This window comes from Dyadobacter subterraneus (genome assembly GCF_015221875.1).
GTDB classification, from domain to species: Bacteria; Bacteroidota; Bacteroidia; order Cytophagales; family Spirosomataceae; genus Dyadobacter; species Dyadobacter subterraneus.
This window is the reverse complement of the sequence record NZ_JACYGY010000001.1, coordinates 3,851,269-3,966,611: the sequence shown is the minus strand read 5'-3', so window position 1 is coordinate 3,966,611 and position 115,343 is coordinate 3,851,269. Positions and strand designations below refer to the sequence as shown.

Here is a 115,343-nt window from a genome sequence, read left to right as displayed (position 1 = left end):
AAAGAGTAATGGAATTCAATCAAACAATGGATTTATTATTTGGTCAAAAAGGATATCAGGAAATACTTCTGGCTAAAAGTGGAAAGCAGATATTTCAGAGGTAGAAATCAAGTTTCTTCATCGTCAGGTTTTTACTGCGATTGAGGAAAAAACATAAAGCTGAAATGCAGTTTATGGCAGAGTTTTTATGAAACTAATAGAAGTTACTATCGTGCTGGGCCGAAGTTGCACGTTGGCGGGGGAGGGGAAAAATGGAGATTTGATTTCCGGAATTAAATTGCCTGGGTTGCTATACTGTACTATCTATTCCAAAATAAAAAAACCAGAGTTGCATCTGCCAACTCTGGTTTTAGGTTATCTTAATCTTTCCGTTTAATTGTAAGTGATTTAAAGCTTCTGGTCAGGTCTGTAAGTGATTTTTCTATACCCATACGTTCCAGAGAAGAAGCTCCGACAAAACCGTGTGCACTGGTTTTGTCCAATATAACCCTTACGTCTTCTGGTGTATTGATAGGACCGCCGTGTGTCAAAAAGAAAATATCGGGATTAATGGCCTTTGCAGCATCTATGATTTTCTGTGTACGCTCAATCGCGTCATCCATGGTGCACGATGCGTCGACCACACCGATGGAACCACCTACTGTTGTACCTACATGTGCGATAATTGCATCCGCGCCGGCTTCTGCCATTTGCGCCGCTTCTTCCGGTTTGGCAACATACACAATCGAAAATAATTCCATTTTACTGGCAATTCTCACCATTTCTACCTCCTTATCAAAGCCCATCCCCGTTTCTTCAAGTACCTGCCGGAATTGTCCGTCGACAATAGAATGCGTAGGGAAATTATTGATTCCTGAAAAACCCATTTCTTTTACTTTTAACAAATGGTGCCACATCCGGCGCCTTGGATCCGATCCGTGAACGCCACAAATCACTGGAATTTCCTGCACGACAGGCAGTACTTCAAATTCTCCAATTTCCATCGCTTCGGCGTTTGCATCTCCATACGCCATAAGTCCGGCGGTTGATCCGTGCCCCGCCATTCTGAACCTTCCCGAGTTGTAGATAATAATCATGTCCGCACCCCCTTTTTCAATAAATTTGGCGCTGATACCGGTACCTGCACCTGCAACGATGATGGCTTTATTTTGATCTAGGGTAGCTTTCAAACGGTCTCTTACTTCCTGTCTTGTGTAAGGATTTCCCTTCCCGGTCCATGGATTTGGCATAGTAAATTTTATTAAATATTTGTATTTCTTATATTTTTACAAAGCCTGCTTTTTTGCTTTGTTAATTGTTTCTATTAACGTTTTTACAAGAATTTCGGCAAAGGAATTATCATTAATGTGTGCGTCAGATTCAATAATATTAATATGTCCGGCTGCATGATTTTTTATCGAATCAAACAATGCCTGGTCATTTTCCGGCTTATAAAAAATTCCACCTGCACTGTCAATTTGGGAAATTCCCTTTAAAGGTAAGACAACACTTACAGGAGACGCAGATTTATTAAGTTTTTCGATAAGCTGTTTTCCCAGTATCCGGTTTTCTTCAATACTGGTGCGCATAAGCGTTACATCCGGTGCCCAGCTGTAAAAAAAGCGATCTTTGTATTTTTCCGGAACTGAATCCGCATGACCAAAATTTACCATATCCAGACAGCCGGGAGCGACTACCTGCGGGAGATTCATTTCCCCGGCTGCCAATAATCTTTCAGGTCCGGCGCTGCAAATTCCGCCGCAAAGATCATCCGCAAGTTCCGTGGTTGTAACATCCAATACTGCGTCAAAATAACCTTCGCGTATCAAAGCTTCCATCGTCCGTCCACCGATTCCGGTGGCATGAAATGCAAGCACTTCATATCCTTCTTTCGTCAATAATTCGGTACATTTATCAACGCAGGCTGTTGTATTTCCAAACATGCTGATCGCAATTCTTTTAACAGCCGCATTTTCGGGATCCGCGCTGATATTAGCCATTGCACAGATTGCCGCCGCCGACTGGCTGATCAGAACTTTTATGATAATGTTCAAACCTGCAACGTCAACCACTGATGGTACCAGTGTGATATCCTTATGCCCGATTTGCCTGGATAAATCTTTGGCAGCTATCGTGGTCAGACAAAGCTTGGGAATTCCGAATGGAATCTGCTGCATCGCGGAAAGCGTAATATAGGTTCCGCCTCCGCCACCCATGCCAATGGCAGCTTTAAGTTTTCCTTCTGCAATAAGTATTTTAACAATTTCGGCAGCGCCTTTTCCCATCACATCCATGGCGTGTCCACGATCGCCAAGTTTCCGCAAACTGAAAATTTCAGAACCACCTTGTAAAGCCACAACATCTGATTCAAAATCGACAGGAAATAAATTTGTCGTACCCATGACGCCGGTATTGATAGAAATCACATTTTCACCCAAAGCCAGAATACAGTTTCGCAAATAAGCGAAAACCTCCCCCTTGGTATCAAAACAACCCAGCATTAAAATATTTTTCGGCGGGAGAGGCATTTTAATGAGCAGTGTTTTAGGTTATTGTTGTTTGGTTTTAAAGACGATTGAGCCAGTTTCTTACTGACCACTCAATTAGGTTCAGAACATATGATACGCCAGGCGAATAATTCATCAATATTATTAATGCCTATTTATTAATTTTTCTTTTCGGAGAACTGGTTTGTTGCTCTAAATTTCAAATACGTCCCTGAAACAGGCTTGCCTGCTTCATGAACAATCACAGACACACATTTTTTATCCGGACCGATCTCAAAAGCAATTCCTTCCCTGGCATCAAAAATCTGGTATTGTTTCCCAGAATCAGAGAATTTTTCTGCTACTTCCAATTCGAAAGTTTGTTGAATTGCTGATAGTTCAGAAGAAACACCCAGACCTTCGCTGGTTTTAAAAGCAGGAGAAGTTACTCGAATCTGACGAACGAGGGCGTCCGGACTATTTCCCATATCTGTTACGAAATAAATGGAAGTTGAATGGCCAGTCATGTCGTGATTTGCATACCAGATTGCAACTGATTTTCCCATAGCAGCATCTCCGCCATCTGGCTTTCCAAGATGCTGGAATACCAGGTCGGCTTTCTCATTGATTTTTGTGTTTCCAATGGATTTTCCAGGTATGATAAGCCACTCATTATCCGTTTTTTTAATTCCGGTAGAATCTTTTGTCACGACAGATGTCGTATCCGAATTTTTTTCTGCGATTGCTGTATGTGCCTGTTTTTCAGTTTGGGATGTACAGCATAAGACAACGCCTGCGATTGATAAAAAGCCAATAATCTTTTTCATACACATCATTAAAGTTTAAATTAAACATATTCTATGGATGAAATTGATCATAACCGTTGTCTAAAAAAGATAATTCTGAACAGATTTTCCTTTTTTTAATATTGTACCAGGGGAATCTTTTTCTTTAAAAGTATTCTCAAATAATTGTAATTTAACCTTACTATCTGCAAAATATTTTCGGAAACCTCCTGATAAAATTCACATGTCAACAGTAGCGCTTGCCAGTTCAGACGGAAAATGGATTATGGCCTCAGTCATATTGGCTTCTGCGATGGCGTTTATTGACAGCACCGCGCTGAATGTCATTTTACCATCATTGCAAAATAGTCTCGGTGCAACAGGAAGTGACCTTTTCTGGATATTAAATGCATATTTGTTGATGTTGGCTTCACTTATCCTGATCGGCGGAACTTTGGGTGATAATCTTGGTCGCAAAAAAGTATTTATGATCGGAATCGCCATTTTTATAGCGGGTTCTGCTGCATGTGGATTTTCACCAACGGTTATCTGGCTGGTTATTTTCAGGTTAATTCAGGGAGTAGGAGGAGCGTTGATGATACCTGGAAGTTTATCCTTAATTTCTTCTTCCATCAATGAAAAGGAGCGGGGGAAGGCCATTGGAACATGGTCGGCTTTTACAACTGTGGTTACTTTGGGCGGTCCGATTTTGGGTGGAGCCTTGGCGGATGCCGGTCTGTGGCGATATATTTTCTTTATCAATGTCCCAATCGGTGCGGCTGCGCTTGTTATGCTTTGGCAACGTGTTAAGGTTACTGAGGAAATACCTTCCGGCAAGCCACTGGATTTCGCGGGAGCTGTTGTTATTGCTTTTGCACTTGCAACCTTGACACTGGCATTTCTCCGGATACCTTCTGTTGGTTTTAACAACATTCAAACTTTCATTTCATTGGGAATCGGCATTTTTCTAATCATACTTTTTATTTATCTGCAATACAAAAGTGCTCATCCGATGATGCCTCTGAACCTGTTTTCCAGTGTAACTTTCAGCGGCGCCAATTTGCTTACCTTTTTTCTTTATGCAGGATTAGGTGGAGGAATGTTGTTCCTGTCGCTGAATCTTGTGCAGGTTCAGGGATATAGTCAGCTGGAATCCGGACTTACTTTTTTACCCTTTACGTTTCTCATGATATTGCTGGCCAGGTATGCAGGAAAACTTGCCGATAAATATGGTCCCAGAATGTTTCTAATCGCCGGACCGGCCACAGCAGGCGCAGGTTTGCTGGTATTATCATTTGTGAAACAGACTAATGGGCCCTCTGATTACTGGACAACATTTTTTCCGGGAATTGTCATTTTCGGATTAGGAATGTCATTTACTGTGGCTCCCTTGACAACGGCAGTTATGGGTTCGGTAAGTGATCATTTTTCAGGAACGGCTTCCGGCGTTAACAATGCCATGACCAGAATTGCCAATGTTTTTGCCAATGCAATATTTGGTGCTTTGGCCGTTTTATTTTTTTCGGGTGCATTGTCGGAACAGCTGGACAAATCTTCGTTTAAAGTTTCGGAGAAAACGGAAATTCTTAAAGAAGCGGCCAATTTGGGTAATGCCAAGGTGCCGCCTAAAATCGAAAAATCGCAGATATCATTAGTGAAAAATGCTTACCATAAGTCATTTATAAGTGCCTATGCCATTATTATGCGGATTTCTTCCGGACTTGCGTTTTTAGGTGCGTTGATGGCTGTGTTGTTTATTAGGCCTTTGAAGGATAAAAGCTAAAATATTAATACGTCTCCGGAATACATGAAATCTATTCATGTATAACTTTCATTTCTACACGTCTGTTCAGCTTGCGGTTTTCTTCACTATCGTTCAGAGCGACAGGCATTTTACTGCCATGACCTTTACCAGTAATTCTGCCAGATGTTATGCCTCTTTCTGTGAGATATTTTTTTACTGTTTTTACCCTTTCCTCTGACAACTTATAATTTTTGATCGCATCACCCTGATTGTCTGTGTGACCGGATAATTCAATTTCGAGTGTAGGAAATTGTTTCAGATAATTTAAAATCCGGTCAAGCTCTGGTTGAGAGGAAGGTAAGATAACAGCTTTACTTTGTTCAAATTGCAGGGCTAATGTCATTGTTTCACCAAGCCTGGGTTTGGGGAAATTTATTGAAGAGTCCGGGTTTAAGATTTCATTTTCCCTGGTGATAACCTGATTTAGCTTTAATTGTTTTTGAGTCAATATTTTTCCTGCAACAGTAGACTTCTGTGGAGGCTGTTCATTAGGAGCAATTTGTGTAACATTAAATGTGCCTGGTGCACAATCACTTTCAATATAATTCCCGGATTGATAGGCTTTATGACTTGTCCATTTTCCTTTGATAACTGGTTTCCCTGAACCAGTAAAAAGATAACCTTCCAGAATTTTCAAACACCAGGGAAGTATGTTGGATGATTCACTGATTACCTCGTATTCTGTCATTACAACTTTATAGTTCGTAATCATGCCCCTGAATTTCTGAATTACGAAACCATCCGGATGATTGGTTTTTATCTGACCCTTCAAAAATCCACCGACCTGATTTAAAGTAATTTCAACAGTACCATTTTTGTATTGAGGATTTTCCTGGGTAATTTCTCCTGACCACATGCCGGTCAGACTTTGGCTTTTTGCCAATGTAAAATTTATGATGCACAGAAACACAATAGCCATTAAGCTTTTCATACAGCTCTTCGTAGCGGGTGGAATTCTTTGAAAAGATAAAACAGGTTGTCGACCTGATCTACTACAATTCATTATTACTTTTGATACTTATCCTTGAAACAGAAGTTTAAAGAATTGTGATTATGGAGGCGGAATAAATGCAAAAACTACCTTTGTGAGACTGAATTGAAAAAGATGCGTAAGAAAAATAAATCCATTCCTTTAAATACGATGACTGATGACTTCGGCGGAGATATTTCCGTTGAACGACTCGCGGTTAATGATTTATGGAATTCTGGTGCAGTATCTTACAACGGTTTTGAAGAAGCGGAACAATCCCATAGGCACGATCGTCATTCATTTTTCCTGCTTGAAACAGGTACTGTCCATCTGGAAATCGATTTTCAAAAGTATAAGATGACTGCGCCTTCGGTGATTTACATTCATCCCGATCAGGTGCATCGCACGACAGATTTCGAAAATGTAACGGTCAGCAGCTGGGCAATCAATAATGAAAATCTGAATCCTGAATATCTCCAATTACTGGAAAGCATAACGCCGGCAAAGCCATTGGAGTTGAGTAATGAAACGTTTTCAATTCTCTCTGAGACAGTATCACTTTTCATTAAATTTTCCGGGAGGAAAAGTGATCAGCTTTATCAGTCACTGCTAAAAGACATTTGCAATGCGCTGATTGCACTGGTTGCGTCTCAATATTTGGAACACTCCAAGTCAACAGACAAACTTTCACGATTTGAAATTGTAAACAAAGCATTCAGGGAAATGCTGGAACGTAATTACAGCAGTATCAAAAGTCCGGCAGCTTATGCGCAAAAATTGAATATTTCTACACCATACCTGAACGAATGTGTTAAAGAAGTAACCGGATATCCCGTCACATATCATATTCAGCAGCGTGTAATTTTAGAAGCAAAACGTTTGCTTTATTATTCTGATAAATCAGTAAAAGAGATTTCTGCTGAACTGGGTTATGATGATTATCCGTATTTTTCTCGTCTGTTCACAAAAGTAACGGGCACGCCTGCTTTGATTTTTCGAAAGAAAAACCTCGATTAGTCCAATACTTACTTCCAATTACTATTTTCTGACCCTGACGTACCAGGTTCCTTTGTGCTATAAAAAAATGGTATAAAAATGGAATCGACAAAAATAAAAAAAGTGCTTGTTTCTGGTGCCAGCATGGCTGGTCTTTCGACAGCTTACTGGATGAACAAGCTGGGTTACAAAGTGACAATCGTTGAGATTGCAAGCCAGCCCCGAACTGCCGGTGGAGCTGTTGATATAAAAGGTGCGGCCGCAGATGCGGCTAAACGTATGGGGATTTTTGAACAGCTAAAATTTCACAGGCTAAATGTGGAAATGGTAGAATTTAAAAATACTGAGGATTTTACAGAAGGTTCAATTTCGCTGACCGAAGAGGGAGCAGAACTTCCGGATGATGACGTAGAAATTGAGCGCGATAAATTTGCGGACATTTTACTTGATAAATTAAGAAATGACGTTGAATTTATATTCAATAACAGCATCACCGCCTTGAACGAAACACCGGACGATATAACCGTTCGTTTTAAAACCGGCCCAGAACAATCATTTGATCTGGTCCTTGGCTGCGACGGGATACATTCAGGTGTAAGAAAAATCTGGTTTGGCCCGGAAGCTGAATATTCCCATTTTCTTGAAGCATATTCTTCTATCACAATCCTGAATAAATTGCTGATCAAACAAAAAACAATGCAAATGTATAATGTGCCGGACAAGGCCGTTATGTTGAATGCATACAAGAATAAAACCGATATCATTTTCTGCTTCAATTCAGATAAAGAAATTCCCTATGATTATCGTGATGAGGCGCAGCAACGGCAAATAATTTATGAGCAGTTTGCGGGTCTGGGATGGAGAACCGAAGAATTACTTGAAGAAGTAAAGAAATCGGAAAATTTTTATTTCGATAAATTTTGTCAGATAAAAATGCCGTCATGGACAAAAGGCAGAGTAGCGTTGGTAGGTGATGCCGGTTATTGTGCTTCTCCCGCGGCCGGAATGGGTGCGTCGTTGGCGGTATTGGGTGCCGCAACCTTGGCCGATGCCCTGGAAAAATACAACGGAAATTATGAATTGACTTTTCAGGATTATAATCAGAATTTACGTCCGTTTATTGAAGAGGTTCAAGCCATAGCAGAATCAAATGTTAGGGAAAGTTTTATTCCAAGAACCGAAGAAGCAATCCGGAAAAGAAACACAATGTCAACGCCTTTCTAACATAAAATGCCATCCACAGTGAATAATTTGTGGATGGCATTTTATGTATTTATATCAAATTACTATTTTTCAAGCCACTTTCTTGCGTTTACAAACGCCTCAATCCAAGGAGAAACTTCGTCTTTTCTTCCTTTTGGATAATTCGCCCAGTGCCATTGGAAAAGTGATCTTTCAATGTGCGGCATCATCACCAAATGTCTTCCTGAATTATCGCACAGCATAGCCGTATTATAGTCGGAACCGTTCGGATTGGCAGGATAAGATTCGTAGCCATATTTCGCAACGATGCTATATTTATCCTCTGAGTAAGGAAGCTGGAATTTACCTTCGCCGTGAGAAATCCATACACCCAGCGTGCTGCCCGCCAAAGTGGAAAGCATAACCGAATTATTTTCCTGGATCGTCAGTGAAGTAAACCCGCTTTCGTGCTTTTTACTTTCATTATGAAGCATTTTTGGTTTTTCTTCATGGTCTTCATTGATAAGACCCAATTCTATAAACAACTGGCAGCCATTACAAATACCAACTGAAAGCGTATCCTCGCGTTTGAAGAAGTTTTCCAAAGCGATTTTTGCTTTTTCATTGTAAAGAAATGCACCAGCCCAGCCTTTGGCAGAACCCAAAACATCTGAATTAGAAAATCCTCCCACAGCACCGATAAACTGGATATCTTCCAGCGTTTCACGGCCGGAAATAAGGTCTGTCATGTGCACGTCTTTCACATCAAAACCTGCCAGATACATCGCATTGGCTAATTCTCTTTCCGAATTGCTGCCTTTTTCACGAATAACAGCTGCTTTTGGTCTTGGTTTTGAAGGATCGATTACCGGCTTTTTACCATCAAACTGCAATGGGAAATTGTATTGCAATACGTGGTTTTTATAATTATCAAAACGTTCTTTCGCCTTAACCGGTCCGCTTTGTTTTTTATCCAGCAAATAAGAAGTTTTAAACCAGACATCACGAAGCTCGTCGATTGCAAAATCCTGATTTCCTGACTGATCCTTAACCGTCAAAGTTGCAGTAGAGGTTACTGTTCCAATTTTGTGGAAATCAACACCAGCCGCTTCCAGAACAGATTCAGCTTCTGAATCCGCCTGGAAAACGATACCAATGTTTTCAGAGAAAAGTTTGGTGATAATATCCTGGTCAGACAAAGATGAAAGATCAATATTTGCTCCAAGATCACGGTCAGCAAAACACATTTCAAGAAGCGTGGTAATTAATCCGCCGCTGCCAATATCATGACCCGCCTGAATTTTTCCAGCTTTAATCAGCTGCTGAATAGTATTGAATGTATTTTTAAATGATTCAGCACTTTTCATATCCGGAGTTTCTGTTCCGATTTTACCCAAAATCTGGGCAAAAGAAGAACCGCCCAGTTTGTAAAGATCTTCTGAAAGATTGATGTAGTAAATTGCACCGCCGTCTTTTTGAAGTACTGGTTCAACGACTGCGGCAATATCATCGCAATGTCCTGCCGCTGAAATAATCACAGTTCCCGGAGCGATCACTTCCGCATCCTTATATTTTTGTTTCATCGACAAGGAATCTTTTCCCGTAGGAATATTGATTCCAAGACTGATCGCAAATTCTGAACAAGCTTTTACGGCTGCATATAAACGCGCATCTTCACCTTCATTTTTACAAGCCCACATCCAGTTGGCAGAAAGCGAAACGCTTTCAAGTCCATCCTGCAAAGGCGCCCAGATTATATTTGAAAGTGATTCAGCGATCGCATTGCGGCTTCCCGCAGCAGGATCAATCAGCGCAGAAAGAGGAGCGTGACCGATAGAAGTTGCAATTCCTTCTTTTCCCTTGTAATCCAGCGCCATCACGCCAACATTGTTCAACGGCAATTGAAGCGGACCAGCACATTGCTGTTTCGCCACACGGCCGCCAACGCAACGGTCAACTTTATTAGTAAGCCAATCTTTACTCGCCACAGCTTCCAGTTGAAGAAGTTGCGTCAGGTAATTATGAAGCTCTTTTTGATCGTAGGTTACAGGTTGATATTTTCTTTCAACCGTTTTGTCATGCATGACAACTTTTGGCGAGCTGCCAAACATATCATCCATTTTCAGATCCATCGGTTTTGCACCTGTCGAAGAAGATTCAAAAGTAAAGCGGTGATCCGAAGTAACTTCTCCTACGGTATACATCGGCGCTCTTTCGCGGTCTGCGATTCTTTGCAGTGTATCGATATTTTCCTTACCGATCACAAGTCCCATACGTTCCTGGGATTCGTTACCGATGATTTCTTTTGCCGAAAGGGTAGGATCACCCACCGGCAATTTATCAAGATCAATTTTTCCACCTGTTTCTTCCACAAGTTCAGAAAGACAGTTCAAGTGTCCGCCTGCGCCGTGGTCGTGAATGGAAACAATTGTATTATTATCACTTTCTACCATACCGCGAACGGCATTGGCAACTCTTTTCTGCATTTCAGGATTGGAACGTTGCACTGCATTAAGCTCAATTCCAGAGCTCATGGCACCTGTATCAGCAGAAGAAACGGCCGCGCCGCCCATACCGATCCGGTAATTTTCACCACCCAGAACAACGATTTTATCGTCAACAGAAGGTTTTTCTTTTTTAGCCTGATCCGCTTTTCCGTACCCAATTCCGCCTGCCTGCATGATCACTTTATCGTAACCAAGTTTTCTGGCATCTTCCTCATGTTCAAACGTTAGCAATGACCCAACGATTAAAGGCTGCCCGAATTTATTTCCAAAATCAGAAGCACCATTTGACGCTTTAATCAGAATATCCATCGGCGTCTGGTATAACCATGGTCTTTCTGCCATTGGTTGTTCCCAGGGACGATTTTCTTCCAAACGTGAAAAGGAAGTCATATAAACCGCCGTTCCCGCAAGCGGCAAGGAACCTTGTCCACCAGCAAGTCTGTCTCTGATTTCTCCACCTGACCCGGTTGCTGCGCCGTTGAACGGTTCAACCGTAGTTGGGAAATTGTGTGTTTCTGCTTTAAGAGAAATGACAGAATCAAAATCTTTTGTTTCGTAGTATTCAGGAACATCCGGGCGTTTCGGCGCAAACTGTTCAACGCGTGGCCCCTTTACAAAAGCAACGTTGTCTTTATAGGCTGAAACAATTCCGTTAGGATTTGTTTCGGATGTTTTCCGTATCAGTTTGAACAAAGAAGAAGGCTGTTCAACTCCGTCGATCACAAAGGTTCCGTTGAAAATTTTGTGACGACAATGCTCTGAATTTACTTGTGAAAAACCAAAAACTTCTGAGTCGGTAAGTTTACGGTCCAGTTTTTCAGACAGCTTATTAAGGTAGTCTATTTCCTCAGAACTTAGCGACAAACCTTCCTGCTGATTGTATTCAGCAATGTCATTAATTGCAAGAATAGATTCAGGCTGAATGCTGATGGTATAAATATGCTGGTTAAGTTCGCTGTATTTTTGCGACAGCATCGGATCAAAATCTGTAAAATCCGCCTCAACTTTTAAAAACTCCTCAATCCTGATAATGCCATGGATATCCATGTTCTGGGTAATTTCCACGGCATTTGTACTCCATGGGGTAATCATCGCAGCGCGTGGTCCTACAAAAAATCCTTCCAGTACAGTTTCTTCACTGAGCTGGGCGTTACCAAAAAGCCAGGATAATTTGGAAATATTTGCCTGAGTGAGAGTTTGTTCAATTTGCAGAGCAAAGACGGTATTGCGGTCGTTGGAAAAGAAGTAAATCATGATATATTTTTAATGCGGCAAAGGTATTTAAAAAATTACCGAAGCCCATCTTAAAAGTAAAAATTGATCTGATTTATAAAAAAGGTTAAAACACCAAGGTTAGTTCCTGCATTAACATTTGATTTTGCTTAATATTTAAAAATTGCATTTTAATCAGATCCAGGTTCCTGTTAATTTTTTAAAAGCGTCCCGGTACAACTCTCCAACGGCGATTTCCATACCTCCAATATGGACGGCATTTTTGCTGATAGAATCAAGCTTTGCCAAAGAAACAATAAAAGAACGGTGCAAACGAACAAATTTGGAAGCCGGCAGTTTGTCTTCTATGGATTTTAGGCTGCTAAGGGTAATGATTGGTTTCAGAGGTGCAGTTAAATGTATTTTAACATTATCTTTTATTGATTCGAGATAAAGAATTGAGTCAAAATCAACACGGACAAGCTTGTAATCTGCTTTGACAAACATGCAATGATCATTGGATTGATCCGCAACGACAGTTCCGCCTTTCAGCAGTTCAAAATAATTTTTCACCCGTAACGCCGCATTTAAAAACGCTTCATATCCAAACGGTTTCAATAAATAATCCAGCGCATTTACCTTGAAAGCATCCAGTGCAAATTGATCGAAAGCGGTGGTGAAAATAATTCTTGCAGCAGAAGGACTGCCGTTTTGGTTTAAAACTCGGGCAAGTTCCATACCATTTAAATGTGGCATTTGTATGTCCAGAATAATAAGATCAACCGATTGGTTATGAATGGCTTGCAATGCTTCAATTCCATTGGCATAACTGCCCATTAGATTTAAGAATGGCGTTTGCTTCACGAAGGTATTTATCAGACTGAGCGCAAGTGGCTCGTCGTCGACGGTAATGCAATTTAAAATGATACTCTGTTCTGACATGAAGAATTTTATGCGTTTATTAACCACAAATCAATCTGTAAATCAACCTGATAAGTACCTTTTTCTATGTTCTCTTCAATGTCTAGTTTATAGCGATCGGGATAGAGTAAATCAAGTCTTCGTTTTGTATTGACCAAACCAATTCCACCACTTGATAAATCCTCAGATACATTTTCATTCTGAATATGGTTAAATACTCTGAGCGATAAACTGCCTTTATCCACGCCAAGGTCAATGGAAATCCGGGTTTTTTCAAGTGAACTCGTTCCATGTTTGAACGCATTTTCAATAAAAGGAAGCAGCAGCATCGGCGCAAGTGAATAATCATGATCCGAGACAGGAGGATTAAAGTCCAGCGTTGTTTGTGCATGCAGACGTAATTTCATGAGTTCAATATAGTCATTGATAAAGGAAATTTCCTGGCTCAGCATCGCCTTATCCTGTAAGGTATTATACAACACGTAGCGCATCATCCGGGAAAGTTTTAAAATAGCTTCTCTGGACAATGGAATGTCCGAATACGTCAGCGAATAAATATTATTAAGTGTATTGAAGAAAAAATGAGGATTGATCTGGGCTTTTAATAAGGCAAGTTCTGATGCAATCTGCCGTTTTTCAATCATCTCGTGCTTTTTCTCATTGGCTTGCCACCTCTGGGCACCGGCGATGGCTGTGCTGATGACCAACACTAAAAGCGTAACAATGGAAAGATATAAGTCAGGGAAAAAAGTACTTTTTAACTTTTTATCGTGAGATAAAGCTGCCATTTCTTCCATGACATGAAGATTGATTTCAATGATTCTTGCAATCAGTAACACGAAAATCCAAATGGCAATAAACCAGGTGATGAATACGGTCCGTTTTTCCAGAAAAAGAAATTTTGGAGCCATGTAAAGTGCATTAAAATAAAACACACATGCCAAAATAAGAATATTCAACGTCTGCTTGATCCAGAAAGAATTGGGGACTTTAATGTCCCAGGTGAGCGGTGGAAAAAAAAGTAGAATGAACCCAAGCAGGATCCAAACCATTACGTGCACAAAAATGGTCAAACCATTTTTTGATTTTCCTGAGTACATAGCCGTAGGTTAAGCTGCAAGGTTACGGCAATTAGGATAAAACGTCAATAAGAACCGATATAAAGATAGTATTCGTGGACGCAATACTAAATTTTAGCTGCGAAAATGGATATTTTTTAATGATAATCCGGATTAAAAAAAAGGTTTGACCGGAAATTTCAAGAGTCTGTCTATGATCTTCTGGTTTCTATCTGGTACATAGTTCTGGTTTGAAGTTTTTTTTGTCCTTTTACATATGTAGTTGACGTAAATCCATCTTTTTATCCGGATTTGACATCAACACTTATTTTGAAATTTGAATGATAGTGAAATATGGATTCGGTCTTTCTTACGCTTTGCGGTGATACTTTAAAAAAGCTGATTAATCAGAAAACCAGGAGGGAGGCAATTGCGGAAATACTGGAAATGAAATTTGAGGCCAAGATGTCGGAGCAGATTAAATTCATTATATGTTTTTCAAGACTTTAAGTGAAATGTATAAAGCCGGTCTTGAAGATGGAGAAAATCATGAAGAAGCAGAAATTGTCCCGGATTTCCCTCAGGAAAAAAGCGTTGTATATTTTCGGGCTAAAAGTTCAAAAAGGAGTATTCCAGCCGATAATTTTGCTATGAAACTGGCACCTGTTTTGCAAGAATTGAGGAAGACGGGACCAATCACACTTCTCGAAATTGCAGAGAAACTTACTGAACTTGGCATTGCCACTATTACTGGAGGAAAATGGCATCCTGCCACGGTAAGATCTCTTGAAAACAGGATTTTAAAAATTTCAAATCGAAACGCGGAATGGAATAGCGTAAAAAAAGAAAACCAGAATCACCTGATTTAAACTTATTCCACATGAGCCAAACCAATAAAAATATCAATACCTGGTTTATGGATGTGTTTTCCATCGAAAAGACCTCGCCAACGCCAACCTATCAGCAGCTGGTCAATGTGGTATCCAGTGCAGTAAAAGAAAATATTTTGAAGCAAGGCGACAGACTTCCTTCCATTAACCAGCTGAGTGCTCACTACCAGGTTTCGAGAGCGACGATAGAGAAAGCGCTGGAAAATTTAAAGAAAAGGGGAATTGTTCAATCAGCACCTTATAAAGGTTTTTTTGTAGCCGAAAATCTTAGACTTGAAAAGCATAAGATACTCTTGTTGTTTAATAATCAGGGTTCTGTTAATGATTTGATTTACAAGTCATTTCTCAGACGCGTAGGTTCAAACGTTCAGGTTGATTGTCTGGTTTACAATAACAATGCAGGACTTTTTAACCATATGGCAAAAATGAAATCCTGCGACACTGATTTTGTTGTAATTCCTCAAATTGCAGATGATTTTGAAAATCTGTTCAACAATATTATGAATCTGCCCGGGGAGAAATTATCTATGCTGGAAAAGTATGTTGAAAAATTATCGGGATAGGGTTTTGGGGGTTTGTAGCAAGCGAGTTAAACAACTTAAATTAGTGCAGCTATCTGTTTTACAGTTTATTCCAACCCCGCTGCTTTTAAACTTGCCAGGACTTCTTTTTCTGTCATTGGAGGTTTTTTCAGGAAAGAGACCTGATTTTTGAAAGCTGCGATACCCATTTCAGGCATTGAAGTAATGAGATTTGATATGAAAATGTCAGGATGCTGCGCTTTAACATCGAACATGCTAAGGTAAAGATTTGGGAAATCTTTCAGATTGGCGGTCACAATAATATCTGCTTCACCAAGTATGGCGGCAGATAATATATGATTGTCATTTTTATCAGGTAAATCAAGTTTTTCTGTCAGAAGATCAAAATTTGTCACATTGGCATCGGGAAAAGCTTTGTCCATAGCTATTCTTGTTCTTTGAAGTTGATCAGGATTTATATCCGGGCGATTAAGAAGAAGATTCCTAATCCATTCTTCATGAATTAGTAATGACCACCTGGGAGAAAATAAACCTACACCTGCCAGGTGAAGCAATAAATCACGGATTGGTGCGGGGTAAAGTACGCAAGCATCCAATACTGCAACCTGATGCCCGTGATAATACATTAATAACCTAGATTTAATTCCTGGGCCTGTTCAGCAAGAAAAGCAAAGCTTTTTCTTCTTTCTTCTTTTATCTCGGATTCATAGCGGATCAGGTCATCGAGTAAGATTCTTCTATGGCTGCCAACTTTTTTGAATGGAATTATTCCTCGTTCCAGTAACTTTACAATATGAGGCCTTGACATATTCAGCATTTCTGCTGCCTGTTGCGTACTTAACTCTGCTTCAGCAGGCAACAGACAAATCGCTTTTCCTTCCGCCATCCCGGATATGATTTGAGAGAGAAATTCCAATGCTCTTCTCGGAACAATAAAGGATTCTCCACTTTCAGATATTTGAATATTAATTGTATCAGATTTCCCCCTTGCTATCGCAGTAGTGAAATCTGAAAGCAATTCACTAGCTGTCTTCTGCTCACTTGGCGTTGGTTTTTCCAATATCGTTTCCATTTTATCAGCTGTTTATTCAAAGATACTAAACGAAATAAACGAAACAAAATAATATTTAGTTGTTCAAAGCAGTTCTTTTTAAGCTTATTCTGTTACTCCAAACACAAAAAAACGGCAACCCCATTCAGGATTGCCGTTTTATATTTAGAACAAAAATCAATTATTGCAATAGCCACATCTTAGACCATTGGTCGTTTGTTGCGGGAGCTAATCTGGAAATTGCTTCGTTGGTATTTTTGGCATTATAATTCGTTTCATTTTCTCCGTACATCAAGCGCAGCGGTATTTTTTTGCCCTGAGAACCGTTAAGAATATTCCCTGCAATATTCGGAAACCCGGTTCTGCGGTAATCAAACCAGCTTTCAAGCGTAGTAAAAGATGAAACCCATTTCTGTTGCAAGATAACTTCCAGAGAATTTGATGAAGAGTTAAATTCTGTTTTTACTTTATCAAGAAATTCTGTTTTATTGAAAGCAATGATGGCGTGGGTTGAGGGATTATATACCTTGACATCGCCATTTGCTATACTATACTGGTCCATCGAAGCAGAAACGCCTGCCAGGATATAATCCAGCGCAGAGCCTTTGATCCAGCCACGGGAAGCGGCCTCGGCCAATATGAAATTTACTTCCGCAGCTGAAATAAAGACACTTTTTACCAGTGGATTCGTATTGGTTCTGAATATATCGCCAAGGTAAGAAACGAAAGGATTTGCCGCGCCGCTGTTATACACACTGCTGCTAAGCGCCGCTGCCTGCGTACGTTGAGCGGCATTATTGCTGTTATAACTGTCAGGATCAGTAAGCGCTATTTTCAGTCCCACATACAAAGATGTGTCAATGCCGGCCTGATAGGATTTGATATACCTTTTTACTTTTCCGGCAGCATCCGCTGCAATTACTACATCAGCTCCCTTATCGCGCACAAGCGTCTGGACGTCTACCGGTTTAAACCAAACGGTCAGGCGCGGGTCGTTGCGTACTTTTAGATAGTCCACGATTGTTGAGGCCGCCTTGATTCTGTAAAACTCGGAAATGGTGGTTGTAATTAACGGTCCCAGCGTATAGGAATCTGTGGTATTGGTACCGGGAAATTTTATTGAGGCATCATCCGCGCTGCTTGTGATCAACGGATAAGTGGCAGGATCTAAAACAATTTTATTGAATTCACTGGCGATATCAATACCGGCTGTTTTCATTTCTGCCGCTTTTCCAGACAAACGCATCAGGTATCTCAAATGCAGTGAATTAGCAAATTGTCTCCATTTCAAAAGTTTCCCAGCATATAGCACATCGGAAGCAATCATAACGGATGAGTTAACAGCTGTGGTTTTTGCCAGATAACTATTTGCATCTTCGAGATCTTTCAGAATTCCTGCAAATACGTCGATTTGTTTATCAAACGCAGGTTGCAGGTTATCAGTACCCTGGAAAGCTGCGCTGAATGGGACGTCACCCCAGGCCGAAGACTGAATACCAAACCATAACGCCTGCATGGTTTTGGAAGTGCCTTTGATGAATAAGGAATCGACGTTTCCCGAAGCACGTTTTTCAAGATAACTTGCGTTGGACATGGGTAAATACAAACCGCGATAATCAAAGGAAAGCGGTGTCCAGGCAAACTGATTGGTAATGTTAAATTCAAGAAAATCTCTTTGCACATATTGCATGGCAGCCGGCGCCACGCATTGCGTAACATTTCCTGAAAAAGAAATATCCGCCAGCTCGGAAGCAGTACCTGTAATGACGGAGGTCAATACGTAGGCAGGATTAGTCTTGTCGTCCGTGAGCGCATTAGGATTTTGATTAATCTCGGTCAGATCCTGACAACCTGCCAGGAACAACAATGCAAATATGCTCAGATAGTAAAATTTATGTCGCAGTATCATGGTAAACCTGATTAAAATTGAATATTTAATTTGACACCGGAGGTCATTGAAAAAGGATAAAACGAAGCCCTGTCAAAACCAAAAAGATAACTTGATCCTGGCGTAAACTGATCGTTGTTGTTCATCATAGTCGCTTCCGGGTCAAGGTTATTTTTAGCCTTTGTCCACAACATCAGATTTCTGACAAACATCGATAATGACAAACCGCTCGAACCAATATGTCGCGCCAGACTTTCAGGAAGTTTGTATGCTACCGAAAATTCTCTTAATTTAATAAAGGAGGCATCATAAATCCAGGTTTGTACGCCTCTGCTCCAATATCCTGCACCCGGATCTGCGATCAAATCACTGCGGAAATATTTGGTACCTGTTTCTCCAAAATTCTCAATATATTCTCCGTTGGCACCGGCAATAACGCCTGGGAAAAAGGACCCGTTGGAAACCGCGCCGCCATAATTGAATCCTCCAAGCTCAGCTGTACGGCCACCCACATAGGTAAGTCCGTCCATAGCGTTGTACTTTCCAGGATTTGATTTAATTTCCGCTGCAAGTTTGCTATTGTCTCCGTTGAAAGAATTGTTACTCAAAATACCGGTCATTGTGCTTGATCCGTCTCCTTTGTGCCAGCTGTCCTGCCGCCCGTCACGTGTCAGGCGTTTCATACTTTCTGAATAGTATTTTCCGCCCTGGCGCCAGTCGATACTGGCTGAAAATGTAAATCTTTTAACCGTTAAATTGGTCTGGAAACCCAGTGTGAATTTCGGCATAACATTGCCAAGATTGATATTGGTTGTACTTTGCTGCACAGCACCATTACTATTTAAAAGTGGCCATCCGGCATATTGCCCTTCTGTAACTCGTTTTACATCAGGTCCCCACAAATCACCCACTTTTCCGCCGAGGCTGGTTTGGTTGTAGATGTTATTTCTGTTCCAAAACTGATAATTACTTACACCTTCTGGCAGTGCCGTCAATTTGCTTCTTTCTTTGGTAAAATTGAAAGTCGCATCCCAGATCACATTTTTTGTTTGAATGGGTACCAGGCGCATGGAAATTTCCAGACCTTTATTCTGAACAACACCGGCATTTACGTTAGCCGCAGTATATCCCGTCGACCCTGATACCGACACGCCGGTAATTTGCTTTTTATCTTCTACTTCGTAGTAGGTGAAATTAAATCCTAACCGTTTTTTGAAGAAAGAAGCGTCAAATCCTAACTCCGAAGAAATGATACTTTCCGGAAGCAGGTTGCTGGTTGGCGTTGTAGATGGCAAAGAATAAACGGTGTTGCTTCCCCAGGTAGATTTGTCAAGCGTCATAGACAGTTTGTAAGGGTTAGTATCCTTACCAACTTTGGCCCAGCCTCCTCTAAGTTTCAGAAAGGAAATGGCTATTGGAAGTGAAAATAAATCAGACAGTACAACACTTAGCGAAGCCGATGGATAAAAATAGGATCTGTTATTAACCGGCAGCGTACTCGACCAGTCATTCCGACTGGTTACTTCCAGAAAAATCGCTTCCTTATACCCAAAAGAAGCCATGCCATACAAGCTGTTAATTCGTTTGTTATTTTTTGTGGAAGTATAACTTACAGAAGCTCTGTCGATATTACTTGCTGTGTAAAGTCCAGGCAAAACAAAACTTTGGCCTGTGATAGTGGCCAGACCATTATTCTGGAAAAACAAATTTCCGCCGGCCGAGGCATCCAGTGAAAAATCACCAATGGTTTTCTTGTAATTCAAAAGAAAGTCCGTATTGATTTCCTGATTGTTTCTTGATATATAAGAATATCCACCGTTTGGAACCGCTTTTTCAGATTTTGCAGTACGGTTGTCGGTGATGTAAGATTCGTTAAAACCGCCCACACGTGTCATCAAACTAAGATCGTCTGTGATGTTCCAGTTTAGTTTGATATTGCCGTAAGGACGAACTTTGCTGAATGTATTAATATTTTCATTGACCGTGAACCAGGGATTATTAAATCCGTTTGACCATACATTTTGCTGCACATCTGGCTCTTTCCAATAATTTTTCAGATCGTTAATATCCAGCCAGTTCGGAGTGAAATATAAATCTTCGTAGGGATAATTATCATAAGAAAGTCCGCGGTTATTGTCAGATCCTGAATTCAGATAATTAAAATTTCCGCTTACACTCAGTCGGTTGGCAAAATTATAAGTGGCTGAAAGCGCTATGGCATCCTTGCGCAGGTTACTTTTAGGATATACGCCTTTTCCTCTCGTATCCGAAACTGACAGCGAAAAACTAAGTTTTTCATTAGAATTCGAGATTGTGAAATCGTTTATAAAGCTTGTGCCGGTATTGACAAAGTCCTTCACGTTATCAGGATGTGGTTCAAGGGGAGTGGCAACGCCATTGGTTCCGAACCTGGCAACAGAAGTTCCCATTTGCGGACCCCACCAAAGATTGCTTGTCTGGTCAAAATTTCCATTTGAACCTGTTACAAATTGCTGCTGGATCGGCACATATTTGTAAGGAACGGTAGCAGTAAACGCCGAATTAACGCTTATACCCAGACCTTTTTTCCCATTGTTTCCACTTTTAGTTGTAATCAAAAGCACACCATTACCAGCTCTCGATCCATAAAGTGCGGCGGCACTTGGACCTTTCAGCACACTGACACTTTCAATATTATCAGCACTCAAATCTGAAAGTACACTGACATCATTTCCGGTGGGAAGTCCGTCTACAACGATTAAAGGCGAATTATTTCCGGAAAGTGAAGTATAACCCCGGATTAAAATCATCGGGTCACTATTAAGATCGGGCGTAGTATTGATCACCCTGACTCCGGCAATTTTCCCTGTCAAAGCATTTACTGCATTTTCCTGCGGCACCTTGGTTAAAGCATCACTTTTTATTTCTCCAACTGAATATCCCAGCGATTTGGTTTTTCTTTGAAGTCCAAGGGCAGTAACCACAACTTCATCCAGTGAACGCGTATCCTGTGACAGATTAACTGAAATCTGGCTTTGAGAATTTACCGTAACATCCTGAGATAAATATCCTACAAAAGAAAACGTAAGTACCGTTGGTTCGTCAGGCAAAGAAAGTTGAAAATTACCTTTTTCGTCGGTAGTTGTGCCTCTTGTAAGTCCCTTAATAAGAATACTTACGCCAGGAAGCCCTTCATGATTGACCGCATCTACAACGGTTCCGGATACTACTCTTTCCTTATTAAGCATTATTTCAGGAAGCGCCAGTCCGACGGGTTTTAAATCTTTATCCTCCGATCTTTTTTTGAGAATGATTTGTCCGCCAATAACATCCCAGGCAATATTTGTTTTACGAAAAACAGTTTCAAGCACCAGGTCCAGCTTCTGGTTTTGTGCATTCACCGATACTTTTTGTTTTGAATTGATCACGGCAGCACTGTATACAAACCGCACGTCGGCGGTTTTTTCAAGTTCTGAAAGTACCAGATGGATAGGAGCTTTGCTGACATTCAGGCTTACTCTGCGGCTCAGTAATTCCTGGGCCGACAAAGGGAGCGCGTTGGCAATGCCTGCCAGACAAAACATGATTGCTATTTGCGAAAAGCTAATTTTCATGACAGTCCACAGTAATGTGCGGTTTCGTCGTTTGTATTTCATAAATTTGAATGTTTTGTTCAATTGTTGTAAAAGTTGGGCAAAAGGATCCCGCACCCGTTTTTCGGGCGTGTTCGCAAAAGGACATTTCGTGTGATCTCAGGCCATTGACGGTACCAGCGTCAGTGGCTTTTTTATGTGGTGATTGTCAAGGTTTTTACATAGGTTAGTGTTTAGGGTTTGGAAAAAATTTATTGCTTAATCATTATTACATCCTGATCCATCAATGAAAATTCTGGCTCCTTCCAGATGATAACTAGCCCCGATACTTGCGCAAATCATATCAAGTTTTGTGAACAACGGCTGATCAGTAAGCCGGGCAGTAAGCGGACAATTCCCAAGAATTTGCCTGTCATAAACAATTTCGACGTGATAAGCCTGCTGCAAAATGTCAAAAGCCTCAGAAACAGCTGCATCGTTAAATTCAAACCTGTTTTTTATGATTTCCGGATTTACAATTTCGGGTGTTAAAACCAAGGTCTTAGTTAACTTTCCTTCTTGCAGATTTTCAACGGCCTGCTCGTTTGGACCTAGAAATAATTTTGTTTTAGAAGATAAGGACGCGACCATAACTTTGCCTGATTTAACTGCAACTTCTGTTATGGATCCGGCCTTTTCTGCAACATTAAAACTTGTACCCAAAACCCGGATTTGAAGTGCCGCGGTGCGGATCGTAAAAGGATGAAGTGTGTCACGATGTACTGCAAAAAATGCCTCTCCGGTAAGCTTTACCTGACGAAAATGCCCCTCAAATTTTTCGGGATAGGAGAGTTTACTATGCTGGGATAGCGTGACTACGCTACCATCAATAAGCCGGACTGACATTTTTTCAAGCGTAATATTTTGTTTTTCAATCCAAACTGACTGCTTCTGTTCGCTGTCATTCAGGCTGATATCGTTAATTTTCGAAGGTTTCATTAAAAACCAACCAGCTCCGGCAAACAATACAAGTGCGATGGAAGCTGCCGCCATGTACCAAAAATCCTGGCTTTTTTTGTGCTCTTGCGGAGGTTTGTTTGCGTTAACATCGGTTTGTAAAACTCCATTAAGCTGCTCCCAGATATGCGCTTGTGCAGAATCAGCAGAATTTTGTAGAAACGGATCATTAATTTCGTCCGCATTCTGCCAGTCTTCGGTTAATAAATTTTTTATTTCACCCATATCATTCCGATCGAAATAGTTCTGTAAAACAGCTAGTTCGTCAGGGGTACAACGGCCTTCCCTGAGTTTTTGCAAGAGCTCTCGATTGATCATTATAATTGGTTATATATAGGAATACAAACAACTCGGATACCACCTTTACTCCGGTATGTGAACAAATTGTTAACTAAGAAAAATAATGGTAAAAAACAGAAGACTGGTACGAAGGGATCGAAGTGCTTTAACCATCTGACTTTCCACTGTACTCTTTGAAATAGACAGCTGCTGTGCTATTTGCTCATAGGAAAGTCCTTCAAAACGGCTTTTTTCAAAGATTTCTCTTCTCTTTGGCGGCAAGTTATCTAACGCCGATTCAAGACGTGTGGTAAGTTCGGTAGTCAATAAAGGTTGATCAGAATCGTCAGAGGAAGAAAATTCCGGTTTGTTTTCATACCAGCTTTTATAAACTTTCTGCCTGACCAGTTCCCGCTTGTAGCGGTTGATGACAAGTTGGCGGGCAATGGTAAGAAGCTGGGCGTCGGCGGGGATATTTTCAGAAAAAGATTCTCGGTTCAGCCAAAATTTCAAAAAAACTTCCTGCGCCAGATCCTGGGCCTCATCCATATCTCGGGTATGCTTATACGCAAAAACAAATACCTTTCTAAAGAACCTGTCGTAAAGTTCTTTAAAATCTTTTTGCTGCTGATCACCCTGCTCCCTCATGGATATACCTGTTTAACGAATAGTTATTGAGTACAGAAAATCACCTTGGTAAAAGCTCATTTCGCAATCATCGAATATCAGACAAAGTTATCAACCACATCGATTAATTATGCTTTTTAACAATTTGTTAATAATGGCCTCCGCTTTCTGTATTTTTCGATGATGGCAAATGGTGTATTTACCGTTACATACCCATATATACTGTTATACGCGACTTTTATACCCCTGAGTTAATGTAATTTAATGATAAATTTCCAATATCTGTTCTTCGTTTTGTCTGGATTTTAACAATGCAGCAGTTAATAAAGAAGGGTGTTGAAATTCATGTTACTTGAAATCTTAAATCATAGGAAAGTTATATTTAGCATTACTTGCCAAAATGCATTTATTATGTTAAAAACTAAATTGAAATAATGTTATTTATAAAATTGAAATCACAAGAGAAATTTGTCCTTTCGTAAAACTGCTATTCTCTTTTTTGAGAAAAAAGCCAATCTAAAAGACCTGGAATTTGCTGCACTTGACCATCAATATTGTGGCCGGCATTTGGAAATTCCGTATAACGGGGATGGCCTCCGGCTTTTTTTATTCCGGCAATAATACTTCGTGTGCTGCTTACAGGGGCTAAGGCATCTTTGTCACCATGAAATGCCCAGACAGCAACATTTACCATATTGCCGGAAAGACCAGGATCCAATCCACCACTCATCGGTATGGCGGCGGCGAACATTTCCGGATGGGTGCCAATAAAATACCAGGAGCCATAACCGCCACCTGAAATTCCCATCACATAACGTCTTTTGATATCAACCGAAAATTGTTCTTCAAAATCGTTAATGGCTTCAAACACCAATTGAGAAAACAGGGGATCGCCCCAACTCATATTTTGGGGACATTGCGGGACAAATAAAAATGCAGGATATTTTCTCTTGTTGACATAGTTTGAAAGAAACGGAGCGGCCGAGCCTTCAACCTGAATGATATTATCTGTGCCGTGCACGCCTCCGTGATGCAAAAGCACAACAAGCGGATATTTGTTTTGTGGATTGTAATCCAGCGGTTTCATGAATCTGTAACGCAGCGAATCACCATCCGCGTTTACAAAATGTTTTGCTTCAAAAAGTGATGCTATGCCCCGGGCTTTTTCACTGATCTGATGAGGATAACCTACAAGCTGAGATTCAGAATATAATTTGTAACCCAAAATGAATACTGAAACAAATACAATCGGTGCAGAAACTATCAGACTGTAATTTACGGAATTTCGAGCCGGATTTTTTGTCTCTCTGAGCTCTCTAATCAAGTTTCCCAGAAGCAAACCTGAAACAATACAGGAACACCAGGATGTCCAGAAGTTAATGCTTTCAAAAACCGGACGTAGGTGCAAAGAGGGAAAATAGTTATTCCACAGCAAAGATGTAAGTAAAATCGCAGCCAATATCAATCCGAGAATTCCGGCAAACTTTAACAATGGCCGCTTTCCGGAATTTGAAAATATTAAAGTGATATAAAATGCAAGTGAAGTCACTAAAAGAAAAATGCAAACAGGTATATAAAGTGCATTTAATTTTTTGAATACCAGCATAATATAAAGAATCGTATACAGGCTGACGGAGGCTGCCAGGTAAATTGTACCTGTAAAAAATGAGAACCGGTATTTCTTAACGTGATAATATTTAAGCAAAATAGATGCGCTTATCACATCAATTATTGTCACAAGAACAAGCCAGGAAGGATATGAAGCCAGGAAATAAATCTGTAAACCGTGCTGCAAATAAATAATGCACAGAAAAGTAGTTGTAAGTATGTTTAGGGTAATAAAAAATATGCCGGAATAGTAAAAATTTCGGGATTGAGATTTCATGAGGATAAGGCGTTGTTTAATGGTCGATTTTAATCTAAACCATTGCAGGTATACCTTATACCTTTATTTAAATGTTAAAAGATCTTAATTGATAATCAGGCGATTAAGAATACTCTGCAAAACTATTCAAAAGCAGTTACATTCATTTGGTATTGCTCACCTTCCGAGGCATACCGAAGAAAAGATAAATTAATGTTCCTATTACAGGCACTAACAAAATTAAGAGTAACCAAACCACTTTTTCAAAGGTTTCCAAATCATTATTTCTGAGTAAACTGATTATAGTTACGATGATTTGAAGATATACTAAAATCGCTAAAAAGATGAGTGCAAGTTCGTATGTACCCATGCCAAGAAATGTTATCGCCAGAAGAGACATAACTTCGAAGTTTATTTTTTCAAAAGATAAATATTTTTATTTGAAAATGGTACTAAACCTGTATTCATAATTTTGATGTTATGCAGATGCAGCGGTAGACGATTGAAAAAAGCAATTTTTAATTCACTATTTCCGAAGACCGTTACAAACGGTCCTTTATAAAAAGTACGCAGTGTTCGAAGAACACTACGCACAACGAAAGGTTGGATAAGTGACTTTCGGTTACTTCGTGACGTACCAGTAATTCCCTTCGCATTCTTTGGAATATTCAAAAAGTGAAATGATGGAAATAGCGAAGGCCGTCCAAATAAAGGACTGCAATAGTGCACTTGTCAAATTATTAAATCCTGATTTAGTGATTATCAGTGAGGATAAGACCGCAAATAGTGCTACCAAAAAGGTAATAAGAACTCTCACAATTGTTTGAGATTTAATCATTCCAAAGATATCTAACCATTTAATATATCTTTGGAGAAGAAAAATAGGGAGCATGATAACAGGCAAAATGGCGGATCCGGTTAGTATTCCATTTACAAAATTGTAGCTTTCAGTCACATCTTTTGTATATAATTTGAGATAAAAACATAGTGTTGTGACAAGAAAAGTAACAATCAAACTTCTTAGTAATTTTTGACCAGATAGCTGGCTTTTCCACAGAGTCAACAAAACACGCAGTTGCTTTTTGACAAAGCCTTTTCTGAATTGCCATTCCATTTTTTGGATAGCCCTCATACCGCCAAAATCTTCAATTGTTGAGTACATAGCTTCGTTAAAAGGTATTGACTCTTTTAGTTTTTCTTCAATTGCATCGATGAAATGATCAGTCATTTCATCGATGAATTCAGTTTCTGACAACCTGCATTTTTTACTTAAAAAATCTTCTATCTCAAAATACTGAGCCTGTGTTACTTTCATAGTACATATTATTTGGCGTGTATAGAAATCAAATCTTTCGGTTCAAGTATTAGTTGAAGCTGACTGAGAAAATTTTGTATTGTCGCAAGTCTATCCACCGCATTTCCCTTTTGATCACTAGCAATAGAATAATACTTTCTGGCTCGACCGTCCACAACTTCTGTTTGCGTAATCAATATTCCTTCACCTTCCAGTTTATGCAGCGCCGGATAGAGTGCTCCCTCAGTTATACGCAGTTCACCACGAGTCATTTCTTTTACCTTTTGGCATATTTCGTAGCCGTACATCCGCTCTGTTTGTGAGAGAAGTTTCAATATTACAGCGTTCAGACTTCCTTTGAGAAGCTGTTGAGCATTCTTATTCATACTCCAAATATACTAATTTTAAATATACCTCCAAATCTTAGGTATGTAGAATAAAAAAAATCACAAATCGTGTTATACAATGAACTGTACAGCAGGATTTGTGATAATTATACCTTATGAATTAACCAATTTCCCTTCAATCGAATCGTCAAGGGTTTTACCAAGGATTGCACCTACGACGGTTTTTGCGAAGGCAACGGTATTCCCATGTTTGTTGTCCCAATAATAACCTTCCTTGGCTTCCACTTTGATAGCCGTTATTCTTGGATCATCAATACCTTCGGTGAACCATGTTTTCAAAATCGGTTCCCACAGTTCTTTGATTATTTCTTTGTCTTTGGAAATCGTAGCGGAGCCATATACACTTAAAAAATCTGAATGCGCTGAGCCCTGAAATAATAAGTGTACGTTTTCGTCAGCGGAAATGTCTGCATTTTTGTTACTGTCGTCTGCACTTAAAAACCAGAAATTACCTTCATCATCCACTTTCTGGACCGACATAGGCCTTACTTTTAGTGGTTGCTGAGAAGTTATCCGGGTACAGAAAAAGCAGGTGTTTGCACTTTTTGCCAGTTCTTTAATTTTCTCTCCGGCTTCCTTGCCAAAAAGATCTTCGTGATTTTTTTCAGGTTGTTGTTGGTTGATGCTGTCCATAAAAATTTAAAGGTTAGTTATTTACAGGGCAACAAACAAAGATCATTCCAGCAAATCCTGTATTAAGTTTATGTAAGTGGCAGCAATATTCTGACATCATAAGTAAGATTAAGGAAACGCTGATTCATGTTAATGCACCGAACTTTATCCATCAAAACAAAGAAAAAAGATTTCTAAGACATTAAATTTGAAGGTCCCCGAAATCTGAATTACTCTCCCCAATCGTACTATCAAGCACTTTTCGTGACTAAGATAACAATTGTAATATTTATATTTAATTTGAAATTTTTAACACAAATTACTTAGTAAATCAGCGGTAAATTATACTTATTAAACTGGGAAAAGAAGCTTTTAAAATTCTTCAAAATAATGGAGAGTATGAACTTACGGATAGGGCTGAATTCATATTTAAACGGATAGATAATGAAAGCACTTTTTAGCGTTACGATAATTCTGGCTGGATTTTTACTTTCATCACCAGTGGTTATGGGTCAAAGTAAGTTTGCTTTTTCAATCACTGCGGCTCCATTTTATGGACAAATCAAATCTAAAAATTCCTTTGTTATTCCAAGTGGTACCGGAGGGGAACCAATCACTACTGAAATAAAATCTAAAACAACAACCAAGGGCTACTGGGTTGGTTTGAATGGGAGGTATTCCTTTTCCTCAAAATGGTCTGCGTCAACTGGTTTATGGCTAAGTGAATCCTGGCAAAACGTGCCTCAAATAACTCCTGCGATATCGGTTTATACGGGGCGTAGCAGATCACATAATTTAGCTATACCCGCGATGGTTAATTTTCAGACTTCCGAACGAAGATTGTCACCATACTTTTCTGCGGGAGCTATGTGGAATTTTAGTACAACGAGCCGTTTAAATATATCCAGTTTGGAAACCAATTTTACATTTAAGAGTAACGATTCCAAAGTAACACCTATGGTTGGCGCAGGGGTAATCTACAATTTTGCACAACATATATCCATGATCGCTCAACCAATTTTCCAGTATATAATTCCTCTTTCCGGGATACATTCGCAGACATACCAGCTGAATTTAAATGTACAGTTGATGTACAGATTTTAATTTTGTCATGAATTATACCTAATGTTGCTTCAGAAATGAAAGTAAAACGAATACTAATGCGTCAGGTTTTTATAATCTTGCTTTTTCTTACTGGATTCTTATTTTTCTCACCGGAGGTTTTGGCGCAAGGTAAATTTGCATTTTCTGCCAGTGTATCTCCCTTTAAAACCCATAGCAAAAGTTATGTGACAAACGAGATACCAAATGCCAGTGGAACCGGGACCACAATTGTAGAAAATAATTCTGAGAATACGTTCAAGGGTTACTCGATCGGGTTAAATGCCAGATATTCTTTTTCTCCCCAATGGTCAGCATCAACAGGTTTATGGCTAAGTGAATCGAATTTAAATTTGATTGCCTCAAGTGTTCGTTCACATAATTTGTCAATTCCGGTAATGGTTAATTACCAGGCATTTGACAGGAAATTTTCACCTTATTTTTCCGCGGGTACTTTATTTAATTTCCGGACAACAAGTCATTTTGATATTCCTGGCTTTGGTAATTTTATTATTAAATCAGATAAATATTCCAGAGTATCACCCACAGTGGGAGCCGGTGTGATTTATAATTTTGCACCTCATCTCTCCATTATAGCCCAGCCAACTTTTCATTACGAAATTCCTGTTTCAAATACTTCGGATAATTATTCGCGTACATACCAGCTTAGTTTTAATGTGCAGCTGATGTATAAATTGTAATTATCAAAAATAAAATTTTGATCAGGGCATTGGCGCTTCAATAAATTCATTCACCATTTCAACAAACAATTCTGGTATTTTGCTATTGCCACCCTGTGACATGATCTCGCCCATATAACTCCCGTGGCTGGCGGGGAACAGGGCCAGCCTTCCATGAGGAAAAAGACGAAACATTGCAACCGCATGTTCAGGACGAACCACATCCTGGTCGGCACTTATAACGAGAACAGGTACCTGGATTGAACTGATATCCTCATCTTTCCAATCCTGAAACGTACGCATTCTGTTCGCATCTTTGTCGTGCATATTCTGCAATGCAGCCTGGCTTGGATTGATTTTAAAAAATTCGTCCTGGTAAATTTTTGGCATATCATTCAGACTTGCCTTCTCCATGGCATCCCAAAACCAAGAATACATTCCTTCTCTCTTGTAAAAAGAAGAAGCCAGAATTAACTTGCTTACCAATTTTGGATGTCTGATGGCAATTTGCATCGCCGTATTACCGCCGTTACTGAAACCGAAAATATTTGCGCCGGAAATGTTTAGTTGCATTAACAATCCGGCCACATCATCGGCATCCTGTTCAAAACTTTCAGGCGCATCCCTGTCGGAGGTATGGCCATGCGCCTGAAGTTCAACGCCAATGACCTGATAGTTCTTCGCCAGCAACGGCAATATTTTCCCAAAACTGGTATATAAAGTAGAACCGCCACCGTGAATTAATAGAAGTGGATTTCCGTCACCATGAATTTCAAAATACATTCTTATTCCATTGACATCGGCGAATTGCCCTGGTCCGGAATTTTGGTTTTTATCTTTCAAGACTGTAAAGCTCATGACCTTTTTCTTTGGATAAATAAAAGTTACAAGGTCAAATATATACCCGTCTTTCGGGTAAAAAAGGGTGGAGATGAGAAAATTGTAATGGCCGTTTGGGACATTTGGTTTATTAATTATGCACTAGTTATGCGCAGTTTCAAAACTGCGAATTTTTATAATTTACCGTTTGTAACGGTTTGAAAAGTGATATTCAAATCCTAAAAATTACGAAGACGATAATGCCCAAAAGATTATGATTCAAGAAACTGATCGCTCCAAAAAGAAATTATAAAATGATAAAAAACATAGTAATCGTTAACGTCCAGATGACGATAATAATTATCTCGGATACAGTTAGTCTGTCCGAATTACGAAGTTTTAATTTTTTCATTTTAATATATCAACGAGATTTTAAGTGGAGCAGAGCGATAAGTTCTTGTTGCCCTGCTACACATTCAGTGATTTAAACTGTAACCTGGGTTACATCCAGGATTTCGAATTTTTTCATTCCTGCCGGCATCTTCCATTCTACTTTTTCTCCTTTACACAGACCGATTATAGCGGCACCCATCGGCGTTAAAACGGAGATTTTCTGATCTTTAATGTTAGCAAAAGCTGGCATAACGATGGAGAATTCCAGCTCCTTGTTCGAAACAAGTTCGCGTACTCTTACCCTAGAATTCAGCCGGATACTGTCTTCCGGAAGTTCATTGTTTTCAACTATGATTGCGCGGTTTAATTCGTATGACAGTGTCATTTCACTGCTATCGGAATTAGGCGAAAAATTTTCCGTGAATTGTTTTAACAGACGAAAGTCATCTTCGCCAAGTATTACAAGATTCTTTTTATTGTTTGTCATCAGATGGATTGAATATCATAAACGCTGCATAGGAAGTTGCATAGCGCGTCCATGCAGATTTCATTTGGAAATCTGTGTATCAGAAAATGGTCAGATTGACCAGTATGAAAATTTAGTCTGGAATATTTTCCCCTATACCGGGGAATTGACCCCGATATCTGATATTAAAGCAGATTCGGGGTAATCGTGTTGAAGTCCTTAAAATTAGAAATATAGTAGGTCTTTGCGGCAAAACTATGGAAGGGTATCTGACATACGGTATGGAAATTCTCCGTTCGCATATCAGGATACCTGTCAATATTATTAAAATGTTTTTCTGATTTAATTACCATAATTTTTTACCAGAAAGTTTTCTAAATGAAAACGAAATGCGTTTGAAACCGCGATGTCAAATTGAAATTAAGTCTTAAAGTCTGCGGATCTGAGCCCAAAATTGTTGAATAAAACTTCTGTCTCTCCGCGAAATTCCTTCATGTAACCGCGTAACACGCTGCATAGTACGGACAAATCTTTGTTTTGTCGTTTCGTTCAATTCAACACGCTCAACATTTTTCCGGGAATTCGAAATATAATCTTCATGGTCGGGATTGCTGATAATTTCTCCGATAAAACTGGCGTATAATTCCAGATCTTCATGAGGAAGTGCCGAGAAAAGCTCTTTGACAAAATGCGATTCTTTCAAATTGGAATTACCTTCATTCAAAAATAAAGATTGAATTACTGTTGCCGGACGTAGATTAACTGAATGCATATTAAATGATTTACACCTATTGAATTTTTGTGCTGAAAAATACTCAACAAAAAATAACTTCAAATCCCGTACCTAAGCAAAAGAACGGGCAGCCAAATGATGAAAAACACGTTCATCCAATTTGTACCGATCGTTAAGGGTCAGACTGCTGCGGGCTGTAAATAACGCATAATTGACTGCATTATACATGAGCCAGTAGGAGGGATCCGAACTCAAAATCCGCTCTTCCAGTCGTAACCGTTCCTGGGCCTGTTTCGCCAGTTGTACAGGAATTGGCAACGTTTTAAGCATACCTTCATCCGCTTTTTTTACAGCTGTATTGTGGAAATGCTCATAAATATCTGCCGTTAATGTTGGTTTTGCCTGAATGTGATAGATCAGCATGTCACGTAACCGCTGCTGAAAAATATCGATTGTGAGCTTACCATGATGGATTTTTCGTATTTCAGCACCTGCCTGCGACGGACGACTTTGCGTTTTTGCACTTTGTGAAGTCCGCGCTTTCTCTTTTCCCAACGACCACTGTTTCAGCCATTGCTGATAAGCGGATACTTTTACAAAAGGATCTGCCCAGCCAACAAGTCCGTTTTGGCAAACTGTCCGGAACATGCTGCTTCCTGGCAAGGTATTATCGTCAGATACCGAAGTCAGTGTTTGTCCCTGCACGCTAAACGGCGTTTTTCCATTATAACTGTTGGTCAGAATCAAGCTTTTATGGAGCTTTTCGCCACCAATGGATAATTCCTCAGGTAAAATAATGCTTATACTAAACTCGCCCGTTGTTGTGTGCTTGATTTGGAGCGTGTAATCAGCAACAAGTTCGTTAACCACATCGCGGATAGCTGCGTTGGGAATAATGGAATAGTCAGCACTCTGAATACCGAAAATGGTTTTTCTTCCGCCATCAGGTTGTCCAACAATTAATTGCTGACGGTCAGTAGCCATAATATCATATTCGGGCAAAAGATCCGCCAGCCATACCGGATTAACGGGATAACATATGTCGTCCCATGAACTCGCTAATTGTGGTTGCGCACTGATGTAAGTCATAAATTTACTTTTTCATTTTTACAGTTGTAAATTTACAGTCGGCTTTCTTGGAAACAAAATATTTAGCAATAATTATTTGATGATGATACTTTACTTGGATTTAAAGTATTGATAGTAAGTGTTTTATTTAATTTCTGATTGCAAGACTATTAACAATGTAATTCAACTGAAATATCGAATTGATGTTAAAAAATAAAAATTTAGTTTAGCAGCCGTTCGATATTTTTGCTGATCGTAGCTTTATCAGCGGATGAATGTGCAAGATGAAGTGCGGCTTGAAAATGTTGAAGGGCCTTTTTGTTATCAATTTCGGTGTAAAGATTTCCCAACAAGGAATAATAAAAATGATAATCTGTCAGATGAAGTTTTTCCGCTTCAACGATCGCCTCTTTTTTGCCATTTGTTTTTGCTAATGCAAAAGTTCGGTTCAATGCCGCAATCGGGGAATATTCTAAAATAAGCAGACTATTATAGAGTTGAAGGATATTTTCCCACTTTTCAGCACTGTCCTGTTTTTGCGTATGCCAGTAAGCAATGCCTGCTTCCAGATGATATTTTGAAACTATATTTCCGGTAGAGGCAAGATTTAAAAAGTGTGTCCCCAGTTCAATTAACTCCTGATTCCAGCGTGTTTCGTCCTGTTCTTCGTACAAAATCGTTTCGCCGTCATCATTAGTCCGGGCGTCAAATCTTGACGAATGAAAACTCATTAAGGCAAATAATGCATTAACAGCCGGTTTGTTTGTGCTCGTATTTTCAATAAGTAAATAACAAAGACGCATCGCCTCTTCGCAGAGATCTTTTCTTAAAATGGTATTCTGGGATTCGGGGCGACGGCCAGTGGAATAATAGCCTTCTGAAAACAGCAGATATATCGTTGTTAAAACACTGTCAAGCCGGTTATTTATTTCGGAAATGGTTGGCTGTTCAATTTTGATATTGGCTTCTTTCAGTTTTTCCTTTGCCCGGTTGATTCTCTTATAAATTACCTCTTTGTTGGTTAAAAAAGCGTCAGCAATTTCCTGCACTCCAAATCCGCAAAGCAGATTAAGCGCGAGTGCAACCTGCGCTTCACTGGAAATTGCCGGATTACAAACCGTGAAAATCATAGCCAGCTGGCTGTCGGCAATGTTTTTATTTGACAAATCAATTTCTATTTCTTCCGTTTTCGGAGTAAGATATTTGATATCCGCTGAAAGTTTCTGCTCAAAAAATGAGTTGCGCTTTAAATAATTTTTAGTCTTATTTTTTGCCACGGTATAGAGCCAGGCTGTGGGGTTCTCTGGCAAACCTTTGATACTCCATAGTTCTGTGGCGGCCAAAAAAGTGTCACTTACAATATCTTCTGCGATTTCAATGTGCTCTATACCAGATAAATAACAGAGTACCGCTACAATTTTACGATACTCTGTCCGGAATAATTTCGGTATTAACGCTCTTTCTTCCATAAATCTGTAAACTGCCTTCACCAATTATAAAGGCAGTTTTGTAATATTTCTAAGCAGTAACAATGGCCATGCGGACCTCAACTTTGGCACCCCATTGCAGTATTGGGCAACCTTTTGCGATTTCAACAGCTTCATCATAATCATTTGCTCTGATAATCAACATGCCGCCAATTGATTCTTTAATCTCTGCATAAGGGCCATTCGTCACCGTATTATTTTCTTTAACAACCCGGCCGTCAGAATCCCAGCGTTTTGGCGGGGTTACCAGTTTATTTTGTGCCGCAATACCGCCTATCCAATCCTGAAATGGCTTAATAGCTGCCTGCATTTGTTCGGGTGATGGTTTGGCATCCGCGCTGGTCAGGTCGCGGTGGATCACCAATAAGAATTCATTCATGATTTTTTGAATTTAAGGTTTTAGTTGATTTGGTATTGGCAATCAGCTTTTATAAGGCTGATTGCCAAGATATTATTCTCAGCCAAACTGACCGACTTGATACGTGCCAACTGCGTTAGGAAATGCTATGTTAAGACGATTCCACGTATTAATTGTTGTGATGGCGAAAGTCAGGTCAATCATTTCTTCATCGGTGAAATGTTTTTTTGTTTCGTTGTAAACTTCATCCGGAACGACCACTTTTGTTACCGCTTCTGCCCATCCAAGCGCCGCTCTTTCACGTTCAGAATAATATGGAGTTTCACGCCAGGCACTCAAACCGTACAAACGCTGCTCTGTTTCACCCTTTGCACGTGCATCTTTGGAGTGCATATCAAGACAATAGGCACAAGAATTTATTTGAGATACTCTGAACAAAACCAGTTCGATAAGATTTTTTTCAAGAGGTGATTTTTTTAGATACCCACCAATGGCATAAAGCGTTTTTAAAGCGTTTTGACCTTTCTCGTGTAAGTTTATTCTAGGTTCCATTTTATTGAAAATTTAATTGTTAAAAACTAATGACAACTGAATTTTCATATCTGGACAAAGTGGACGAAATATTTTTTTTAAGACATTTTTTTTTCAAGACTGGGATTTTATGAGAGGAAACTGTTCAATGATAAACCATCTCCCGTCAGCATTTTCTTCAATTAAACTGATAGTATCAAAATTTAATACAGACGGTAATTTGCAATTTTTTATTTGGTCAAAAATCTCATCGCTGCAAGTTGAATTTCGCGGATGCATCAGCGTAATATGCGGGAGATAATTTTGATTGAATTCTTGCGTTTCGTATAATATTTTTTTCCTCAGTTCATGAAAATCGTAATTTTCGGTCTTGGCGGGAATGAATACTCCTTTTCCATCTGCAAACCTTTCGGCGGAGCTAAATTCAATTTGCAAAGATTTGACAAGACCAATGGTTTTGATATTGCTTACAACCTTATCAAGATTTTCAAGCTCATTTTCACGACACAAAGTGACGTGTGCTGCAATAAGCTCAAATTGGACAGGATTAAATTCCGCTCTTATCTTTTCAATTTCTTCGTTTTGGTCAGAAATAAACAAAGTAAGTTGTCGTCTCATTTTATAGGTAAAGAAGCAGGAAAGTAAGCGCTGCAAAGTAATTAAAGAAATTTCTTTACACCCGGAATCTGAATGATAAGATGACCCAGCAAAAAACTAAACAATATACCAAAAGGTGCTACAAACAAGAGCTTTAAGGCGGGGTCTACCGGCCAATCTTTCAATAAAAGCGACAAGCAAATCAGAACAAAGGGGTGAAAAATGTATACTGCAAAAGCACAGCGGGCTAATTTTGCCAAAAAGGGAGATGGTTTGTTCCAGTTATTTTTTCCTATATACAGAAGCCACGTGATGATGGTAAAACCGGTAAGCTGTTCCCATAAAGCATATACCAAAGATTGAAAATGAGCACCTCCGCTATACCAGGCGACAGGCGCATCGAATAAAACCCTGATTGCAAAAATTACGGGAAAGCCGAATACGATCAGAAAAAACTTTATCCTGCCCGACTTTTTAAAACGGGAATCAATTTCATTCAGCCAGTTGCTGTTATAACAAACAATACCCCAAAAAAACAAAGCAATATATTGCGGGAAATGCCCCAGCTGAAACCCGAAAGGATTTAAAACCCAGCCTACCGGAAATACAATTCTTACAAAAAAACTCAACAGACCAAGTCCGCCGGCAAATATTAAAATTGCTGAAACTGAGGGAGATTTTATTTTGACAGGCTTTGAGTTGTCCACTTCCTTCCATAAAATATAGACTGCTGTAAATAGCAAAAGCGCGACCACAAACCACATCACACCAAAACTTACCCAGCTGTCGTATCCACTCAAAAATTGAAAAAATGTGATGTGATGGCCTCCGGCAAAATAATAAACCAAGTAATTCATCACCGGAGAAAGTATAAACGAGTAAAACAGCAATGGAATTCCGAGCCTTTTAAGCCGGTCTTTTATAAAAACGCCGGTGCCTTTTTTAGTAAGGGAAGCAGGAATAAATATTGCCGAAAGAAAAAAGAAAAACCCCATAAAAAAAGCCTGATTGGTGGCTACAAGCATGGTCACCGGGATGATCACACCAGTTTTCAAAGTCTTTTCAGAATAGTACCAGGAGCCAGGTCCGCCATAAGTTACACAGGCATGGTGCAAGACGACAAGTCCTGTAAGCAATACTTTAAGGTGATCGATATAGAGGATTTTGCCGACTGGTGGACTTGGTTCCGACGAAGTATTTGGTAATCTATCTGACATTTGAGCTACGTTTGTACTAATTTATCAAATTATATTCACCTTTAACTCAAATTAAGATTTCTCCTCCAAAACCTCAAACGTAATCCTTTGTGTAGCATCAATTTTTAGCCAAAGCAGCGCGCCAATGATCAGGAGAATCGCCAAAAGAACAACAGGAGCGTGGTAATTATTACCAAATGCAGTAACCAGATAACCAAATCCAATGGTATTCAGAGTACTTCCGAAAAGGCCGGCAGTGTTCATGGCGCCGGTAATGGTTCCTGCATTTTTTCCACCAATATCCATGGCCGTCGACCAGGATGCAGGAATTGTAAAATCCATAAGTCCGAGGCCAGCTGATAGCAGAATCGTTGCGGCGGTATTGTCGTTGACAAAAACGGAGATCATCATGAATATTCCTGACAACCCAAGCCCGGTAAGTGCTACTGCTGCGCGTCCCCATCTCGGACCAATCTTTTTGACCAAAAAATCACAGACAAAACCACCGGAAAGACAACCAACTGCGCCTAAAACAAATGAAAAAGAAGTGATAAAAGACATTTCCTGATCATCAAGTCCGCGGCCTTTTTGCAGATAAGTTGGGAGCCAGGCCTGAAAGAAAAAAGCTCCGGAGGCGTAGCAAAAGTACATCGCCATCAGAAGCAGTAAATTGGTGTTTTTGAAAATCGCCCACGAAAATTTGTGATGTCCCTGTGGAAGATTTCGTTTGGTAAGAATATTTTTTAATTCGTGTTCACTGATACCTTTCATTTCGGAAGGTTCCTCCTTAAACCAGAATTTCCAAAAAATTACCCATAACAATCCGAGTATACCAAGGAAGAAAAAACTTACCCTCCATCCAAAATGATTCTGGATCGGGATTACTAAAAAAGGTGTCAGCGCGCCACCAACACGGCTTGCCGACCATATCCAGGCTTGTCCACGTGCTCTTTCAATAGCGGGAAACCATTTTGAAAGAACGATTGAAGAATTGGGGTAGGCGCCCGCTTCTCCGATTCCAAAGAGAAATCGCGTGATCAGCAGCATACCAAAACCTGTCGCAAAACCAGTCAGCACTGTAAAAGCTGACCACCATAATACTACCCGTATCAATACTTTTTTGGCTCCAAGCCGGTCGCCCATCAAGCCTGTCGGAATCTCAAAACCACCATATGCCAAAGCGAAAATTCCAAGAATCCAGCCCAACTGCTCCTTGCTAAGTCCCAGATCGGTCATGATTTTGGGACTGGCAACACTGATGGCAATACGATCCAGAAAGGTGATTACAGAAAGAAGTGAAAGCGCAAAAAGTACCTGGTAACGTTTTTTCATGAACAGTTATAGAGGAAAAATTATATCAAATTTAAAAGGAAACCAGGTTAATGTAACAGTCTGTAGATCTCTATTGTAATTATCAAAAGACCAACCTGGTAACTTTTACTGATCAATATTACTTTTTATATATTTCCCTGATTTATTCGTTTTAAAGATTTTTAATTGATCAATGGGCGCAAATTGACTGATTTTAAAACTGTGGATCCACAATATAATTTTTCTAATTTTGACAAGTGAAGAGCCAGAAACAAAGTATTAGTCAGTTTGAACTTTCTCCATTGGCGAAGGCGGGGGTTTTTGTGATTAATATGCAAAAGTCAGGACAGAAGGAACATCACGATACGATCACGCCGCATCGTGATGCGCACTACCTTTTTATGTTTGCTACTGATGGCCGCTTTAAGTTAAACCTTGATTTTGAAGAACTTTCGGTTGAAGCTCCGGCCATGCTTTTTGTATTTCCCGGTCAGGTTCATAATGTGGTTGAAGTAAATGAGCCGCAGGGGTGGGCAGTAAGTTTTGATCCGTCCCTGATTGATAATGGTTTTCAACTTGTTTTGGAGCAGGGATTTAAAGGGCCGGTGTTACTTGATAAACAAACCCCATTTTTTCATCAAATGATTATTTTGCTGAATCTGATTGAAAAAATTCAGACGAGTCCAGCTGACAATTATACCGGACAGACGACACATTCCCTATTAGCAGCTTTGCTAAGTTTGATTGCCGGAAGAATTGAAGCAGTTTCAAAAGATCAAAAAACAAAAGAAAGCCGGAGCGATATTATCGCACGGGAATTCAACCGGCTGTTGAAACAAAATTATAAATCATGGAAACAGCCTTCACAATATGCGGCAGAAATTGCTGTTTCTGTTTCTCATCTTAACGACACAGTCAAGGAAATCACGGGCACTTCGGTTTCCATGCATATCCAACAGCATTCTATAATGGAAGCAAAGCGTTTGTTGTACTTTACCGATAAAAGCGTAAAAGAAATTGGTTACGCACTGGGATATGATGAACCGGTTTATTTTAACAAACTTTTCAAAAAAGTGACCAGATTGACACCACAACAATTTCGTCTTAAATTCCGCGATTAGGACTATCTTTTCAGTTATTGGGCCTACTTTTCAAGAGATTTTATCCGCTTTCTTTGCATTGTACATAAACGACAAGATCATGCAAAAAGAAATCGATATTCCTCTCATAATTAACGCTGTGAAAAAGACAGGCGATTTATTCCTTCCTGATTTCAGAAAAACTGCCATACCAAATACAAGGGAAGATTCACTTATTCAGCTCAACCATATTGAAGAACGCTGTCTTACTTTGCTGCAAGAAAATTTATCGGATGCTTTCCCGGACACGCCGTGGCTAGGCGACGAATTTGATTTTGAAGAACAGCAAAAGCCACTTGGTTTGCCGGAATATTGGTTGTGTGATACCATGGATGGAGCCGTTCAGTATATGCAGCACATTGTAGGCTGGACAATAAATCTGGTTTTGGTGCGTGATGGACGACCTTATTTTGCAGTTATTTACGATCCTTATGCGCAGGAAATGTTTTGGGCGGTGGAAGGCGGAGGCGCTTTTCTCAATGGAAATAAAATTAATCCCTCCGCCAAAACTGACGCAACCGTAACGCTTGCAGTTTTTGAATATGCTTACCAATACAAAAAAGTGGAAGGCCTGAATAAAAAAATAGGCAATGCGGTGACTGACCTTCTTGAAAATTTCGGTGTTGTCAGAAATTATGGTCCTTGCGGTTTGCAGCTTGCCTATGTAGGTGTAGGCAGAATCGATTTTTTCTATCAGCCTGATCTTGACACTTATAACTGGCTTGCCGGAATTTTGATTGCAAAAGAAGCAGGAGCAGAAATTTTAACGGCAGATGGCCGCTCATGGACGTGGGGAGAAGATAGCCTTTTGGTTGCGACACCCGGAGTAGGCCAAAAGTTTTGTGTTGCCAAATCTGAAACGCAGCTTACTCAATAAAACTATTTCTATGAAAATCGCAATCATCGGTGCATCCGCCGGAATTGGGCTCGCTGCTGTAAATCAAGCTTTGGAACGAGGGCATCAGGTAAGCGCTCTTTCTAGAAATACCGAATCGATTCCTGATCATAAGTTTCTTACCAAAATAAATGGAAGTGCAACTTCGGTGTCAGATCTGAAAAAAGTTATTCAGGATGTAGATTCCATTCTGGTAACGATTGGGACAAAAGATAAGAAAAACACAACTTTATTTTCGGAAACGGCAAGGGCTCTTATTGAAGCAATTCGGGAAACAAATCCGGATATACCTGTTTTAATCATTACAGGTTTTGGGGCAGGGGAAAGCAAAAATTATCTGAATCTTTTCATGAAACTGGTAATCAGGTTTTTTCTGAAAGATCAGTATGTTGATAAAACGTTAATGGAGCAAATGATAACCCAAAGTAATTTAAAATGGGAAATTATAAGGCCAGGTATGCTGACCGATGGAAAGCGGACTAATCGTTATCAGATTAAAACGAAACTAGAAAGGGATATAAAAATCGGTAAAATAGCAAGGGCTGATGTAGCGGATTTTCTGCTGAACCAGGCTGAGAATCCTGGTTTGCTTTATCAGTTTCCTGCCTTAACGAGTTAGGACATTAACATATTAAAATGAAAAATCAGGCAGATTAATTTGCCTGATTTTTAAAAATATATTTTTGTTTACTTCTGTGTTTTTTAAAAAATCTACGCTTTTGTCAACTCCGTCTCATATAACATTTTTCCAGTATGGCTGATTGCTTTTACATTTAGCCGTTTACTATCCATTGAAAAATACATAAATCCATTTTCCGAAGCCTGAAAGCGGGAATAGGCAACACCCGTTTTTACAGGAGATAATTCAGATCCGGCTCCTGAAATAAATTGATGTGTATAACCTTCCGGTTTTAAATGTTGAAGGGAATGCTCGTGACCGGAAAGATATACATCCACCTTATGCTCTTCAAAAGTTTTGGTCAGTTTTTCCCGGATGGCCAGCGTGTCGTAATTCGTTATACGTGGGCCAACCGTATAGTAGGGGTGGTGCCCAACTACGATTTTCCATTTTACATCCGCAGAGGCATTTTTCAAAGTTTCGTTGATCCATGCAATTTGTTTATCGGCGTCAATTTTGAGCTCATCATCAATCATCGGATTCGTATCAATCATGACAAATAATACTTTCCCTTTTTCTTTTCCGATCTGGATTTCTTTGGAATAATATCTTGAAGGCATTTTCCATCGGCGACTAATACCGCTGTAACGGATCTGCGCGTCGGGATCTGTCAAATAATCATGATTTCCCAAAATGGCATACCAGTCGCATTGAAGTGCATATGCGGTATAAACGTTTTCAAAAGAGTAATGCCATAGCGGATCATGTTCGCTGACAACGCCTCGTGGATAAAAATTATCACCAACTGAAATTACAAAATTATTCCGGTGCTGACCGGCCCATTGTCCCATCTGTTTGCCAACTTCCTGTTGAAGGAACTCTCCGTTGCGCCCCCAGTCGCCCAGTGCCATAAAATGAAGCGCGTAATTGTCATCCACAATGCCGCGACCTGTAAGATCTTCGCTTTCAATATGCGTTACTGCGGGTTGAGCAGCTTTTTCAAATGGATTTATCAGAGATGCTCCAATGGTAGATCTTACAAAGTCTCTTCGTTTCATGATAACTTATATATTTTGGTGAGGTCGGCGGGTTATTTTGTAACCACCTTTATTTGAAGTACACTGTTTAGGTCTGTTACGGGCTACTCTTCTTTTCGATTTTTTTTAAGATTATAGATGTATCTTGTTGAGACAATAATATTTTCGGATATTTTACCAAAACGCCAACCACCAACTCCTGTTAAAAATGATGAACCGACGCAAATTTGTCCAACTGAGTGCCACAACTGCTTTAACAGCAAATATTACCTTAGTACAACCAAACACAGAATTGAAGGAGTTGAAAAAGAAAATTTTTATTACGGGAGGATCGATGGACAGCAAGTTCATCATGTATATCGCCGGCCTGACAGGAAAGGAAAATCCAAAGATCTGCTTTTTACCCACAGCAACGGGTGATTCTCTCGTCACCATTACGAGATGGTATGATTCCTGCTCAGATTTGCCCATCCGGCCATATGTTCAGCGTTTATTTATTTCGTCTTATACCCAGAAAGAATCTTTCGAAAAAGTTCTTTTAGGAATGGATGCGATCATTGTCGGCGGCGGAAATACACTGAATATGATGGTGATCTGGAAAGCGCAGAAAATTGATGAAGTTTTGAAAAAAGCCTGGGAAAAAGGCATTGTTCTTGGTGGCGGAAGCGCCGGTTCTCTTTGCTGGTTTGAACACGGAACAACAGATTCGCGCCCGACGGAGCTGACAAAAGTTGAAGGACTAGGATTTATAACAACCAGTCACTGCCCGCATTATCACGCAGAAGCTCCTCGGAAACCACTTTATTGGGCAAAAATCAAAAGCGGAGAATACAAGGCCGGATATGCGGTCGATGACAAAGCCGGTATTTATTTTGAAGACAATCAGGTGAAAAAAGTGGTAGCGCTTGATGAGCAAAGTAATGCGTATTTTGTGTCTTTGGAAAAAGGAGAAATCAAGGAAGATAAGTTTCCGAAGGAAATTCTCAAATAATTAGAAAAGATCTTTTGGCTAATTTAGAAAACGAAATTTATAAAAAAACCGCAGGGCTTTCGTCCCTGCGGTTTTTCTTTATCTGTGTGAATTCTTAAAACGAATACCTCGCCCCCAGCTGCATCTGGCAGCGTGATCCCAGCGGATCAATTGAGTAAGGTGCGCCTGGTTTTGTCCATGTAAATGTCGGATCGCCTGTGGTTGGGTTTGTCGCGCGCGTCAAGCCAATGGAAGCGGTTGAGTTAAACGTATTGGGTGAGAAATACGAGTAGCCCAGTTTTTTGTCAACCAGATTCAAAAAGTTAAGAATGTCATAAGTAACCTGGATCGATTTGCGTCCTTTGATCTTGAACTCATGCATGAAACGAAGATCCATCGTGTTGTTCCAGGGCGTGCGGCCACCGTTTCTTTCGGTGAAGTTTCCTTTCTGACCTTTCAAATATGATTTTGAATCAACAAAGGCCATGAAATCAGCTGCCTGTGTTCCTGTCGGAAGTAGTTTCTGTGCTTCTGCAAGATCCTTTGGAATGTAAGCCAGGCTGTTTGCCTGTCCTGTTCCGTCAACTGTGGTGTTCACATATCCCCATGAGAATGGCGTACCTGACTGGAAGGAATAGAACAAACTTACCGTCGTTGCATTTTTCGGGTTCCAGATATGGCGGTAGTTTACTGTGCCCACAATGCGGCTTCTGATATCAAAGTTGGAGTAGGCCAGCTTTGGATTGTTCGGATTCAATGACTGGTTCAGCTGCCAGTTGGATTCCATCGAGTTTCTGATACCGTTGGTGATATCATATGATTTTCCGTAAGTGTAAGCTGCCGAGAAACCAAAACCGGTTGAAAAGTTCTTCTGGATCTGACCAGTCAAACTGTAACGGTACCCTTGTTTTGTGTTCGAAAGCATGTAGGCGTTTGCAAAGTTATTGTCAATCCGCTGCGCTCCGGCTGACCCGTTTGCGGCCACATAAATCGGCTGCTGGCGATCGGTATCATAGCTGTAATAACGCACCGCATCCTTGGTGTTAACCTGCTGGAATTTAAGATCCTGGATCACTTTTGTATACAACGCTTCCACGGTAAACTTGTAGCCGTCCAAAGTATAATCTACCGCCAGGTTGCTTCTGAACATCTGCGGCATTTTGAAATTGTTGTCAATTAAATCAACCTGGGTACGTTTTACGCCTCCGTTGGCAGGATTGTTGTTGATCAAAACACCGCCATTTGGGACCAGTGGATCTCCCACCAGTTTGGTTGCCGCTGTGGCATTGTTGTTGAAATCATATGCGCCGTAACCTACACCGTTGTTGTAGAACGCGTAACCCAGCCATGCAAAAGGAATACGGCCTGTAAACAAACCTGTTCCACCGCGAAGAATAATGCTTTTATCTCCTTTGATATCCAGTTTGAAACCAAGACGCGGAGAAACCTGTACGTTGTTCAGATATTTGTTATTGATCTGGTTCAAAGGCGTGTAAGAATACGTTCCGCCGTAGCCAGGATCGGTTGCAGCACCTGATACCAACGGGCTCAATGTCGGTTTGGTAGGAAGTCCCGAGTAATCAAGACGGATACCGGGCGTGATCTTAAAGTTGTCTGTCAGCTGGATATCATCCTGGATGTAAGCGCTCAAAAGATTAACCTTGAACTGCGCATAGGGATTATCAAACTGGCTATCCAGGTTGTTTGTCGGGTCAGCGAAAGGATAAGAACCTCTCACACGGTTTGGCAGCGACTTGTTGTTTGGCGTACCAATGCCCAGAAAGTTATTTAAAGAACTGTAAGAGATACGTCCGTTGGGCGAGTTTACAAATCCGTAATCGATGTTGTAAAACTCGTTGTGCGTTCCAACCGTGAACGTGTTTTTACCTACATAAAAGGTAAAGTTATCGGTCAATTCAAACGTTTTTTGTTTCAGGTTGAAAACCGATGCCTCGCGGTCATTTCCAAGGAAAATCGTTCCGCCGTTGTAGCCGATCTCTACCTGAGGGAAAGTTCTGACGTTCGAAAGCGTGTTTCGGTAATCATGGATGGCTGAATAACCAACGATCAAACTGTTGGAAGAATGTCCTCCAAACTGGCTTTTAAGCTCGGCAACCGTACTTGTCTGGTTGTTGTGCTGTTTGTAGTCAATACTTCCGAAGCGGAAGTTCTGTGAATCGCGTTCCAGGTTGGTCGCTTCCGAGAATACGGTATTGTTACGGATCGAAAGCTGGTGTTTGCTGTTGATGTTCCAGTCGATACGGTTAAAGAACTTGGTACTTTTTGAGTTGATCGAATAATCTCCGAAAGAACCTGCACCAAGACCGTAATTGGTTTTAACATAATCGCTGATCTGCTGAGCCACAGCCACATCTTTGATCAAAGAAGAAGCCGTACCGGCCTGGAACTGAACAGGATCCTGGCGGTTTGTGATCTCTTCATTGGTAAAGAAGAAAAGTTTGTCTTTGATCAAAGGAAGACCCACGCGCACCCCTGTCTGGTATTCGTGGAAAGTACTTGGCAGTTTTTCTTTGGCATCAGAAGCACCGTTCCATTTGGTAACAAGCGCTGAATTACGTCCAAAACCGTAAACCGATCCTGTCACATCGTTTGTTCCGCTGCGTGTGACTGCATTGACAGAACCACCCAGGAAATTACCCAGTCTTACATCAAAAGGGGCAACGGCGATCTGGATATCCTGGATCGCATCAAGACTGATCGGGTTGGTACGGGTACTGGATCCGGGCTGGCCGGTAGAACCTGTCGAACCGCCCAAAGACGGACTAAATCCGATCGCATCATTATTGACAGCGCCATCGACGGTCACGTTATTATAACGGAAGTTGGTACCTGCAAAAGAGTTGTTGTTGTTGACCTGGGGGGAAGTCCGGGTCATATCAGTCAGGCTTCGCGAGATCGTTGGCAAACGGCGGATCTGCTCAGCATTGACGCTTGATCCTGTGCCTTCGCGCTCACCGCCGCGTGAACCTGTCACGGTTACCTCGGTCAGCGTCTGGCCCTGATCTTTCAAAACCACATTTAAGTTTGTCGTTTCACCAAGCTGTAAAACGATGTCGTTCATAGTTTCGGTTTGAAACCCGACATAAGTGATCATGATCTGGTAAGGACCACCTGCGTTCATGCTGTTGATGCGGAAACGCCCGTCCACATCTGTAACGGTTGCATATTTAGTTCCGGTTGGCATATAAGTAGCCTGAACCGTCGCTCCGATTAAACTTTCTTTTTTTGAGTCATTAACAAGGCCGCTGATCCCACTGGTGGTGATCTGGGCCTGGGAGATTGTTGCGAATAAAATTAATAGCAGCAGGGTAGAAACTGAAAGCTTCATAAATTGTAACTGTTTGATTGTTTTGGTTATAACAATGCAAAAGTCACAGAAATAGAAATGAAGTATGTTAAGGCAGTGTTATGTCATTCGTTTTTAATCTTTCTTTAATTTCAGAAATGTTGTGGGGCAATAGTAAAAATTCGACAGGCTAAACGCGTGGAAAAGTTATCATTCCAATAAATTGGATTCCATATTTTTTAGAAAACCGGTAATTTTTTTGATGTCCCGCCCGGGCAGATTTTTTGTCAATGTTTGGAAGAAACCGCTTAATAAAGGTTCCAGCTGCTTTTCATATTCCTTTCCCGAATCGGTCAGTGATATGATTTTATTTCGTCTGTCCGCGGGGTCTTCATTTCGTGTGATCAGTTTTCTTTTAGCCAGATTGTCCAGAAGCGAAGTAAGGCTTGCTTTGTTTTTTTGAACCCGGTCCGCAATTTCCTGCTGGTTCATTTCTCCTTTTCGCCAAAGCACCGCCAACACCTGAACCATTTCATAGGTAAGATCGAGCTTGTCCTCACGTATTCTTCGCTGGACATATTGTTTCATAGCAATTCTGATATTCAAAATTGCATCAATCATCGCGGTGGTGTCGTTTAAAGAATCTTCCATCGTTTGAATTACAAATCTGAGTCAGCCCGAATTGTCCGGGAACTCAGATTTGTAATTATAAATTTTATACTTTTTCAAAAATGATTTGCCTTTCAGTTTTCTTTAAAAATCAATACCGGGATTTTCGCGTTCAGTGTGATCGCTTCTGTAATATTCTGATGAGTAAGGTTATAGAAAAAACTGTATTTGCCCGGAAGTGCAACGATCAGCTGAATATTCTTACGCTCTTTTGCAAAATCCAGAATCCCTTTTGCTATATTTTTATCCTGAGCATAGTAAACCGTGTAACTAAAATCTCCAAGCATTTCCTTAATTTGAGTCCGATAATTCTCATCGTCTCCTGTATGTTTGTGATCAACATTCAGAATCACAAGTTCAGGATTAGGCAGCATCTGCCTTAATCTATTCAATCGTGGAAGCTGAGGAATCGCGCCGGCACCACAGGGAACCAGCACTCTTTCCACTTTTCTGTATTTACTGGCCGATGGTATAATCAAAACGGGTATCGAGGAAATCTGTGCTATTTCAATCACATATTCGCCAAGCGGACTTTCATCGTTACTGGCATCACTTCCTAAAACCAGCAGCGTGGGACTTTGGTCTCTGATCATATCGTGGATGGCGCGCAGGATCGGAAGGTCGCTAACAGCAACTTCAATTTGTACACCGGCCTTGCATCGTTTTAGCAATTGTTGTCCGGTCAAAGTCAATTGTTCTTCGGTCTCTGTTCTTTCCTGAAGAATATACTCGGCATTAGATTGTCCGTAACCGGAGGGGATTATGCTGGAATAAATTGAAACGTAATGCGTTTTAAGTAAGATAATTTTCTCAATATCAATATTTTGATTCAGGTCTGCAATAAACTGCAAGGCGTTGGAAGAAGTATTTGAAAAATCTACGGGAATCAGTATCGTTTTCATTTTACTTAAATTTAAGATGTAATTTTTAGTTTAAATTTCAGGTTTAAACTTTTAGTTATGCCAAAAATCTGCATAAAGCTTACTTAAAGTTAAGTATTAGATAGTTAAAATTCAAACTAAATTTGGGGAAAATTAATCGTTATAAGTAAATAAAATCTTGCAATATTTCTAAATAACGTTCATTAAAAAAAAGGAAATTATAACAAAAAACCTATTCTGATGTAACCTTTATGTCAAAAATCGGTTATGTTAAACATTGTTTGAAATGAATGAGTAGTAATAATTTGTTATACCGTTCACTTACTAGCAACGGCACCGAATCTGTTTGGCTCTCTGTACGGTACTTAGCCGGCCTCATAAATGTGCGTTGTGTTCTTCGAAATTGGCCCGTTGTGCGTAGTGTTCTTCGAACACTGCGTACTTGCAATAAATGACCGTTTGCAACGGTCATCACTAGAAATTTGAATGAGAGATGCTTTACAAAAGCCAACCGTTACAAACGGTAAAGTATCAATGGGGCTGACCAAAAAGAGTTCTTTGATTTATAAATAAAAGATCTTCATTTTGATTTTTAGCTTCGTTATTTAATTGATTTATAAAAAATGGCCGGAAAGTACTCTTAAGAGCAGCTATCTGGCCATTTTTTCTACTTAGGCTGCTGATTTTTGTCTTTTAAGATGCAGTTTTCTCAGGTTGTGGGCCATAGCAACCAAGGTAAACTCAGTAGTTACCTTTTTAAGACCTCTAAGATGGAAGCGGCGAAAACCCATGTTGGCTTTTATGTCGCCAAAGCAGCTTTCTATTTCAATACTTCTTCGTCTGCGGAGCTCAAAACCTTTCTGTGAGTTAAGGTTGTCCCGTGCCTGTTGCTTGTATTGGTCAAGCTGCTCATTAACTTTGAGTGTACGGTTATGCCCTTGGGTAGATTTACAACAGCGTTCGTAGAATGGGCAACCCGTGCAGTCTGTACATTCGTATTCCTTTATATGTGACTGATAACCTGTTTTTTTATGTGTATGCTTATAGCTGCTTCGAAAAGTAAGCTGCTGCTTATTGGGGCAGGTATAGCTATCTGCAGCGGGATCGTAATAGAAATTCTCTTTTAAAAAAGGGTTATTCTTATAGGATTTCTTTTGCTCATTATGGAACTGGGGGAATTTCAAATAATTGTTTATCCCCTTGTTTTCCAGTAGCTCATAATTCTCTTCGGTACCAAAGATGCTGTCAGCAATGATGTTTTCAGGGGTCACAGACTGCTGAACTGACAGCTGATCCAAGTGGTCTTTGAAGCAGGTGCCGTCATTGGTGTTCTGGTGCAGGCTTACGCCGGTAATAAACTGATCTTCACATCCCGCCAGCACATTATATGCGGGCAGTACCTCAACCTTATTTTTCATCATCATCGCACTGGCGTCCTGATCTGTTACATTATAGCCACTGCGGCTGCCCGCGATAAGAATCTGCTGCTCGTATTTCTCAATCCGATCTGCTGTTTCTACCAGTTGTTTGCCCAGGCTTTGGGCTTTGCGTTTTGTTTTTTTGACGCTGGTATTCTTAATCTTTTCATTGAGCTGGTCAATCTGATTGGCCAGGACCTGCCGGCTAACAGGCTGTGATCCATATTCTTCAAGATCTTTATTTCCGTAGGTAAAATCTTCGGATGCATTCAGCGCATCAATCTCTTTGAGCAGCTGCTGGCATTTCTGTTCTGCTGATGCCTTATACCGGAGGGCATTCTTCTTCCAGACCATCTTGTGCTTATTGGCATCGGCCATAAATGGGCTGCCATCACAGAAATAGTGCTCCATTTTGATATACTTGTGTTCCATCAAAAACACCAGCATGGAGCTGAACAGCACTTCAATCACTTCTTTGGCTTTGCTGCTCCGGAAAGTATTGATGGTCCGAAAATCGGGCCGGCTCATACTGCTCAGCCAGAAGAAATGGATGTCCTGACCCAGGGCACGGGCTATCTTTCTGCCAGTATATATCTTGATGCAATACGCATAAAGTAAGACTTTCAGCAGCATCCGCGGATGGTATGCGCTGGTTCCCCCACCTTCATAAAGGTTCATCAGCTCTGTGATATCCATCCGTTCAACTACTTCATTAACAACCCGTACCAAATGCGTAGGAGGTATCAGTTCTTCAAGAGAAGGTGGTAAAAATAATAGCTGCTGCGGGCAGTATTCTTTAAAGACGATAGATTTTTTTATCTTGCTCATGTATTTCTAATGTGGTAATTAAAAATACAAAAAAGCCCTCTATCTACAAAGTAGATAAAGGGCTTTGGCTTTTTGGTCAGCCCCAACAGAAATAAAGTAATAGTATTCGAAACTTAGACTGCGATTAATGGAGAACTAAAACCTATCAACTCTTCAAATGCAACACCATATAATCATCATCAATATACTTCCCCTCAAATTTGATTGCATTCCTCTCTGTTCCAAAATGTTCAAAGCCGAGATTTGTATAGAGTTTTTTTGCGGTCTCATTACGTGTAGCCACATTCAGATTGATTTGTTCAATATCAGGCAGTTGTGCTTTTACACGCGCGATAAGATGTTCAATCAGCAAAGTCCCGATATTTTTCCCTTTGTTTTCGCTGGAAACATACATTCTGAAAAGTTCACCTTTATGAGCCAGCTTTTTTCGGTCTTCCATCAAAAGTTGAAAACTGACCACACCCATAAGATTTTCGTTTTTATCCAGCGCAGCCAGCGTAAAACTGTAAGGTGTAGCTTTTGTAGGAAAAGATCCCTGGCGTTGTTCATGAGGACTTATCTTGAAAAATTCGCTGTGCTTTTTAAGTCCATCCACAAAAAAATCCTGATATCCGTAATTATTTTCCAAAGTAATTTCAACAATACGCATGGGTCGAGGCTTATTAAATTTTGAATTGATTCAGCTACAAAATTACTTTTCCAGTTAAGGGTATTAGGGATACAGTTTTGTGGTTTTTGACAGTATCAGTTATTTCCGGTTTTCCTTTTTACAACCATGAAATGCGGGAAGGACTTAAAATTATCATTTCATAGTTTTTATATTTACCCCTGACCGGCTTCCGTTTTAGCTGGCTTTTATGTAATTTGTTTTTCAATATTTGATACAAAAAACTATGGCAGACTATCAGGTTAAAGTAATTGCAGTTAAAAAAGTGACCCACAATGTTCATGCATTTACCATTGAAAAACCAGAAGGTTTTACTTATACGCCTGGCCAGGCAACAGACCTTTCAATATTGAAGGAAAACTGGGAAAAGGAAAAACGCCCTTTTACTTTTACGTCACTTCCGGCTAGTGATACGCTTGAATTTACAATAAAATCATACACGGATCATGACGGTGTGACAAATCAGCTAACACAAATAAAACCAGGGGATAGCTTTGAAATCAGTGATTCATGGGGAGCAATTGCCTATCAGGGAGAAGGAATCTTTCTGGCTGGTGGTGCGGGAATTACTCCTTTTATTGCCATTTTGCGGGATTTGTATGCGCAAAATAAAGTGGGCGGCAACAAATTGTATTTCTCCAATAAAACGGTTTCTGATATCATTTTGAAAGAGGAATTCGAAAAAATGCTGGGCAGCCAGTTTTTTAATCTAATTTCATCCGAACAAGCAGAAGGATTCTACCATGGCAAAATTAATAAGGAATTTCTTCAAACCCAGATCAGTGATTTTTCTCAACCTTTCTATGTCTGCGGCCCGGATGCTTTTACGTCCTCGATTTTGTCTGCCCTGGAAGAACTCGGTGCCAAAGCGGAAACCCTGGTTTTTGAAAAGTAATATACACCGGAGATCACTGGATTTACAGATAATTTTGAAGCGGAGAAATTCATAACCTACATTAACATAAAGTTCTCAGCCAATTACTTTGAAGTTTTCGGTCCGGGTTTTGGAAAGACCTGATGGGTTTTTGCCCATGTATTCCAGAGGCTATCAAGCTGGTGTACTTTGGATGGATTGTGTTCAGCCAGGTCAACAGTCTCCGTTTTGTCCTTGCTGATATCATACAAATGCCAGCTCGAATCTCTTGGAAGTGCAACCAGTTTCCAGTTTTCGCTGCGCACATAACGGGCGCCAAAATGTTCGTTGAAAAGCTGCGTATGCCCTTTTTCGTTTTTATTTTGAAAAGAAGCTACCAGACTTTCTCCCGATGATGGCGTTATTTTCTTACCATTAAAATTGGAAGGATATTTGGCTCCCGCCAATTCACAAAAAGTGAGCATGAAATCCATCACATGGCCTGTAAAATCACTGAATCCACCTTTTTTAGCTGTAATACCTTTCGGCCAGAATGCGATCAACGGCGTATGGATTCCACCTTCAAAAGACTGTTCTTTCCAATAGCGGTAAGGTGTGTTCGCTACATGTGCCCAACGTGAGCCAATGGATGAATAGGTAGTTTGAGGACCTGGAATAGCTTGTTTTTTTGTGGCGTAGACAATGGTTTTACCATCGCGTGTCTCACTCGGACGATCAAAACCTGGTCCGTAATTTGCGCAGTTTTCCGCACTTGCACCATTGTCAGACAAAAATAATATCAGTGTATTATCCAGCTGGCCGGTTTGTTTTAATGCATTGATAATCCGCCCGATGCCCTGGTCCATGTTGTCAATCATCGCAGCGTGCACGGCCATGGCTGTTGCGTCCCACTCTTTATCCGGGTTATTTTCCCATTTTGTCTCATCAATCGGATCGATTGGAAGTTTCGTTGTGGCAGGATCAATCAGGCCGAGTTTAACCATTTTTTTATACCGTTGCTCACGGATTACGTCCCAGCCGACTTTATAGGTTTCCTTATACTTTGCTATATCTTTTGGTTTGGCCATCAGCGGCCAGTGCGGTGCATTTTGCGCTACATAAATAAAAAATGGTTTATCACTTTTTGCATAATCTTTGATGTACGAAACCGTAGTGTCGCTAATGGCATCCGTATGATAATAATCCTTGGGAACAGATTTCACAGGTTCTGTACCGTTAACCAGACTAAATGGATCAAAAAAATCAATAACACCCCAGATGGTACCAAAGAATTTCTCAAAACCCTTGGCAGTTGGGTACTGCTCAACGGGTGAAAATGGCCCGAAATCTTTTTGATGATTAAGCCAGTCGAGCTGATCTTTCGGGTTTTTTTGACCGAAAGTGTTGGAAACATGCCATTTGCCTGACATAGCAGTATGATATCCGGCAGATTTTAAAACTTCTGCTATCGTAACGGCATTATCCGTAATGTGCCCCTGATAACCAGGCGCACCTTCCGCTTCCGTCATTTTTCCGATTCCTGCCTGCTGGTTGTATAAGCCTGTCAACAATGAAGCGCGGGTAGGGCAGCAGCGGGAAGTATTGTAAAATTGCCGGTAACGGATTCCATTCTGAGCCAGAAAATCGATGTTGGGTGTATGGATTTCACCTCCGTAACATCCTGCATCAGAAAAGCCCATATCATCTGCCATAATCACAATAATATTCGGACGTTTGGCTGCGGCTTTGGTATTAATATTTTCAGTGTTGCTTTTCCATGAAAGCAGGGTGGTGATGGTAAACGTAAGAAAAAGGATTCCGGCAAATATCTTTACTTTATTCATTACCAAGAGTTAGCACATTTTATATAGTTAATCAGTAGGCTAAGTTATGCCAATCCTCATGAGTTTCGAGAAAACTGTCGAATTTTTTATTGATAACTGTTTAACCAAATAAGCAAAAACAAACTTCAATACAATATTCATGTTGATATTCTGATATGTTTTTGTCTGATTTCAACTAAAAAACCTGGCGCATTTATTTAAGGAATTATTCGGTAAAAGTAGCTTCACAAATTTTGAAAAAAAGTCAAATCCTGCCTATATTGAAAATGGATGTTCACTAATATCTTTCTGAATATCAATAAGTATTCTGTTCAAATTCTTTTTAACCTTCTTTAAACAACCACATTTTCAATGGAAATTAATCAAGTGAACCGCAGAGATTTTCTGCAAAAAGCAGGCAGTTTTCTCGCCGCTGCTCCGTTTTTAAATAATATTGATTTTTCCATTGACGACAAGCCATATCTCAGTTTTGATTTTCACGCCCATCCGGGATTATTTTTTGCCAAAGAAACAAAAATGTATCCGGGCGACGGGATGTTAAAAAAGACGCTTGCTGATATGAAAGAAGGAAAATTAACAGGTGCTTTCTTCGCTCTGGTTGCTGATGCAAAGGTTATCGAAATTGGGCCAACGGGAGTTAAACCTTCAAGAGCTTACGAGCCTAATGAGGCCTGGGCAGAATATAATCGTCAGATTAAAATACTTAAAGACGTTATTATGGCCAACGATCTAATTTTGGCTACCAAAACTTCAAGTCTGGATGATGCTTTAAAGAATAAAAAGACAGCTGCTTTTATTTCTGTTGAAGGCGGAGATTTTCTGGAAGGAAATGCATCACATCTGGATCAGATGTATCAGGACGGCGTCCGGTCGGTGCAGCTCGTGCATTACCATACCAATGAACTGGGTGATCTTCAAACCGAGCAACCTATGCATAACGGACTTTCAACAGCCGGTAAGGAAGTTGTCAAAAAAATGAACAAGCTTAAAATGCTGATTGATCTGGCGCATGCAACCGAGGCGACCACAAAAGCGGTTTGCGACATCACAGACGCCCCGGTAATTATTTCTCATTCTATTTTGCAGTCAGGAGATAACCGGCCGATGGCAAAACGTGCCATTAATATTGAGCATGCCAAAATGGTTGCCCGTACCGGTGGCATAATAGGTGCCTGGCCGTCAGGTTTTAACACCAGTTTTGATGAATTTATTAATAATACGCTGCGACTTGTTGATGCTGTTGGAATTGATCACGTTGGTTTGGGAACGGATATGGACGGTAATTTCAAACCCGTATTCTCATCCTATTCCCAGGTACCGGAATGGATCCAGAAATTAAAATCAAAAGGATTGAAAGACGAGGAAGTCCGTAAAATTGTTGGCGGAAATGCAAAAAGAGTACTAGGTAAAGTACTCTGATTAATTTTCAATTTCTACCACCATTTCAATCTCTACAGGAATATTAAAGGGAAGGGAATTCATGCCTACTGCCGAACGGGCATGTTTTCCTTTTTCTCCAAAAATAGCGACCATCAGATCAGAAAATCCATTGATCACTTTTGGATGGTCTGTAAAGTTTTCGGGACAGTTTACCATTCCCAGCACTTTGACAATGCGTTTTACTTTATTAAGATCACCGATTTCCTCTTTCAAAGAAGAAAGAAGGCTCAATCCGGTTAATTTTGCGGCATCATATCCCTGCTCAGTAGTAAGATCTTTTCCAACTTTTCCGGCGATCAATTTGCCATCCAGTGTTGACGGACCCTGGCCGGATAGAAAAACAAGATTTCCGGAGCGTACAGCTTTGACATAATTGGCAAGTGGTTTCTGATTGGGAGGCAGCTGCAAACCCAGTTCTTTAAGCTTTTTTTCAACATCAGGCTGTTGCGCAAAAACCGTGGAAGCGCTGGCAATCAACAAACAAAGTAGAATAAAGATTTTCATATTTTCTTTTTATCCAATATAAAGAAGATTCTGCTCATGTGATTACCAGAGCCGTTTTTTTGAAAGCAATTGTTTATTTAATCCAATTTTTTACGGAAGACAGGAACACTGCTTGCTGGTCGATAAACAGGGTATGGGAACTGTTGTCAATATATTTGACATGATCATTGCCAATCATGTTTCTTAGGTCGCTCATTTGTTTTTCGCTAAAAATTCCATCCTGCCGTCCATAGAGTGCATAAATGGGAATGTTTTTATTCCTGACATTTTTAAGACTCGCACTGACGTCGATATTTTTCAAATTTTCATTTTTCCAGAAAGTCGGCACCGCTTGTTCGTTTTTAATATATGCTTTGATCAATGGATCCGTTTCATAGCTTGCATACATTTCCCTGGCTTCCTGGTTTGGGTTTTTTAGTTTGAAATAACCGTTCAGCGAAGCGTGTTTAAAACATGCTGTCCTGTATTCAAGTGAATTTTTATCCATTTTTTCAATCAGCGCAAGATCTTGCAAATTTGCTTTATCGCCGTTTTTCTCATAAATGGCTTTGGTAGTTCTCAATATGGTATTGTATGATTCCTGCTGTGATACCAGTGCACTGACAAGCACAATTGATTTTACTTTTTCCGGAAATTTCTCAGCAAACTGAGCTGTTATCAAACCTCCAAAACTGAATCCAATCAAAGTGGCTTTTTGTAATCCGTACTTTTTGTAAAGGCCGTTCAAATCTTCGAAGTATTCACTGAAATTCATTTTTGCATCTGCATCTTTGGAACGTCCTTCGCCGCGTCTGTCATAAATGATGACGTAGAATCCTTTGTCTGCAAGTTTTTGTGCCGTAGTAGCCTCAAAATATACTGAGCTATTTCCCGGACCACCATGGAGAAAAATAACGGGTTTGTCTTTGCTGCTGCCAAACGCTTTCGAATAAAGTGTCTGTCCTTGGGTAAGTGAAATGCTTAAAACTAAAAATAGAAGCGTACTGATTTTTCTCATTAAAATGATTAGCGTTTTAAATGGAATGCAAATGTGAGAATAAAAAAGCTTCATTTCCTGTAATAAAATCTATAAAAGATAACACGACAGAAAATGAAGCAAAATGATTTCGGCATTATGAATTAGTCAAACTGCTTATTTGGCCAGCTGTTTGAAATCCTCTTTGGCCACCTGATCCTGTTTGCCCAGATAAGCCCAGTCAATAACTGTCATATACTTATTAAATGCCTTATTCAGATCAGCCAGTTTCACCAGACTGATTTTAGTATTGATCTCATCAAACAACTTCCAGTTTCCGGAAGCTTCACAAAATCCAAGCTGCGAGGCTTGTGCCGCGCTTGATTCATTGGTCATATAATACCGGGTTAGAAAGCTTTTCTTTTTGTCTTTCACTTCTTTTTCCGTAAAACCGTCTTTTTTGATGCTGTTGATGATGTCTGTCATTACCAAAAGTGATTGTTTCGGATCAATAGTTGTAATGTATAGATTAGCCACCGGTTGCTGAATGGTTCTTTTGCTGTAACTGGCGGCTGGCGCGTAGGAAAGACTTCTTTTGGTCCGAAGTTCAACAAAATAACGATCATAAAGAATACGGATCGCGAAGTCAAAAAGCGGCCCGTCAACTGAATTATATTTAGGTGCGTTCATTGTGCCCAGAATATAATTCGTAGCCAGCGTTCTGTCTTTGATAATTGCGTCAGCAGTGGTAACACTTTTGAAAGTCGGCGTTTTTGCAAGCTGTCCGGCAGGAAGTTTTGCCAGACTGTTTTTGACATTCTGCAACAGATCTTTTTCTTCAATATTTCCTACAACCACCAAATAGCATTTTTTCTTACCCAGAAGATTTTGGTAATAGTTTTTAACATCTGCAATAGTAATTGTTTCCAAAGTAGCAGGCGTTCCTTCCGGAATTTTTGCATAATCCGTACCGCCAAATAAAGCTTCGGTTGCCATTTTTCTCAGATAAGTATCCGGGTCAGATTCACGCTGCTTCGCCTGCGCAATCATCTGGTCTTTCAACACCTTGAATTCGCTTTCATCCATCGCAGGTTCAAAGATTGCATTGTTGAACATTTCCCAGCTTGGTCCGAAATTTTCTTTCAGGCAGGTCATCGTCATCGTGCTGTAATCAGCTGAGCCGCTGGCTGCAAAACTGGTACCCAGTTTATCCGCTTTGGCCGCAAAATCATCTTTGTTCATTTTTTTAGTACCGCCATCCAATGCCAGATTTAAAGCCATTACTTCCAGACCCTGCTGTGCATCAGTAATATTAGCCGTACCGCCTTTAACAAAAAGACTAGCCGTGATAACCTGCTTTGGTGTCTTTTTATAAATTATTTTAAGACCTTCAAAATTGATTTCTTTTGTCGTGTTTTGCGCGAAAATCGGGCTGGAAACTAATATCAGACAACAAAGCGTCGCTGAAAAAGAAAGTATATTTTTCATAGGGAGTCGATTCTTTTTAGTTGAACAGCGCATCTACATTTTTCACATTTAACGTTTTTTGCTGCTCCGCATTAAGCAGTAAACCTTTCACACAGGGCTTGCCTTTAATGTATTTTTGTACATAGGCATTCAAATCTGCTCTGGTTATTTTGTTGATTTCGTTGACATAATTAAAATAATAGGGCAGAGAAGCCGAAGCCCACCAGAAAGTAAGCGTGTGAATATATTCCGAGGTAACCTCAGAACTGTATTTTTCTCCGTTGGCAAGTTTTATTTTTGCCGTTTCAATCTGTTCGTCGGTATAATAATCCGGCGAATCAAACTGGTCGATCTGCTGTTTCAAAACCTTAAAAGATTCTTCGAATTTGGCTGGATTCGGGATCATAAACAGCTGGATTGGTCCAACATATTTCTGAGTCAGATAATTGATGCTCAGGTTAAGCGCATAACCCTGATCCACCAGCGATTTCTGAAATTTGGAGTTCTTTTGTGAAAGTATATAAGAAAATACATCGGCTACCAGGGTATTTTTTATGTCATTTCTGGTGTCCGGGCCATGCCATGCAATTTCCAGTGCCGGAACCCTGGCATTTGGACTGGTCACAACAAAACTTAGCGAGTCGGCAGGATTCAAAGGTTTGATTTCAGGAATCGGCCATTTCTGGATGGGATCAAAATCAGCTGCTTTCCAGTCTCCGAAAATTGCCGTTACCTTTTTCAAAATATCATCATTTTTGATATTTCCGGCAACCACCAGGATCGAATTATTTGGATAATAGTATTTGTCTTTAATGACCTTCATCTTTTCTGTTGTACAGGTCAAAATGATGTTGTGATCGCCGATCACGTTTTTCCGGGAATACAAATCTCCCCACATTTTGTGATCAAACTTGTTGAAAAGGGGGAAGAAAGGACTGCTTTCCGCACGCTGGAATTCTCCATCAACTACGGGATTCTCATTTTTCATTTCCTTTTCAAGAAATAAAGGATAGCGGATCGCACTGTTCAGAAACTGCAAACCTTCCGTTACTTCGTCGCTGCCGAGTGTGAAGAAATAATTTACGCGTTCAGTATTTGTAGTCCCGTTGAACGAAATACCAAGTTCCTGGATCCTTTCCAGATATTTTTCCTGTGAGGGGATATCTTTATTTGCCTTGAAAAACATGTGCTCATAAAGATGGGAAAGCCCGTTATATTCGGGCGATTCTGTAAATGATCCGTTTTTAACGGCAATTTCAACCGTCACAAGCGGAACTGAATTATCTTCCAGTACCAGGACTTCCAGTCCATTGGACAATTTGGTGAGATGGATGTTCGAGGGCTGTCTGTCCTGTGCACTTGCGGATAACGCAGCGAGCAGAGCGAAGCAAATCAGGGAAAATTTGTTCATAAACAAAAACAATAATTTGGTGGTAAGAAATGTCAAATTAGTTATTTTTAAAATAAGTGCAGCTCAGAATAAGCCATTTTTATATGAACGGTAATTATGTCGGATATTTAGCTTGCATCTGAATATATCCGCGTCAATTTGCTGGAACAAAAAACAGAAATCACAGTCACCTTAAATTAATAGGCTGTTTTCTTTACTTCATAAACTATTTCAATGTTTATTGCCATCATAACAAATCGTAATCAAATGGCTATCCTTGTTATTATTCTCCTTATCATCTTAAACGGGTATTTTTCTCTCGCAGAAATTGCGCTGGTCTCTGTAACAGACAATGAGTTATCTAATGAAAATTTCAAAAATAATCCCAAAGCCGCGCAGGTACTTAATCTTATAAAAAATCCAGATGAATTTCTAAGCGCCGTCCAGGTTGGCATTACATTGCTTGGGCTGGTTGAGGGAATCTATGGCGGAAATATTGTTGCCAAAGAAATGGAGGAGTGGCTCGTTGGCATTGGTGTGTCAGGTTTTGTAGCACACGCTTCCTCCTTGATTGTTGGTATAGGACTGATCACTTACCTAACCATCGTTTTTGGAGAATTGCTGCCAAAATCAATCGCACTTCAAATTCCGGTGAAAATATCGCTGGCCATTGCACCTTCCCTGAGTTTGTTTTCCAAAATAATATATCCTTTTATCAAGCTGCTGACAGTTAGTTCACGGTATTTGTTATCTCTGTTGCCCATTCAAAGTCAGGGGACTAAAAAATATACGGAAAAGGATTTGAGACAGGTTCTGAGCGCGGCTTACAAACAGGGAGTACTGGAAAAACAGCAATTGTGGCTGCACCAGAATGTGATCACTTTTAAAAATCTGACGGCGAAAAGAATCATGAAACCTGCACGGATTGTAGCGGCTGTGCCTGTAAGCTGGGACAGACAGGTGCTCAAAGAATTTATTGAAAAGAAACCCTATTCCTACTTCCCGGTTTTTACCGAAAATGAAAACAATATTACCGGGATTGTCAATACTAAAATTTTTCTATTGCATGATGATCAGGACTGGCATAAAACAACACTGGATGCCTGCTCCATTCCGGCTGATATGGCGGCGCGGGACATTTTCAATATTTTCAAAGAAAAGCGGGTTGATTTTGGAATTGTCAGGGATCCGGCCGGAAAATATTTGGGCATCATAGCGATGCAGGATATTATGGAGGGGATTTTTGGAGATATGCCAGAACTGGAAGAATACTCGGATTATTTTTATTCGAAGTCAGAAAAGGTATGGATTTCGGAAGGATTTGTTCACTTGCAGCGTATCCGCAATACGCTTTCGCTGCCCTGGCTCAGGGATTATGAAGGAGCATATTTAAGTCTTGCTGAACTGATTACAGGAGAAACGGCAAATTTAAAGGAAGGCGAGCCGCTGATTTTAAACGGAGTGCGCTTTCAGGTCATCACGGGAACAAAGCAAGATCCGGAGAAAATATCCATTACCTTACCCTGACTTCCGGCCTTCGGGCACAGAACTTGTAACAAATCAAAAAGGCTTTAACTAAAAAATAAAGATATGTTACAAAAAGGAGATAAAGCACCCGATTTTAAATTGTTTGCCACACCGGATCAGCAGTTTTCTTTAAGCGAACTGAAAGGTAAAAATGTGATACTTGCATTTTATCCTGCCGACTGGAGTCCGGTTTGTTCTGATCAGATGGCACTTTATAATGAAATGCTGAAATATTTTGATAAATATAATGCAGCCATTCTTGGCATTTCGGTAGATAGCAGATGGTGTCACCTGGCTTTTTCAGATTCCAGAAAATTACATTTCCCACTCTTGGCAGACTTTGAGCCCAAAGGCGAAGTCTCAAAATTATATGGTGTTTATGACGAAGAAAACGGAGAAAGCAGCCGGGCCTTGTTTGTGATCGATAAAGAGGGATATGTTGCCTGGAGTTATCTGTCGCCAACAGCCATTAATCCGGGAGCCGATGGAATCCTGGACGCATTAGAATCTATAACCCCAAAAAATTAGCAAAATGTCAAATCAATTAAAACCTGCGGTCGGCAGTCAGGATCATGTTCAGGGTCCGGCTGAGGCTGCCATAGAAATTGTTGAATACGGTGATTACCAGTGTCCGCATTGCGGCTCGGCTTATCCAGTTATAAAAGAAATTCAGAAAAAGTTTAGGCAGGAAGTCCGTTTTGTTTACAGAAATTTCCCCTTAGCAGAATCTCATGAATTTGCTATGCCGGCTGCCGTGGCAAGTGAAGCGGCCGCCTTGCAGGATAAGTTTTGGGAGATGCATGATATCATTTTTGAAAACCAGGATTCTTTGAGTAACGAAGGTTTGTTCAAAATGGCCACCGAAGCCGGTTTGGATATAGAAAAATTCAAAGAAGATATTCAGAAAGAGGAATTGGAACAAAAAGTAGAATCCGATTTTGAAAGCGGGATCCGGAGTGGTGTAAACGGAACACCTTCGTTTTTTGTAAACGGGACAAAATTTGATGGGGACGCGCAGGATCTGTTGGATATGCTTACTGAAAATTCAACAGTAAAATAGTTTCAAATCCTGATAAAAGGTTACTAAAACCTGCTTTTGTCGTACAGACTTTAAAGCAGGTTTTTTTGTATTTATTAAAATAATAAAAGATTCCTGATTTGGTATGATACTTTTAATCAAATTAAACACCTTTGCAGCGGCGTTAGCCAGATTTTGGCATTCGTTTTGATTAACACGTTACCCTATACAAAGCACAGAACATTTTAAGCATCAACAATGAGTTCTCTTAAACATAGCGACAGGGCTTCGGCTGCCGGTCTTTTGGTTGCACTCGGAATTATTTATGGGGATATCGGAACTTCTCCTCTGTATGCAATGCAGGCCATTATTGGTAAAGAGCGGATTTCTCTGGATGTGGTCTACGGATCGGTATCACTGATTTTCTGGACGTTAACGCTGCAAACAACTTTGAAATATGTGATTTTGATTTTGCGAGCGGATAATAACGGGGAAGGAGGGATTCTGGCTCTTTATGCACTGGTAAGGAGAAATGCAAAATGGCTTACAATTCCAGCGATCATCGGTGCCAGTACTTTGTTGGCCGATGGTATTATAACCCCGCCAATTTCAGTGTCTTCCGCAGTGGAAGGATTGAGAATTTTATATCCCAATATTGAAACGATACCGATTGTAATCGGAATTCTGACCCTTCTTTTTATTATTCAGGTTTTCGGGACTACCATTGTTGGACGTGCTTTTGGACCGGTGATGATGATCTGGTTTTTGATGCTGCTGGTTTTGGGACTATCTCAGGTGATTTATCATCCGGAAATCTTCAAGGCATTTAATCCGTACTATGGCTATCAGTTACTGTCTAATCACCCCGGTGGATTCTGGTTGTTAGGCTCTGTATTTCTTTGTACAACAGGGGCTGAGGCACTTTATTCTGACCTTGGACATTGCGGGAGAGGAAATATACGCATAAGCTGGATTTATGTAAAAAGCTGTCTGGTAATTAATTATTTCGGACAGGGAGCGTGGCTTGCACTTCATAACGGAGAGCTTTTAAACGGACGTAAACCATTTTATGAAATCATGCCCGACTGGTTTTTGCTGCCAGGAATTTGTATTGCTACCATGGCTACAATTATCGCTAGCCAGGCACTGATAAGTGGTTCTTTCACACTTATTTCGGAAGCAATACGTCTTAATTTATGGCCAAAAGTTCGTCTTGTTTATCCAAGTGATCAAAAAGGACAGCTATATGTGCCGAGTGTAAACTGGCTTTTATGGGCTGGCTGTATTGGTATTGTGCTGTATTTTCAGGAATCATCTAATATGGAAGCGGCATACGGGCTTGCGATCACGCTAACGATGATAATGACGACTTTGCTGATGTCGTTTTATTTATATGTTCACAAAATTAATAAATTGTGGATTGCGGCTTTTATGATTGTTTATCTGGCCATTGAAGGTTCTTTCCTTGCAGCCAATCTTTTGAAATTTACACATGGAGGCTGGGTTTCGCTGCTTTTGGCAGTCATTATAGCTGATATTATGGCCATGTGGCTCAAAGCAAATTCTATCAAACTTCGCCTTACAGAATTTGTAAATCTGGATGAGCACATTCCCGCGCTTAGAGAACTGAGCAATGATATAAGCATTCCAAAATATTCTACACATTTGATATTCATGTCAAATGCAGCGGGAGAAAATGAGATTGAAAGCAAAATTATTTATTCAATATTTCAAAAGAGGCCCAAGCGTGCTGATATTTTTTGGTTTGTCCATGTTGAAACAACGGATGAACCTTACACAATGGATTATCACGTTAATATCATGGCCGAGGATGATGTAATCAAAATCACTTTCCGGCTTGGGTTCAGGGTTGAGCAGCGTATAAATCTTTTTCTTAGAAAAGTGGTTCAGGATATGGTACTTAATAAGGAAGTGGATATTACCAGCCGTTACGAATCATTGAACCGTCAGAATATCATGGGTGATTTTCGTTTCGTTGTGCTGGAACGCTACCTTTCGGTGGAAAATGATCTTCCCTGGTATGAGGAATTTGTCATGAACTTTTACTTTGCCATCAAAAATATTACCAACTCGGAAGATAAATGGTTTGGTCTGGATAGCAGTTCAGTGAAGGTTGAAAAAGTGCCTTTGGTGATCAGAAGTAATGTTAAGATCAAGATGAAACGGGTTTACAGCTAAAATACGGGAGCGCTACTTAGGAAAGGTTGATTGAGAATACAGTTCTTAATCAACCTTTTTTGGTAAATAAATGGCGGGTTCCCAGTGATTATTTCCACAATGTATACAAACAATCGGGTTGGTCGTTTGTAAAGTTCCACAGGTTGAACAAAGCTGGGTATCTGATTTCTGTTGACTTTCACGAAGCCCGGGATCCCATTCAGGAATTATTGATAATCCGGGTGCAGGATTTTCCTGGCTAACAAGCGAAAACTTTCCATCCGCTTCCATGTAAAAACGCTGAACCTGCCCGAGATGCCGTATGTTTTCTTCTCTTAATGCTGCGAAAAGCCTCTCTTTTGTTATTAGTAATTTATTGATGAGCTTGATATCAATTACCCCGTCATTAACGAGGGTTGAATATTTTCCTTGAAATGCACTTTCAAAATGCCTGTTTTTAAATACCAAAACAGCCAATAGTCGTCCCACGAAAATAATAACCATAACAATGACGGCTGAGACCAATATTCCACGACCTGGGCGTTGAATCGCCAGCCCGACAGCGGCAGCAAGCGATACCCGTGCGACCAAATCGGCTCTTGCCATTTCAGCAATGAGCCGTTTTCCCATGAAACGGATGGATATAAATATCAGGAGATAAACCAGCGCCACTCTGACAACTACTTCTAAAAGGTAAGCAGGCGGACCTTCTCCAAACAAGATCCTGTCCCAGTCACCAATATGTATATCTTCTTTTTTCATTATTCAGTTATAAAATGGCCTGGACCCAGTGGCTATGACCGCATTCTGCACAGGATTGATTATTGAAATCTGAAATTATAAAACCGCAGTTATTACAAGCCATTGTGCCATCAACCTGCTTTTGCAGCTTTATGATTTGCTCATCATTTTCTGGAAAAATGGATAGGCCCGGACGTTTTTCTTCTGATTTATAAATACTTAATGTTCCGCTGGCTTCAAGATAAAGTCGCTGAACTTTTCCTAATTGATGAATTTTTTTGGCTCTTAGATTAGCAAATATCTGCTGACCGGTAATATTGGTGTCCTTCATATTCTGGATTTGAAGCACGCCGTCTTTTACCAAAATAATACCCTGGCCCTGACTTATTTTTTCAAACTTTTTGCTCTTTACCGTTAACCAGGCGATTGTTCGTTCATATGAAAAGGCGCATGTCAAAACCACAAAACCCATCAGCAAACCTCCTTCCGGTACCTGCATTGCTACCGCTATTGACCCTCCGAGGGTTATCATTAAAACCATTTCCATGACTGTAAGCTCGCCTGCCATTCGTTTTCCCAGCAGCCTTACCACCAATAGCATAAACAGATAAAGTGCTAATCCGCGAAAAAACACTTCCAGCAAAAACTCAGGAGGAGCATCACCGAAAAGCATCCGGTTAATATCAAAAGGTGTTATTTTATCCATCGTTGAGATTTATGTTGCAGTTTGCATGAAGTTATATTGTCAGACAACGCTGTTTTCATTTTGTTTTTTGTTAGGCAAAGGGCCGGCATCCCGTTTTTGAATAAGACTGATATTCCCACTTCCTTCCAGATGGCAGGATTTTACCTCACTGATATCTTCAATGCCTTGTTCTCTTAATATACTGAACATATCATCTTCGGTAATAAGCTGTTTTTGAAGGTTATCCTTTTGCATTTTTCCATCCTTAATCAGGAGTGATGGTTGTGGCTGGGCAAATTTGCTGAATCCAAGAGAGTGATATCCAAGCCAATCAATCGCAAAATCCCAGAAAACCAATGTTCCTATCAGGGCGATACCTTCGGTTACAGATTTATACTCACCTGCCATTGAGTTTTGAGCCGCATCAGCAATAAGTATGATTAAAAGCACATCACTTACACCAAGTTGCCCTGCACCCCGGCGGAAAAACCGAAGTAGAAGGAATATGGCCCAATAGGTAATTGTGCCCCGAAGAATTATTTCCAGCACAGAACTGCTGGGTTCCCACATCGTCTGCCAGTCAACTGAAAAAATTTTATCTTCCATTTTTGTGAACGGTTAGCTATAAATTTTAATTACTGAGGTAAAAATGTAAGCTGAATAACTGCTCCCTGAGAACCATCCTGATTGCTGCGCTGCCAGCCCAGGGACAGCGGAAGCCGCTGGGTAAGAAAGACCTCAATACCGATACTCAGCTTCCCTTTTTGGTTAGTTCCTGAAATCCAGTCGGCAAGAAGATGGAGTTTTTTATAAAAAATGCCTGCATCCATTGCACATTGAAATCCGTAATAAGGTCCATCACTCAAATATCTGTGATTGCTCAAATATGGTCCGGCGGCAAACTGATATCGGTCCTGATCTCCCGCAGACGCCAGGAGATTTGCATAACTGTAAAAAACAAATTTACCCGTATGAGAACTTGTCAGGTTGGTACCCGCCACAGCTCCTAATCCGATTGAGAGGACATTATTAAGCTCAAAAACTTTTTGTGCATTGGCCAACAGCAGCGGAGCAAAAGGTGTCACCGTCGTAGAGTCGTTGGTTTCAATTGATCTCTCTTTGATGTTGTAGTCAAGGTTGATAAGATTTAATCCCACTTCCCACTTTTTCCCCAATCCATATGTAAGGGTTGTAGAAGATTCAATTTCGTCCTGTACTTCAAATTGCTGTTGTACGCTGATTTTACGTTTGTCGGTGATTGTTGAAGAAGAAACGTTGAATACCGTGAGCTGAGCCGATACTTTTGCCGCGGGAGTTAAAATCAAAAGCCAACAAATTGTGTAGGGTTGAAGTTTTAGCATATGCTATAATTTAAGTTAAGAAAACATCCGGATGGAAAGTTGGTATTCAAAAAGCTTGCCAGCCTCAATTTGAGAATTAGGGTGGAAATTTATATGTAGAATCGCGTTTTTTTAATATAAATTACTGTTTTACAGGGTCTTGACAAAAATATTTTTATTCTCAAAATGCTCTTGTTTTATCAGTTTTTGGTGAATTCTCTCAATGGAAGTGCTAAAAGGCCCTAATGTGTGATCACGAATCACTTGCACTTTTTACATTCCGGGCTGGAACAGTTTTATATATACTGCGGCTTACAACCAACAAATTATTCATCATCATGGAAAATCAAACCGGCTCGGAACCAAAATTTAGAACTAAAACTTCGGCTCATGCGGAGCCAGCGTTAATGGAATTATTTCTGGATAGTATCCGCGACATTTACTGGGCAGAAAATCACCTTGTTAAAACACTTCCAAAAATGATCAGCGCTGCAAGTTCTGCTGAACTTGCCACAGCGATTGACAATCATTTGACAGAAACAAAAGAACATGTAAGCAGACTTGAAGCAATTTTTGATTTGCTAAATGAAAAGGCAATTGCAAAAAAATGCGATGCAATGGAAGGAATTGCCAAAGAAGGAGAAGGAATTATTGAAAGCACAGATGAAGGTACTGCAACAAGAGATGTTGGTATCATTCTGGCTTCGCAAAAAGTTGAACATTATGAAATCGCAACCTATGGCGGACTGACACAACTGGCGAAAACGCTTGGTCTTGACGACGTAGCGGAAATTTTGTATCTGACTTTGACAGAAGAGAAAAAGGCAGATGAGCTGCTGACTGAAATTGCAGAAAACGATGTCAACTATAAGGCTTCAGAAGAAGCATAATTAAACTTCAATCCATATTTATGGCAACCAAAAAGACTTCCACAGATTCAGGCCAGCAGCCTGAAAATGATAAAACTCAAAAACTGCAATCATTCACCAATGATGCAGAAGGTCAATATATGACCACAAATACCGGTCTGAAAATAAACGATGACCAAAATTCGCTGAAAGCAGGCGACCGTGGCGCATCGTTACTTGAAGATTTTATTCTCCGCGAGAAAATAACACATTTTGATCATGAGCGTATTCCTGAACGCGTAGTACATGCACGCGGATCGGCGGCTCATGGTGTTTTTAAGGTTTATGATTCACTTTCCGCTGTTACAAAAGCTCAGTTTTTATTGGATCCATCCATTGAGACACCAGTTTTTGTTCGTTTTTCTACCGTGGCGGGATCACGGGGTTCGACAGATCTTGCAAGAGATGTGAGAGGATTTGCCGTAAGGTTCTATACGCAGGAAGGTAATTTTGACTTGGTTGGTAACAACATGCCAGTCTTTTTTATTCAGGATGCAATCAAATTTCCTGATTTGATTCATGCAGTAAAACCTGAACCGGATAACGAAATTCCGCAGGCAGCTTCTGCACATGATACTTTCTGGGATTTTATATCGCTGATGCCAGAGTCTGCGCACATGATTATGTGGGTGATGAGTGACCGCGCATTGCCAAGAAGTTATAGAATGATGGAAGGATTTGGAGTCCATACTTTCCGTTTTGTCAATAAAGAAGGTGTCGCAAGTTTTGTCAAGTTTCACTGGAAACCAATTCTTGGTGTTCACTCTGTGGCTTGGGATGAGGCGCAGATAATTTCAGGTAAAGATCCTGACTTCCACCGTCGTGACCTTTGGGATGCTATCGAAAGCGGTGCATTTCCTGAATGGGAACTTGGTGTTCAGATTATTCCGGAAGAAGATGAATTCAAGTATGATTTTGATCTTTTGGATTCTACCAAACTTATTCCGGAAGAACTCGTGCCGGTGCAAAGAATTGGTAAGATGACGTTGAACCGAAATCCGGACAACTTTTTTGCTGAAACAGAGCAGGTAGCTTATCACCTTGGTAACATTGTTCCGGGTATTGATTTTACAAATGATCCTCTTTTGCAGGGACGTCTTTTCTCCTATACCGATACACAGCTTTTGCGTTTGGGAGGACCTAATTTCCACGAAATCCCAATCAACAGACCCGTTGTCGGCGTGCATAACAACCAAAGGGATGGTCATATGCGTCAGACAATCAATAAGGGAAAAGTAAGTTATAGCCCTAATTCATTGGGTGCAAATGATCCGGCGCAGGCTAAGGAATCCGAAGGTGGATTTGTATCTTACCCGGAACGTATTGATGCTAAAAAAATCAGAGCGAGAAGCAAAAGCTTTTTTGATCACTTTTCACAGGCAAGATTATTCTTCAACAGTCAGTCAGATCCTGAGAAAAACCATATTGTTGATGCTTTGAGCTTCGAGTTGGGCAAGGTGAAAACCGTAGCAATTCGTGAAAGAATGCTGGGAATTCTATCACTGATAGATAAAAATCTGGCGGCAGAAGTTGCGTTTGCGCTTCGTATTGACGTTCCGCAGGATCCTGCTCTTCCATTAAATCATGGAATGCCAGCTGATGCAGATCCGGCCGATTATGACTCGGTAATGATTGAAGGAACACTGACTTCTTCTGATGCTTTGAGTATGGCAAACACCCCAAAGGATACCATTGAAACACGTAAAATCGCATTCTTAACAGCTGATGGCGTGGATGGTAAATCACTTAACACTGTTAAAAGTGCGTTGATTGCTGAGGGGGCGATTGTTGAAATTATTGCGCCAAGACTTGGTTATGTCATTACAGAAGATGATGAGCAGATACCGGTTGATCATAGTTATCTGACAGCCGCTTCTGTACTGTATGATGCTGTTTACGTACCAGGTGGTACAAACAGCGTGGCTACGGTTGAAGCTGAGGCAGATGCTATTCATTTCCTTAATCAAGCCTTTAAACATTGTAAAGCGATTGCTGCCGATGCCCAGGCTATCCAGGTTTTGGAAGCTACTTACTTCGTCAAGAAACTTCCGGCTGATTTCTCAGAGGAAAATGTCTTAAAAGAAGGTTTGGTTGTAAGTGATGACGCATCAGAACTGGCAGCAAAATTTGTGTTGGCTATTGAACAGCACAGATTTTGGGATCGTGAGAAACCAAGAAAAATACCTGCTTAACAGCTTTTTAAAATCATTGATAAAATCATCTGCTAATTTGGCGGGTGATTTTTTTTGTTATGCTGCACAACTGTACGAATTCCTGTTTTAAACCGTGGTAAACAAAAATAGATAGACTTGTCTATATAATTTTTTAGTACTAGTTTTACCCGATGAAAAAATCGGCGGTACGCGAAAGAATTCTTGAAGTAGCTTCAAGATTGTTTTATGAGCAGGGTTATAATCTTACAGGAATTAACCAGATTATTGAAGAAGCAGATATTGCGAGGGCATCGCTTTATAACCACTTTGACTCCAAAACGGATCTTTTGCTTGCTTATCTAAAAGAAGCCGAAGATATCTGGTTTTTGGAAATGGAAAATTATACTGCCCGTTCTTCCGATCCCAAAGAAAAATTGCTTGCTTTATTTGATTTCCGAATGGAAAGGCAGAATAAGCGAGGTTTTGGAGGTTGTCAGTTTATCAAAATCAGTGCAGAAGTCTCACGCCAGGATACTCAGGTATTTGATGCGGTAAGCCATCAAAAAAACAGATTGAAGGTTTTTATTACCGATATCGTTAAAGACCTGCCGGACAATAATCGGCTGTTAACACACGGCTTACTGGCAGACGCACTGTTTCTTCTTTTGGAAGGTGCAGCTATTAGCGGTTCTATTTACAAAAACCAGGAATCGATGACAAAAGCCAAAGAAATCGCTGATAAACTGATTTAGATCGGAGAGTTACATGATGATTAAAATTTGATTATAATATATGAACAGTTACAATTTAATTGAATAGTAAACCGATCATGAATTAAATTAGTGAGCTCATCAGCAAGCTGTTCTTTATCCTTAAATTAGTACCAATTTTAAATACTTTGTTATAAATTTTTGCTGAAATTATAAGTATTCTTCCTATTTCTTTTCATTCACTCTATCATGAATTTAATTCTCTTAGCATTAAGGAAACCGATTACTGTGATGGTTATAGTGGCGACCATGCTGTTTTTCGGGATCAATGCGCTGCGCAATATCAAGATCGATATTTTCCCAAAACTTGATATGCCCGTTTTGTACATATCTCACCCATTTGGAGGTTATACACCCAATCAGATGGAAACTTTTTTTGCCAAACCTTACATCAACCTGCTTTTATATGTAAATGGTATTAAAAGTATCGAAACAAAAAATATCCAGGGATTGACATTAATCAAGGTTAACTTTTACCCGGGAACCAACATGGCGCAGGCCGCAGCGGAAGTGAGTGCCTCCTGTAACCGGGCCCAGGCAATTTTTCCACCAGGCTCTCAGCCACCCTTCATTATCCGTTTTGACGCCTCGACACTTCCGATTGGAGAGCTTATTGTGAGCAGTGATGTGAGAGGAAATAACGAGCTTCTGGATCTTGCCAATACTTATGTCAGATCTTCATTTACAACAATCCCGGGTCTGGTTTCCGCGCCTCCTTTTGGTGGAAATATCCGGACAATTGTCATCAAGGCAGATCCTGCTTTATTGCGGTCGCACAATATGACGCCGGATCAGCTTGTGGAAGCGATCCGTATAAACAACCAGACCGCGCCTTCGGGAAATGTGCGGATGGGAAGCAAAAACTATATTACACCTACCAATACAACCATTCATAACATCAAGGATTTTGCTGATATTCCTTTGTTTAAGGGCGGAGTTCAAAATCTTTATTTGCGTGATGTAGCCACGGTTGAAGATGCAGCCGATATTACTGTTGGTTATGGTTTGGTTAATGGCAAACGTTCTGTTTATCTCAGTATTGCCAAAAGTGCAGACGCCTCAACCTGGGAAGTGGTGCAGAAACTAAAAGCAAATTTGCCAAAAATGCAGGCTTTGCTTCCGGCGGATGTGCATTTAACTTATGAGTTTGACCAGTCAGTATATGTAATCAACGCAGTAAAAAGTTTGATCACCGAAGGAGCTTTGGGTGCTGTATTGACAGGTTTGATGGTACTTCTTTTCCTGGGAGACCCAAGAGGTGCTTTGATCGTAATTTTAACCATTCCTACTTCTATCATTACGGGTGTTTTGTTTCTGAATTTGTTCGGACAAACGATCAACATCATGACATTGAGTGGTCTCGCACTTGCCATCGGAATTTTGGTGGATGAAAGTACGGTGACTATTGAAAATATTCACCAGCATCTTGATATGGGAAAACCCAGGCGGCTGGCAATTTGGGATGCTTGCCGGGAAATTGCCTTTCCCAAACTTTTGATCCTTTTCTGTATTCTCGCAGTATTTGCACCAGCTTTCACAATGGGTGGTATTCCCGGTTCGCTTTTCCTTCCGCTGGCACTCGCGATCGGTTTTAGTATGATCGTTTCATACTTTCTTTCCCAAACTTTTGTACCGGTAATGGCCAACTGGATCATGAAAGGACACAAAGCCAAACCACATGACGCGCCGGAAGAAAAATTGTCCCGTTTTGAAAAACTCCGTTTAAGATTTTTAAGATTTGTTGACCGGACGTTACCGCTGAGAAGACCAATTGTCATTTCTTATTTGGTGGTAACCATTGGATTAACGGCATTTTTATTGTCAATCATTGGAAAAGATGTATTGCCGAAAGTCAACGGTTCGCAATTTCAGGTAAGGCTCCGGGCAGCAGAAGGCACACGGATTGAAAGAACCGAGGAGAAAACGCTGGGGATGATTCAGATCATCAAAAATATTGTTGGTCCGGAAAACGTTTCGGTTACCTCCGCTTATGTTGGTCAGCACCCCGCACTTTTTTCTTCTAACCCGATTTACCTTTGGATGGCAGGACCACAGGAGGCCGTTTTACAGGTAGCGCTTGAAGAAGGTTTCAAAACAAATCTGGATGAACTAAAAGAAAAGATAAGAAATCAGGTTCATGCGGCTATCCCGGATGTTAGTCTTTCATTCGAGCCTATGGAATTGACTGACAAGATTTTAAGTCAGGGATCTCCAACGCCGGTCGAAATCCGGTTTGGTGGTCGAAATAAAAAACTGAACGAGGAGTATGCTAAAAAGCTTATGGTTGAACTTTCAAAAATCAGCTATATGCGTGATATCCAACTGGGACAATCCAACAAATACCCAGCCATTAATATTGAAGTTGACAGAGTTCGTGCAGCCCAGCTTGGTACAGATATTACGGACGTTTCCAGGTCTATGACTGCATCAACATCGTCTTCCCGGTATACAGATAAAAATATCTGGGTAGATGAAAAAAGTGGTTTAAGTTATAACGTCCAGGTACAGGTTCCTGAAAACCAGATGAATTCTCTTGATGAAATAGGGGAGATACCGCTTTTGAAAAATACAAGCAGACCGGTGTTGAGTGACGTAGCAACGATAAAATTGGATACTACTTATGGTGAAAACGATAACCTTGGAGCCTTGCCGGTACTAACGGTTACGGCCAATTTGAATGACAAAGATCTGGGCGCCGCAACAGTAGATGTACAAAAAGCAATTGCTGCACTGGGAGAACTGCCAAGGGGAATAACGGTTGAACAAATCGGGATGAGCTCTACTTTGACCGATACTTTGAGTAGTTTACAAAGCGGACTTCTGGTTGCAATTGTTGTAATATTTTTGATGCTGGCGGCTAACTTTCAATCTTTCCGGGTTTCTGCAATTATCCTGACAACTGTTCCTGCGGTAATTCTTGGTGCGCTTGCGATGCTTCTTTTGACAGGCTCGACCCTTAATTTGCAGTCGTATATGGGTATTATCATGTCGGTTGGGGTTTCTATTTCCAATGCCGTTTTATTGATTACCAATGCGGAACAGCTGCGTCTGGTAGGTGGAGATGCACTAGCCTCGGCAAAAGAAGCGGCGGCTCTTCGGATGAGGCCTATTGTTATGACATCCCTTGCGATGGTTGTAGGTATGCTGCCAATGGCCAGCGGATTGGGTGAGGCGGGTGACCAGTCTTCGCCTTTGGGACGGGCAGTTGTCGGAGGACTGATTGCTTCTACTTTTGCGGCACTATTTATTTTGCCGTTGGTATTTGCCTGGGGACAGAAAAATGCATCTATAGCATCTGTATCACTGGAAGCCAATGATGAAGAAAGTGTAGAATTTATGTCGTTGAATCCGGATAAGATTCACTGATAAATAATATTTGTTCAAATAAAAAACAGCACTATTACAGGCCAATCGCCATCATAGTGCTGTTTTTTTATTTTGTTTATTAAGCTTGTTTTGCAATCTGGATATTAGCGATCACTTTAATGTTTTCACCTAATGCAAGTCCGCCAGTTTCAGTAAGCGCGTTGAAAGAAACACCGAAATCCTTACGGTTTACAGTTCCTGTTACTTCAAAGCCAACTTTAACATTGCCATACTGATCTTTTTCTGTTCCGCCGTATTCAGCTTCAAGTTCTATTTCTTTTGTAACACCTTTCAAAGTAAGATTACCAATCAGATTGTATACGTCACCTTTTGCTTTTTTGAATGAAGTTGATACAAAGGTGATTTGTGGAAATGCTTCTGCATCAAAGAAATCAGCTCCTTTCAAGTGTTCATCACGACCTTCCTGGCTTGTAAAAACACTGTTTACATCGATAGAAAATTCAATTTTTGCATCTTCAAACTGATCGTCTTCGGTAATGGCCTGACCACTGAAAGATGTAAAGGCACCTGTAACTGTTGAAATAACAAGGTGTTTTACTTTAAACTGTACTTCGGAGTGAAGTTTATCAACAACCCATGTAGTTTGTGACATTTTTTGGAAAAGTTAATGTTAATATTGTTTATTGAAATTCATTTGAGGTCACAAATGTTTGGTAACCTCAAATAAACACTTCAAAGGTAGGTCTATAAAATCAGTATAGTAATAGCCCTATACTTTTGTATAGTAACTTAAATCGATCTTACTAAAAATGCCCATCCATTCTGATTCTTATAAGTTTCTGGACAACCCTGTCTGGCATGCATTACAAACGGTACATAAAAACTTTTCTCTGGGCACCGATGAGATTTGTAGATACCGTCCCGGAACACTTCAAATCCTGGGTTGTGAAAATCCGGGAAAAGTAGATCTGAACGATCTGCGACAATGGATTATGGAAGGAGAAAAATTATTTATGGTTGGAGATCTTGCTGCTCCGGCTCCTGGATGGACAATCAGCAGAAAACTGGATTGCATGCAGATGGTTTGTGAAAGCGAAGAAAATCTTATTCAAGAATACACAGAAGAAATACTTCCGCTTATGGAAGATGACCGTTCCGAAATGCTTGAACTGATTAACCTTGTTCAGCCAGGCTATTTTCATGAAGATACACCTCTTCTGGGCAGCTATTTCGGTATCAGAAAGGATAATAAATTGGTGGCAATGGCGGGAGAAAGACTGCGAATGACAGGTTTTTCAGAAATAAGTGCCGTGGTGACCCATCCATCACACACCGGAAAAAAGTATGCGCAAATGCTGGTAAGCCATGTAGCGAAAAAGATAATGAATGAACATGCAGTTCCGTTTCTTCATTTTGTTAGTACTAACGCCAGAGCTGGAAAAGTATATGAGCTTTTGGGTTTTGAGGAACGCAAAATTATCACGTTTTGGGAACTCATAGTAGAAAAACGCTGATCAGGTTTTTTGAAGTTAATCTGATAAATGATCTTTAATTTTATTAGGATTAAACTAATATTCAGGACTGCATTTAATTTCTGATAGGTGCCAGGAATGGATAATATGGTCAAATTTGATCACAGAAATTGTACAAAAGACGTGTTGAAATAAATGTTATATAAACAACATAATAATTGATTTGGATTATTTAAAAAATGTAATTCTAAAAATTCGGATTTCTACAATAATCGTAGTAATTTTACTACAAGTCTTACTAGCTAGGACTGTGAGAAATATTTAGTAAAGGGCTTCGGAATTTCCGAAGCTTTTTCTTTTGGGTAAATTATTGAATATCTGATACTTATTTCTGTACTGGGCTCTTTATTCAAGTTTTGTTATAAGCGTCTTTTTTGAAATATTTATTTTTAAAAGTATAAAAGTTACCACGTATATACTTAATAGTATATCCTAAATTGGCAGAAAATATGTGTCCTGGTTTTCCCCAAAGTGACAATTCTATTGTAGAAATCTGAATATAATTTTATCGGAAGATGAGAGGTAGCTGATCAGAAAGATTGCAGGATTATTCAGTATGTTGATTTATTGAAAGTTTAATATGCATATGTCGATTGTATTTATGCATTATTCGTAACTTTAAGATCAAACCCTCAACGAACCTACAAGTGAATAAGTCAAACATCTTCGTTTACAGCGAGCTATCCAAACTTGTTGGAAGTTTGAGCAGCAATATTCTGCTATCAAAAGAATATTTGAGATCTCAGGCTGCTTATTTTAATATTATAGTCCCTAAACACTTTTCCGACACACTAAGTCCGGAGTGGGAGAGTATCACCAGCCAGATCAAGAAAATGGGCCCGAAATTTGACAAGGATGGGAAATTGACAGCAAATGCAATTATCAATACCATAGATCAGATGACCTCGGAAGAATGTATTTCATTGGCCATGCGTGTGATTAGCCTTTATGATAAAGTCAGAGTTGAATTTGAAAAAGCATGATTTTTTCAAATAGGGAGTAAATAACTGATACTGCGTCCGCCGCCGGTGATTATTAATGCATTGATTTCAACCAGATATTGAAGATCTCTTGTCGCGGTAGCTTTAGAGGTTTTGTTGATGCTCATATATTTTTTTGCAGTCATTCCTCCTTTAAAATCATCTGGACCGGTTTCAAGCATTTTTTTTATCGCTTTGGCTTGGCGTTCGTTAAAACTGTTTTTAAACTGATCGTAAAACTTTGTTTTCTTTAAAGTGGAGTTTAATATTTCTTTTGCCTCAAATTGTGCATCGCAAATAATCTGGACAAAATATCGAATCCAGTCAGTAATTTCATTGCTGCTTTGTGCGGTTTCGAGGGCATTGTAATACGATTTTCGGTCCGCCTCGATTTTTCTGGACAGGCTTAGCATTACAGGACGTCCCATGGTTTGAGATAATGCTTTTTCAGCCAAAACTCTGCCAATTCGACCATTACCATCTTCAAATGGATGGATCGATTCAAAAAATAAGTGCGCAATAGCAGAACGGACAGGTGCTCTTTTAATTTCCTGACTTCCTCCCGGTGCCGTTTCATTAAACCATTTTATAAATCTTTGCATCTCCTGCGGGACTCTCACGGAAGGCGGGGCTTCAAAATATATTTTTTCTCTCCCGATTGTTCCAGAAATTACCTGCATCGGTTCTACGCCTTTTCGCCAGATTCCTGAGTTTACAGCTTTATTTTCACCCAATAGCATGACGTGCCATTCGAACAGCTTTTCCTCAGTAAGAATATCTGCAAAGGTTTTCCGTACATCAATCATAAGCGTACTAAGTCCCTTTGCTCGTTTATCTTTTACGGCCTGAGGACTTGAATTAAGTCCCAAATTATTTCTGATGGACGAGACTACATCTTGGCGACTAATATATTCGCCTTCAATTTCTGATGTTTTAATGGCTTCTGATACCATTATGTTTAGAAGATTTTCCGCCTTTACATTTTCAGGAGCGGCTTGGAGAATTCCCGTGATGTTACCTGTCTCTTCTGCAAAATATAACAGCAGGTCTTCTAAACCTGAAAGATTGTAAACAAAATTTGGCCAGTCCGGCCGTTGCCAATTATACACCATGAGCCGATTAATTTTCTTATTCGGCTCAAATATAGTTAAAATTTGAGCCGAATAAATTTGCTATTCGGCTCACGGCTTAAAATATGCCGTTTTAAATTTTATGTTTTTTCCGATTACTCGTTTTGTTTTTACAAAAGTCAGACTATATGATGCTGCACACATTAAGGGAAAACGATTTAATAGAGACAAATTAATCGCTACAAACTGGGTTTGGAAGTGTCTGTGAAAACCATCAGAAAATAACTTTTGTAGATTTGCAATCAGTCGGATTGCAAATGATCTGGTTTAAAATCAAACTAAAATGAATCCTTCAATAAAAATTATAAAAACGGACCAGGCGGCACCTGCAGGCGGACATTACGTACAGGCAACGTTATTTCAGGGGACCATGTATATTTCCGGGCAACTACCGGTAACGGCAAAAGGACAACATACATTTAATGAACCTTTTGAAATCCAGGCAAGACAAGCCCTGAAAAACCTGCTGGCCATTCTTGAAGCGGCTGGTGGTAAGCCGTCTGATTTACTGAAAGTTACCGTTTATCTTGTGGGTGTAGTACATTGGCCAGCTTTCAACCTGATTTACGCGGAAATGCTTGGTGAGGCAAAACCGGCACGTTCAGTTGTGCCCGTTCCTGAATTGCATCATGATTATCTGATAGAAATCGATGCGGTTGCGGCAGTATAAAAAGGCTGATACCACATCGCATGGATGCTGTATCAGCCTTTTATTTCAGCATTATAAAGCTGTAATATCTATTTTAATTTCTTTACTTCTGTGTTGTAATATTTTGCTGCTTCCAAAACTGAGTTCAGATTGCTCGGTTTTTGGGTTTCATCCTTTTCAATATAAATGTAACCACGGAAATCCTGTTTTTTGAGCTCTGCAAAAATTCCCGGGAAATCGATTACGCCGGTACCAACAGTCACATCCAGAAGCTTGGGATTATTAAATGCTGCGATATCTTTCAAGTGAATGGCAATGATATGCCCTTTCAGTTTTTTGATAGCATCCAGGGGATCGATACCACTTTTTGGCCAGTGACCAAGATCAGCACAGGCACCAAAATTCGGATGGTTTTTAACAGCAGCCAATACAGAATCAGGATGCCAGTAAGCACTTACCCCTTTCCAGTGTTCGTGAATCGCCACTTTCATACCATAAACGCCTGCAAGACTATCGATGCTGTCCCACATATTTACCGGAGGCTCGGCACTCACAAATTTCACTCCGAAATTTTTTGCAATTTCAAATTCCTTTTTCCATGAATCCACGGTTTTACCGCCCCCGATATAAATCGATTCGATTTTGATACCTTTTTCGTTGACCAGTTTTTTCAGTTTTTTGATGCCGGAAGGAGATAACTGGGAAATCAAACTGTCTTTTAAATCCGGACCAGATTTATGAAATGTCATTCCTTCAATATAATGAAGTTTGGCGCTGTCCACTTTTAAAAGTGCCTCCGGAAAATTTACCGTATGGAAAGTATACATCGCGACGCCAAATTTCCAGTCGTCGGTGACCTTTGTTTTTTTTTGGGCAAAAGAGATGGAAATGGTAAAAATCAACAGTAAAGTAAGAAAAGAAGAACTTGATTTCATAATCAGTGGTCAGGTTATAAGGGTTTTTCCAAATCTAGCAATAAATTATTTTTAATGATGAACTGGCATCTTTGTATCATGCAGAAAGTGTAGTCAGGCGATGACTTGTAAAAATAAATATTTGGTTTATCGTCAAAAATAAAGCATTTTTAAAAATAGAATTTCAAAAATACCTCAATAATCTATTGAATTCACTCCAATTACCTAACTTAACCTACTATAATGAAAATTTGCCGTTATTTTTTATTACTATTCCTGTTTTCTAATTTTGTCTCCTTTGCTCAGACAATTCCCACACCAAAAGAACATTTCGGATTCAATATCGGAGACGATTATCATTTGGCATCCTACACGCAGTCCGAAGCATATTATTTAAAAATAGCAGCTGCGTCTAACCGTGTCAAAGTGGTAGAGATCGGTTTAACGGAAGAGGGGCGGCATCAATATATGCTCATTGTTTCTTCTCCGGAAAACCTTAAAAAGCTTGATCGCTACAAAGAAATTTCACAAAAACTGGCTCGTGCCGAAGGACTTACGCCGGAAGCTGCCAAACTTTTGGCAAAAGAGGGAAAACCTGTAATCTGGATTGACGGCGGACTTCATGCAACAGAAACAGTAGGGGCGCATCAGTTGATAGAAACCTATTATCAGCTGGTCAGCAGAACTGATCCTGAAACAATGGCGATTCTGGATAACGTAATTATCCTTCTTTCACAGGTAAACCCTGATGGACAGGAACTTGTGTCAAACTGGTATATGAAGGATGCCGATGAGAAAAAGCGGAATATGAAAATTCCAAGGCTTTATCAAAAATACGTTGGGCACGACAACAACAGGGATTTCTACATGAATAATATGAAGGAAACCATCAATATTTCGCGTCAGCAGTATATTGAATGGATGCCTCAGATTATTTACAATCACCATCAAACCGGACCGGACGGCAGTGTTTTGGCAGGGCCACCTTACCGTGATCCGTTCAACCATGTGTTCGATCCGATGATTATTACCGGCCTGGACGCTGTTGCGGCTGCAATGATCAACCGGCTGAATCTTGAAGACAAACCAGGTTATACGCGTTTATCCGGTTCCAACTACTCAACCTGGTGGAACGGTGGACTTCGGACTGCACCTTATTTTCACAATCAAATCGGGATTTTGACTGAAATTATTGGCGGTCCCACACCTTCAAAAATTCCCCTGGTACCAGAAAGACTGATCCCGGATAATTCAACACCTTTCCCGGTAACTCCGCAGGATTGGAAATTCAGACAATCCATCGATTATTCTGTGTCACTTAATTATGCGGTTTTTGATTTTGCAAGAAGAACGGGCGATGAGTTGCTTTACAATATTTACAAAATGGGAAAAAATGCCATTGACCGTGGAAACTCGGATCACTGGACTATGCTTCCTAAGTTTTCGGCATCAGTAACTTCCGCCTATGAGGCAGACAAAAAAGTTGTTAAAAAAGATACAGCGGCTGCAAAAAGGGATTCGCTCCTGGCGGCAAGAAGTGATGAATACGGTCCGGGGCCTGGTGTTCCGGTTAAGTTTTTTGATGCCGTTTATAAAGATCCGGCACTGAGAGATCCACGCGGTTATATCATTTCTACCAAACAACCGGATTTCCCAACGGCTGTTAAATTCCTGAATTCATTAATTAAATCCGGAATCCAGGTACATATTGCAACGGCAGATTTCACGGTTGAAGGGAAAAATTATCCGGCTGGTTCTTACATCGTAAAAACAAATCAGGCTTTTCGTCCGCACGTACTGGATATGTTTGAACCTCAGGATCATCCGAATGATTTCCAGTATCCAGGCGGACCTCCTTTGAAACCATATGACGTTGCAGGCTGGACACCCGCGTACCAGATGGGCGTTAAATTTGACAGGATTTTGAACGGATTTGATGGTCCATTTACCGCAATTCCTTACGGCGAGCTGCAAAAACCAAAGGCTGACAAACTGCCGGATGCGAAAGGCGGTTACATTTTAAGCAGTCAGAATAATGATGCTTTTACAACAGTTAATAATTTGCTGAAAGCGAAAGTGCCCGTATCGAGAATTACCGAAACATCAGGTTCAACACCGGCAGGTTCATTTTTGGTAGGAGCGAAAGGAAAGGCTTTGCTTGAAAAAGCGGCGACGGATTACGGAATTAAGGTGACAGCATCGGCTAAAGCCGTAAAAACAGTTCCGATCTCAGCTTCAAGAATTGCGCTTTTTGATCAATATGGAGGTTCTATGCCATCAGGTTGGGTACGCTGGCTTTTGGAACAAAATAATTTTGCTTTTACAGTCATCTATCCAAAAGATATCGATTCAACAGACCTTCATTCCAAATATGATGTAATCCTGTTTATGGGGGCCGGTATTCCTGCGATAACGGCTAAATCTGCGGATCTGGCGAAAAGATCAAGAGATCCGAAAGCTTCGGAAATCCCGGCAGAATTCAGACCATGGCTTGGGTATCTGACACCAGAAAAATCAATTCCTGCCTTAAAGAAATTTATGGAAGATGGCGGTTCTGTGGTAACCGTGGGAAGCAGCACCGCATTAGCTTACCATTTGAAACTTCCTGTTCACAACGCCTTGGTTGAAATGAATAAAGGTGAAGAAAAACCACTCCCGGGTGATAAATATTACATTCCGGGAAGTATTTTACAGGTTGCCGTTGATACAACAAATAAGGCAAACTGGGGTATGGCTTCAACTGCGGATATGGTTTTCAGCAGCAGCCCGGTTTTCAAACTGGATCCGGATGCAGCATTGAAAGGCGTGAATCCGCTAGCCTGGGTTTCCGGTAAAAAGGCACTTCGCAGTGGATGGGCATGGGGAATCTCATATCTGGACGGCGGCGTGGTTTCTTTTGAAGCCAAAGTTGGTAAAGGCAAACTTTATGCTTTTGGTCCAGAGATTATTTTCAGAGCTCAATCGCACAGCACTTTCAAGCTTTTGTTTAACGAGCTTTATAAATAATCAGGTATATCGGGTTATTCTCACAATTTTGTCTCAAACAGTTTTGTAAAAAATGGGCATATTATCACAGCAGGAAGCGAAGAAAATTATTGATAAGGTTTTGTCTTTTTCAAAGGCGGATGAAATGAGCGTCAGCCTGAGCGGAGAAAATGTTGGAAATATCCGTTATGCCAGAAATGCGGTTAGTACCAGTGGTGATTCAAGGAATGTTTCTCTTGCGGTAACTGCCGTTTTTGGAAAAAAAACCGGTACGGCAACGATCAATGAATTTGACGAAGAATCCATAAAAAAAACGGTTGCCAGAGCGGAAGAACTTGCGAAACTTGCTCCTGAAAATCCGGAATATGTAAGTATGCTTGGTCCTCAAAAATATCCTGAAACCAAGTCATATGCAGATAGTACCGCTAACATTGACCCGGATAAAAGAGCGCAAATTGCGCTGGATAGCATTGATCTGTGCCGAAAAAAATCAGTTATAGCCGCCGGTTATCTGGAAGATTCTGCCGGATTTAAAGCGATTGGAAATAGTAAAGGGCTCTTTGGTTATTACAAAACGACATCCGTAGATTATTCCATTACCGTTCGCACGGAAGATGCAAAGGGTTCGGGTTATGTAGTGCGCGATTTTAATGATGTTTCCAAACTAAACAGCGCATCACTTACGCAAACGGCCCTTCAAAAGGCAATGGCGTCAACGGCTGCACAGGCGATTGAGCCGGGAAGGTACACTGTCATTCTGGAACCTACGGCAGCGGCAGAGCTGATGCGTAACATGATGTCAAATATGGATGCCAGAAGTGCGGATGAGGGAAGAAGTTTTCTGTCTAAAAAGGGTGGGGGAAATCGTTTGGGAGAAAAATTATTTGATGAAAGAATAACGATTTATTCTGACCCGATGGATGCGGATATTCCTGGTGCACCATTTGTGATTGGAGATAATACTGTTGATGGCCGGGCTCAGGAAAAGGTGGTCTGGGTTGAAAAAGGTGTTGTTAAAAATATGTTTTATTCACGTTTCTGGGCCGAGAAAAAAGGTGAAAAAGCGATTGCAGCCCCATCTGGATTTATCTTTGAAGGAGGGGCAGAATCGATTGCCGATTTGATAAAAAGTACACAAAAAGGGATTTTGGTAACCCGTTTCTGGTATATCCGCGACGTGGATCGCCAGACACTTCTTTATACAGGACTGACACGGGATGGTACTTTTTATATTGAGGATGGAAAGATCAAGTTTCCTGTCAAAAATTTCCGCTTTAATGAGAGCCCGATTGTGATGCTCAATAACATTGAAGCGATGGGAAAACCGATGCGTTCGGGCGGTAATATGATTCCGCCTATGAAAATTCGTGATTTCACTTTTACAAGCTTGTCGGATGCTGTCTGATCGATTTTAAGGAAGACAGTTAACCTTATTTTTCAACCTCAAATTAAAATATTGTTTTGAATAGAAGAGATTTTATCCAGCAAGCCAGTATCGCCGCCGGTGCTTTTATAATTCCGGTCGTTACGCCAGGCGGAAGGTCTGTAGCCAGTGAAGCACTGCTGGAACCGGGACTTGATGTAATGGTGAAAAAAAGACTTGCCGATGCCGGACTTAATGCCGCAACGGCCAAAGGTGCATCGTATGCCGATATCAGAATTGGAAGATATTTGAACCAGTTTGTCATCACCCGCGAGGATAAGGTGCAAAGTATTGTTAACACAGAATCTTACGGAGTAGGAGTGCGCGTGATCGTTAACGGCTGCTGGGGATTTGCTTCGCTGGGAGAAGCAAAAACGGAAAATGATGTTGCGAAAACGGCTGAAATTGCCGTGGCAATAGCAAAAGCTAATTCAAAACTTTTGGCTGAACCGGTTCAGCTTGCAGCGCAGAAAGGTTTTGGTGAAGTGAGTTATAAGACGCCGATCATTAAAAATCTTTTTGAAGTACCAATTAAAGAAAAGGTGGATCTTTTAATGGCCGTGAATGGCGCAGCCCAGAAAAATGGGGCAGATTATGTGAATTCACAGCTTTTTATGGTGAATGAACAAAAATATTTTGCTTCCACCGACGGTTCCTATATCGACCAGGATATTCACAGACTTTGGCCGACTTTCACAGTAACAGGTATCGATAAAGCAACCGGACAGTTTCAGACCAGAAATTCGTTAGGAACAGCCAAAGCGATGGGTTATGAATATTTGGAAAGCAAACCCGCGGACAGGATTACAGGAAGAAAAACGACGTTGTTCAACAGTCGTTATGATATGATCGACGACGCGACTTTGGCGGCCGTTCAGGTGAAGGAAAAAATAAAAGCGAAATCGGTTGAGCCGGGGAAATATGATCTGGTACTGGATCCTACGCATCTTCGGTTAACAATTCACGAGTCTGTCGGACATGCTACTGAGCTCGACAGGGTTTTGGGTTATGAAGCCAATTTTGCGGGAACTTCTTTTGCTACAATGGACAAATGGAAATCCAAAAACTTTAATTACGGAAGCAAGATCGTAAACTTTTTTGCAGACAAAATTCAGCCAGGTTCCATGGGAGCGGTAGGATGGGATGATGAAGGTGTGAAAAGTAAAAAGTGGGATCTGATAAAAGATGGAATTCTGGTGAATTACCAGGCTACGCGTGATCAGGTGCACATGATTGGCGAGACGGAATCACACGGATGTTCTTATGCAGATAGTTGGAATTCAGTGCAATTTCAAAGAATGCCAAATGTTTCATTGGCTCCTCAAAAGGAAAAATTGTCGTTTGAAGAAATGATTAAGGATGTTAAAAAGGGAATTTATATTGTTGGTTATGGTTCTTTTTCCATTGATCAGCAACGTTATAATTTCCAGTTTGGCGGACAGCTTTTTTACGAAATCAAAAACGGAGAAATTGTCGGGATGTTGAAGGATGTAGCCTATCAATCCAATACGCAGGAGTTTTGGAATAGCTGCGTAAAAATATGTGACGACAGCGATTTTCGTGTGGAAGGATCTTTCTTTGACGGAAAAGGTCAGCCTTCACAAAGCAGCTGTGTTTCGCATGGAAGTTCAACTTCGCGGTTTGACGGAGCGAATGTGATCAATACAGCGAGGAAAGTTTGATACTTGCTAATGGCTAAAGCCCGGGAAGTTCTGAGCTACTAACTACCCAGGGTTGAAACCCTGGGTTAATTTTATTGAACCTTATCCAAGTCCTGATCAGAATTACCTAACCCAGGGTTTCAACCCTGGGTATCGGAACAAGCCCAGATACTTCCGGCTTTAGCCAAAGTTCTGTTTCTCAGTTTCAAAAAACTGCCAAAGTCAATCCTTGGCAAAAACGATCTTTATAGATCTTACTTCTCTTATCCAGCGCGCCTGTTTTTTATCATTTGGTGTAATAATCCTGAACGGACCTTCGCCATTTGGAAGCGGTTGCCCGTCTTTTTCTGTTGCGAGCATAATGACTTGATCTGTAAATTCAGGATCAATTTCAGGAAGGGAATAAATCACTTCATAACCATCCGCTGCTTTGATCAGCACATATTTTGCAAGATTTTCACCCCGCAATTTACCTCCGGTGGTAATACCAGCTTTTTCAAAGACTTCAATCAGGGCGACACCCTTGAATTCATGTTCTTTACCATCACGATCTTTCACTTTGTGGCTGATCTGTTTGTAAGCTGCAAGGTCCTGAGTTGTCAGATTAAGTGCTGTCGTAACTTCTCCTGAAATGGAAACCGTGTTTGCATTTTGAGAAAATACGGTTACGGAAATAAGTAAAAAACTGATTGACAATAATCTGGATATCGCTTTCGTAAATTTAGTCCGGGTCATATTATTGGGATTTTAGGGTTAGATGTGGATTTGAAAATTCCGGATTTGTGATAAAAGTTGAATCCGTCAGCATGGAAAGAAATGATATTATATCTCTTTTTTCATCAGTTGTCAAAAGCAGTGTTTTTCCTCCTTTTTGATTTGAAACATCAATTAAAAACTGCTTAAAGTAGGACTTTGCCTGATGTGTTCGTTGTAATGTTCCAGAACCTGTTCGATGGTAGCAAAACGACTGTCACTTCTCCCAACTGGAAAGTGCGATCCGTTGTCTGACCTTGTTCGGGCTGGGTAGACTGGGAATAGGTGGTGGAATAAAGAGCAGTAAGACTGAGTAGTAATAAAATTTTTTTCATTGTACTATCGATATATTCAAACGGATATATCGACAAATATAAAAAGAGACTTTTATACTAATTGGTTTTTCAAATAATAAACCGGCAAACTGGTCAATTAAAAGAAATTAGGGCCATAGCATTTTTTCTGTTTTGAGCCGGAATTGGCTCTTGATTTTGTTTTTGATTTTTGTACTTCATGTTGAAAACCACAAATTTGTTCTTGTGCAAAGGAAATTTATGTAACTGATTGATAAAAAATAATATTTTAATTAAATGGCTGATTATCAATAATTAATAATTTTAATGGAGAAAAAAATGTTAAGTGTATTACCGTTAACTAAGTTCTGCATTGCCGGTTACTAAATAATTTATACACTTGCAGTACAAAATCCTCCTTTATCAATCGTAAGTGCAAATGCCAGCTGTAAGAGCTGGCATTTTGTTTTTGGCCATTTTTACATCGCTGTCTTCACGAACCTCGCTTTATAAGTTTTTATATTGGAAATGCTGAGCCTACAATATTTTGAAAAAAATAACTATTTAATTAGTTGCTAGAACTAATCAAATAGTAGTATCTTTGGCATATCTATTTAAGTGCGGAACACATGAAAACACTAACGCGTGCAGAAGAGGACGTAATGAAGATTTTATGGCGATTGAAAAAAGCTTTTGTCAAAGATATCATAGCTGAAATGGACGATCCCGTTCCTGCTTATAACACGATTTCGACCGTCATCAGAATTCTTGAAAAGAAGGAAGTTGTAGGATACAAAGTGTATGGAAACACACATCAGTATTTTCCTTTGATCAGTGAGGAAGAATACAAACGGCAGGAAATGAAACAAATGATGGCCAGCTATTTTCAGAATTCGCTGTCCAATATGGTTTCCTTTCTGGTAAAGGATAATGATCTGGATGTCAGTGATCTGGATGAATTATTGAAATTGATAAAAGATCATAAAAGCAAAAAATAAATCTGATACCAAGATGGAAAACCTTATTTATTTGGCAAAGGTGAATTTGTACTGGACCATTCTGTACGTTTGTTTCTGGTTATTTTTTCGCAGACATACTTTTTTCTCACTCAACAGATTTTATCTTTTAGGGGCTTTACTTATCAGCTTTTTTCTTCCCTTCATTACCATTCCTGAGACAACTGCGGAAAATGTGCCAGAACTCGTATATAGTATGTCGGTAAGTCCGGTTTTGCAAAATGGAGATCAGATTGCTGAGCAGAGTACAGATTGGGTTTTGATCATTTCTCTGGTCTATTTTTCAGGCGTTGTTTTATTGTCGTTTAACATGCTTAAAGGATTTTTCAATCTTTTTTCATATATCAGAAAAGGTAAGGCGATCAAATTTGAAGATCATACCCTGATTTTGTTACCGGAAAATTATACTGAAAATGGTAAAATAGGCTCTTTCTCCTTTTTTAAATGGTTGGTTGTCAGTCAGGATGATTATGAAAATTGTCTTGAAAATGTACTAAGAAATGAAATGATCCATATCAAACAGAAACACAGCGTTGACATCCTGATCATAGAGTTGCTGAAAATAGTTTGCTGGTTCAATCCGGTGCTCTGGTTTTATAAAAAGTCAATGCAGCAGATTCATGAGTTTCTGGCCGATGCACCAGCTTCTGACCGGGAGGAATATGCGACGTTTCTTATTTACTATTCCTTCAATGCCCCGGTTCAGTCCTTGTCCAATCCGTTTTTTAATTCTTCTTTATTAAAAAGCAGAGTCAAAATGATTTTTCAAAATCGTACACCACGCTTGCTGTTAAGCAAATATGTTACCATTTTCCCAATTCTGGGTTTGGTTATTATACTGACCGCGGCCAGGGAAAAATTATCAAAAATTTCGGATTTTAGAACCAACGTCATTACAAATGGAATTTCTGAATATGTTGAAAACTCAACTGAAAATCAGGAAATAGCGAAACAGCCGAAGAATATTAAAATTGATAAAAAATTAAAATCAGTAAAAAATGATACGCTGCCGGGAAAATATGTTTTGGACAGAAATGCATATTTTGGTGTTGTCTTTCGTGACATGGAAAATTATTTTTATTCTCAAATAAAATATCCTATTGAAGCGCTGGTTGAAAATATTCAAGGAAAAGTTAAGGTATCTTTTATCGTGGACGAAGGCGGAAATATTCGTGATGCGGAAATAATTGAAGGACTCGGGTATGGTCTGGATGAGGAAGCTCTGCGTGTAGTTGAAAATATGCCAAAATGGAATTTCGCAATTAAAAATGGAAAGCCGGCAGCTGTAAGAATGACAATGGGCATTGATTTTTATCCGGCACTTGCAGGTGGCAGGCGAAAATCTGATATAGATATAAAAAGAGAATATTACAATGTGACACCAAAGCTGGCACCGCAAGTCAACCGCTTGTTTACAATTTCTGAAATTGGGAAATCAATTAACAAGTCTCTTGACTTTTCCGATGATAGTATTCCAAAAGTCAGATTTTACAATGGTACCAGGTTAGGATTTATGACCGGTGGATTTTCAATGCTACCACCAATAACAATTTCAAAAGACTCCGTTGAAATAAAGCATTGATAAAAAAGGAATAGTTCGTTATTAGTATTTAATATGAAACGAAATTTCAATAAAATCTCCCAGCTTTTTCTTGTTTTCCTTTTTGGTAATATCTCTGTCAAAAGGTCGGTTAAGATTATTTCCTGCGAGATCTTCCAATTTGGTTTCAATGCGAAGAGCATAATTTCCTGAAATCCATTTTTGCTCAGGAACAAACAGACAAGCTTTTTCGTAGTCCAAAATTTGCCATTTGCCAGAAATTATTTCACCTTTTTCGTTTTTAACCGAGAGTGTTTCCAACAAAACACTATGGTCCAGGGATTCTTGAAAATCAATTTTGAAAGATTCTGATGTACCTTTTTTCGGTGACAGTATTGTCCAGTGCGCAGGATCTGGCGATATACTATCGCGACCGGTTGTGATAAATGTTTTGGTAAATGACTGGTTTAATGAATTTCCTGATACATCGGTCCAGTCTTTGGACACTATGATTTTATAAGAGGCATTTTTTTTCAAAGGTGCTCCCAGAAGTTTGTTAGGAATTAAATCACGTTTGATTCTGCCGGGATCAAGCCACAGCGTCAGAACTGTTCTTTCGGGATTCCAAAGTTCTGGTTGAAGATCAAGGAAAGCAGCTTTAACCGTATCAGAATTATTTTTCAGCAAAGTCACATACTTGGCCGACTGCCCTTCGCGCATCGGCTGTGAGAAATGAAGATAAATTTTCAAAAGATTTTCTGGCAAAGTATCCGCTGATGGAAAAATTCCAATCACAGTTGAAGCCTTGGCTGATTCATTTTTTGGAATGTCAAAAATATCCACTTGTTTTCCTTTAACCACGATCTCATACGAAAGTCCGTGTGTGAATGGGATTAAGGGATTAAATAAAACCCTTTGATCGGCAATCGAAAATTCTCCCAAAATTCCAACGGATTTGTTTTCGGAAAGCAGTCGTACCTCAGTAAACGCAGCAATAGAATCCGAAGAAATGTTCCTGGTATATTTTAAAGGAAAAGAAATGCCGACTGCTTTTTGATCTTTCCAGATTAAAGAAGTTTTGCCGGCATCATTTTTGTCCGCGCAGGATTGAAGTATTATAATAAAAAAGATCAGGCTGTGCATTTTGCACAGCCTGATCAGTATCACAAAATATTTTCTACAAATATCTCTCACTTGAAGTCCATAAGTCTAAGCTGCCGTTGGATTTGCGTTGGAGCAAAATCATGCGCGTATCGTCCAGTTTGTCCAGCTGCACTACATTGGTTACCGGCAAAGACACAAAATCAACACCAGCTGTTGCAAAACTTTCTTCTACCGGCGTTGTAAGCGATCCCTGATAAGCTTCGATGTTTTTGTATTTTACTTTGAAAACAGGTCGGGCAGAATTTGCCATCATCAAAAACGAGTCGCCGCCCTTTTTCATTGTCACCATATCCACGGGAGAATTTCCACTGCCCATTTCTGCCACTGTTCTGCCTTTTACGTGACTTCCGGCTTTAAGTTCGTCCATCGGAAACAATACCAGAGGTGTGCAGGTATAACTTGCTACCAGATATTTCTTACCGTTGATGTCTGCAGTTGTGAAAGTGCGGATAGGAGCCAGGGTTTCATATTTTCCATGCGCGGCATGATATATTTCGAGCATTGCCTGATCCTGTTTGTCTGTAAATGGAAAAGGTATACTTCTAAAAGTTGAGTTGAATTCCTGACCGGACAAACCGCTTACCAAAACTTTCCCGTCGGAAAAACCAATATCCGAAATAGCTGAAACCCGGATCGGTGTGCCTCTTTTGTCCTTAGCATCTTCCGAAGGAACGTTGTTAAGCGCCAGACTTGAAAACTGGATATTCTTTGTACTGACCGGTGTGATTTTGCCACCTTCAATTTTAAATAAAACGGGTGTTCCGTCAGCAGACTGTACCGCGCAGTACACATTTTTTGAAACCGGATTAACGGCTATATCCTGAATCGTGATATTTTCCGGTGTTGTTCCGAGCAATGCTGCAATTTTCTGGTCGATATTTTTAATTTCAACCTCGGTAGCCTGGTTATTTGCCGCTGCGTCTTTTGTATCCACAGCAAATATCGTGGCACTTTTAGAATCACCGATGAACAAAATCCCATCCGGCCCGAAAGCGAGTGAATTGATCGATTTTATTTCAGGAGTTCCCAGACTAAGACCATATTTTCCATGAACAAGGCGGCTCGTTCCAGCCAGTAAGGTCAGTCCGGCGCAAACAACGGCCAGAGGGAAATACATTTTTTTCATATCAGTATAAGTTTGATGAACAGGAATGTAATCAGACTGTTAATTTAGTGAAAATCAATGTTATTCTTACCTGATTATTCAAAGGGAAATTCCTGCTCATTTTACTTAATCCGGCTTGTCTGTCAAACAAATTCCTGGCATTCAATCAGCCAACATTCAGATATTCGCCGGCAAGTGTTTCCTGGATTTCTACGATTCTTCTGCGGGCAATAGGTAATTGTTTGCCTCCGTTTAAAACAACCCTGTCAGGATTTATACGCGCCAGAAGGTGCATAGGGTTGATCATGTAAGATTTATGTATCCGAAGAAAGTCCGCATTCAGGATTTTCTGGATGGCTTTCATTGTCTTTGAAACAAGGTAGCGTTTGCCTTGTGTGGTATATACGTATGTGTAATTGCCATCTCCTTCAAGATAAACGATTTCATGAAATTCCAGTAAAAGTATCTTACATCCCAAATGGACATTGATAACATTTCCTGTTTTTTTTCTGGTTGTGATTGAAAGATTTTCAAAAGGTTGGTTTAATAAAGTTTTCATCGCGTTGTAAAGGTTAAGACCCATTTTCAGGGGCCGGGTTAATAAAAATACTGATCTGAATAGTGTTTGAAATTGAATTATAATGCATCAGAAGGCTGATTTTTATTTCATCCTTTCTGATGGTAATAGGTTAGTCGGGATACTATTGGAGGAGGGTAACAGGAATTGAAATTTTTTTAAATTTTTTTTTTGATAAAGTCCTGGAGGGTAGGATCAGTTTGCAGACCTGACTTTATTCAAACGTCTTGAAATTCAAATATAATTATTTTAGAGTGCTATTTGTCAATGTATTAGCAAAAAATAATCAATGATTTTTGACTTTTTCGTTGGCGGATTAAGCTGTATTGATGTCGAATTTTTTTCTTCAAATGCCATGATTACGTATCTCAACATAATACAGGCAGCAGAGAGTAACTGTTCTGACTTACCGCGAAGTGATTGCTACTTTCAAATTTTTATCGGACTCCCTGCATAAATCCGGCCACGGGCTGCGTACCTGCTAATATTATCATTTTGTAATCAATGATTCTGACCGGGATTTTACTCCGTTTAAACATTTATCATTGAACAGAAATACGAAAAATCCAGCTTATGAAAACTACCGAACTTTCTTTGCAGCGCTATTTCCCATGGTTGCTTTTAATCGGAATATTACTCAATATGCCCGGATTGTGGCTTGATGTGATGGAGCCCGATGGAGCCTTATACGCCACAATTGCCAAACACATTGTCCTTCACAACGACTGGATCAATTTATACGGAGACGGGCACGACTGGCTTGACAAGCCACATTTTCCTTTCTGGATGGCGGCTATCAGTTACAAAATTTTTGGCATAAACGGTTTTGCCTACAAGTTTCCGGCTTTTGCTTTCTGGCTTTTAAGCCTTTTTTATACCTATGTTACCGCCCGGGATTTATTTAATGCAACTGTTGCGAAAATCGCGTTGCTGCTTTATACAGTGGCGCTTCATAGCACACTTGCCAATTTTGATGTTCGTGCCGAACCTTATCTGACGGCTTGCACCATTGCTGCGATCTGGCACATGCTCAATATTTACAAAGGCAAACACTGGCTTCATATCGTTGCTGCGGCATTTTTTATTGCCTGTGCAGTAATGACCAAAGGAATTTTTATTTTGATAACCATTGGTTCCGGTTGGGTCATTTTCTTAGTCATCGCAAAGGAATGGAAGCAGTTTTTGAATTATCGCTGGTGGATAATGCTGACACTTTCTTTCATTTTTATATTACCTGAATTATATAGCTTATACGTTCAGTTTGATCTGCATCCTGAAAAAATAGTTTTCGGGAGGCAAAATGTTTCCGGTCTTCAATTCTTTTTCTGGGATAGTCAGTTCGGACGTTTTTTTAATACCGGCCCTATCAAGGGAAGCGGAGATATTAGTTTCTTTTTGCATACCACCTTATGGGCATTTCTGCCCTGGTCGGCCGGATTGGTTGGAGGAATGGTCTATTTATTCAGATATGAAAGAGACAACAATTCTTCACGCTGGATACTTTATGGGAGTGCGCTGGTTACTTTTTTGCTTTTTTCTTTGTCAAAATTTCAATTGCCGCATTATATCGTCATAGAATTTCCCTACTTCGCAATCGTTACTGCGTATTTTTTATATCAAAAAGCAAACGACCCGATACTTGGCTGGTTTGCAAATATTCAAAGCGGACTTTTGTATATTTTATGTGGTTTGATTTTGTATCTTTTTTACATTACCAATATTCAAAATGCGTGGATTGGGGCCGTTATGGCAATTTCGATAACGCTTCTTTCTGCGTTTTTCAAAGATAAAATCATCCTGAGAAAAATACTTTTCCTGGGATATGCCACTGCCTTGATGCTGTATATTTTTCTATTCGTATTTTTTTATCCCTTTTTACTTCAATATCAATCAGGCGCAAGCGCGGCTAAAATGATTTCAAAAGACGATGATGAGATTCCTGTCGCTTCGTATCAATCCTTTTCTTATGCCTTCGAATTTTATTCGCCAGGTGGAGTTAATCTTATCAAAAACAGTAATCAGCTTGGTGATTTTATCGGTGAAAATCCGTGTTATTTATACACATCTGCGGCAATAGGCGATAGTCTGATCCGGTCTGGGATTGATGCGGAAATCGTTTCTACTTCCAAAAATTTCCATATTACAAAACTTAAATTGGGATTTCTGGACCACAAAAAAAGAGGGCAGGCACTTGAAACAAGATACCTGCTCTATATTAATGATTCTGATGTTGACTGAGAAGCAGCAGTTAAAAAGAATAACCGATACCGAGCCGGCCACCTGAATTGATCAGACTTCGTCTGGTTCCCTGTTGTGAACTTCCAATAAGTGCATGTCTTTCAAAAAACGAATTGGCAAAAATGGCTACATGTTTGAATTTAAATTTCAAGCCGGCTCCAAGTCCGAAGCCAATACCGGATTGTTTATTAATTTCGTTTTCTTTTTTATTAATTTCCGTGTCGACTATCGCACCACCATTTATAAAAAAATATCTCAGGAAAGTCAAATGGGCGTAGACGGGAATTGAAATAAGCTTAGCTGTTTTCTGTATGTAGGGGATGTTTATACGCGGATCATCTACGTAATCCAGCTTGAAATGATAATTTGAATATTCGATTCCGGTTTCTAGTGTGACAATTTTGGTGCTTTTCATCAAATATCTTATTCCAAAAGAGTTTGACGCTTCCGGTTTGTAGCCAGCACCGCCATCTACATGTCCATTATAAACGGGTTCGGGATTGGAGAGCGCATAGGTAAGAAATAAAGTATGGCTGTTCTGCGCAAAACAGTCAAAATTTAACAAAGTTACAATACTTAAAAAGAAGAGGTTTTTCATAACGGATAGAGTAAAATTGATGATGCAAATATTTGTGTTAATATAGTATGCATCAGTGACATTCCATCACTTTTCTCCACCAAAATTTTGAACAAGTCTTCCATACGGTGCTCGCCTCTCCTGATAGGGTGCTGCACTTAATCTGGCTGCACAACCCAAATAAGTATAGTTTTTATTTAAGAGATTTTCCCGGTGTGGGGTAGATTCCATCCATTGTCTCACGCAATGGTGGGCATAATCTGCGTATGTAAAGGGCTGACAAATTATATTATCTTCCAGGTCGATGAATTGATAACGCCGTTGCTGAGAATCCCAGCGAACACCAAAAAACTGTTTGGTGACGAGTGTCTGGTACTGGCCAATGTTTTCTGCTGTTCGCATGAAACGCTTGGTAATCAGCTCAATCCTTTTATCCGCTGTTCTCTCAAAAGCGCTGTATGGATTTTTGTGATTATAAAAATTATTGACGATCATAGAACGTGCATGATTGGACGAAGAAAGATAAAGGCTGAAATCGTAAGTAAATATGGGTACTCCGTTTTTCCGCCGCGCCTCGTTGCTGGCCTGGAAAATTGCAGCGTCTAATAGCAGTGTATCAGGTGAAGACAGGGGGATGATCTGCTGCAATTTTGGCAAGGAGAAAAAATCTTCGTCGTTCATGCCATAATATCCAAGCTTGCCACTGTTGAGCAGTCCGTATACATCTATAAACATTCCAAAGATTAGAAAATATCTCATGGCAAATAAGCTTAACATTTCCCAAATTTATTGATTTTGTTTTGTAAAATAATGCAATAGTGATGAAATCTAAACGTGAAATATTGAAATCAAAAAGGCATAAAAAAGCAGTGGTAAACGAACTTACCACTGCGATCTGATTAATGTATTTTGTAAAAACGAAAGCTTATTTAGCAGGAGTAATTACGATGTTACGGTATTCAACCGGACCGTGGTCACCCTGAATATATAATGGGCCTGGTTCTCCTTCGTTGCTGTCCAGAGCACCGCCGGTAATTCCAGGAATTTCCTGGTTTGTAATTACAGTTTTACCGTTTACAGCCAATGTCAGCATTCTACCCAAAAGTGTGATATCAAAAGTCTGCCATTCACCGGGCTCTTTCGCCATCATTTCGCTCGGACTGATAAATCCATAAACTGCTCCAAGCTGATCCACAGCTGGTTCAAGACCTTTTCCGTCTGTCACCTGCATTTCATAACGGCCTCTTAAATAAACGCCACTGTTACTTCCTTTGGGAATACGGAATTCAACGTGAAGCTTAAAATCGTTGTATTTTGCATCCGTGATCAGATTTACACCTGATTTTTCGCTTTTCAAAATACCATCTTTGGCTATCCACTGGCTGGTGCCTTCGGTGTGCCATCCTTTAATTTCATTTCCACCAGTCAGTGGAATTGCTTTTCCCCACACTGGTGGTGTAGTCCTACGAAGCGAAGGTGCACGAACACCTGTCCAGCTGTATGTTTTACCATCAACGGTGTTCATCGTTCCTGTCAGTTTATCGCCTGAAAGAGTTCCTTCAACGGTCAGGTTTTTATCTCCTCTTTCCCATTGCGGCGGAATTTCGAAAGATAATTTACCATCCTTAAAATGAACTTCCGAAATCGGACGGGCACTTCCCGAGAAGCCAACAAACTGGCCGATCAGCGTGTGATTTCCCGAATGTCTTACTTCCAGCCAGGATGGAGAAGGTTTTCCGGCTACGTCGACAGTGATGTCCCAGCGGCCTTCAAGCGGCGACGCCAATGGTTTTACAAGATTACCTGCCATAGCTGAACCAAAGGCTATTAGCAATGAAAGAGCCGGAAGTAAAAAGTACCGGGAAAGGTGTTTTGGGGTGGTCAGGAATATTTTGTTCATAAAATTTTAGAATATTATAAGCCGTCAATTTACTTATAAATCTTAAATAAATTGTTTTCTGCCAAAAAGCGTTGAAAAACAGAGTCCCATATATACACATCTATTTTGAAAAACTGATAGGAAAACTGAATACTTTCGGGCAATTCCGGATAATATATTGCTATCAAATAGCCATGAACAAACTGAATACCTTGCTGCTTTTGATTCTAATCATTTTTAGCCTGGCAACCTGTACTAAAAAAGATTCCGGAAATGTAAAAATCCTGGTACATGCCCCTGGGTGGAAAAATTTAAAAGTTAAGGCTCTAACGACAGATATGGTCAGTTTGGAGCAGGTTGTAATTTTGGAAACCACACTTGACAGTTCCGGAAGCGCCATTTTGGAATTTAAATTTGATCGTCCAACTTTTGGATTGCTAACGGTAGGGGATACGGAAGTCTCCGCCTTCGCTGCTCCCGGTGATGAATTCGAAATCTTTTTGGATAGTCTGCAAAACCGTTCGGGTCTTCGCTACGAGGGCGATGAGGCCGAAATCAACGAATATATTGTCAAGTGCTGGGATGCCCGGATTAGCCATGAAATTAGCAATGGGAAATATTATTTTCAACTTGAACCGGATGAATTTTTAAGCGTCATTGATTCTCTTCGGTTGGAGTATCAAAATTTATTCAAACATTTGAAAGAAAATTCAAGTCTTGATCCCCCGCTGTCCACAGTACTGGAAGCACAAGGGAATCTGGCGGTTATTAACTTTGTAAATCAGTATGCAGGTCCCAAATATGGAAATCAAGCAGAAATTCCTTTATCTCTAAAACAAATTATCAACAAGATCCCGAAGGATTCTCTTGCACTTCAATACCAGTTGGGTGCTTATGCGACGGCGATCAGCCAATTCCTGGAAAATGGAATTTATGCTCCTTTGCTTTTGGAAAAGTCAAAAAACAAATCATCGGATTCAATTGAGGTTCATATGCCTGTTTGGGCATATGAAAAAATCCAAAAATCAGCATATCCGGATTTTTGGAAAGAGTTGTTGACTGCTCAAAATATTAATAAGTATTTGGTTTTGAATGGTATAACTCCTGAAACAAATTATGTATACCAGAAATTTAAAAGCACAACCAAAAAAGATGAATATCTTAATTCTTTGGAAAAGTCTTACAGCAAATGGCTTGCGATAGGACCCGGGAAACCAGCACCTGATTTCACTGGCGAAACTCCGGAAGGGGGAAAAATAGCACTTTCAGCACTGAAAGGCAAAGTCGTTTATATGGATGTTTGGGCGACATGGTGCGGCCCCTGCAAAACTGAATTCCCGTTTACAAGAAAGATTCAAAAGGATTTTGAAGGTAATGATCAGGTCGCTTTTTTGTTTGTATCAATAGATGAAAGCATTCCTGACTGGCATGCTATGTTGAAAAAGGATAAAGAATTTCGGGGAGTTCATATGAATCAGAAACAGCACCAGCAATTAGGCGAAATTTGGGAATTGTATCTGATGACTGGCATACCAAGATATATTCTGATAGATCAGGAAGGTAAAATTGTTGAGCCAAATGCGCCACGACCTTCTTCCGGAAGAGTTACAGCAGCTATCAAGGAAATTCTCGATAGGAAAAGAATAGTCAGCAAATAAAAATACAGGTTCCGGCTGCCTAATACCGAAACCTGTATTTTTCGATTTATGCGCCTCCAACTTTCGACTGCTCAGGCAATTCGTTATATCCTCCTGACCGGTCATTCATGCCTTCGTCGCTTTCTACACTGTTATTTTTTGAAGGCGAACCATCTAAAAAAGTTTTCAAACTTTCCAGCGCGGTTTTCCATGCATCCTGATGTGGCAACGCAGCTTCTTCTCCCGGCAATCCTTCCTGTTTTACACGAAGAATGCTGCCGTTTTCCTTGTTTTCAAATCCAATCGTTAAGATGTATTTTTCATCCGGCAAATCGTTTGAAAAATCCCAATCCCAACTGTAAATCAATTTTTCATTAAGATCAACCTGCTGATATTTGCCGGTTACACGGAATTCATTTTTCTCAAATTCGTAGATTATTTCCCCGTCAGCCTGCAAATCGTTTTGCACATTGGTAAGAGAATCTTGCATCGGATGCCACCATTTTTTCAATTGCTCGGGTGTAGTCCAGGCTTCAAAAAGTGTTTCGGCCGGTACGGTAAACTCCTGGCTAAACTCAATACTATATTCGTTTTCCTTGATTTCCATAATTTTTATAATCTAAAATTAAACCACTGGACCACAGGATAATTGATTTCATCCTGGCAGCTGTTGATCTATAATAATTGTGCCTCAAAGAAAATCGAAATCTTGAATAATCCCGGAATAAAAGCAAAAAGGCCCTGACATGTGTCAGAGCCTTTTTAAGCTTATGCTATATCTTAAAGAAGTAATTCAAGTTTGGTAAAGTGCATCGCAACTGAATCATGGACGAAGTCTTGGGGAAGAGTAAATCGTAAGTATTTGAATACCTACATTTACCCATTTTTCCTTTTGATCGCTTTTTGCTTCAATTATTTTTTATCGATGCTTTTCAATTTTAGCTCAACAATGTTTGCTTTTTGAATAGCAGTTTTAGTTGATTCTGCTGATAAAGTAACACGTTGTGGTGCTGGACCCTCCAAAGCTGGAAGTGAAGCAGGCAAAATTTTATTTATCAGAGTAACTTTTGATTTTTCTTCGTTAGAAGCATTAGCACTTGTTGCGATAGCCATTGCTATTAAAGCTACTGCTGTCATTTTGTTTGCATTTTTCATAGTTAATCATTTTTACAACTTTTCTGTTGTTCTTGTTTTATAACACTACAAATATACAACATATTTTTATAAAATGTACACTGAGTGAAAGTTATGGATGTTTTTGGATGTGATCTAATGGGGCTTTTTGTCTGAAAATTTCATTTTTACTCAATATGAAAATAGGATTATTTAAATATTGAAATTGAAAATGTAACCAATTTTGCGATTTGGACGCCTAATAAGATTTTGACTTGTATGTTGCAAAGCAATGATCTTATCAGCTAAAATGTGGATTCAATATTTAATATTGTTAAAAGGTTTAATTTAAAAATTTAATTCTGAATGTACTTTACCAATAGGCTTTTTTAGGAATTTTGCCCAATTTTATTTCTTCAAAGCGAAAAAATATTTTAAAATAATTTAATATATTTTCAAAAATTGATTGAGCGCTTATTTTTGCGGTTCGGACTTGTAACTTAAATTTAATTTTGGTTACATTATTGATGTCTGGATATTATAAAACGGGAATAAAAGCGTTGGAATCGGGTAGGATAATTTCAGCTTTTGGCCAGCATAATTATCATGGAAACTGCAAAGCGTAAAGCTTTTTCATGGTGTTTGTTGATTTGTTTAAAATGATTAGGGTGAAATTAAGCTTCTGCTCTCTTTTTCAATAAATAATCCGAAAACTGTTTAACCGTTTGAAGCTCCTGGTATTCTTCATCGGGAATAGCGATTTTGAACATATCTTCCATTTGTAAAACCAGATCGACAGTATCGAGACTATCAAGACCAAGATCTTTTGAAAGATTTGAATCCTCAGTAATGGATGTAAAAGGAAGGCCGGAATTGACGGCCAGAAGTGCTCTGAGTTGATCGTTCATAATATTGAAATGAATTTTTAAAATTTAAGAGGAAACTTTCCCTGTAAAATTATTTCATGAGATCAGATGGATACTTTCTGGTTTTTGTTATAAAATGAAATTTCGAAGTCTGCTGTTGGTTACACCATCGTTCAGTTGGCAATACATACAAAGTGTCCATTACGTGGCAAACCACCTGAATTTTAAGATTCGTTAACATTTGAGCTTATATTTGGAATAAAGATTTTCTTAAAAACATAAATAACGACATCCTGTTTCCGTCGTTAAAATTCTGCTCTTCGACCGGATATCTGGGCTCTTCTTCCTGGCCATTTTCTTTTAATTGTTATAAATGTTCATTTTGTATTGAGATCCGACTCAAAGTGATATGGTATTATAAAAGACTCTGCGAAGAGTTTGTGAAGATTGAGAACAGATGGAAAAAGTATTATTGAAATCAGTGGCTTCTAAATCTGCCAAAAAGTCACAAACAGTACAAATTGAAAACGATACTGCGCCAGTGCGTCTGCCGGTCAAATTAAGTGCTGTAATTTTTAGCTTCTTCGAAAATGAGCTTTATGTATTGCTGACAAAGGAAAATCCGCACCTTACAGAGGGCGCGTGGACAATCCCTTCCAGATTACTTCATTATTCGGAAGAACTGGATACTACCGCGTCAGGAATGCTTTTCGAACTTACCAATCAGAAAACCTCCAGTACAGAATTGCTGGAAGTAAGCGTTTGTAATTCCACTGAAAGTGATCAGATTATGTCTGTCAGTTATTTTTCATGTGTGAGAATGGAGGAGAAAAATGCTTTTAAATTAAAGCAATCTCATGTAAAATGGCAAAAACTGGCAAGGCTGGCCGGGTTAAATTTTGATGGGCATAATCTTATAAATAATGCAAGGGTTCATTTGCAATACAATGCCACGCTGCGGCCTTTTTGTTTTGATTTTCTGCCTGAATATTTTACGATACCACAGGTTCAGAAAGTCTACGAAACTATTTTTGGAGTCACTTTTGACCGGAGGAATTTCAGTAAAAAACTCCTGGCAACCGGTTTGCTGCTGGATTCTGGTTTCAAGGTGGATGTTGTTGTTACGAACAAAGCGAAATTGTACCGACTGGATAAGGACAAATACACAAGGGAATTTTGTCAGTTAAGCAATTTCGTTCATTCTAACGTCAGACAATTACCGTTCCTATAAATCCTGGAACAGGGTTGTGTGAAACAATTGATTTTCTTTACTAATTAAGGAAGTAATTGTATCTTTTAAAGAATCTTGTAATTTATTTGGACGAATTTAAAATAAGACCAAACTTGTATAGATTAATTCAATTTGGAATGATTAAATCTGGCGATTTAATCATTCTTTTTTTGATAAAACTTACTGAACTACACGGTCTGTCGTCCTATGAAAAGCAAATACACTTTTAGAAAACTTGTTGATGATTTACATCTCTGGGTAGGACTTCCGAGTGCGATCATTCTTTTCATCATGTGTTTGACGGGTACAGTCTATGCTTTCCGAGTTGATATCACCCATTTTCTGGATACAGATAAATTTACTATTAATGCCGAAAATAAAAGTCCGATGCCCATGGCTGCTCTGACAGCAAAAGTTGAGGCGGAGATCAAAGGAAAAATAAGCAATATCCAGATTCCTGAAAATAAATCCGAAGCCTGGACCATCGCGCTGAATGTTCCGGAGAAAGAAAAGTCGGGTGAAAAAGAGGTAAAAACCAGGAAGGAAGACGTTAAAGCGTCAATGAAAAAGGGCATTTCTGAGAAAAAGGAGGAGCCAAAAGGGAAATCGGTAAGTTATTTTGTCAATCCTTATAATGGAAAAATCCTTGGCGATGCGCAGACATCTTCTCTAACTTTTTTCGCCACAACGTTAAAAATACACAGATGGCTGTTATTGGATAAAAAAATTGGCGGGGTTATAACCGGAACCGCTGCCATGATGATGATTTTTCTCCAAATTACAGGATTGATTCTATGGTTTCCGGCCAAGATTAAAAGCTGGAAAAAATCGGGAAGCTGGTCACCCGGATTTAAGATCAAAACGGATGCAACTTTTAAAAGAGTCAATTTCGATTTGCACAAAACGCTGGGATTTTACGCCTTTGTTTTTGTAACAATAATGGCGGTAACCGGTCCCTATTTCACTTTTGATTGGTACAAAGAAGGTTTTACAAAAGCGATGGGCGTGAAGAAAAGTGAAAATCCGGTTTCCAAAATACCTGGAAATAGTACATACATACCGATGGAGACAGTTCTGGCAAATGCCAATAAAGTCTATACTTACCCGGGAAACATCCGGATCAATATGCCTGCTGATTCAGTTGGTACCTATGCGGTTCTCAAAAGTCAGAGTGGGTTTTTCACACTTGCAGCTATTGACAGGGTTTATTTTGATCAGTATACCGGAAATATGGTGAAACTGGAAAAGTATACTGACAAGACACTGGGTGAAAAAATAGTTTCATCGGTGAAGTTTATTCACACGGGAGAATTGTTTGGCACATTTTCTAAATTGCTATATTTCATTGCCTGTCTTCTGGCGACATCGTTGCCAGTTTCCGGTTTTTTGATATGGTATAACAAAGGCAAAAAAGAACCGAAAAAAGGGAAAGTGAGATCAAAAGTTTTGGTCACCCAGGATTAATTTGACGCCCTTTTGAAAATATTTTAGGGCTGATTCGATACCGGGTTAGCCTTATTTTTTTCGTCTTTCTGAAATTCCTCTAGGGCAGGTTTGTCGGGATGACTATCATCGTCACCCAGAACCATACCCCATGGTTTCAACCCTTCAACACGGTCAAAGATTACCTTGATAATTGCAATGACCGGAATGGATAGAAACATTCCCGTGATTCCCCAGATCATCTCCCCAAGTACCAGCCCGATCAACGCGATCAGCGTATTTATTTTCACTTTTGAACCAACAATTTTAGGCATAATGTAATTGCTGTCAATCAGGTGTATAACCACAATGGCAGCTATTACAAACAAAATGTGACTGGAAGTGGATGTGGCGAAGGTTATCAAAATGGCAAGCAGCAAAGCTGTCAAAATTCCGATATAGGGTATCAAGTTGAAAATACCTGTGATCAGGCCTAATAAAAAACCATATTTGATTCCAAGAATCGTAAATGCAGCGACAGCCAAACCGGTTACAATGATCATTTGAAGAAACAAACCGGCAATGTATTTTTTGACAATATATTGAATCTGACTGACAACGTCATAAACGATAATGCTTTGCTCTTCACTGAATAATGAAACAATAAAGCGAAGCAGCAAACGCCTGTGCAAGAGGATAAAAAAAGTATAGAGAAATGTAAACAGCAAAAAGAAAATTACCGATGAAACAGAAAGTAGCGTGTGGCCCAGCAATGTTGTACCGGTATTTAAAGCCTTTGCCGCAGAATCGTTTATATAACTCATTTGCTGGGTACTATCCACATGGAATCTCATAGAAATCCACTTTTGCAGATCCGCTGTACCGGTAAGAACCTGTGACTTAAAAGCCGGCCAGTCTTGTGCCAGTGCAGTAAGTTGTGATCCTAGAATGGTCATGATGCTGACAATGGCCAAAATAAGTGAAAGCAACGCAATAAGAGATGAAGCCCATCTAGGTAAACGCAGCTTGGTTTCCAGATACACAGAAAAAGGAAGAAGCAGCAAAGAAAATAACAAGGCAAAAATCAGGGGAGCCAGTAGTGTGCGCCCGATGATAGCGATATAAAAAAGACAAATAATACTGATTAGAATGTGTGCTAACCGGGTATAAAAAGGGGTGACGCGTATCATGGGGAAAGAAAAGTTGTTGCATACGTTTTAAGATAATAATACCTATAATCATGCCAGATAAAAAAACGATAGGCAAACACAGGTAGCGTTTTGCTTTGCGCGTCTTTTACTCGAAAAGCGAAATTTAAAAGTATGAAGCAGCCCCTGGCTCCGAAGCGATGGTTCAGAATTATTCCTATTGTATTTATAACATACAGTCTTGCCTATCTTGACCGGGCCAATTTTGGTTTTGCCGTTGCCGGTGGTATGGCAGGCGATCTTCATATTGACAAATCCATGTCGTCTCTTTTGGGGGCATTGTTTTTTTTGGGATACTTCTTCTTTCAAATTCCGGGTGCACATTATGCGGCCAGTAAAAGTGCAAAAAAACTAATTTTTATCTCGCTGATTCTCTGGGGTGCTTTGGCAGCAGCAACGGGAATGGTAAACAATGTAAGTTCATTGATTGCGATCCGATTTATGCTTGGGGTGGTAGAAAGTGCAGTGATGCCTTCCATGCTTATTTTGTTAAGCCAATGGTTCACAAAAAAGGAGCGATCAAGAGCCAATACTTTTCTAATTTTGGGAAATCCGGTTACTGTTTTATGGATGTCGGTGCTCTCCGGTTACCTGATAGATTCAATGGGCTGGCGATGGATGTTTATCATTCAGGGCGTTCCAGGAATAATCTGGGCATTTATCTGGTGGAAAATGATTGATGAAAAACCCAAGGATGCTAGCTGGCTGAGCGAAGACGATAAACAGGCCGTAGAAAAACAGCTTGGTGAAGAACAAATCGGTATTAAACCTGTAAAAAATTACGCTGAGGCATTTAAATCAACCACCGTAATACTGCTTTGCTTCCAATATTTACTTTGGAGTCTGGGCGTCTACGGATTTGTGATGTGGCTTCCATCTATCATCAAAGCCGCGCCAGACATGGATATTGTGAAAACAGGCTGGCTATCTTCTGTTCCTTATCTGCTCGCCATCATAGGTATGCTCGCCACTTCGTATTTTTCAGATAAAACGCTTAACCGGAAAATATTCATCTGGCCATTTTTACTGGCTGCGTCGGTTGCATTCTTTTTTTCCTACCTCATTGGTCCGGATCATTTCTGGATATCGTTTATACTTTTGGTAATTGCCGGCGGTGCATTGTATGCTCCTTACGGACCGTTTTTTGCGGTTATTACAGAAATACTTCCGAAAAATGTTGCCGGTGGTGCATTGGGACTTATTAATAGTATTGGAGCGCTGGGGTCATTTATAGGATCTTATCTTGTAGGATATCTGAATGGTAAAACAGGCAGCTTCGACGCATCTTATATTCTAATGGCCGTGGCCTTACTGTTTTCGACCTTGATAACAATCGCTGTGATTAAGGCTCTTGAAAATAAAATTATTAAAGACATCTCTACCCACTAATCTAAAAATCAAAATGATCAATTCTGTTCCAAGTGACGACTGGAAATGACTGCGTTTCCGGGTACAGAAATGTAAAAACATGAGCCCAGGTCAGGCGTACTTTCAAACCAGATCTTTCCATTCTGGGCGTTAATATATTCTATACAAAGCAATAGACCCAGTCCTACACCTTTTTCTCCTTTTGTGCCAAAAGTGGATTCCGCTTTAAGGGAAAAAAGATCTTTCTGTCTTTCCACAGGAATGCCAATTCCGGTATCTTTTATTGAAATAATACAGTCTCCCGATTCAGCTTTGGCATTTACTGATATGAAGCCGCCCTTGTGTGTGAATTTGATGGCGTTTCCAACGAAATTTCTGATAATGAGCTGCATCATGTCCTTATCGGCATAAATCGTAAGCTCAGAATCGAAGGAATAATCCAGTAAAATATCTTTTGCCGAAGCAACTGTTTTTTCAAATTCCAGCGTATCAGACAAAAGATCAAGGACATTTAAATATTCGGGATAAGCAACAATGCCGTGAAGCTGGGATTTGGACCAGGCAAGAAGTTTGGTAAGCAGTGCCAGCGTATCTTTTGTTGCGTGCAGGAGATCTTTTTCAATATCGTTTTTCTCTGCTTCATTAAGCCCGTACGCGGAAAGTAATTCAAGGTAATTCTGAATACTTGATAAGGGAGATCTTAAATCGTGCGCAATAATGGACATCAATTTGCTTTTTTCGGCACTCAGGCTTTCCAGCTCCTGATTTTGTTTTACAATCCGCAAATTCTTTTTTTCGATTGATTTCGTTTTTATAGATGCCGATGATTTTTCGCGCTCATAACTTTTACGGATATAAGAAGTACAGAAAAAAAACAGCAGTGCAACTTCAATGTAGGAGGAAGTCTGATCGATAAAGTGATCAGAACGGCTTGAATATGGGTTAGGGAATAACTCAGGATAGAAGTATTCTGTAAGATGCAGTGTCATTACTATACCGATATTTAAAGGAACCCAGATTTTATATTGTTCAACCGGACTTATTGAAATACTTAAAAGCAGAAAGAGCAGAAAAAACTGATCTGAAGGGCCGGATAGCCCGCTGTTTACAAAATAGGTGAATATAAAAAGCCCGAGTCCCAGAAAATTGGAAATAAATATGCTTGCCTTAACCCTATGCAAAAATCTGGAATTGTAATATAAGCCGAAGCAAAAAATCAGAACCAGAATACAGGCGAGGGCAACATTCGGTAAGCCAACAAAAAAGTTGAAAGGAATATTGTAGATCAACGCAGCAATGGAAATCAGGCAGGCAGAATGAAAAATACGCGCATTAAGAGGAAACTCCGATGGGTGTCCCGTCAATTTTATCCAGTACTTGTCGAGCAGTGCTTTATTCGGGAAGATTTTACTTTTCATTAGTACAAATATAGGCTTAACTTATACCAATACGTTGAATTTTTCAGGTTTCTTATTTTATTCGGTAGAATAAAAAATACTTTTGCAGTCCCCTTGAATAAACCGGGGAATTTAACTTTCAGGCCAAATAGTTACAAATGAAAATTATCAATGCTTTTTTGTTGCTTTGTCTTTCAATTACATGTGAGGCGCACGGTTATTGGTTTGATATTAAAGGGTCGGGAAAGATAAATTCAGCCGTAAGGATTCAGGTTTGTTACGGTGAAATTGATGAATTTGGCGTGCGTCACCGGGAAAAGGGAGCAGAGTTACCGCTGAGTGGAGATTTTAAAGTATTTGTAATGAATGGAGACGGAAAACGTTTTAACTTAAAGCTTAAACCGAGGGCAGATTGTTGGGAAACCACTTTTACGCCTTTGGAAAAAGGTTACTACCAAATTCTGGCCATTAATGAAACATTACCGGTAGTGGACAGATCAGCCATAAAAGGTAAAAATGTTCGTCCGGTTGATTTTCTTTGTGCAGGTTACAATGTTGAAAGTAAAGTTGAAACAGCTCAATCTTATCAATTTTTAGATATCATTACTTCAAAAAAAGAAAAGCTGGTTGTAGTCAGGGCTTTCAAAGAAAATGTGCCTGTAGACAGCACTACAAAACTGCGGGTTTTTAATCCTGAAAACTGGGAGAAAAGTCTTTCTGTGAATGAAAAAGGAGAGGCGGTATTTATGCCGACGATGAAAGGACTTTATATCATCAGGCAAGACTGGACTGAACCAAAATCCGGGACTTACAAAGGTGTGGCATATAGCGGTATTCGTTACCGCTGCAACTATTGCCTGCTTATTGAATAAACAATTCCGGATGCCAATACATTGACATCCGGAAAGTTATGTTAAAATTTCAAAACAAGATTTCCCATAAAACGTGCAGGAGCCTGTGGGGTCAGACGTACCGACCAGGCTTGTTCACTTGTAAGGTTATCGAGTTTAAATCGGATACGATAACGAGGCTGATCGTAGAAAATACTTGCGTCAAGCAGGGTATAAGACGGAATGATGATTTTGGCTTTTGCCGTATTTGTCTGATAAGAATCACTGCCGGAATTTCCTCCGAATCCAAGTCCCAAACCTTTATATTTTCCTTGTGAAATCCGGTAGCTTACCCAGAAATTGAGTGTGCGGGCCGGGCCGGACAAGGCGGGACGAAGGCCCTGAAGAGTTTCATCTGCTTTGGTATATTTGCTGTCGTTGTAAGCATACCCGGCCACAATATTTAATCCTTTGACAGGATTGGCAGTCAGTTCAAATTCTACCCCTTTGCTTTGCTGCGAACCATCCTGGATCGAATAATTAACATCATTAGGATCTGCACGGATCACATCTTTTACCCGGATGTCGTAATAACTTACAGTTCCCACCAGTTTGTGATTCCAGACATCTCCTTTAATTCCATATTCCAGCTGATTTGCCTGTTCCGGTTTGAATGCATTTCCACTCGCATCCGATCCTGCTTTATTGAAAAAGCCATTCATATAACTTCCAAATACTGAAACGCGGTCTTTTAAAAGCTGGTAAACAAGACCCAATTTCGGTGAAAGTGCCGTCTGGTTATAAGCGCCGGTGGTCACCGCGGTTGCGATATTATAAACGCCCTGGCTTTTGTAACGGTCAACGCGCAAGCTCAGCATCGCCATCAAACGTTCGTTAACATTGAAAACATCGGAGGCATAAACCGCGTAACTGTTGTCACCATTATTTTCTGCACGAACGGTTCCTGTTGAAGCAAGCGCGTCAATGACCTGCGCATTAATTTTAGAGTTTGCGGGCGGATTTATGAAGTTGATTGTAGGACCGTTAATCGCTATCCGGTCAAAAGAATTTGAATTGTTGTAATAATCAAGTCCAACCACAAGTCGGTTTCTGAAATTCCCTATCTTGAAATCTCCGATGAAATTTTGCTGAATATCCGTAGCAATAAAAGCAGTATAACCTCTGGTTACGGAAGCGCGCAGCGTAGAATCTGTTCGTCCGTTTAATGCAGAAATATATCCGTTAATAGAAGAACGTGAACGCGAAATGACTGTTTGTGAAGTCCATTGCTCGGATATTTTATAATTAAGCTGAGCGAAAATGTTCAGCATTTGCGTGTCGTAAGTAAGGTCATTTGCTCCAAAAAGGCGTTTGTAAGGAAATTTCATATCCTTGATGGATTGTGTTTTGTTGCTTCCCGTGAATGGATTGAAACGAACCACAGAAGTACCTTTTGCCTGGCCAAATTCCACATCCAGCCATAACGAAAGTCTGTCTGTGATCTGATAGGAAATACTCGGTGCGATACTCAAACTTCTGGTAAAACCTTGATCCTGAAAACTTTTTTCAAAAGTGGTAGCGCCATTCATACGGAACAAAATGGTTTTGTCTGCATTCACCGGCGTATTGACATCCAGCGTTAACCGGTTAAGATTCCAGCTTCCGCCGGTGTAGGACACTTCTCCGCCGAAACCGTTAAACGGTTTTTTGGTAACCCTGTTGTAAAGCCCGCCATAACTGCTTGATACGTTGGTGCCAAATAATGCGGCAGATGGTCCTTTGATCGCTTCCACACGTTCAATGTTTGCCGGATCTATGGATGAGAATGCGGCTCCTGCAACACCGTTTCTGGCATTTGGCTCCGTTTCAAATCCTCTTTGACGGAAAGTGACTCTTCCCTGATTTGCCAGCATCGGAATACCTGCGCCCGGAACATTTTTGGAAATACTTCCCAGGTCAATAGCCATTTGTTCCTGGATTAATTCCTTTGGAACAGTGGTGTAAACCTGAGGGTTTTCCATATTTTTCAAGGGTAAACGCGCCACATAAATACTTTCCTTTTTAGAGAATTTATTGGTTGAGCCCATCACAGTTACTTCCTGTAAAGCGTGGATGTTTTCCTCGTTCAGCTGATAACTTACGATGGAAGTTTGTCCTGATGTTACTTCAACCGGAAGATCTTTTTCCGCTGCACCGAGGATTTGTATACGTATGGTATATTTCCCCGGAGTAAGGTTGGAAATCTGGTAATTTCCCTGATTGTCGGTTAGTGTTCCTTTGTTTAATTCAATCAGAGAAACAGAAACAGATTCCAACGGGAGTTTATCAACTGAGGTGATCTGTCCGGAAATGGTTCCGGTATTTTGGGCAAAAGAAGAATTAATTCCTGCGAAAAAGCAGGCTAAAAAAATGGGTAATAACAATTTCATAAAAATAAGTCTGAGTAGAGAAAATATATCGTCTTGAAACGATGCATCAAATCTATTAAGACTAATTACAAATTGTATACTTTTATTTGATATGTTATAGCATTTGTTGTTTAGTTAAAAATAAGCCTACAAACGGTTAAGCTGTTTGTCAATTTCCAATGCCGCGCTGATTAATGCAAGATGCGTAAATGCCTGAGGGAAATTTCCTAAATGTTCAGCCTTATGACTGATTTGTTCGCTGAACAGTCCAAGGTGGTTTGCATATCCGGTCATTTTTTCAAAACTATCCAGCGCCTTAATTACTTCACCACTTTTAGCGAGTGATTCAATATACCAGAAAGAGCACATATTGAAAGTTCCTTCATCGCCATTCAATCCGTCAAACTGCTCCGGACCGTTTCTATATCGGTATAAAAGAACATCCAGGCCTAATTCCCGTTCAACCACTTTCATTGTCGATAACCATCTTGGCTCATGAGGAGAGATAAAGTGCAGCAAGGACATCAGAAGCACACTGGCGTCCACATGTTTGGCACCTTTATATTGTACCCATGCCCCCAATTCTTCATGCCAGAAATTTTCGTAAATATCCATGTAAATCTCATCCCTCACTTCATTCCATTGGTTTTTTGGATAGGGGAAAGAGCGGTGTTCAGCAATTTTGATGGCTCTGTCCATGGCAACCCAGCACATAAGCCGACTGTGCAGAAATTCCTTTTTTACATTTCTGATTTCCCAGATCCCGTGATCCGCATCTTTCCAGCTTTTGATTACTTGTTCAACCTGAGTATTAATCGTTGCCCAAAATTCATAAGTAATGGCAGAATGCTGTTTATCGTAAATGTAAACCGTGTCAATCAGTTCCCCATAAATATCGATTTGCAGCTGATCCTGAGCGGCATTTCCGATTCTTACCGGTTTTGATTTTTTATAACCTTCCAGATGCGGAAGTTCTTTTTCTGCCAGATCATGATGACCATCAATCGAATACATCAGATAAAGTTTATCGTCTTTGCATCGGTCATGTATCCATTTCAAAAATGCCGTGGCTTCTTCGGTATAGCCCAGTCTTAAAAAAGCATACATTGTAAAGGCCGCATCTCTGATCCAGGTGAAACGATAATCCCAGTTGCGCCCAGCTCCCAAAGTTTCGGGAAGACTGAAAGTAGGTGCGGCAACCATAGATCCAAGTTCGGCAGATGTCAGTAATTTTAGGGTAATCGCAGACCGGTTAACCGTTTCTGTCCATCTTCCTTTATAATGCGATTGATTCGACCAGCTTCGCCAGAAGTCGATCGTATCCGTATATGTCTGTTTTTTATAAATTTCGATTGAATCAATTTCGCTTTTTTTCTGGTTTCCATTTTCCAGTATCAGGTAAGCGATTTCGGATTGTTGCAATGTAAATTCGGCGTAACCATGATTTTTTACAATTTGTAAAGGAACGGATGCGGAAAGGCGCAGTGCAGTTTTTGCTTCATCGCCTCCCTTGAAAACAAGGACATTATTGTCAAGTTCAGAGGTATGTTCAGCTCTGCCGTAATCGAATGCCGGATCGCATTTTACCTGATAAGTGATCGAACCCCGTACGGTTTTAACTTCCCTTACAATAACGTTGGATTTTCTCGGATGTCCGTCTTCAACCGGCATGTAATCAGTCAGTTCTGCAATGCCGTCTTCGGAAAAAAAGCGTGTTAGAAGTACAGCCGTACCAGGCAGATAAAGTTGTTTTGTCTTATAATCTTTAATCTGAGGCGCAACCGAAAAGCTGCCGCCTTTTTTGTTATCAAGTAATTTTGCAAAAACAGTAGGAGAGTCAAAATCAGGATATGACATGAAATCTATGCAGCCGTCCATGGACACCAGGGCCACTGTTTTCAGATTTCCAATAAGACCATAATCTTCAATGGGATTGTATCCGTCTTTTTTCTCCTGCATCTGTTCTGATCAATTAGGTCGAAAATTAATTATCCTGATCCGGGCCTAAATAATCAAGCCAGCCAAAAATTTTTGAAAGAAACCTGGCAGCTATCTGTTTTGAAATTTAGAGGAATGATCTGAAAAGTTGATTCGAAAAGATTTAAACCGATATTATCAAAACTAAAAAAGGTATCCCCGGTTAAGGGATACCTCCAAGTTCAAGAATGTAAACGGGCTTGCAAAATAACTATAAAATTACCGGATTCAGATTGGAAGCAAACAGCTCACCCGCAGGTGCACCTGCCATCCAGCGCTGGCGATCAGCCTCCTGATGTTTGTTTTGCGGCTCAGTGATTTTTGCACCATCTGCTACAAAAATAATGGTCATCACCTCGCGTACAACATCAGTTGATTTGTTTCCCGGTGCAGAATGCAGCGTCCAGCCATAATGCCAGGTTGCATCACCCGCATTCATGGTTTCCGCCCTGGTTATTTTGTAACCTTTTTCATGCACAAATTTTTGCAGCATAATTTCTGACTCGTCAGAAATCGGTACATTTTCAATAAAACCACTTTGGTGAGAGCCGGAAGCGAATGTGAGCATGCCCATATCAGAATCAATATCAATCAATGGCATCCACATGGTAATGGTTTTATCCGTGTCAACCGGCCAGTAATACTGATCCTGATGCCACGGCGTAAAACCCCCGCCGGGTTCTTTGTAAAGCGCCTGATCATGATAAATTCTGACATTTTCCACACCGAGTAAATCCGCAGCGATTTTGCCAAAACGTTTTGCAAGCGAGAAGTTTTTTACATTTTCATCAACTTCCCACAGATTAGTAATTTGTAGAAAAGCCTTTCCGTAAGTGTCCCTGTCTTCCAGTTTGCGCTTTTCTGTGTTGTAGGTTACAGCTGCCTTGTTAATCACATCTCTGTAATACGAAACTTCATTTTCATTAAGTATTCCGGGAATCAAAACGTGCCCGTTTTCTTTAAAACTTTGAATTTCACTTTCAGAGACTGTTTTGTAACCGTTTAGATCTGGGGCGGTCAAAGTAGCCATATAAAATTTAAGGTTTAGGAATAATCTTTCTCAAATTTCGGCTCTTTATTAATTTTTAGTTAGGCGGATAATGGCTAATTTATGGTGTATTTTATCTATTTTTAAATTTGAGATTAAGAATTGATTAATAAAGTCAATATGAAACCTTTATTCGAGAATTTAAAACCAGGACCTGAAAGTTCTTTCATCGTCAGGTCCTTCGATCTGGAACAATTTACGGTTCCGTTTCATTTTCATCCTGAATTTGAACTTACACTGATTTTGAAGGGAAGAGGAAAACGTTATGTGGGAAATAACATGGCGGATTTTGAGGAGAATGATCTGGTTTTAATCGGGCCGGATTTGCCGCACTGCTGGAAAAGTGAAAAGGAAGACGGTGTGAAATCAGTGGTTGTACATTTTATAAATGATTTTCTGGGGAAGGAATTTTTTGACAGACCAGAGCTTTCCAATATCCAGAATATTTTAAAACGCAGTGCATCCGGTATTCGTTTTATGGGAAAAACGGCAGAAAATGTAGTACCCAAATTAGAATTACTCTCTGTCGAAGAAAACCCTTTCCGCAAAATGTTAAGACTTCTGGATGTGATGGAAGATCTTGCTGATTCGGCGGAATATCAATTGCTGGATCACGGAGGAACGGTGGCGCAGCTCCCGCATATCAACAAGGAAAGAATGAATGTGGCGCTGGGTTATATTGTTGACAATTTCAGGCAGGATATTATATTGAATGAAGTTGCGGCCGAAGTGAATATGTCGCCGAATGCTTTTTGCAAGTATTTCAAAAAGGCTACCGATAAAACATTTATGGAAACCGTCATTGATTACCGCATAAACTTTGCCATGCAGCAGCTCTTATCAACTGAAAAACCAGTGGCAGAAATTGCGATGGAAAGCGGATTTGGAGATGTTTCCCATTTTTATAAACTCTTTAAAAGGTTAATAAAAATAAGTCCGTTGCAATACAGAAAGGATTTTCAAAAGGGAATCTGATAACCTAATAAATCTTTAATCATATTTACAAAGCCACCAGTCAGTTCATTTCCCCAGTGGCTTTGTCTTTTACTATTCAATATATTGAACGTAATCGATTTCAAGAAAATCGTCTACATTTTTTAACCATAACTGTTCAACAAACTGAACATGATCCGGGTGCGCTGAATATTCGTCATAACTTTTTTGATCATCGAATTCCATGGTCAGGCCATAATCGAATTTATTCGATTTACCGACTTTCTGAACACATTGAAAATTGTTAACACCCGGAATGGATGACAATTCGATTGCTGCATTCAAAAATGTCTTTTCTTCTGCTGAACCTTTTGGATGTTTGAGTTTGAAAAAAACGGAATGAGTTATCATATTTTTAAAAGAGTGTAAAATTCGGAATTGCGAAGTTAATCTTTCGCATATCATTTTTACAAATTATTAAATCTTGCAGCGTTAGGCATAAAAAAGGGGAAAAGAAATTAATCTTTTCCCCAATCATTATTAAAGTGCTGTGATTAGTCGTTATTGATCAAAGGAATTGCCCAGAAAATACTTGCCTGAATAACGCTGTTTTTGAAATCAGGATTGATATTTTGTCCGGAGAAGTTACCCACTTTCGAAAGTCCTGCAATATATCTTGCACCGATTCCCAAACCGATTTTGGTTTGATATCCAATTCCTGCACCCACTGCCAAATCAAGATTTTTAGCGAAGTGATTGATGGTCTGGTCAGGAAGATCCTGTGAAGTTCTGAAACCAACCTGCGGACCTGCTTCGACAAAAAAGCCACCGTTGGTTTTTAATTTGAACATAACAGGAATTGTAAGATAGCTTATTTTGAAATCCTGCTGACCAGCCGGACGCTGAACTTTCGCTCCTTGTGTTGAGAACAAAACTTCCGGTTGAATCGAGAAATTTTTTCCAAAACCAAAGTTCAAAAGACCTCCGATATGATAACCTACCAGAGGATCAGAATCAATATCTCCACTCGTGTAATTGCTGATATTGACACCCGCTTTTGGACCGATACTAAAAGTTTGTGCGAAAGTAAAAGTGCTGATTGTTACCAGGCATATTGTAAAAAGTAGCTTTTTCATGTCGTTTTGTAAATTAATAAATGAAACAAATAAATTTTTAGACCATTTAAGTGTTTTGGTCTAAAAATTTATCAATCAAATAATCGTACCTATTACCTTTTGATTACATGGTTAATTTCACACAACAAATTTGGATTATGTCTTGTAATTAATCAGTTTTG

At 39.9% G+C, this 115,343-nt stretch carries 99 protein-coding genes; 36 read left to right on the top strand and 63 right to left on the bottom strand.

The features are described 5' to 3' along the window. Positions 1-359 precede the first annotated feature (359 nt). The 3 genes from IEE83_RS16500 to IEE83_RS16490 form a co-directional block, all read right to left on the bottom strand. A complete protein-coding gene (locus tag IEE83_RS16500; RefSeq protein WP_194121633.1) occupies positions 360-1,229 on the bottom strand; it encodes a phosphoenolpyruvate hydrolase family protein in 870 nt (289 codons plus the stop codon). A 36-nt stretch (positions 1,230-1,265) separates the two neighbouring features. Continuing rightward, positions 1,266-2,507 carry a Tm-1-like ATP-binding domain-containing protein gene (locus IEE83_RS16495; RefSeq protein WP_194121632.1) on the bottom strand — a complete coding sequence of 414 codons (1,242 nt, stop codon included), beginning with the start codon at positions 2,505-2,507 and terminating at the stop codon, positions 1,266-1,268. A 137-nt stretch (positions 2,508-2,644) separates the two neighbouring features. Then, positions 2,645-3,292, bottom strand: a complete 648-nt coding sequence (locus IEE83_RS16490; protein ID WP_194121631.1) for a hypothetical protein — start codon at positions 3,290-3,292, stop codon at positions 2,645-2,647. A gap of 202 nt (positions 3,293-3,494) precedes the next feature. On the opposite strand from IEE83_RS16490, the gene IEE83_RS16485 reads away from it, so the two are divergent. Continuing rightward, positions 3,495-5,033 (top strand): MFS transporter, encoded by a 1,539-nt coding sequence (locus IEE83_RS16485; protein ID WP_194121630.1) that lies wholly within the window; start codon positions 3,495-3,497, stop codon positions 5,031-5,033. A 31-nt stretch (positions 5,034-5,064) separates the two neighbouring features. Here the strand turns inward: IEE83_RS16485 and IEE83_RS16480 are convergent, their stop codons facing one another. Continuing rightward, a complete protein-coding gene (locus tag IEE83_RS16480; protein WP_228101838.1) occupies positions 5,065-5,985 on the bottom strand; it encodes an OmpA family protein in 921 nt (306 codons plus the stop codon). Between the two features lie 174 nt (positions 5,986-6,159). Between IEE83_RS16480 and IEE83_RS16475 the strand changes: the two genes are divergently transcribed. Both IEE83_RS16475 and IEE83_RS16470 read left to right on the top strand, forming a co-directional pair. Beyond that, positions 6,160-7,041 (top strand): helix-turn-helix domain-containing protein, encoded by an 882-nt coding sequence (locus IEE83_RS16475; RefSeq protein WP_194121628.1) that lies wholly within the window; start codon positions 6,160-6,162, stop codon positions 7,039-7,041. Between the two features lie 78 nt (positions 7,042-7,119). Further along, a complete protein-coding gene (locus tag IEE83_RS16470; RefSeq protein ID WP_194121627.1) occupies positions 7,120-8,244 on the top strand; it encodes an FAD-dependent monooxygenase in 1,125 nt (374 codons plus the stop codon). Between the two features lie 62 nt (positions 8,245-8,306). Here the strand turns inward: IEE83_RS16470 and purL are convergent, their stop codons facing one another. The 3 genes from purL to IEE83_RS16455 all read right to left on the bottom strand — a co-directional run bounded on the left by purL (position 8,307) and on the right by IEE83_RS16455 (position 13,942). After that, positions 8,307-11,963 carry a phosphoribosylformylglycinamidine synthase gene (gene purL, locus IEE83_RS16465; protein ID WP_194121626.1) on the bottom strand — a complete coding sequence of 1,219 codons (3,657 nt, stop codon included), beginning with the start codon at positions 11,961-11,963 and terminating at the stop codon, positions 8,307-8,309. 153 nt (positions 11,964-12,116) lie between these two features. Next, positions 12,117-12,863: a LytR/AlgR family response regulator transcription factor gene (locus tag IEE83_RS16460; protein WP_228101837.1), complete on the bottom strand. Its 747-nt coding sequence runs from the start codon at positions 12,861-12,863 to the stop codon at positions 12,117-12,119. Positions 12,864-12,871: 8 nt separating this feature from the next. Further along, positions 12,872-13,942: a sensor histidine kinase gene (locus tag IEE83_RS16455; RefSeq protein ID WP_194121625.1), complete on the bottom strand. Its 1,071-nt coding sequence runs from the start codon at positions 13,940-13,942 to the stop codon at positions 12,872-12,874. A gap of 449 nt (positions 13,943-14,391) precedes the next feature. Between IEE83_RS16455 and IEE83_RS16450 the strand changes: the two genes are divergently transcribed. Then, positions 14,392-14,769 (top strand): hypothetical protein, encoded by a 378-nt coding sequence (locus tag IEE83_RS16450; protein WP_194121624.1) that lies wholly within the window; start codon positions 14,392-14,394, stop codon positions 14,767-14,769. An 11-nt stretch (positions 14,770-14,780) separates the two neighbouring features. Beyond that, a complete protein-coding gene (locus tag IEE83_RS16445) occupies positions 14,781-15,353 on the top strand; it encodes a GntR family transcriptional regulator (RefSeq protein WP_194121623.1) in 573 nt (190 codons plus the stop codon). A gap of 65 nt (positions 15,354-15,418) precedes the next feature. Here IEE83_RS16445 and IEE83_RS16440 read toward each other — a convergent pair whose 3' ends face one another. The 11 genes from IEE83_RS16440 to IEE83_RS16390 all read right to left on the bottom strand — a co-directional run bounded on the left by IEE83_RS16440 (position 15,419) and on the right by IEE83_RS16390 (position 27,943). After that, on the bottom strand, positions 15,419-15,958 hold the full coding sequence (locus IEE83_RS16440) for a PIN domain-containing protein (RefSeq protein ID WP_194121622.1): 540 nt from the start codon (positions 15,956-15,958) through the stop codon (positions 15,419-15,421). After that, complete coding sequence (locus IEE83_RS16435; RefSeq protein ID WP_194121621.1) at positions 15,958-16,404, bottom strand: helix-turn-helix domain-containing protein; 447 nt, start codon at positions 16,402-16,404, stop codon at positions 15,958-15,960. Before IEE83_RS16435 ends, IEE83_RS16440 begins: the two co-directional genes overlap by 1 nt. A gap of 160 nt (positions 16,405-16,564) precedes the next feature. Beyond that, the gene (locus IEE83_RS16430) at positions 16,565-18,292 is read right to left on the bottom strand and encodes a SusD/RagB family nutrient-binding outer membrane lipoprotein (RefSeq protein ID WP_194121620.1); all 1,728 of its coding nucleotides are present in this window, start codon (positions 18,290-18,292) and stop codon (positions 16,565-16,567) included. A gap of 11 nt (positions 18,293-18,303) precedes the next feature. Then, positions 18,304-21,906, bottom strand: coding sequence for a SusC/RagA family TonB-linked outer membrane protein (locus IEE83_RS16425; RefSeq protein ID WP_194121619.1), 3,603 nt, complete (start codon positions 21,904-21,906; stop codon positions 18,304-18,306). A 195-nt stretch (positions 21,907-22,101) separates the two neighbouring features. After that, on the bottom strand, positions 22,102-23,157 hold the full coding sequence (locus tag IEE83_RS16420; RefSeq protein WP_194121618.1) for a FecR family protein: 1,056 nt from the start codon (positions 23,155-23,157) through the stop codon (positions 22,102-22,104). Positions 23,158-23,226: 69 nt separating this feature from the next. Further along, entirely contained in the window at positions 23,227-23,766 is a 540-nt protein-coding gene (locus tag IEE83_RS16415; protein WP_194121617.1) for an RNA polymerase sigma-70 factor, read from the bottom strand. 466 nt (positions 23,767-24,232) lie between these two features. Further along, positions 24,233-25,630 (bottom strand): carboxylesterase family protein, encoded by a 1,398-nt coding sequence (locus IEE83_RS16410; RefSeq protein WP_194121616.1) that lies wholly within the window; start codon positions 25,628-25,630, stop codon positions 24,233-24,235. A gap of 142 nt (positions 25,631-25,772) precedes the next feature. Beyond that, positions 25,773-25,979 carry a PLDc N-terminal domain-containing protein gene (locus tag IEE83_RS33595; protein ID WP_194121615.1) on the bottom strand — a complete coding sequence of 69 codons (207 nt, stop codon included), beginning with the start codon at positions 25,977-25,979 and terminating at the stop codon, positions 25,773-25,775. Positions 25,980-26,231: 252 nt separating this feature from the next. Continuing rightward, on the bottom strand, positions 26,232-26,924 hold the full coding sequence (locus IEE83_RS16400; protein ID WP_194121614.1) for a hypothetical protein: 693 nt from the start codon (positions 26,922-26,924) through the stop codon (positions 26,232-26,234). 8 nt (positions 26,925-26,932) lie between these two features. Beyond that, a complete protein-coding gene (locus tag IEE83_RS16395) occupies positions 26,933-27,289 on the bottom strand; it encodes a PadR family transcriptional regulator (RefSeq protein WP_194121613.1) in 357 nt (118 codons plus the stop codon). Between the two features lie 114 nt (positions 27,290-27,403). Further along, on the bottom strand, positions 27,404-27,943 hold the full coding sequence (locus tag IEE83_RS16390) for a pyridoxamine 5'-phosphate oxidase family protein (protein ID WP_194121612.1): 540 nt from the start codon (positions 27,941-27,943) through the stop codon (positions 27,404-27,406). A 423-nt stretch (positions 27,944-28,366) separates the two neighbouring features. On the opposite strand from IEE83_RS16390, the gene IEE83_RS16385 reads away from it, so the two are divergent. Together IEE83_RS16385 and IEE83_RS16380 are read left to right on the top strand one after the other, a co-directional pair. Next, positions 28,367-29,026, top strand: a complete 660-nt coding sequence (locus tag IEE83_RS16385; protein WP_194121611.1) for an outer membrane beta-barrel protein — start codon at positions 28,367-28,369, stop codon at positions 29,024-29,026. 35 nt (positions 29,027-29,061) lie between these two features. Then, complete coding sequence (locus IEE83_RS16380; protein ID WP_194121610.1) at positions 29,062-29,724, top strand: outer membrane beta-barrel protein; 663 nt, start codon at positions 29,062-29,064, stop codon at positions 29,722-29,724. 21 nt (positions 29,725-29,745) lie between these two features. Here the strand turns inward: IEE83_RS16380 and IEE83_RS16375 are convergent, their stop codons facing one another. From IEE83_RS16375 to IEE83_RS16330, 10 genes are all read right to left on the bottom strand, one after another. After that, complete coding sequence (locus IEE83_RS16375) at positions 29,746-30,561, bottom strand: alpha/beta fold hydrolase (protein ID WP_194121609.1); 816 nt, start codon at positions 30,559-30,561, stop codon at positions 29,746-29,748. Between the two features lie 445 nt (positions 30,562-31,006). Then, entirely contained in the window at positions 31,007-31,402 is a 396-nt protein-coding gene (locus tag IEE83_RS16370) for a GreA/GreB family elongation factor (protein ID WP_194121608.1), read from the bottom strand. Between the two features lie 406 nt (positions 31,403-31,808). Next, entirely contained in the window at positions 31,809-32,153 is a 345-nt protein-coding gene (locus IEE83_RS16365; RefSeq protein ID WP_194121607.1) for a hypothetical protein, read from the bottom strand. Between the two features lie 72 nt (positions 32,154-32,225). Further along, positions 32,226-33,203, bottom strand: a complete 978-nt coding sequence (locus IEE83_RS16360) for a DUF932 domain-containing protein (RefSeq protein WP_194121606.1) — start codon at positions 33,201-33,203, stop codon at positions 32,226-32,228. Positions 33,204-33,403: 200 nt separating this feature from the next. Beyond that, positions 33,404-34,651, bottom strand: coding sequence for an RNA polymerase sigma factor (locus IEE83_RS16355; protein ID WP_194123436.1), 1,248 nt, complete (start codon positions 34,649-34,651; stop codon positions 33,404-33,406). A gap of 49 nt (positions 34,652-34,700) precedes the next feature. Then, positions 34,701-35,048, bottom strand: a complete 348-nt coding sequence (locus tag IEE83_RS16350; RefSeq protein WP_194121605.1) for a YciI family protein — start codon at positions 35,046-35,048, stop codon at positions 34,701-34,703. A 78-nt stretch (positions 35,049-35,126) separates the two neighbouring features. Beyond that, positions 35,127-35,579 carry a carboxymuconolactone decarboxylase family protein gene (locus tag IEE83_RS16345; RefSeq protein WP_194121604.1) on the bottom strand — a complete coding sequence of 151 codons (453 nt, stop codon included), beginning with the start codon at positions 35,577-35,579 and terminating at the stop codon, positions 35,127-35,129. A gap of 93 nt (positions 35,580-35,672) precedes the next feature. Beyond that, the gene (locus tag IEE83_RS16340; RefSeq protein WP_194121603.1) at positions 35,673-36,176 is read right to left on the bottom strand and encodes a 2'-5' RNA ligase family protein; all 504 of its coding nucleotides are present in this window, start codon (positions 36,174-36,176) and stop codon (positions 35,673-35,675) included. 41 nt (positions 36,177-36,217) lie between these two features. Next, complete coding sequence (locus tag IEE83_RS16335; RefSeq protein WP_194121602.1) at positions 36,218-37,372, bottom strand: acyltransferase family protein; 1,155 nt, start codon at positions 37,370-37,372, stop codon at positions 36,218-36,220. A 51-nt stretch (positions 37,373-37,423) separates the two neighbouring features. After that, complete coding sequence (locus IEE83_RS16330; RefSeq protein WP_194121601.1) at positions 37,424-38,683, bottom strand: MFS transporter; 1,260 nt, start codon at positions 38,681-38,683, stop codon at positions 37,424-37,426. A gap of 236 nt (positions 38,684-38,919) precedes the next feature. On the opposite strand from IEE83_RS16330, the gene IEE83_RS33440 reads away from it, so the two are divergent. The 3 genes from IEE83_RS33440 to IEE83_RS16315 all read left to right on the top strand — a co-directional run bounded on the left by IEE83_RS33440 (position 38,920) and on the right by IEE83_RS16315 (position 41,315). Next, positions 38,920-39,783, top strand: coding sequence for an AraC family transcriptional regulator (locus IEE83_RS33440; protein WP_194121600.1), 864 nt, complete (start codon positions 38,920-38,922; stop codon positions 39,781-39,783). A 79-nt stretch (positions 39,784-39,862) separates the two neighbouring features. Continuing rightward, on the top strand, positions 39,863-40,678 hold the full coding sequence (locus tag IEE83_RS16320; protein WP_194121599.1) for an inositol monophosphatase family protein: 816 nt from the start codon (positions 39,863-39,865) through the stop codon (positions 40,676-40,678). A gap of 10 nt (positions 40,679-40,688) precedes the next feature. After that, a complete protein-coding gene (locus tag IEE83_RS16315; RefSeq protein ID WP_194121598.1) occupies positions 40,689-41,315 on the top strand; it encodes an NAD(P)-dependent oxidoreductase in 627 nt (208 codons plus the stop codon). A 92-nt stretch (positions 41,316-41,407) separates the two neighbouring features. Here IEE83_RS16315 and IEE83_RS16310 read toward each other — a convergent pair whose 3' ends face one another. After that, a complete protein-coding gene (locus IEE83_RS16310; protein WP_194121597.1) occupies positions 41,408-42,373 on the bottom strand; it encodes a purple acid phosphatase family protein in 966 nt (321 codons plus the stop codon). 187 nt (positions 42,374-42,560) lie between these two features. Between IEE83_RS16310 and IEE83_RS16305 the strand changes: the two genes are divergently transcribed. Then, positions 42,561-43,343, top strand: a complete 783-nt coding sequence (locus tag IEE83_RS16305) for a Type 1 glutamine amidotransferase-like domain-containing protein (protein ID WP_228101836.1) — start codon at positions 42,561-42,563, stop codon at positions 43,341-43,343. Between the two features lie 94 nt (positions 43,344-43,437). Here the strand turns inward: IEE83_RS16305 and IEE83_RS16300 are convergent, their stop codons facing one another. From IEE83_RS16300 to IEE83_RS16280, 5 genes are all read right to left on the bottom strand, one after another. Next, positions 43,438-46,671: a TonB-dependent receptor gene (locus tag IEE83_RS16300; protein ID WP_194121596.1), complete on the bottom strand. Its 3,234-nt coding sequence runs from the start codon at positions 46,669-46,671 to the stop codon at positions 43,438-43,440. 168 nt (positions 46,672-46,839) lie between these two features. Beyond that, positions 46,840-47,280 (bottom strand): MarR family winged helix-turn-helix transcriptional regulator, encoded by a 441-nt coding sequence (locus IEE83_RS16295; protein WP_194121595.1) that lies wholly within the window; start codon positions 47,278-47,280, stop codon positions 46,840-46,842. Positions 47,281-47,372: 92 nt separating this feature from the next. Beyond that, positions 47,373-48,200, bottom strand: coding sequence for a universal stress protein (locus IEE83_RS16290; protein WP_194121594.1), 828 nt, complete (start codon positions 48,198-48,200; stop codon positions 47,373-47,375). A gap of 650 nt (positions 48,201-48,850) precedes the next feature. Then, complete coding sequence (locus tag IEE83_RS16285; RefSeq protein ID WP_194119464.1) at positions 48,851-50,425, bottom strand: IS1182 family transposase; 1,575 nt, start codon at positions 50,423-50,425, stop codon at positions 48,851-48,853. A gap of 145 nt (positions 50,426-50,570) precedes the next feature. Next, positions 50,571-51,074, bottom strand: a complete 504-nt coding sequence (locus IEE83_RS16280) for a GNAT family N-acetyltransferase (RefSeq protein ID WP_194121593.1) — start codon at positions 51,072-51,074, stop codon at positions 50,571-50,573. 244 nt (positions 51,075-51,318) lie between these two features. On the opposite strand from IEE83_RS16280, the gene IEE83_RS16275 reads away from it, so the two are divergent. After that, positions 51,319-51,987 carry an FAD-binding oxidoreductase gene (locus IEE83_RS16275; RefSeq protein WP_194121592.1) on the top strand — a complete coding sequence of 223 codons (669 nt, stop codon included), beginning with the start codon at positions 51,319-51,321 and terminating at the stop codon, positions 51,985-51,987. An 83-nt stretch (positions 51,988-52,070) separates the two neighbouring features. On the opposite strand, the gene IEE83_RS16270 is transcribed toward IEE83_RS16275, so the two are convergent. Next, a complete protein-coding gene (locus tag IEE83_RS16270; protein ID WP_194121591.1) occupies positions 52,071-53,789 on the bottom strand; it encodes an arylsulfatase in 1,719 nt (572 codons plus the stop codon). 351 nt (positions 53,790-54,140) lie between these two features. Between IEE83_RS16270 and IEE83_RS16265 the strand changes: the two genes are divergently transcribed. Further along, a complete protein-coding gene (locus tag IEE83_RS16265; RefSeq protein WP_194121590.1) occupies positions 54,141-55,208 on the top strand; it encodes a dipeptidase in 1,068 nt (355 codons plus the stop codon). Here IEE83_RS16265 and IEE83_RS16260 read toward each other — a convergent pair whose 3' ends face one another. The 4 genes from IEE83_RS16260 to IEE83_RS16245 form a co-directional block, all read right to left on the bottom strand. Next, positions 55,209-55,733, bottom strand: coding sequence for a RidA family protein (locus tag IEE83_RS16260; protein WP_194121589.1), 525 nt, complete (start codon positions 55,731-55,733; stop codon positions 55,209-55,211). It lies immediately after the preceding gene. Between the two features lie 73 nt (positions 55,734-55,806). Continuing rightward, positions 55,807-56,730 (bottom strand): alpha/beta fold hydrolase, encoded by a 924-nt coding sequence (locus tag IEE83_RS16255; RefSeq protein ID WP_194121588.1) that lies wholly within the window; start codon positions 56,728-56,730, stop codon positions 55,807-55,809. 135 nt (positions 56,731-56,865) lie between these two features. Then, positions 56,866-58,176 (bottom strand): M16 family metallopeptidase, encoded by a 1,311-nt coding sequence (locus IEE83_RS16250; protein ID WP_194121587.1) that lies wholly within the window; start codon positions 58,174-58,176, stop codon positions 56,866-56,868. A gap of 16 nt (positions 58,177-58,192) precedes the next feature. Continuing rightward, positions 58,193-59,566, bottom strand: a complete 1,374-nt coding sequence (locus tag IEE83_RS16245) for a M16 family metallopeptidase (protein ID WP_194121586.1) — start codon at positions 59,564-59,566, stop codon at positions 58,193-58,195. Positions 59,567-59,812: 246 nt separating this feature from the next. On the opposite strand from IEE83_RS16245, the gene IEE83_RS16240 reads away from it, so the two are divergent. The 4 genes from IEE83_RS16240 to IEE83_RS16225 all read left to right on the top strand — a co-directional run bounded on the left by IEE83_RS16240 (position 59,813) and on the right by IEE83_RS16225 (position 64,289). Continuing rightward, positions 59,813-61,072 carry a hemolysin family protein gene (locus IEE83_RS16240; RefSeq protein WP_194121585.1) on the top strand — a complete coding sequence of 420 codons (1,260 nt, stop codon included), beginning with the start codon at positions 59,813-59,815 and terminating at the stop codon, positions 61,070-61,072. A gap of 63 nt (positions 61,073-61,135) precedes the next feature. Continuing rightward, positions 61,136-61,600, top strand: a complete 465-nt coding sequence (locus tag IEE83_RS16235) for a redoxin domain-containing protein (protein WP_194121584.1) — start codon at positions 61,136-61,138, stop codon at positions 61,598-61,600. A 4-nt stretch (positions 61,601-61,604) separates the two neighbouring features. Then, positions 61,605-62,132, top strand: a complete 528-nt coding sequence (locus IEE83_RS16230; RefSeq protein ID WP_194121583.1) for a DsbA family protein — start codon at positions 61,605-61,607, stop codon at positions 62,130-62,132. Positions 62,133-62,348: 216 nt separating this feature from the next. Continuing rightward, positions 62,349-64,289, top strand: coding sequence for a KUP/HAK/KT family potassium transporter (locus IEE83_RS16225; RefSeq protein WP_194121582.1), 1,941 nt, complete (start codon positions 62,349-62,351; stop codon positions 64,287-64,289). Positions 64,290-64,334: 45 nt separating this feature from the next. On the opposite strand, the gene IEE83_RS16220 is transcribed toward IEE83_RS16225, so the two are convergent. Genes IEE83_RS16220 through IEE83_RS16205 form a run of 4 tightly spaced genes read right to left on the bottom strand, consistent with a single transcriptional unit; the run spans position 64,335 to position 67,055 of the window. Further along, positions 64,335-65,030 carry a DUF421 domain-containing protein gene (locus tag IEE83_RS16220; RefSeq protein WP_194121581.1) on the bottom strand — a complete coding sequence of 232 codons (696 nt, stop codon included), beginning with the start codon at positions 65,028-65,030 and terminating at the stop codon, positions 64,335-64,337. Positions 65,031-65,037: 7 nt separating this feature from the next. Continuing rightward, positions 65,038-65,715, bottom strand: coding sequence for a DUF421 domain-containing protein (locus IEE83_RS16215; RefSeq protein ID WP_194121580.1), 678 nt, complete (start codon positions 65,713-65,715; stop codon positions 65,038-65,040). A gap of 39 nt (positions 65,716-65,754) precedes the next feature. Further along, entirely contained in the window at positions 65,755-66,300 is a 546-nt protein-coding gene (locus tag IEE83_RS16210; protein ID WP_194121579.1) for a DUF421 domain-containing protein, read from the bottom strand. 29 nt (positions 66,301-66,329) lie between these two features. Beyond that, positions 66,330-67,055 carry a hypothetical protein gene (locus IEE83_RS16205; RefSeq protein WP_194121578.1) on the bottom strand — a complete coding sequence of 242 codons (726 nt, stop codon included), beginning with the start codon at positions 67,053-67,055 and terminating at the stop codon, positions 66,330-66,332. Between the two features lie 317 nt (positions 67,056-67,372). Between IEE83_RS16205 and IEE83_RS16200 the strand changes: the two genes are divergently transcribed. The 4 genes from IEE83_RS16200 to IEE83_RS16185 all read left to right on the top strand — a co-directional run bounded on the left by IEE83_RS16200 (position 67,373) and on the right by IEE83_RS16185 (position 74,231). After that, complete coding sequence (locus IEE83_RS16200) at positions 67,373-67,924, top strand: YciE/YciF ferroxidase family protein (protein WP_194121577.1); 552 nt, start codon at positions 67,373-67,375, stop codon at positions 67,922-67,924. 20 nt (positions 67,925-67,944) lie between these two features. Continuing rightward, positions 67,945-70,134, top strand: a complete 2,190-nt coding sequence (locus IEE83_RS16195) for a catalase (protein ID WP_194121576.1) — start codon at positions 67,945-67,947, stop codon at positions 70,132-70,134. A gap of 152 nt (positions 70,135-70,286) precedes the next feature. Next, a complete protein-coding gene (locus IEE83_RS16190) occupies positions 70,287-70,847 on the top strand; it encodes a TetR/AcrR family transcriptional regulator (protein ID WP_194121575.1) in 561 nt (186 codons plus the stop codon). 207 nt (positions 70,848-71,054) lie between these two features. Next, positions 71,055-74,231, top strand: a complete 3,177-nt coding sequence (locus IEE83_RS16185; protein WP_194121574.1) for an efflux RND transporter permease subunit — start codon at positions 71,055-71,057, stop codon at positions 74,229-74,231. A 79-nt stretch (positions 74,232-74,310) separates the two neighbouring features. On the opposite strand, the gene IEE83_RS16180 is transcribed toward IEE83_RS16185, so the two are convergent. Then, positions 74,311-74,844, bottom strand: coding sequence for a YceI family protein (locus tag IEE83_RS16180; RefSeq protein ID WP_194121573.1), 534 nt, complete (start codon positions 74,842-74,844; stop codon positions 74,311-74,313). Positions 74,845-75,001: 157 nt separating this feature from the next. On the opposite strand from IEE83_RS16180, the gene IEE83_RS16175 reads away from it, so the two are divergent. Further along, positions 75,002-75,706, top strand: a complete 705-nt coding sequence (locus IEE83_RS16175; RefSeq protein ID WP_194121572.1) for a GNAT family N-acetyltransferase — start codon at positions 75,002-75,004, stop codon at positions 75,704-75,706. A gap of 665 nt (positions 75,707-76,371) precedes the next feature. After that, entirely contained in the window at positions 76,372-76,707 is a 336-nt protein-coding gene (locus IEE83_RS16170; RefSeq protein WP_194121571.1) for a hypothetical protein, read from the top strand. A 5-nt stretch (positions 76,708-76,712) separates the two neighbouring features. On the opposite strand, the gene IEE83_RS16165 is transcribed toward IEE83_RS16170, so the two are convergent. Next, positions 76,713-77,816, bottom strand: coding sequence for a Fic family protein (locus IEE83_RS16165; protein ID WP_194121570.1), 1,104 nt, complete (start codon positions 77,814-77,816; stop codon positions 76,713-76,715). 301 nt (positions 77,817-78,117) lie between these two features. Between IEE83_RS16165 and IEE83_RS16160 the strand changes: the two genes are divergently transcribed. Then, a complete protein-coding gene (locus tag IEE83_RS16160; protein WP_194121569.1) occupies positions 78,118-78,504 on the top strand; it encodes a RidA family protein in 387 nt (128 codons plus the stop codon). Between the two features lie 68 nt (positions 78,505-78,572). Here the strand turns inward: IEE83_RS16160 and IEE83_RS16155 are convergent, their stop codons facing one another. After that, entirely contained in the window at positions 78,573-79,418 is an 846-nt protein-coding gene (locus IEE83_RS16155; RefSeq protein WP_194121568.1) for a sugar phosphate isomerase/epimerase family protein, read from the bottom strand. Positions 79,419-79,640: 222 nt separating this feature from the next. On the opposite strand from IEE83_RS16155, the gene IEE83_RS16150 reads away from it, so the two are divergent. The 3 genes from IEE83_RS16150 to IEE83_RS16140 are packed head-to-tail and all read left to right on the top strand — an operon-like array spanning position 79,641 to position 85,487. Beyond that, the gene (locus tag IEE83_RS16150; protein ID WP_194121567.1) at positions 79,641-82,403 is read left to right on the top strand and encodes a M14 family metallopeptidase; all 2,763 of its coding nucleotides are present in this window, start codon (positions 79,641-79,643) and stop codon (positions 82,401-82,403) included. 52 nt (positions 82,404-82,455) lie between these two features. Beyond that, positions 82,456-83,787: a TldD/PmbA family protein gene (locus IEE83_RS16145; RefSeq protein WP_194121566.1), complete on the top strand. Its 1,332-nt coding sequence runs from the start codon at positions 82,456-82,458 to the stop codon at positions 83,785-83,787. A 56-nt stretch (positions 83,788-83,843) separates the two neighbouring features. Then, positions 83,844-85,487 (top strand): TldD/PmbA family protein, encoded by a 1,644-nt coding sequence (locus tag IEE83_RS16140; RefSeq protein WP_194121565.1) that lies wholly within the window; start codon positions 83,844-83,846, stop codon positions 85,485-85,487. A 201-nt stretch (positions 85,488-85,688) separates the two neighbouring features. On the opposite strand, the gene IEE83_RS16135 is transcribed toward IEE83_RS16140, so the two are convergent. Next, the gene (locus IEE83_RS16135) at positions 85,689-86,201 is read right to left on the bottom strand and encodes a molybdopterin-dependent oxidoreductase (RefSeq protein ID WP_194121564.1); all 513 of its coding nucleotides are present in this window, start codon (positions 86,199-86,201) and stop codon (positions 85,689-85,691) included. 940 nt (positions 86,202-87,141) lie between these two features. Here IEE83_RS16135 and IEE83_RS16130 point away from each other — a divergent pair. Together IEE83_RS16130 and IEE83_RS16125 are read left to right on the top strand one after the other, a co-directional pair. Then, positions 87,142-87,510 carry a BlaI/MecI/CopY family transcriptional regulator gene (locus IEE83_RS16130; protein ID WP_194121563.1) on the top strand — a complete coding sequence of 123 codons (369 nt, stop codon included), beginning with the start codon at positions 87,142-87,144 and terminating at the stop codon, positions 87,508-87,510. Positions 87,511-87,523: 13 nt separating this feature from the next. After that, positions 87,524-89,110, top strand: coding sequence for a M56 family metallopeptidase (locus IEE83_RS16125; protein WP_194121562.1), 1,587 nt, complete (start codon positions 87,524-87,526; stop codon positions 89,108-89,110). Between the two features lie 21 nt (positions 89,111-89,131). Here the strand turns inward: IEE83_RS16125 and IEE83_RS16120 are convergent, their stop codons facing one another. The 3 genes from IEE83_RS16120 to IEE83_RS16110 all read right to left on the bottom strand — a co-directional run bounded on the left by IEE83_RS16120 (position 89,132) and on the right by IEE83_RS16110 (position 91,896). Beyond that, complete coding sequence (locus IEE83_RS16120) at positions 89,132-90,211, bottom strand: hypothetical protein (RefSeq protein WP_228101835.1); 1,080 nt, start codon at positions 90,209-90,211, stop codon at positions 89,132-89,134. A 34-nt stretch (positions 90,212-90,245) separates the two neighbouring features. Then, a complete protein-coding gene (locus IEE83_RS16115; protein ID WP_194121561.1) occupies positions 90,246-91,358 on the bottom strand; it encodes a hypothetical protein in 1,113 nt (370 codons plus the stop codon). 145 nt (positions 91,359-91,503) lie between these two features. Then, positions 91,504-91,896 (bottom strand): LytR/AlgR family response regulator transcription factor, encoded by a 393-nt coding sequence (locus IEE83_RS16110; protein WP_194121560.1) that lies wholly within the window; start codon positions 91,894-91,896, stop codon positions 91,504-91,506. Positions 91,897-92,487: 591 nt separating this feature from the next. Here IEE83_RS16110 and IEE83_RS16105 point away from each other — a divergent pair. Further along, on the top strand, positions 92,488-94,152 hold the full coding sequence (locus IEE83_RS16105; RefSeq protein ID WP_194121559.1) for an ArnT family glycosyltransferase: 1,665 nt from the start codon (positions 92,488-92,490) through the stop codon (positions 94,150-94,152). 10 nt (positions 94,153-94,162) lie between these two features. Here the strand turns inward: IEE83_RS16105 and IEE83_RS16100 are convergent, their stop codons facing one another. From IEE83_RS16100 to IEE83_RS16090, 3 genes are all read right to left on the bottom strand, one after another. After that, on the bottom strand, positions 94,163-94,750 hold the full coding sequence (locus tag IEE83_RS16100; protein ID WP_194121558.1) for a hypothetical protein: 588 nt from the start codon (positions 94,748-94,750) through the stop codon (positions 94,163-94,165). Positions 94,751-94,816: 66 nt separating this feature from the next. Beyond that, complete coding sequence (locus IEE83_RS16095; protein ID WP_228101834.1) at positions 94,817-95,488, bottom strand: CAP domain-containing protein; 672 nt, start codon at positions 95,486-95,488, stop codon at positions 94,817-94,819. A 166-nt stretch (positions 95,489-95,654) separates the two neighbouring features. Continuing rightward, positions 95,655-96,629, bottom strand: a complete 975-nt coding sequence (locus IEE83_RS16090; RefSeq protein ID WP_194121557.1) for a 3-keto-disaccharide hydrolase — start codon at positions 96,627-96,629, stop codon at positions 95,655-95,657. A 173-nt stretch (positions 96,630-96,802) separates the two neighbouring features. Between IEE83_RS16090 and IEE83_RS16085 the strand changes: the two genes are divergently transcribed. Next, positions 96,803-98,266 carry a TlpA family protein disulfide reductase gene (locus tag IEE83_RS16085; protein ID WP_194121556.1) on the top strand — a complete coding sequence of 488 codons (1,464 nt, stop codon included), beginning with the start codon at positions 96,803-96,805 and terminating at the stop codon, positions 98,264-98,266. A 46-nt stretch (positions 98,267-98,312) separates the two neighbouring features. Here IEE83_RS16085 and IEE83_RS16080 read toward each other — a convergent pair whose 3' ends face one another. From IEE83_RS16080 to IEE83_RS16070, 3 genes are all read right to left on the bottom strand, one after another. Continuing rightward, positions 98,313-98,852, bottom strand: coding sequence for an SRPBCC family protein (locus tag IEE83_RS16080; RefSeq protein WP_194121555.1), 540 nt, complete (start codon positions 98,850-98,852; stop codon positions 98,313-98,315). A 305-nt stretch (positions 98,853-99,157) separates the two neighbouring features. Continuing rightward, on the bottom strand, positions 99,158-99,400 hold the full coding sequence (locus IEE83_RS16075) for a hypothetical protein (RefSeq protein WP_194121554.1): 243 nt from the start codon (positions 99,398-99,400) through the stop codon (positions 99,158-99,160). Positions 99,401-100,032: 632 nt separating this feature from the next. After that, entirely contained in the window at positions 100,033-100,266 is a 234-nt protein-coding gene (locus tag IEE83_RS16070; protein WP_194121553.1) for an acyl carrier protein, read from the bottom strand. A gap of 415 nt (positions 100,267-100,681) precedes the next feature. Here IEE83_RS16070 and IEE83_RS16065 point away from each other — a divergent pair, with 415 nt between their 5' ends. Then, on the top strand, positions 100,682-101,455 hold the full coding sequence (locus IEE83_RS16065; protein ID WP_194121552.1) for an NrtR DNA-binding winged helix domain-containing protein: 774 nt from the start codon (positions 100,682-100,684) through the stop codon (positions 101,453-101,455). Between the two features lie 207 nt (positions 101,456-101,662). Further along, positions 101,663-102,919, top strand: coding sequence for a PepSY-associated TM helix domain-containing protein (locus IEE83_RS16060; protein WP_194121551.1), 1,257 nt, complete (start codon positions 101,663-101,665; stop codon positions 102,917-102,919). 23 nt (positions 102,920-102,942) lie between these two features. On the opposite strand, the gene IEE83_RS16055 is transcribed toward IEE83_RS16060, so the two are convergent. Next, the gene (locus IEE83_RS16055; protein ID WP_194121550.1) at positions 102,943-104,067 is read right to left on the bottom strand and encodes an AI-2E family transporter; all 1,125 of its coding nucleotides are present in this window, start codon (positions 104,065-104,067) and stop codon (positions 102,943-102,945) included. 132 nt (positions 104,068-104,199) lie between these two features. Here IEE83_RS16055 and IEE83_RS16050 point away from each other — a divergent pair, with 132 nt between their 5' ends. Further along, on the top strand, positions 104,200-105,474 hold the full coding sequence (locus tag IEE83_RS16050; RefSeq protein ID WP_194121549.1) for an MFS transporter: 1,275 nt from the start codon (positions 104,200-104,202) through the stop codon (positions 105,472-105,474). Between the two features lie 17 nt (positions 105,475-105,491). Here the strand turns inward: IEE83_RS16050 and IEE83_RS16045 are convergent, their stop codons facing one another. Continuing rightward, positions 105,492-106,871: a sensor histidine kinase gene (locus tag IEE83_RS16045; protein ID WP_194121548.1), complete on the bottom strand. Its 1,380-nt coding sequence runs from the start codon at positions 106,869-106,871 to the stop codon at positions 105,492-105,494. Between the two features lie 137 nt (positions 106,872-107,008). Between IEE83_RS16045 and IEE83_RS16040 the strand changes: the two genes are divergently transcribed. Beyond that, positions 107,009-107,722: a hypothetical protein gene (locus IEE83_RS16040; protein ID WP_194121547.1), complete on the top strand. Its 714-nt coding sequence runs from the start codon at positions 107,009-107,011 to the stop codon at positions 107,720-107,722. A 41-nt stretch (positions 107,723-107,763) separates the two neighbouring features. Here IEE83_RS16040 and IEE83_RS16035 read toward each other — a convergent pair whose 3' ends face one another. From IEE83_RS16035 to IEE83_RS16025, 3 genes are all read right to left on the bottom strand, one after another. After that, entirely contained in the window at positions 107,764-110,109 is a 2,346-nt protein-coding gene (locus IEE83_RS16035; RefSeq protein WP_194121546.1) for a TonB-dependent receptor, read from the bottom strand. Positions 110,110-110,235: 126 nt separating this feature from the next. After that, a complete protein-coding gene (locus IEE83_RS16030; RefSeq protein WP_194121545.1) occupies positions 110,236-112,047 on the bottom strand; it encodes a glycoside hydrolase family 15 protein in 1,812 nt (603 codons plus the stop codon). Positions 112,048-112,276: 229 nt separating this feature from the next. Further along, positions 112,277-113,095, bottom strand: coding sequence for a phytanoyl-CoA dioxygenase family protein (locus tag IEE83_RS16025; RefSeq protein ID WP_194121544.1), 819 nt, complete (start codon positions 113,093-113,095; stop codon positions 112,277-112,279). A 138-nt stretch (positions 113,096-113,233) separates the two neighbouring features. Between IEE83_RS16025 and IEE83_RS16020 the strand changes: the two genes are divergently transcribed. Then, entirely contained in the window at positions 113,234-114,088 is an 855-nt protein-coding gene (locus tag IEE83_RS16020) for an AraC family transcriptional regulator (RefSeq protein WP_194121543.1), read from the top strand. A gap of 72 nt (positions 114,089-114,160) precedes the next feature. Here the strand turns inward: IEE83_RS16020 and IEE83_RS16015 are convergent, their stop codons facing one another. After that, a complete protein-coding gene (locus tag IEE83_RS16015) occupies positions 114,161-114,457 on the bottom strand; it encodes a Dabb family protein (RefSeq protein ID WP_194121542.1) in 297 nt (98 codons plus the stop codon). A gap of 143 nt (positions 114,458-114,600) precedes the next feature. Further along, the gene (locus IEE83_RS16010; protein ID WP_194121541.1) at positions 114,601-115,182 is read right to left on the bottom strand and encodes a porin family protein; all 582 of its coding nucleotides are present in this window, start codon (positions 115,180-115,182) and stop codon (positions 114,601-114,603) included. Positions 115,183-115,343 lie beyond the last annotated feature (161 nt).

Coding starts and splice junctions, on each gene's coding strand:
- IEE83_RS16500 (WP_194121633.1), bottom strand. CDS start 1,229: ATGCCAAATCCATGGACCGGGAAGGGAAATCCTTACACAAGACAGGAA.
- IEE83_RS16495 (WP_194121632.1), bottom strand. CDS start 2,507: ATGCCTCTCCCGCCGAAAAATATTTTAATGCTGGGTTGTTTTGATACC.
- IEE83_RS16490 (WP_194121631.1), bottom strand. CDS start 3,292: ATGAAAAAGATTATTGGCTTTTTATCAATCGCAGGCGTTGTCTTATGC.
- IEE83_RS16485 (WP_194121630.1), top strand. CDS start 3,495: ATGTCAACAGTAGCGCTTGCCAGTTCAGACGGAAAATGGATTATGGCC.
- IEE83_RS16480 (WP_228101838.1), bottom strand. CDS start 5,985: ATGAAAAGCTTAATGGCTATTGTGTTTCTGTGCATCATAAATTTTACA.
- IEE83_RS16475 (WP_194121628.1), top strand. CDS start 6,160: ATGCGTAAGAAAAATAAATCCATTCCTTTAAATACGATGACTGATGAC.
- IEE83_RS16470 (WP_194121627.1), top strand. CDS start 7,120: ATGGAATCGACAAAAATAAAAAAAGTGCTTGTTTCTGGTGCCAGCATG.
- purL (WP_194121626.1), bottom strand. CDS start 11,963: ATGATTTACTTCTTTTCCAACGACCGCAATACCGTCTTTGCTCTGCAA.
- IEE83_RS16460 (WP_228101837.1), bottom strand. CDS start 12,863: ATGTCAGAACAGAGTATCATTTTAAATTGCATTACCGTCGACGACGAG.
- IEE83_RS16455 (WP_194121625.1), bottom strand. CDS start 13,942: ATGTACTCAGGAAAATCAAAAAATGGTTTGACCATTTTTGTGCACGTA.
- IEE83_RS16450 (WP_194121624.1), top strand. CDS start 14,392: ATGTTTTTCAAGACTTTAAGTGAAATGTATAAAGCCGGTCTTGAAGAT.
- IEE83_RS16445 (WP_194121623.1), top strand. CDS start 14,781: ATGAGCCAAACCAATAAAAATATCAATACCTGGTTTATGGATGTGTTT.
- IEE83_RS16440 (WP_194121622.1), bottom strand. CDS start 15,958: ATGTATTATCACGGGCATCAGGTTGCAGTATTGGATGCTTGCGTACTT.
- IEE83_RS16435 (WP_194121621.1), bottom strand. CDS start 16,404: ATGGAAACGATATTGGAAAAACCAACGCCAAGTGAGCAGAAGACAGCT.
- IEE83_RS16430 (WP_194121620.1), bottom strand. CDS start 18,292: ATGATACTGCGACATAAATTTTACTATCTGAGCATATTTGCATTGTTG.
- IEE83_RS16425 (WP_194121619.1), bottom strand. CDS start 21,906: ATGAAATACAAACGACGAAACCGCACATTACTGTGGACTGTCATGAAA.
- IEE83_RS16420 (WP_194121618.1), bottom strand. CDS start 23,157: ATGATCAATCGAGAGCTCTTGCAAAAACTCAGGGAAGGCCGTTGTACC.
- IEE83_RS16415 (WP_194121617.1), bottom strand. CDS start 23,766: ATGAGGGAGCAGGGTGATCAGCAGCAAAAAGATTTTAAAGAACTTTAC.
- IEE83_RS16410 (WP_194121616.1), bottom strand. CDS start 25,630: ATGAAATCTCAATCCCGAAATTTTTACTATTCCGGCATATTTTTTATT.
- IEE83_RS33595 (WP_194121615.1), bottom strand. CDS start 25,979: ATGGGTACATACGAACTTGCACTCATCTTTTTAGCGATTTTAGTATAT.
- IEE83_RS16400 (WP_194121614.1), bottom strand. CDS start 26,924: ATGAAAGTAACACAGGCTCAGTATTTTGAGATAGAAGATTTTTTAAGT.
- IEE83_RS16395 (WP_194121613.1), bottom strand. CDS start 27,289: ATGAATAAGAATGCTCAACAGCTTCTCAAAGGAAGTCTGAACGCTGTA.
- IEE83_RS16390 (WP_194121612.1), bottom strand. CDS start 27,943: ATGGACAGCATCAACCAACAACAACCTGAAAAAAATCACGAAGATCTT.
- IEE83_RS16385 (WP_194121611.1), top strand. CDS start 28,367: ATGAAAGCACTTTTTAGCGTTACGATAATTCTGGCTGGATTTTTACTT.
- IEE83_RS16380 (WP_194121610.1), top strand. CDS start 29,062: ATGAAAGTAAAACGAATACTAATGCGTCAGGTTTTTATAATCTTGCTT.
- IEE83_RS16375 (WP_194121609.1), bottom strand. CDS start 30,561: ATGAGCTTTACAGTCTTGAAAGATAAAAACCAAAATTCCGGACCAGGG.
- IEE83_RS16370 (WP_194121608.1), bottom strand. CDS start 31,402: ATGACAAACAATAAAAAGAATCTTGTAATACTTGGCGAAGATGACTTT.
- IEE83_RS16365 (WP_194121607.1), bottom strand. CDS start 32,153: ATGCATTCAGTTAATCTACGTCCGGCAACAGTAATTCAATCTTTATTT.
- IEE83_RS16360 (WP_194121606.1), bottom strand. CDS start 33,203: ATGACTTACATCAGTGCGCAACCACAATTAGCGAGTTCATGGGACGAC.
- IEE83_RS16355 (WP_194123436.1), bottom strand. CDS start 34,651: ATGGAAGAAAGAGCGTTAATACCGAAATTATTCCGGACAGAGTATCGT.
- IEE83_RS16350 (WP_194121605.1), bottom strand. CDS start 35,048: ATGAATGAATTCTTATTGGTGATCCACCGCGACCTGACCAGCGCGGAT.
- IEE83_RS16345 (WP_194121604.1), bottom strand. CDS start 35,579: ATGGAACCTAGAATAAACTTACACGAGAAAGGTCAAAACGCTTTAAAA.
- IEE83_RS16340 (WP_194121603.1), bottom strand. CDS start 36,176: ATGAGACGACAACTTACTTTGTTTATTTCTGACCAAAACGAAGAAATT.
- IEE83_RS16335 (WP_194121602.1), bottom strand. CDS start 37,372: ATGTCAGATAGATTACCAAATACTTCGTCGGAACCAAGTCCACCAGTC.
- IEE83_RS16330 (WP_194121601.1), bottom strand. CDS start 38,683: ATGAAAAAACGTTACCAGGTACTTTTTGCGCTTTCACTTCTTTCTGTA.
- IEE83_RS16320 (WP_194121599.1), top strand. CDS start 39,863: ATGCAAAAAGAAATCGATATTCCTCTCATAATTAACGCTGTGAAAAAG.
- IEE83_RS16315 (WP_194121598.1), top strand. CDS start 40,689: ATGAAAATCGCAATCATCGGTGCATCCGCCGGAATTGGGCTCGCTGCT.
- IEE83_RS16310 (WP_194121597.1), bottom strand. CDS start 42,373: ATGAAACGAAGAGACTTTGTAAGATCTACCATTGGAGCATCTCTGATA.
- IEE83_RS16305 (WP_228101836.1), top strand. CDS start 42,561: ATGATGAACCGACGCAAATTTGTCCAACTGAGTGCCACAACTGCTTTA.
- IEE83_RS16300 (WP_194121596.1), bottom strand. CDS start 46,671: ATGAAGCTTTCAGTTTCTACCCTGCTGCTATTAATTTTATTCGCAACA.
- IEE83_RS16295 (WP_194121595.1), bottom strand. CDS start 47,280: ATGGAAGATTCTTTAAACGACACCACCGCGATGATTGATGCAATTTTG.
- IEE83_RS16290 (WP_194121594.1), bottom strand. CDS start 48,200: ATGAAAACGATACTGATTCCCGTAGATTTTTCAAATACTTCTTCCAAC.
- IEE83_RS16285 (WP_194119464.1), bottom strand. CDS start 50,425: ATGAGCAAGATAAAAAAATCTATCGTCTTTAAAGAATACTGCCCGCAG.
- IEE83_RS16280 (WP_194121593.1), bottom strand. CDS start 51,074: ATGCGTATTGTTGAAATTACTTTGGAAAATAATTACGGATATCAGGAT.
- IEE83_RS16275 (WP_194121592.1), top strand. CDS start 51,319: ATGGCAGACTATCAGGTTAAAGTAATTGCAGTTAAAAAAGTGACCCAC.
- IEE83_RS16270 (WP_194121591.1), bottom strand. CDS start 53,789: ATGAATAAAGTAAAGATATTTGCCGGAATCCTTTTTCTTACGTTTACC.
- IEE83_RS16265 (WP_194121590.1), top strand. CDS start 54,141: ATGGAAATTAATCAAGTGAACCGCAGAGATTTTCTGCAAAAAGCAGGC.
- IEE83_RS16260 (WP_194121589.1), bottom strand. CDS start 55,733: ATGAAAATCTTTATTCTACTTTGTTTGTTGATTGCCAGCGCTTCCACG.
- IEE83_RS16255 (WP_194121588.1), bottom strand. CDS start 56,730: ATGAGAAAAATCAGTACGCTTCTATTTTTAGTTTTAAGCATTTCACTT.
- IEE83_RS16250 (WP_194121587.1), bottom strand. CDS start 58,176: ATGAAAAATATACTTTCTTTTTCAGCGACGCTTTGTTGTCTGATATTA.
- IEE83_RS16245 (WP_194121586.1), bottom strand. CDS start 59,566: ATGAACAAATTTTCCCTGATTTGCTTCGCTCTGCTCGCTGCGTTATCC.
- IEE83_RS16240 (WP_194121585.1), top strand. CDS start 59,813: ATGGCTATCCTTGTTATTATTCTCCTTATCATCTTAAACGGGTATTTT.
- IEE83_RS16235 (WP_194121584.1), top strand. CDS start 61,136: ATGTTACAAAAAGGAGATAAAGCACCCGATTTTAAATTGTTTGCCACA.
- IEE83_RS16230 (WP_194121583.1), top strand. CDS start 61,605: ATGTCAAATCAATTAAAACCTGCGGTCGGCAGTCAGGATCATGTTCAG.
- IEE83_RS16225 (WP_194121582.1), top strand. CDS start 62,349: ATGAGTTCTCTTAAACATAGCGACAGGGCTTCGGCTGCCGGTCTTTTG.
- IEE83_RS16220 (WP_194121581.1), bottom strand. CDS start 65,030: ATGAAAAAAGAAGATATACATATTGGTGACTGGGACAGGATCTTGTTT.
- IEE83_RS16215 (WP_194121580.1), bottom strand. CDS start 65,715: ATGGATAAAATAACACCTTTTGATATTAACCGGATGCTTTTCGGTGAT.
- IEE83_RS16210 (WP_194121579.1), bottom strand. CDS start 66,300: ATGGAAGATAAAATTTTTTCAGTTGACTGGCAGACGATGTGGGAACCC.
- IEE83_RS16205 (WP_194121578.1), bottom strand. CDS start 67,055: ATGCTAAAACTTCAACCCTACACAATTTGTTGGCTTTTGATTTTAACT.
- IEE83_RS16200 (WP_194121577.1), top strand. CDS start 67,373: ATGGAAAATCAAACCGGCTCGGAACCAAAATTTAGAACTAAAACTTCG.
- IEE83_RS16195 (WP_194121576.1), top strand. CDS start 67,945: ATGGCAACCAAAAAGACTTCCACAGATTCAGGCCAGCAGCCTGAAAAT.
- IEE83_RS16190 (WP_194121575.1), top strand. CDS start 70,287: ATGAAAAAATCGGCGGTACGCGAAAGAATTCTTGAAGTAGCTTCAAGA.
- IEE83_RS16185 (WP_194121574.1), top strand. CDS start 71,055: ATGAATTTAATTCTCTTAGCATTAAGGAAACCGATTACTGTGATGGTT.
- IEE83_RS16180 (WP_194121573.1), bottom strand. CDS start 74,844: ATGTCACAAACTACATGGGTTGTTGATAAACTTCACTCCGAAGTACAG.
- IEE83_RS16175 (WP_194121572.1), top strand. CDS start 75,002: ATGCCCATCCATTCTGATTCTTATAAGTTTCTGGACAACCCTGTCTGG.
- IEE83_RS16165 (WP_194121570.1), bottom strand. CDS start 77,816: ATGGTGTATAATTGGCAACGGCCGGACTGGCCAAATTTTGTTTACAAT.
- IEE83_RS16160 (WP_194121569.1), top strand. CDS start 78,118: ATGAATCCTTCAATAAAAATTATAAAAACGGACCAGGCGGCACCTGCA.
- IEE83_RS16155 (WP_194121568.1), bottom strand. CDS start 79,418: ATGAAATCAAGTTCTTCTTTTCTTACTTTACTGTTGATTTTTACCATT.
- IEE83_RS16150 (WP_194121567.1), top strand. CDS start 79,641: ATGAAAATTTGCCGTTATTTTTTATTACTATTCCTGTTTTCTAATTTT.
- IEE83_RS16145 (WP_194121566.1), top strand. CDS start 82,456: ATGGGCATATTATCACAGCAGGAAGCGAAGAAAATTATTGATAAGGTT.
- IEE83_RS16135 (WP_194121564.1), bottom strand. CDS start 86,201: ATGACCCGGACTAAATTTACGAAAGCGATATCCAGATTATTGTCAATC.
- IEE83_RS16130 (WP_194121563.1), top strand. CDS start 87,142: ATGAAAACACTAACGCGTGCAGAAGAGGACGTAATGAAGATTTTATGG.
- IEE83_RS16125 (WP_194121562.1), top strand. CDS start 87,524: ATGGAAAACCTTATTTATTTGGCAAAGGTGAATTTGTACTGGACCATT.
- IEE83_RS16120 (WP_228101835.1), bottom strand. CDS start 90,211: ATGCACAGCCTGATCTTTTTTATTATAATACTTCAATCCTGCGCGGAC.
- IEE83_RS16115 (WP_194121561.1), bottom strand. CDS start 91,358: ATGAAAAAAATGTATTTCCCTCTGGCCGTTGTTTGCGCCGGACTGACC.
- IEE83_RS16110 (WP_194121560.1), bottom strand. CDS start 91,896: ATGAAAACTTTATTAAACCAACCTTTTGAAAATCTTTCAATCACAACC.
- IEE83_RS16105 (WP_194121559.1), top strand. CDS start 92,488: ATGAAAACTACCGAACTTTCTTTGCAGCGCTATTTCCCATGGTTGCTT.
- IEE83_RS16100 (WP_194121558.1), bottom strand. CDS start 94,750: ATGAAAAACCTCTTCTTTTTAAGTATTGTAACTTTGTTAAATTTTGAC.
- IEE83_RS16095 (WP_228101834.1), bottom strand. CDS start 95,488: ATGAGATATTTTCTAATCTTTGGAATGTTTATAGATGTATACGGACTG.
- IEE83_RS16090 (WP_194121557.1), bottom strand. CDS start 96,629: ATGAACAAAATATTCCTGACCACCCCAAAACACCTTTCCCGGTACTTT.
- IEE83_RS16085 (WP_194121556.1), top strand. CDS start 96,803: ATGAACAAACTGAATACCTTGCTGCTTTTGATTCTAATCATTTTTAGC.
- IEE83_RS16080 (WP_194121555.1), bottom strand. CDS start 98,852: ATGGAAATCAAGGAAAACGAATATAGTATTGAGTTTAGCCAGGAGTTT.
- IEE83_RS16075 (WP_194121554.1), bottom strand. CDS start 99,400: ATGAAAAATGCAAACAAAATGACAGCAGTAGCTTTAATAGCAATGGCT.
- IEE83_RS16070 (WP_194121553.1), bottom strand. CDS start 100,266: ATGAACGATCAACTCAGAGCACTTCTGGCCGTCAATTCCGGCCTTCCT.
- IEE83_RS16065 (WP_194121552.1), top strand. CDS start 100,682: ATGGAAAAAGTATTATTGAAATCAGTGGCTTCTAAATCTGCCAAAAAG.
- IEE83_RS16060 (WP_194121551.1), top strand. CDS start 101,663: ATGAAAAGCAAATACACTTTTAGAAAACTTGTTGATGATTTACATCTC.
- IEE83_RS16055 (WP_194121550.1), bottom strand. CDS start 104,067: ATGATACGCGTCACCCCTTTTTATACCCGGTTAGCACACATTCTAATC.
- IEE83_RS16050 (WP_194121549.1), top strand. CDS start 104,200: ATGAAGCAGCCCCTGGCTCCGAAGCGATGGTTCAGAATTATTCCTATT.
- IEE83_RS16045 (WP_194121548.1), bottom strand. CDS start 106,871: ATGAAAAGTAAAATCTTCCCGAATAAAGCACTGCTCGACAAGTACTGG.
- IEE83_RS16040 (WP_194121547.1), top strand. CDS start 107,009: ATGAAAATTATCAATGCTTTTTTGTTGCTTTGTCTTTCAATTACATGT.
- IEE83_RS16035 (WP_194121546.1), bottom strand. CDS start 110,109: ATGAAATTGTTATTACCCATTTTTTTAGCCTGCTTTTTCGCAGGAATT.
- IEE83_RS16030 (WP_194121545.1), bottom strand. CDS start 112,047: ATGCAGGAGAAAAAAGACGGATACAATCCCATTGAAGATTATGGTCTT.
- IEE83_RS16025 (WP_194121544.1), bottom strand. CDS start 113,095: ATGGCTACTTTGACCGCCCCAGATCTAAACGGTTACAAAACAGTCTCT.
- IEE83_RS16020 (WP_194121543.1), top strand. CDS start 113,234: ATGAAACCTTTATTCGAGAATTTAAAACCAGGACCTGAAAGTTCTTTC.
- IEE83_RS16015 (WP_194121542.1), bottom strand. CDS start 114,457: ATGATAACTCATTCCGTTTTTTTCAAACTCAAACATCCAAAAGGTTCA.
- IEE83_RS16010 (WP_194121541.1), bottom strand. CDS start 115,182: ATGAAAAAGCTACTTTTTACAATATGCCTGGTAACAATCAGCACTTTT.